The following is a 115,343-nucleotide window of genomic DNA, read 5'->3' as shown; positions in this document are numbered from 1 at the left end:
TGTATTTGTTGGCTTAAAGGAGGTTGAGAAATATTCAATCTTTCTGCTGCTTTACCAAAGTGAAGCTCTTCTGCAACAGCAATAAAGTAACGTAAATGTCTAAGTTCAATATTCATATTTCTCTCATGTCGCCATTGATACTTTAAAAGTCTTATTTCTAATGATTAATATATTAGACAAAAAAATCAAATATTTCTAACATTGACATAAATCAAATTTAAGTAATGGAAGTTTAATCAATATGGATACTCACGAAATAGACAGTAAAAGTATGAGCTTAGGCACTGATATTTCAGACAATACACCAAGTATAGAAAAGCCTGCTCAACACCAATCTAACCCTAAACACTATATTCAACGTGATGATGCACTGTATATAAAAGTGACAGTGTCATTTTTTATGGTCGGTTTAGCGACATTCGCCTTACTCTATTTTGTGCAACCCATATTACCGGTGTTATCTAACGAATTTTCCGTCAGCCCAGCCACCAGTAGTTTAGCTCTCTCACTTTCAACCGCTTTAATGGCATGTGGATTATTAATCACTGGCCCACTTTCAGACGCCTTTGGTCGTAAAAATGTCATGGTTATCGCACTGTTTTGCGCCGCATTTTTTACATTATTAAGTGCGACAATGAATAGCTGGACAGGTATTTTAATTACGCGAGCTTTAGTTGGACTTTCATTAAGTGGCGTTGCAGCAGTAGCAATGACGTATTTAAGTGAAGAAATTCACCCTGCTTATCTCGCATTATCAATGGGTTTATATATTAGCGGAAACTCTATTGGAGGAATGAGCGGGCGCGTTATTACAGGGGTACTAAGTGATTATTATTCTTGGCGTTTATCCGTTGTTATTCTCGGTATTTTTGCCCTTTTTGCTGCAATTACTTTCTGGAAGATATTACCAGCTTCACAGCACTTTAGGCCGACAGCATTAAAACCTCGCAATCTTCTTATAACGACTAAATTGCATTTTAGAGATAAAGGGCTGCCTTTGTTATTTATTGAAGGTGGTTTATTAATGGGTGGTTTTGTTACTTTATTTAACTATATCGGCTATCGTTTATTAGACGCACCCTATTCATTAAGTCAAACTACTGTGGGTCTGATTTCTATCGTCTATTTAAGTGGTACTTATAGCGCATCCAAAGCTGGCTTATTAACCACTAAATACGGTTTAGGCAAAGTCTTTATTGCTGGAATTTCAATGATGTTAATTGGCATATTGATTACTTTGATTGAATCACTGCCCGTTATCTTTATTGGGATGCTTATCTTAACGACAGGTTTCTTTGCTGCACATGCAGTCGCAAGTAGTTGGGTTGGTCGTCGCGCTAAACGAGGAAGAGCCCAAGCCTCTTCACTTTATCTTTTTACTTACTATGCGGGATCTAGCCTTGCAGGCACAGTGGGCGGATTATTCTGGGTGAGTTTTGGCTGGCTTGGTGTAGGGTTATTTATTGCCCTTTTAATGTTAACAGCCTTATTAATAGCATTACACTTAAACAAAGTTGCCCAGTAATTTATTGATAATTAACAAAGTGCAAAAGCAGGTTAACGCGGTTTAATGTTGTCGATTTTGCACTCCCTTCTTAAGGTATAAACTTATTCTTTAAGAAGGAATTACGATTATGGCTATTATAAAACTATCTATTACCCTGCTATTTCTCTTTTTTACATCTCTTACAAATGCATTTACAGAACAGTGCCCACCAACAAAACCAGATTGTAGTGTTATTGATGGAACGTTAATACAGTCGAATGAAAAACAAACTAGCTTTGATTTAAAAACCATCAAATAATCCCTTTTTAGGAAAAATATCATCCCAATATGCCCTTTTCACGATACACTGTATAAATAAACAGTTCATCGTGTTTTTGGAATTTATCGCTGTTAGGCGATGTACTTTTCACTGAAGCTAATGTATTGTTTTAAACAAAGGCCTGTTGTATGTTGTAACTAAATAAGGATGTTAAGATGAATCGATATGATTTAATTGAGCAATTCAATCTCTGTTTTCAGCAATTAGAAATTGAAATTAAAAAACTAACTGATGTGTTGAAAAATTTAACTTTATTACCATCAGCAGTATTTGAATTACCTGAAGTGAGTAAAGAAGAGGAACATGATGAGGTTGTTCGCGTTACGGTGTCACCTTGCTATAATGAGGAAGCTAGAGATCTCACTTTAAAGCTAATGGTGAATCTTTTTATTTATGACAATGCACCGCACATCAGTAGTAAGCGCGCTATTCGTTTACCCGGAGTGCTTTGCTTTAGTACAGATAATCAAACATTTAAGTCTGTAAAAAAACAAGTTGAGCAAATTAATTTATTAAAAAAACAGCTTTCCGATATTGTTACTAAAGAGTCTAGTATATCGAAGGAAGAGCGTTTTGATTTCGTCCATAATCAACTAAAAGGCTTAATTACGCTCAATGCTTATCGTACCCTCACCCTATTGTCTGATCCAGATACAGTGCGTTTTGGTTGGGCGAATAAGAATATTATTAAGAATTTAACGCGTAACGATGTTTTGACTCAATTAGAGAAAAGTCGCGAAGCCAATCGTGCAGTCCCCCCTTATACCAGTGAACAATGGGCTGAACGTCTGGATAAAGAGATCATCACTCTTTCTCAATTACCTGAAAATACAAAATTAAAAATAAAGCGACCTGTCAAAGTGCAACCTATTGCGCGGGTTTGGTATTCAGAACTTCAAAAACAAGTGCAATATGCGTGTCCTTTGCCTTTATTAGCTTTCTATATTGATAAAGAAAGCGACTTTAAACCCGTTATTGGCGAACTTCCTGATTATGATGCCGATAACATTCAAATTCGCCATCGCCCTAAAGCTAAAAAGCTACAATTAATTATTCCAAGAATGCATTTGTATATTGAAAAATAGAGAATATCTTATTTTTCAATAAGTTTAATTGAGCTTCCTTGAAGGATTTGCTGAAGATAATCATTAAGCTGAACAAAATGATTGTCTTCAATATCTAAATGGATTGTTATCATCACATTGTTTTTTAATGCAAGGATAATATTTTTTCGATCAAGGGTAATTTTTTCGAGCGTATTAATGGCTTCAATATCAGATAAATGGGTCATTAAACCAATTGAGTTATCTATATCTTCATCTTCTTCATCAAATCTTGAAAGAATAATGAAATGATCAGGAGAAACAGCATCATCCCCTATTCCGATAATGGTGACATCATCTTCGACATAGCAATTAACTTCTGTCGCAGTAAACGTAATTTCTTCAGTCATTATTTTTCCTATAAGATGTAAAAATCCCGCCATTATAGCGGGATTTAATATCGGTTAAATAAGTGTATCTAACACTTATTTTTTCATGCTACCAACCATATCTTCTGGACGTACCCAGCTATCGAATTCTTCCGATGTCAGATAGTTCAGTTTCAATGCAGATTCTTTTAGCGTTAAGCCTTCTTTATGCGCTTTCTTAGCAATTTCAGCGGCTTTATCGTAACCGATATGAGTATTTAACGCAGTAACTAGCATCAATGATTCATGCAGTAGTTTATTAATACGTTCACGGTTTGGCTCAATACCAATTGCACAGTGCTCATTGAAACTACGCATACCATCAGCCAATAAACGGACTGATTGTAAGAAGTTATCAATGATCATTGGGCGATAAACGTTCAGTTCAAAGTTACCTGATGCGCCACCAATATTAATAGCAACGTCATTACCCATAACTTGAGCACATAACATTGTTAATGCTTCACATTGTGTTGGGTTAACTTTACCTGGCATGATTGAACTACCTGGTTCGTTTTCAGGGATAGCGATTTCGCCAATACCACAACGAGGGCCAGAAGCTAACCAACGCACGTCGTTAGCAATCTTCATTAATGATGCAGCTAAACCTTTCAATGCACCGTGTGAATGAACTAATGCATCACAAGTTGCTAATGCTTCAAATTTATTAGGAGCCGTTACAAAAGGCTGGCCAGATAATTCAGCGATACGCTTAGCAACGCGAACAGCATATTCTGGATGGGTATTTAACCCCGTACCCACAGCTGTACCACCGAGCGCTAATTCACAAACATGAGGAACGGAATCATTGATATGTTTGATGCTGTGCTCAAGCATAGCAGCCCAACCAGAGATCTCTTGACCTAATGTCAGTGGTGTCGCATCTTGCAGGTGAGTACGACCAATTTTAACGATATCATGGAAAGCTTCTGCTTTCTCTTTGAATACTTTCAGCAGTGATTTTAATTCTGGCAGTAAATCCTGACGTAATGCAATAACAGCAGCGACATGCATGGCAGTTGGGAACACATCATTTGAACTTTGACTTTTGTTAACATCATCATTCGGATGGATTTTGCGTTCCATGCCACGGATACCACCAAGTATCTCACTACCACGGTTAGCTAACACTTCATTCATATTCATGTTTGATTGAGTGCCAGAACCGGTCTGCCAGATTGCTAATGGGAATTCAGTTGGGTGTTTACCTGCAAGCACTTCATCTGCTGCGGCGATAATTGCATCAGCGCGCTCTTTTGGTAATAAACCTAAATCCATGTTAACACCAGCGGCTGCTTTCTTCGTGATAGCAAGCGCATGGATAAGTGCAACAGGCATTTTTTCAACTGAAATACGGAAGTGTTCAAGAGAACGCTGCGTTTGAGCTCCCCATAACTGGTCAGCAGGTACTTCGATTTGCCCCATTGAGTCTTTTTCAATGCGAGTGGCTGCCATTTCAATCTCCTTAAGTACACAGAATAATTGATTAATTCCGAATCACTTTCTAGTAAATAACTCGGATACCAGTATCATGCCATAAACAGAATAATAAATATGAGAGCTAAAGCGAGCTTATGAAATTTATAACAGAATGAAATCTGTTGATTTTTTTAGAAAAATACGGTTGGCGACCTTATTTCATTGCCAACATTATTATTTAAGCTTTCATATTTATATCCATACTTATTATGAGCCTTTATTATTCATCATAAATAGAATTACATCACAATTAAATATTGTCTAAATTGAAAAAAGAGTAAAAAAAGATGTTTTTAATGCTTATTTTATTTACCTTATAAATCATATTCATTTTGCTTTAAACTCATTATGTTAGCGAGTAACTAAGTAAGTTCTGATTGCGATTTTATTCCACTAAATCTATATTTACGGTTAATATAGATGGCGATGTACATATGTGGATTATCTATATTTAAATTTAGTAAAATTTATCACCAATTTATCGGGTTGTTTAAGGGTTACAAAACAGCCTTTATAACGTACATCGCCGGATGTACACAGAGGATGGACTAGAATTATGAAGAAATCGCTTGTCGCTGTTGGTGTTATCGTCGCACTGGGTGTTGTTTGGACTGGTGCGTCGTGGTACATGGGCAGCAAAATTGAAAGTCGCTTACAGGAAGAAACGAAACTAGCTAATGTCCAATTAGCGCAACTTGCTAAAAATGCACAATTTGGCGCTGATGTTAAACTTGAAATTCGTGACTATAAGAAAGGGGTTTTTACCTCTAATGCAGACTTTGCTGTCGTGATTTCAAAAGATGCTAGTGATGCAGACCAAGAGAAAAAAGTAGAAGAAGTTATCTTTACTACCGATATTGATCATGGTCCATTCCCTCTTTCTGATCTGGCTAAGTTTAATTTAGCACCCAAATTAGCAGCAATGAATAATACGTTAGTCAACAATGATACAACGAAAGAATTATTCAAACTGACTAAAGAGAAATCTATTTTTGATATCCATACTTCTTTAGCATTCGATGGTGGAGTTTCAGGTGAAGCGAAACTAAATCCTATCGATTTTACTGAAAATGGTGACACCGTTAAAACGACGCCTCTAACGGTTGAATTCTCATCAGATAAAGATGCAACAAACTTCACAACCAAAGTTAAAGGTGACCAAGTTGTTGTGACTAAAGAAGGTGAAGAAACTTTCACAATTAAAAATATCGCGGGTTCTGTTGCAGGAACAAAAGTTAATAACGATCAATACTTATTTAATGAGCAGTTATTAAGTTTTGCTGAAATTGCACATACCAGTAAAGACAAAGCGTCTGATTTCTCGCTGAAAGATTTTTCTCTGACAACCAAAAGTGATATCAAAGATAAGCTCTTTAACATCTCTCAAACTTATTACTTTAAGTCACTAAATGTTGCAGGATTCGAATTTGGTGCAGGTAAATTTGGCTATTCAATTGATAAAGCTGATCCAGATGCTATGTTGTTATTAACCAAAGTTTATAACAACTCATTGTTACCGTGGAATAAAAATCATTTCGATAGTTCAGAAATGGTTGAACAAGCCGTTCGTGATGTTCTGGAAAAAGGCTTAGTTTTCCGTATCGATGAAGCCTCTTTAACAAATAAAAGCGGTGCAAGTAAGTTAGCCTTTAACTTAGACTTAAATGCTTTTAACGTTAAAGTATTAGAAAGCCAAGAGAAATCACCAGCAGAGTTATTTAACTATCTGTTTAAAAACATTGATTTCAATGTTGATTTATCTCTTCCAATGTTAGCTGAATTCCGTAACACCACTCAATATCTTGATGCGGCTCGTTACCAAGAAACCGCATTAACAGATGAAGATAAAAAAGAGATCGAAGCAACAACAGCGGCTGATATTGAACAGTTAAAAACTGAGCTACAGCAAAATATCAACCAAATTTCTCAAGACGAGAAAGATGCATTACCACTGATGTTACTGGCTCAAGATGGTAACGCATTAAACATGAAACTGAACTATGCTGCTGATAAATTTACCATGAATGGTAAAACTTATACTTTTGATGAATTTATGGAAGTGACCCAAGCTCCTCAAATGTTAGGTTTAGCAGCAATGTTATTCGGTATGGGCGCATCATCTTATGATTACGATGATTCTGATTATTCAGAAGAAGGTTATCAAGAAGAAATCACTGAAGATCCAGCTATTATCGAAGAACAAGAAATCTTAATTCCTGAGCAACCAGCACAAGCTCAATAATTAACTTTTTGTTAGAACGGTACGTTGTTAAAATAATCATCGGTTAAAACAATAATCTGGTAAAAAATAAATAAACACCCCATTTGTGAATAACATAATGGGGTGTTTTTTTAGCATCTTATTTTAATTAACAATCGCGATCTTTAACCAGAATATGGTGATTGTTCCATTCCTCTTTGCAACAAGAATCAATGGCTTTATTAACTATTCCAGCAAGCGTATTTACTGTTGACATAATAGACGTGAATTGTGCGCAGACCTGACTACAGCTAGATGTTTTTTCATTCGGCTTAGGAATGTTCGGTAGTGTCAAACTATCACAGAGAATTTCTTGTAATACTAAAGAGAAATTCGCAATGCCTGTGGTGTAAATATACGAGCGCCCCCCTGTTTGCTCCGCTAAACGTATATACTCTTTTGTTACGCGATCTCTATCAGCCACACTTGGGAAACGATCGAGGTTCGTTGCACTATCGTCTGGCGTTCCTTGGTAGGTATATACTTTGACTTTTTCTTGTTGGGCAACAGCAATCGCTTCGTCATTTTTTATCTTTGCCGCGTTGGTCAATATACCTCCGCCACCTTCCATACCTTCATCACCCAAAACAAAAACAGCACGACGAGCACCATCACGCCAATCAAAATGCTTACTTAAATCAATCACTGCACGACATAAATCTTCTTTATTACCCGCATGATCACGCCCATCAGCCTCTTTAAAAGGCTTTCTTGCCTGTAAGCGACTTTCAGGTACGCCTAGCGCTTTTAAATAGTCACTAGCTGATTGATCAAATTTAGTATCATCCCATGTACCTTCAATACCTAAAAAAGTCACCCGAAGTTTTGATGGGCAATTTTCCAGTGCTTTTTGTATTGCAATATCAATATCTTTACTTAAATCTGACGACTCATCAGACATAGAACCACTGGTATCAATCACGACAACTAAATCTAACGCAATCGTGCCATCACCCGTAACGACTTGTGAGCCATAACTAAGATTATTTGCGGATGAAGGCGGAAGTATTTTGGACATTAATTGGTGTTGTATATTATCATTTTTCTTTTCAAAACTAAAATCAGAATTCTCATTCATATTATATGCCTTAATTTAAAATAATTAGGTTTCTATTAAAAAATCATTGTGGAAATAATTACATTCAGTTGAATATATTTATTTAACAGCAATCTATTATGGCGTTAATTCCCTATTCTTTACCCCTTATTTAATAAAAGAGATATTTTATTTTTTAGTTCTATTTTATTTATATAAATTCAAGAAAAAACAAACTTTGTTATTTTTATAAAAATAATCTTTTTATTCTTTATTCAATTGCTTTAACCCGTGACAAACAAGCCACCTATTAAAGCAAACCATAACAAAATGATATTTCAGTTATTTTTTTACTCATTCCCCCTTTCAAACCTATCAAAATAACTGATAAGACATTTCAATTATAATGATAAATATTTTTAAACTTAATTTTTAATGTATCAATTAACCTGATAATACACGTCAATTACATTGAATATTGTAGCTAATAAATAAACACGTCTTTTTCCCATTTTTTATTTTTTAACTTAAAATTGAGAAAAAACTGCATTTTCAGTTTTAAAAATAGCCAATTTAAGTTTATTTATTAGTGAATAAAACAAAAATCAGTCATAATTATCTGCAACTCATTTATATTTACCCGATTATAAGAAAATCACTATAAACGATAGATTTTCATTATTTCTATTAAAAGGAAAATAACGCGTGATTGACACACAGTTGCCTTTAACCGATTTACATCGCCATTTAGATGGTAATATCCGCCCTCAAACTATTTTAGAGTTAGCAAAACAACATAATATTGCGCTACCAGCTTATGAATTAGAAGCATTGCGCCCTCATGTACAAATTACAAAAAATGAGCCAAGCCTTGTTAGCTTTTTACAAAAATTAGATTGGGGTGTGGCGGTTTTAGCTGATTTAGACGCATGTCATCGTGTTGCTTATGAAAACGTAGTAGATGTGGTTAATGCTGGTATCGATTACGCTGAGCTGCGATTCTCACCTTATTATATGGCAATGAAACATCAATTACCGGTTGAAGGTGTCGTGGAAGCCATTGTTGATGGTGTACAAAGCGCACGACAATCACACGATGTAGATATTCGTTTAATCGGTATTTTAAGCCGTACCTTTGGTGAAAACGCCTGCCAACAAGAATTAAATGGCTTACTAAAACATCAAGATAAAATTACAGCGCTTGATTTAGCCGGTGATGAATTAGGTTTTCCTGGTCATTTATTCCAACCTCATTTTAATCGTGCTCGTGATACTGGCTGGAATATTACGGTTCATGCTGGTGAAGCGGCGGGTGCAGAAAGTATCTGGCATGCCATTAAAGAATTGGGTGCAAGTCGTATTGGTCATGGTGTTAAAGCGATTGAAGATCCACGCTTAATGGATTACCTTGCCGAGCATCAAATTGGTATTGAGTCTTGCTTAACGTCAAATATTCAAACTAGTACTATCAATTCGTTAGTAGAGCATCCTTTAAAAACATTTTTAGAGCATGGCATTATTGCCTCTCTTAATACCGATGATCCTGCGGTTGAGGGTATTGAGCTAAAACACGAATATACCGTTGCGGCGCCTGCTGCTGGATTAACGCCAGAGCAAATCCGCCAAACACAGATTAATGGCTTAAGAATGGCATTTATTAGCCAAGCAGAACGTGACGCATTAATTAAGAAAGTAAGCTCACGTTAATATTTGATCGCTTTTTGATTAAAACCACCTGTTTATCAGGTGGTTTTTTATATTTATTGAAAATGGATGGAATGATTAATGGCTCTTAGGCTAGAATTAATTTTCAAGGGGCTATTAATCATTAAGGAAAAGCTATGTGGAATATTCATCCGACAAGAGGTCAATATAAATTATTAGCACAATATCTATCACCAATTGATGCTTCTATTGAAGCTGGTTTTCTTCAATCAGAAGGCATTGATGCGATCCTTTTAGATGAAAATATTGTTTGGAATAACCAAGTGTATGCTCAAGCGACTGGGGGGGTAAAATTACTCGTCAACTATAAAGAATTTGAGCAAGCACAGACAATGCTTAATGAACTTTACCAAGGCAAATATAATATCAACGATCAGTTAGAACCCATCGATTGTGAATTAAAGGTTGATGTGAAAAATAATAAATCTGACTATTTAAATATGGGGCTTGTATTTTTAGTCTTTTTTACACTGGGTTTAGCCCTTCCGTTTAAATCAAAATATCAATCGCTATCAGACAAAAAAGAGAATAAAGAAAAAGCTCAATAAATAAAAAAGCACCGATTAATTGTTAAATCGATGCCGTTTTTCCTAATGAACCCAATAATCAATATTCACTTAACGTTATTGTATCCACCAGCTTAAATTCATTATTTTTTCTCTGCTCTTTTACCCTGATTGGCATAGCGCTGCGCTAACACAGCACAAACCATTAATTGGATCTGATGGAATATCATTAATGGCAATAACATTACCCCAACAGTTGCTGCTGGAAATAACACATTCGCCATAGGCACACCATTTGCTAAGCTCTTTTTAGATCCACAAAAAACAATAGTGATTTCATCTTCTTTATTAAAACCAAGCAATCTTGCACTGTACACGTTCACAAAAATAACAATCGCTAACAGAATACAACTCACTCCTGCAATCGTTAATAGTGACCAACCGTCAATTTTATGCCAGATCCCTTCAACAACCGCCTCACTAAACGCCACATAAACCACCAGCAAAATAGAAGAACGATCCGTTCTATTAACTAATTTCTTATGCTTATCAACCCAACGACCAATTAAAGGGCGTGATAAGTGACCAATAATAAAAGGCACCATCAATTGCAGTAAGATCGATTGAATCGCCCCAGCAGTATCAAAATCATTCGCAGAGCCTTGCGTTTGCATTAAAAAACCGACTAATACAGGTGAAAGAAAAACACCCAGAATACTAGATGCAGATGCACTACAAATAGCAGCTGCGACATTTCCCCCTGCCACAGAAGTAAAGGCAATGGCAGATTGAACCGTCGCTGGTAACGCACAAAGATATAAAAAACCCATATAGACAGTGGGTGACATCCATTCGGGCACAATAACTTGTAATCCGAGCCCCAAAATAGGGAAAAGAATAAAGGTACTGGTAAATACAGTAAGATGTAAACGCCAATGTCCAAGTCCTGCTAATATCGCCTCTCTAGAAAGCTTCGCACCATGCAAGAAGAACAGCAGTGCTATCGCACCGGTCGTAAGATATTGGAACAAGACTTTAATATCACCTTGTGCGGGTAGTAGCGTTGCTAGCGTCACCACACAAATCATTATCATGAGAAAAGGATCGAGTTTTAATTTTTGCCACCAAGACATTAGATTTAGCGCTCCCTTTGGCTTACAGCGTAATAGTTTGTTTTAAACGATTAGAAATTTCGCCAGCTTCAATCAAACGCATAATGGCTGTTGCTTGTATTGGCGTAACAGGGTTTTCTTCACCCAATGTAATTGCACGATAAATTTGTTGGTAATAAGCGGGGTAATCACCAGAGAGTGTTGCCAGTGTTGTTGTCTCTAACTCTCCAGAATCTGACAATGTTGTTAATTCACCATCACTATTATCCATTCCCCAATTATATGTTTGGTTAGGAAGATAACCTGCTTTTAAGGCATCTTCTTGGGTATCTAAACCATACTTAACATAACTTCCTTTTGTCCCATGAATAGCAAAAATAGGTGTTGGAGACGCAACTAACATAGAAGCATGAAGAACAACTCTAAGATTTTCATATTCTAGTAATGCATGAAAGTAATCAGCATTTTTTGCATTAGGGCGTAACTGAGCAATATCAGCAGTAATCGCTTTAGGTTCACCAAATAGACAAATCGCTTGGTCAAGAACATGAGGAGCGAGATCGTACCAAAGCCCGCCTCCAATTCCGGCATCTTCTCGCCAACGTTGACGTACAGTTGGACGAAAACGATCAAAATGTGCTTCGTATGCACTAACTTCACCGAGTGTTTTATCAGCTAAAAGCTTTTTAACGGTTAAAAAGCCTGAATCCCAACGACGATTATGAAAGACGGAAATAAGTTTACCAGCATCTGTTGCTTGCTGAGTTAATTTTTCAGCTTCTTCCAGTGTCAGTGTAAACGGTTTATCAACAATAACATGTTTACCTTTTGCCAGAGCCTGTGAAGCCAGTGAATAGTGAGTATTATTTGGCGTTGGAATAATGATTAAGTCTATTGAGGGATCATTAATAAGTGCTTGAGGATCTGCATAAACCGTAATGTGAGGAAAATCTTGTTTAACTTTATTTTCATCAGAGCTTGAAATTGCACTAAGATTTAAGCCTTCGGTTGTTGTTATTAGCGGAGCATGAAAGGTTTTACTTGCATAGCCATATCCGATAATTCCAACATTGAGTTTAATTGTCATCACCCTATCCTATTTTTATATGTTTTTTTATTAACAAAAATCACTTTCACTTTTGTAGCTAAATAAATAATAACAAAGTTTGTGATAATATCTCGTTTAGTTCTGTACACAGGTAGGAATAATTAATTAATGAAATTTGATCTCAAAGCAAACACCTCGAATAACCATTCAGGCAAAGCGCCGATTACAGGATGGTTGCTTGCGCCATTGGCGTATATGATTTTGTCGATTATTGGCTCTGGATTGATGTCAGTTCTCTATGTTATTAAATATTTTTCAGATTTTTCGATCCTCCACCAGCTTCCTTTTCATTTGCTCTCTAGTTGGTATCTTTCTGCATTAACAACATGGGTGATGTTTGCCTTTACGTTATATCTGTTAAGACAATTTTTTTATCGCGCTCAAAATTTTCCACGACTATTTATTTTGTGGTTATTGATTAACTTACTCTTAGCCATTAAAAGCTTTGGTTTTGCTCCTGTTGACGATCAAACAGCGTTAAAATCCCTTCTATGGTCGGTCTTCTCGACAGTCTGTTTTGTGCCTTATATCAAGTATGCTAAGCGTGTTCGTGAAACTTTCACACAACTTCGATAACTTCACACCTTTACCCTTGATATTATATACGCTTGTTTAGCCTCTTTATTTCTGGAGGCTTTTTGTTTCTCTGTTTAACAATTTTGGCATAACAATGACTGATTACTTGCTTCTATTCGTCGGCACCGTATTGGTGAATAACTTTGTACTCGTCAAATTCCTAGGTTTATGCCCATTTATGGGTGTATCAAAAAAATTAGAAACCGCGATTGGTATGGGATTTGCGACGACCTTTGTTATGACGCTCGCCTCGATTAGTTCTTGGCTGATGGATAATTTTATTTTAGTCCCTTTGGACTTACTTTATTTACGCACACTGAGCTTTATCTTAGTTATTGCAGTAGTTGTACAATTCACTGAAATGGTCGTAAGAAAAACAAGCCCGACACTCTATCGTTTGTTAGGGATCTTCTTACCTTTAATTACCACAAACTGTGCCGTCTTAGGTGTTGCGTTATTAAATATCAATCAAGCCCACACCTTTATGCAATCTGCCGTTTATGGTTTTGGTGCAGCCGTCGGTTTCTCTCTTGTAATGGTATTATTTGCCGCCATTAGAGAACGATTAGCGGTCGCCAATGTACCCGCGCCATTTAAAGGTGCTTCAATCGGTTTAATTACCGCAGGTTTAATGTCTCTTGCCTTTATGGGTTTTAGTGGTTTGGTGAAACTGTAATGAATTCTTTATGGATAGCAATTGGCGTACTGGGTGCGCTAGGTCTTATCTTTGGGCTAATTTTGGGCTATTCCGCACGTCGTTTTAAAGTGGAAGAAGATCCTATTGTCGAAAAAATTGACGCGATATTACCACAAAGCCAATGCGGACAATGTGGTCATCCTGGTTGTCGTCCTTATGCCGATGCAGTCGCAAACAATGGTGAAATGATTAACCGTTGTGCGCCGGGTGGCGAACAAGTGATGTTAAAAATCGCGGAGTTGATGGGTGTTGATCCTCAACCGCTTGATGGTGACGAAGAAGCATTAAATCCAATTAGAAAAGTCGCCTTAATCGATGAAGATAACTGCATAGGATGTACTAAGTGTATTCAAGCATGCCCTGTTGATGCCATTGTGGGCGCAACACGAGCTATGCACACCGTTATTGAAGACTTATGTACGGGCTGTGACTTATGTGTTCCTCCTTGCCCTACTGATTGTATAACCTTGATTCCTGTCAAAGTCACAACCTCGAACTGGAAATGGGATTTAAACACAATCCCTGTTAAAAACATTCCAGCAGAGCCTGAAGAAACACCTGAAGATGAACCGTCATTAAAGGCGGAGGATAGCGCTCATGTTTAATCTCTTTTCGTTATTTAAAAAAGATAAAATCTGGGATTTTAAAGGCGGTATTCATCCTCCTGAAATGAAATTACAGTCAAGTCGTACACCCATGCGTATAGCGCAATTACCTGATGAAGTCATTATTCCTATCCATCAGCACTTAGGTGTACCGGGTCAACTTTGTGTCAGCGTAGGTGAGCATGTATTAAAAGGCCAACCCTTAACAAAAGGAGTTGGCAGAACATTACCTGTACATGCATCTATCTCTGGTACCGTTACGGCAATAGAACCTTTTCCAAGTGCTCACCCTTCTGGCTTACCTGAAATTGCAGTAAGGATCCAATCTGATGGTAAAGATGAATGGAGAGAGAAATCACCTATCATTAATTACCAGTTAGAAAGCAGAGAAACATTACTTAGCCGTATTCATGAAGCTGGTATTGCAGGATTAGGCGGTGCGGGATTCCCAACGGCATCAAAATTAAAAGGTGGTGGCGATCTCGTTAAAACACTGATCATCAATGCAGCAGAATGTGAACCTTATATCACCGCTGACGATCGCTTAATGCAAGAACACGCTGATGAAGTAATTGCTGGATGTCAGGTATTAATTCACCTTCTCTCCCCTGATGAAGTATTAATTGGTATTGAAGATAACAAGCCTGAAGCCATTGAGGCATTAAAACAGGCATTAAACGCGATGCCCGATGAAAAACGTATTTTCATTCGTGTTATCCCAACAAAATACCCATCAGGTGGCGCTAAACAACTTACCAAGATCTTAACGGGTAAAGAAGTTCCATCGGGAGGTCGTTCATCTGACATTGGCGTTTTGATGCAAAACGTAGGTACTGTTGTCGCGATCAAACGCGCAATTATCGATGATGAACCTTTAATTGAGCGTGTCGTCACCGTTACAGGTAATGGCGCCAAAACACCGGGTAACTTCTGGGCACGTTTAGGTACACCGATTTACTCGTTATTAAAACAAGCGGGCTTTGTAGCAGGCTCTGAACAAATGGTGATTATGGGTGGGCCATTAATGGGCTTTACCTTACCAGACTTAAATGCCCCTGTTGTTAAGATAACGAACTGCCTACTTATCCCTTCAGCTGAAGAGATGGATACAGATAACCTTGAAGAAGCCTGTATCCGTTGTGGCCATTGTGTTGATGCTTGCCCTAGTGGTTTATTACCTCAACAACTTTACTGGTTTAGTAAAGGTAAAGAGCATGAGAAAGCGCAACAACATAATTTATTTGATTGTATTGAGTGTGGTGCATGTGCGTTTGTTTGCCCAAGTAATATTCCACTAGTTCAATACTACCGCCAAGAAAAAGCAGAAATACGTGAAATTGATGCGGAAGTAAAACGCGCGACTGAAGCCAAAGCACGTTTTGAAGCGAAAAAAATACGTATGGAGCGAGAAAAACTTGAACGTGAAGCAAGACATCAACGTGCCGCAGTTAAACTTGACGATGAAGAGCACAGTGAAGTTCAATCCGCACTTTCTCGCGTAAAAGCGAAACAAAGTATCGGCAAAATTATTTCTGTTAAAGCAGGTGAAGAGCCAGATAATGCAGCCGCTATTGCCGCACGTAAAAAACGTAAAGAAGAAGTCAGAGCAAAACAGGCTGCTAAATTAGCACAGCAAAAAGCACTAGAAGCGTCAAGTGAGAATACAGCGAGTGAGAGCGAAGATGCTGACCCACGTAAAGCCGCTGTCGCTGCCGCATTGGCTCGTGTTAAAGCTAAGAAAGCTCAACAAGCTTCTCAATCATCAACCGTAGAAGCCCCTGTTCAAAGTGCTGAAACGGAAGATGTCGATCCGCGCAAAGCCGCTGTCGCTGCCGCAATTGCCAGAGTAAAAGCCAAAAAAGAGGCTCAACAAGCTCAAACGGAAACAACAATTGATGAAGCCCCTGCTCAAAATGCTGAGACGGAAGAAGTCGATCCGCGCAAAGCCGCTGTCGCTGCCGCAATTGCCAGAGTAAAAGCCAAAAAAGAAGCCGAACAACGTCGAGCTAATAAAGAAGAAGTTACCTTGGATTAATCACAGATGAAATTCAGACCAATACAAAATAACAATAGTAAATTAAAAATTGCGAGTTCACCTTTTACGCATAATCAACAGTCCACCAGCCAAGTTATGCTATGGGTAACATTAGCGGCACTTCCGGGGATCTTAAGCCAGATCTATTTCTTTGGCTTAGGAACCATTTACCAAATTGTGTTAGCTATTATCGTGGCGCTTGTTACTGAAACACTTTGCGTAAAGCTCAAAAAAGAAGATCCCTTACTTTATCTGAAAGACAATTCAGCGCTGTTGACTGGTGTATTGCTCGCCATTAGTATTCCGCCTTTAGCGCCATGGTGGATCATTGTTTTAGGTACTTTTGTTGCTATTGTTATCGCAAAACATATTTATGGTGGCTTAGGACAAAATCCATTTAATCCCGCAATGGTGGGTTATGTAGTTTTGCTGATCTCATTCCCAGTACAAATGACATCTTGGATGCCTCCCGTTGAATTACAGGCTGTCTCTTACAATGTCATGGATAGTTTAAGCATCTTCTTTACAGGGCATACCTCTTCTGGCTTAACGCTTGAAGATTTAAGACGTTCTGTCGATGGCATTACACAAGCAACACCTCTTGATAGCTTTAAAACGGGTTTATTAACTCACCCTATTAATGAAGTCTTAGCGACACCTATTTTACAAGGTGAATTTGCAGGCATTGGCTGGCAATGGGTGAATGTCGCTTATTTAGTTGGCGGATTAATCCTGCTTTATAAACGCATTATTAGCTGGCATATCCCTGTTGCGATGATTTCTGTATTAGCACTATGTTCGGTTATTAGCTGGGGTATTGATCCTACGCGTTATTCACAACCGCTATTACAGCTCTTCTCTGGTGCAACAATGTTAGGAGCCTTCTTTATTGCGACTGATCCAGTTAGCGCCTCAACAACCCCTAAGGGGCGTTTAATTTATGCGGGCATGATTGGTTTATTAGTTTGGATTATCCGTGTCTATGGCGGATATCCAGATGCAGTCGCCTTCTCTGTATTGCTTGCCAATATTGCCGTACCGCTCATTGATAGCTATACACGCCCTCGTGTTTACGGACATTAATCCAAGGAGAAAATGATGATCGAAATCTTAAAACGTCATGGGTTAACATTAGCTATCTTTGCTGCCTGTACGACAGGCTTAACTGCGGTGGTTTATCACTTAACCGCAGACACCATTGCAGAACAAGTCGCTTTAGAGAAACAAAAATTATTAGATCAGGTGATCCCACAATCAATGTATAACAACGATCTCTCTAAAGATTGTTATCTACTCACGGCACCTGAATTAGGGAATACAAAACCACATAAGCTTTATGTTGCTCGTTTAGACGGTAAACCTGTTGCAGCCGCATTAGAATCTACCGCTCCTGATGGATATTCAGGCGCAATTGAGCTTCTTGTGGGCGCCGACTTTAAAGCAAATGTCCTTGGTGTACGTGTTACTGCTCATAATGAAACACCAGGGTTAGGGGATAAAATTGAAACACGTATTTCTGATTGGATCACGACATTGAGCAATAGATTCATTTCCAGTGAAAACGATCCGCACTGGGCAGTAAAAAAAGATGGTGGCGATTTTGATCAATTCACGGGCGCGACGATCACCCCTCGCGCTGTTGTTAACTCATCAAAGCGCACTGCTTGGCTAATACAATCTTTACCAGAGAAGTTGGATACACTTCCTGTCTGTGAGGCGAATTAAGATGAACTCTATCAAAACGCTATTTTCACAAGGGTTATGGACCAATAACTCAGCTTTAGTTCAACTACTGGGTTTATGTCCTTTACTTGCTGTTTCTTCTACTGCCACTAACGCATTAGGCTTAGGGCTTGCAACAACATTAGTGCTCTTTTGTACTAATGTGGCGGTTTCAAGTTTACGTCGTTGGGTTCCTTCTGAAATTCGAATCCCAATTTATGTTATGATAATTGCGTCTGTCGTCAGTGCTGTGCAATTACTAATCAATGCGTATGCTTACGGCTTATATCAATCTTTGGGGATCTTTATTCCATTGATCGTCACTAACTGTATTGTTATTGGTCGTGCTGAAGCGTTTGCCGCTAAAAATGAAGTCTTTCCTTCCGCTATTGATGGTTTAGCAATGGGATTAGGCGCAACCGCGGCACTCTTTGTTTTAGGTGCAATACGTGAAATTTTAGGTAACGGCACATTATTTGATGGTGCAGATTTACTATTAGGTGAATGGGCGCAAGTATTAAGAATTGAGATAGTACATTTAGACTCACCCTTCTTACTTGCCATTTTGCCACCGGGTGCTTTTATCGGCTTAGGCTTTATGTTAGCAGCAAAATACCTGATCGATGAAAGACAGAAAAAGCGCAGCACTTTGACAACGAAAACTTACGAAAAAGAACAAGGCTGTGGTAGTCATATCGTCAAAAATTAATTTGTGAGCATAATGAATCAAGCAAAACGTATTGAAATTCTAACTCGGTTGCGTGATGACAATCCGCAACCTACGACAGAGCTAAAATTTGACTCTCCGTTTGAACTATTGATCTCCGTGTTACTCTCTGCACAAGCAACCGATGTGAGTGTAAATAAAGCAACAGCCAAGCTTTACCCCGTTGCCAATACACCACAGGCAATACTGAATTTAGGCGTTGATGGTCTTAAGAAATACATTAAAACCATCGGCCTCTATAATACTAAAGCTGAAAATGTGATTAAGACGTGTCAAATCTTAGTTGATAAACATAACAGTGAAGTACCTGAAAACAGAGAAGCCCTAGAAGCCTTACCCGGTGTCGGTCGTAAAACTGCCAATGTCGTTTTAAACACGGCATTTGGCTGGCCAACAATCGCTGTCGATACACATATCTTTAGAGTGAGTAATCGGACAGGTTTTGCCCCAGGTAAAAATGTCAATGAAGTCGAACAAAAACTGTTAAAGGTTGTTCCGGCAGAATTTAAGGTTGATTGTCACCATTGGCTTATTCTTCATGGTCGTTATACCTGCATTGCACGAAAACCACGGTGTGGCTCTTGTATTATCGAAGATCTTTGTGAATTTAAAGAAAAAACAGATCCCGAGTGAAAATTTGTCGATTTGTCTGTTTTTATGATGCGATATTACTTGCGTCACTACACACAATCGAATAAAACTATTGCCCACTTTTATTATTAAAACTGCCGACTTTCCGGAAAAATATGTTTCAAGACAATCCGCTGCTTGCACAGCTAAAACAGCAACTCCATGCCCAAACACCGCGCGTGGAAGGCCTTGTAAAGGGAACAGATAAAGGCTTTGGCTTCCTTGAAGTTGATGGTCAGAAAAGCTATTTTATTCCCCCTCCGCAAATGAAAAAAGTGATGCACGGCGACAGAGTTATTGCTGCCGTTCATACAAACGGCGATAAAGAGTCGGTTGAACCCGAAGAATTGGTCGAACCTTTCTTAACGCGTTTTGTTGGTCGTATTCAGAAAAAAGAAGGTGATAACCGTCTGTGGATAGTACCTGATCACCCTCTCTTAAAAGATGCTATTCCTTGCCGTCCTGCTCAAGGCTTAACACATAGCTTTGTTGATCAAGATTGGGCTGTTGCCGTAATGCGTCGTCACCCACTTAATAAAGGTGATAAAGGTTTTCAGGCTGAAATTACAGACTATATTACCGATAAAGACGATCACTTTGCGCCTTGGTGGGTAACCTTAATGCGTCATCAGCTTGAACGTGATGCGCCTGAAATGGGTGACGAAGCGCTCACATTACATGACACTTTACCTCGTGAAGATCTGACTTCTCTCTCCTTTGTCACTATTGATAGTGCATCAACAGAAGATATGGATGACGCCCTCTTTATTCGTAAAGAAGAGAACGGTCAACTCACACTCTTTATCGCTATTGCAGATCCAACCGCTTATATTCTGCCTAATAGTGAATTAGATAAAATTGCCGCACAACGTGCGCTAACTAACTATCTGCCAGGCTTTAATATCCCAATGTTGCCTCGCGAACTGTCAGACAATATTTGCTCATTACGTCCTAATGAGAAACGTCCTGCATTAGTTTGCCAAGTGAGTATTACCGAAGATGGCTCATTGCTTGAAGATATTCACTTCTATTCTGCGTGGGTAGAATCAAAAGCCAAGCTAGTTTATGACCATATTTCAGATTGGTTAGAAGGTGAAAATACCCAATGGCAACCTGAAAATGAGATTGTTCATGAGCAAGTGATGTTATTAAAAGAGATGTGTGAAAAACGTCATGAATGGCGTGAAAAACATGCTCTGGTCTTTAAAGAACGCCCTGATTACCGTTTTATTCTTGATGAAGGTGGCAATGTTTTAGATATCGTTGCAGAAAAACGCCGTATCGCAAACCGTATTGTTGAAGAAGCGATGATCACCGCCAATATCTGTGCGGCAAAAGTACTGGCGAAAAACTTAGGTTTTGGCGTTTACAACGTTCATACAGGCTTTGATCCACTTTATATCGATCAAGTTGTGCAGACATTAAAAGATAACGGTATTGAAACTACATCTGAAAGTTTATTAACGCTTGAAGGTTTCTGCCAATTGCGTCGTGAGCTTGATAATCAGCCAAATCAATTCCTTGATAGCCGTATTCGCCGCTTCCAAAACTTTGCTGAAATCAAAGCTGAGCCAGGTCCTCACTTTGGTTTAGGATTAGAAGCTTACGCAACATGGACTTCACCAATTCGTAAGTACAGTGATATTTTAAATCACCGTTTGCTTAAAGCGATTATCAGCAAAGAAAGTGCTGAAAAACCACAAGAAGAAGATGGTATTCGTATTGCAGAGCGTCGCCGCGCTAATCGTATGGCCGAACGCGATGTGGGTGATTGGTTATATGCGCGTTTCTTAAAACCTTTTGCTGGCACTGAAACACCATTTAATGCAGAAATTATCGATATTACTCGTGGTGGTGTTCGTGTTCGTCTAGTTGAAAATGGTGCTGTTGCCTTTATTCCTGCGCCATTCTTACATGCTGTACGTGATGAAATTCAATGTAGCCAAGAAACAGGCACCGTCATTGTGAAAGGTGAAACTGCTTATAAACTCAATGATATCATTCCTGTACGCATTGAAGATGTGAAGCTGGAAACACGCAATATCGTTGCTCGCCCTATCTAATAGGACTTAAATCGGTATACAATGAGGCTGATAGTTCACTTAGAGCTATCGGCTTTTTTTATATCTCTTATTTTTGTTAGTGATAATGAAATGCAAAAAAATAGGTGACATTGTCACCTATAATCGTACTTATGGATTTCGCTGTTTTCTTAATAATTAATCAGGGTGACCAGTGATCGTGATTTTAGTGCCTTTCTTATCTTCTTCTAACACAAACTCCGTAAAACCACCTGAAAACTGTTGCTCTATCATTAATTTCTTCGGATTTTCCCATTTATAATCAACAGAAACACCGTCTTTTGTATATTCTTTTTGGATGTTATTGTTCACTTTAATGGTTTTTACAAGATAATCTTCATCGTGTTCATTGACATATTTTTTATATGCATCTGCAATTGAAAGCCCAGCATAAACACAATGTGTTATTGCGCCATTCTCATAAACTTCATCCATGGTCTGTTCTGGTGAAGAACAATATTTGTTATGAACAATTATTTTATCCGCAGTCGTTTCTGCAAAAAGCGCAGAAGAATATAATAGTGCAACAATCATCAAGTACGCTTTCATAAAATACCTTTTAAAAGACATCTATTAGTGACAATAAAAAAATGCGCTAATCTCAATAGAAAATCAGCGCATTATCATTCATTTCATTGCTATCTAGCTAGTTAAATCAGCCACCAGCAAGTTTAACCTTCATTCCTTTAGCTTCTAATAGCGATTTAATTAAATCACGTTTATCACCTTGGATCTCAATTAAACCGTCTTTGACACTCCCTCCGCAGCCACATTTTTTCTTCAGTTCAGCCGCAAGTTTAGCTAACTCTGCATCATCCAGATCAATACCTGAAACAACGCATACACCTTTGCCTTTACGTCCACTAGTTTGGCGCTGAATACGCACAATACCATCACCAGCAGGACGTACTGGCTTTTGTTCTTCTTCTTTTATGCGACCCGTATCTGTGGAATAAACCAAACGAGAGTTATTATCCATTTACATACCTTGTATAGAACGATTAATTTGTTGCAATGTTTCATGAGGGTTATCGCTACGAGTAATAGGACGACCAATCACCATATAATCAACGCCTGCCGCAATGGCTTGCTCTGGTGTCATTACACGACGCTGATCGCCAACATCACTTCCTGCTGGACGAATACCCGGAGTGACTAATAAGAAATCATCACCACAAACTTGTTTAAAACGTGTTGCTTCATGTGCAGAGCAGACGACACCATCAAGACCACAAGATTTTGTCAGTAACGCTAAACGTTCTGCTTGTTCTGCGGGCGTCAATGTTATTCCCAATTCAATTAAATCAGATTGATCCATACTGGTAAGTACAGTCACTGCCGTTAAAAGTGGCGCGTCTTTACCAAAAGCAGCAAGACTCTCTTTAGCCGCACGCATCATACGACCGCCACCACTCGCGTGTACATTAACCATCCATACACCTAAATCAGCAGCGGCTGCAACGGCTCTTGCAACAGTATTGGGAATATCATGGAATTTTAAATCGAGGAAAATATCAAACCCTTCTTTTTGTAATTGAGTCACAAACTGAGGTCCAAAACGGGTAAACATCTCCTTACCAATTTTTAAACGACAAGATAAGGGATCGATACGCTGTGCAAAGTCTAATGCACTTTTTTGGTCTTCATAGTCTAGTGCCACAATAACGGGCGCGCAGGTAAGCTCGGGCGATTTCTTATCACAATGAAATGACATTTTAGGGCCTTTATTTATAGAGAGACTATTAAAAAAGTGACATCGTCACTGACCATCTAAACCGCGAATAGGTTTAACGGTATCCCATGAACGACAGGATGGACAATGCCAATATAATGCATGAGAGGTAAAACCACATTTATGGCAACGATAATCTGGTTTCGTGCGAATTTGTTCACCAACCATATAGCGCAATAAGATAAGGCTCTCTTTAGCGCGTCCTTCTTCTGCTTCTGCTAAATGGTAACGCATTAAACGATAGAACAAGCGCATGGTTGGATGACGCTCTAATTGACGATTAATGTATAACTGAGCTGCTTCAATACCTTCTTTAGCTTCAATAATGTCAGCAAGGTAAAGCTCCGCAATCGCACCACAATTACTATCCACACATTGACGTAAATAAGTTTCCCAACGAGCATTATCGTCGCCTTGAGCTTGGAAACATTCAAAAAGCATAGGTAAGGTTTCACTGACCATCTCTTTATCTTGCTCAATAACTTTCATTAAAACATCGATAGCTTTTTGTTTATCATCACGAGCAATATAGATACGACCATACATAATTGAAACACGAGCGCAAAGCGGGTCTGTTTGCCCTGCTTTTTGTAAGAAATTGAGCGCGCTCTCAAGATTATCGCTACTCATTTCTTGTAACGCCAATTCACAATAGAAATGGGCGATTTGCTCTTTGAGCTCGCGTTGTCCCAATTTTACTAATTTTTCAGCCGTTTCTATGGCTTTTCCCCAATCACTGGTTAATTGGTAAATAGCTAACAGCGATTGCAACGCACTTTGGCGAAATTCATGCTCATCAATAAGTTGCTGAAACATATTTTCAGCGCGATCGTAAACACCCGCCGCCACATAGTCACGACCTAACTGTTGAACAGCAAGTAGGCGTTGCTCAAAGGAAAGCGCAGCACTTTCCATTAGCGATTGGTGGATACGAATAGCGCGTTCGACTTCGCCACGAGAGCGGAAAAGATTACCTAAAGTAAGATGAGCTTCAAAAGCAGAGCTATCTTCTTTAAGCATTTCGAGGAAAAGATCAACTGCTTTATCTTGTTGATCAGAAAGTAAAAAGTTAACACCCGCCACATACTCACGTGACAGGCGATCGGCGTTCTGCTGTTTGTCCTGTTGGGCGCCACGACGCCCCATATACCAGCCGTAAGCCGCAGCGACAGGTAATAACAGAAACAGCAATTCTAGCATCAGCTATCGTCCTTATTTCGTAGCAGAAGCAACCGTTGGGCGACTTTCTTGGTTTTCTTGTTTTGTTTGGGCGCTTTCAAGACGTTTAATTTTACGTTTTGCTCGACCTAGTGATAAGCGTACACGTAGATAAAAAACACCACTTACAATCCAGCCAAGTACAAAACCCATACCAAACAGGGTAGCTAACAAGGTAGAAATACGATATTCACCTTGAGCGATAAGATAATTGAATGTGACTACCTGATCGTTATTTGTGCCTAAAGTCATGGCAATCACCACGATGGCAAGAACAAGAATAACCAAAATAAAAAGTAGGACTTTTTTCACATTATTTCCTTTTTTATTCTCTTTTCTTTAGTAGACAGATAAAGGTAGCATTTTCACTGCGCATAAAGAAAGTCATTTCTTAGAATCATCTGATTTTCGTATATTTTTTCATATAAATACTGAAAAAGACATTCTCTCAAAAATAAGGGCTATTGTCAGGGTTTGAGTAATAAACGCCACTCAATCACCTTAAATGCACACCAAACCAGCACGGTGCTGATAAGAATACCGACAATCACATCAGATGCCCAGTGCATTCCTAATACAATACGCCCTACCGTGACATCAATTCCCCATAATAACCCGAGTGACGCTAAAAAATAATGACGGCGCAACATAAAAAGGACAAAAACAAATAATGCGAGTGTCGCTGAAAATAAACTATGACCAGACGGAAAAGCATAACCTGTTTCAGTTTTCCAATATTTAAGTTGCCATTCAGGGACCACAGGTGAGTTGGCTAATCCATTTTGGAGTAATTGTTCTCGCTCAGGTCTTGATACTTGATAAAAAGCTTCAGAGCTAATGTGCAAATTTTCACTAACCCAAACAACATAAGGGCGAGGCTCTTTTACTGTATTTTTAACCGCAACCTTAATTAATTGCCCAATAAATAATGTTGCAATAATTATCACGGCTAATTGAATAAAATGATTACGTTTTAATTTCAACACCATAAAAAGCAATGCTAACAAAACAATAATAGTCACAGCGCCCCAAGGTTTTGCTGCACTATCAGCTATCCATAATGTGCTTATCCCGCCTAAAGGGTGATCAGTAGGTTGCCACTTCCAACCCAATATCAACACAGCACTTGGTATGATTAAGAGCAACATACTACCTAACAGAATCAACTTTGTTACTTGCTTATTCAATATATTGCCTCTTCTTAAATACAAATGTTCTCATCCATTTACAGCTAAAGATTATCAGTATAAACGATGCAAGTTTAGCAATAAATCATTATGCACTCGGCATCAAAATCTGATAATTTGTTGAAGTGTGATTTAATAAGTGTGTGTTATTCATTTCCTTACCTATGAGGCCTGGAAATATTTCAGTGTATTATTTCTCTTTGTTCTCGTTATAAAGTGTATAATCTTGGACGAGAGTATCACCTGAAATTATGAGTCAAAAATAATGAAATTAAGACGTATCGCAGAAGCAAAACTACCGACTCCTTTTGGCGAGTTTTTAATGGTCGGTTTTGAAGAAATCGCAACAGGAAAAGATCATGTCGCTCTAGTTTATGGCGATATTTCAGGCTCAGAGCCCGTATTATCTCGTATTCATTCAGAGTGCCTAACGGGCGATGCCCTATTTAGTTTACGTTGTGATTGTGGTTTCCAACTTGAAGCAGCACTTTCACAAATAAGTAAAGTAGGTCGTGGCGTATTACTTTATCATCGCCAAGAAGGCAGAAATATCGGATTGCTAAATAAAATACGAGCCTATGCGTTACAAGATAAAGGTTTAGATACCGTTGAAGCGAACCTTGAGTTAGGTTTTAAAGCTGACGAACGCGATTTTACCCTTTGTGCTGACATGTATAACCTCTTAGGTGTTCATGAAGTTCGGTTATTAACCAATAATCCGAAGAAAATTGAAATCATGAAAGCCGCAGGAATTAATGTTATCGAGCGAGTTCCTTTGATTGTCGGGCGTAATCCAAGTAATGCACATTATCTTGATACTAAAGCCGATAAAATGGGACATCTTTTATTTAAGAAAGCGCAATAATAAAGTAACAACACAACATTAATTATTTTCAAATCCGAGCCTGAGTTGCTCGGATTTTTTATTTATTCCTTTTATTTTATTACCTTGTAAATTTATTCTTTATCTATTTTTCTTCTCTTACATCTTATTTTTATGTCTTTATTATCATTAAATTATATCATGTGAAAATTTGTCATATGCGATTTCATTGACTATCTATCTGATTCTAAGTTATTTATTAATAAATAAATTTTGATAGGAATGCATTATGCCATTACATTTTTCTGGTAGGGTTTTCGGCGCGCTTTTATTAGCAGGAGCATTATTGACTGGTTGTGATAATAGCGATAAAAACAGCTATTCAATCAAGGTTGGTGTGATTAATGGTGCTGAACAAGATGTGGCTGAAATTGCCAAAAAAGTCGCAAAAGAAAAATATGGCTTAGAGGTTGAATTGGTAAGTTTCAGCGGTTCTTTATTGCCTAATGATCCCACTGCAAATAAAGAACTTGATGCCAATGTTTTTCAACATCTCCCTTTTCTTGCCCAAGATAATCAATCTCGTGGTTACAATTTAGTGGCTGTCGGTAATACCTTTGTTTTTCCTATGGCGGGCTATTCAACTAAAATCAAACACCCTTCGGAGTTAAAATCAGGCGATACCATTGCAGTTCCTAACGATCCCACCAATTTAGGTCGAGCATTACTGTTACTAGATAAAGAAAAGCTTATTACGCTAAAACCAAACAGTGGTTTATTGCCTACGGCTATCGACATTATTGATAATCCACTTAGGCTTAAAATTATGGAGCTAGAAGGTGCGCAATTACCACGGGTTTTAAACGATCCCAAAGTAACTGTCGCTATTATCAGTACAACTTATATCCAGCAAATTAATTTATCACCGACCAAAGACAGTATTTTTATTGAAGATAAAAACTCTCCTTACACCAATATTATTGTGACAAGAGAAGAGAACAAAGACGCTGATAATGTACGTGATTTTATCAAAGCATATCAATCTCCCGAAGTTGCCACCGCTGCCGAAACCATTTTTAACGGTGGTGCAATTCAAGGCTGGTGATTGTTATTACAAAAAGAAAAGATAAAAAAATGCCCCATTATTTTTATAATGGGGCATTGTTATTAACTACGTTACAAAACTAATTAAAGCATATTACGAATAACATAATGCAATATACCACCATGTTGGAAATAGGCTAATTCAGTTTGAGTATCAATACGGCAACGCGCCATAATAGTTTCAGTACGATTATCTGCAAAAGTAATATTAACCGCGACATCTTGGCTCGGTATTAATGCATTAAGCCCTGTGATCTCAATTTTCTCATCACCTTTTAAGCCCAATGTTTGACGAGATACCCCTTTAGGAAACTCTAAAGGTAAAACTCCCATACCGATTAAGTTAGAACGGTGAATACGCTCAAAAGAGCCTGCAATCACCACACGTACACCTAATAGACGTGTTCCTTTTGCCGCCCAGTCACGGCTAGAGCCTGAACCATATTCACTACCAGCAATAATTGCCAACGGCGTATTTTCTTGCTGATAACGCATTGAAGCATCATAAATAGCCAATATTTCACCAGTTGGAATATGCTTGGTAAAACCACCTTCGATTCCCGGCACCATTTCGTTACGAATACGAATATTGGCAAATGTGCCTCGCATCATGACTTCATGATTGCCACGTCTTGAACCATAAGAGTTAAAATCTTTCGGCTCGACACCATGTTCTCGCAGATAACGCCCTGCGGGACTATCCGCCTTAATATTACCTGCGGGTGAAATATGATCCGTTGTCACCGAATCACCTAAAATAGCCAAAATACTGGCTTGATGAATATCTTTAATCGGAGCCGGCGTTTTTGACATACCTTCAAAGAAAGGAGGATGTCGAATATAGGTAGAGTCTGGTTGCCAATCATAGACGGGTGTATCTTGTGTTTGCAGTGATTTCCATGTTTCATCGCCTTCAAACACGGCAGAGTACTCTTTATGGAACATCTCTGTTTTAACTTTCTCAACAGCATCTGCAATAGCTTTACTGTCAGGCCAAATATCTTTTAAATAAACGGGAGCACCCTGTTTATCTTTACCTAATGGCTCTTTAGTAAGATCGATATTCATATTTCCTGATAAAGCATAAGCAACCACTAAAGGCGGTGATGCTAACCAGTTGGTTTTCACTAAGGGATGAATTCGACCTTCAAAGTTACGGTTACCAGATAATACAGCCGCAATAGTTAAGTCATTATCTTTAATCGCACTTTCAATCGGTGCTAATAAAGGCCCAGAGTTGCCAATACATGTTGTGCAACCATATCCCACAAGATTAAACCCTAACTTATCCAGATAAGGCGTTAATCCTGCTAGATTAAGATAATCCGTGACGACTTTAGAGCCAGGAGCCAAAGAAGACTTAACCCAAGGTTTACGCTGCAATCCTTTTTCTACCGCATTTTTAGCGAGTAATCCTGCTGCCATTAAGACATTAGGGTTTGATGTGTTGGTACATGATGTGATCGCCGCAATAACGACGGCACCATCGGTTAACTCAAATGCAGGATAATCATCAATTTTTACTTGAGGAAATTGTGCCAGTGGTTTCTTATTGGTTTCAAGATCTACAGCTGCTTTAAATGCCTTAGGTACACTCGGCAGATTAACTCTATCTTGAGGGCGTTTAGGCCCTGCAAGACTCGCTTCAACGGTTCCCATATCTAACGATAATGTTGACGTAAAGATAGGTTCATCACCTGTATGTCGCCATAAACCTTGCTCTTTGCTATAAGCTTCAACAAGTGCAATTTCTTGTTCTTCACGCCCTGTTAAACGCAAATAATCAAGGGTGATCTCATCTATTGGGAAGAATCCACAGGTCGCGCCATACTCTGGCGACATATTCGCTATTGTTGCACGATCAGCTAAAGGTAATGACGCTAAACCATCACCATAGAACTCCACAAATTTACCCACAACACCATGAGCACGTAACATCTGTGTGACGGTTAATACCAGATCAGTTGCCGTGATCCCTTCACGTAATTTTCCTGTCAATTTAAAGCCAACAACATCTGGAATTAGCATGGAGATAGGTTGTCCTAACATTGCAGCTTCTGCTTCAATGCCTCCTACACCCCAACCTAAAACACCAAGACCATTTATCATTGTGGTGTGAGAATCTGTGCCGACTAAGGTATCAGGATAAGCCACATGACGCCCATTTTGCACCTCAGACCAAATAGCTTTACCTAAGTACTCCAAGTTTACCTGATGGCAAATTCCTGTCCCTGGCGGCACGACACGAAAGCGTTCAAAGGATTGCTGCCCCCAACGTAAAAAAAGGTAGCGTTCATAGTTACGCTCCATTTCAATTTCCACGTTTTCAGCAAAGGCATTTTTATTGGCATATTCATCAACCATAACAGAGTGGTCAATAACCAAATCTACGGGTGATAATGGATTAACTTTATCCACTTGCCCGCCCAAAGATTTCACAGCTTCACGCATAGCCGCTAAATCAACAACCGCAGGCACACCTGTAAAATCTTGCATAAGTACCCTTGTAGGTCGATATGCAATTTCTCGCGATGCATGTGCTGTTTTTTGCCACTCAACGAGTGCCTTAATATCCTCGTCAACAACAGTATCATTGTCGAGATAACGCACTAAGTTTTCTAGTAACACCTTCAGAGACTTAGGAAGACGGGTAATATCGCCTAATTGGCGGGCAACTTCTGAAAGACGGTAGTACTCATATTCTTGAGATCCGACTAAGAGCGTGGAATGGCTCTCTTTTTTCAAACGTAACGACATAGCTCCTCCTTCTTATTTTTATACTGACAGCATGTTTAAACCATCAAAATAGGTAAGGTTATTTATTAAACATATCATATAACGCCGAATTTCGCTTAAAGACCACACAATTTGTTAACGTAATGTTATGGATGTCATAGTGTTAATAAATTTTAATCTCAGGATTTTCGCTTAATTAGGATTTAATGGTGGAGGTATGACTACGTAAGGATAACTTTTATGAGTAATAAACAATCTGATTTACTTAAAAATATTATGAATGCGGATCGCTATTTTGCAGAACCTATTACACCTCCTTTTCCGCAAACCTTATCGATGAATGCATTACATTCTCAAAATATAAAAGATACCGAAGGCTTAGTGCAATTTATCATCGCGTCACCAAAACCTTTTGAGCCTTCCGAAATAGAAAAAATGTCACAACTTAAAAATATCCAAATTGGACTCATTTCTATTATGGCAAACCATCTTGCTGCATTAAAAAAAGAGGATAATGAAGCCTATTATCGCCCCGAACATTGGTTAGATACGCTCAACCATTTACCCCTTCTAGGACACAATAAAATAGAAACAAAAAAACTTCATAAGCAAACCTTTGATTTTTCTGTTGCTCAAGCGTTTATTCAATTATTACTAGGAGCTGCAATCAATGCCACCTCTCCTGCACTTGGAGAATTTATTGATTTTTTACGTACCCAAGGACAAAAAATAGAAATCGGCTTACGAAACTCATTAGACAGCTATCAAACGATAACTATTGCGGGGATTACGGAGATACTCAATCATAATAATCATCTTATTTTTGTTCCAAAGCTGAAAATTTTGAGCCTACGTTTTTCTTATCAATCAGCAAAAATGCTACTCGCCAGTTGTATCGGTCGTAAATTTACCCTCTCTTTAGAGTACACCACCATTACCTCTGTATTTGATGCTAGTGCACTTGATGATCCACTGATTAATCAGCAGTTTTATGATTTTTTAAACAAGTATCGTCAGCTAAGCATTGCAAAATCAGATGCTTTTTTTAGTGGGGATTTTTATTTGAAATGAGTAATAACAGAAATTAGATTTATGAACACGCTTGAAGGCGGGAATGACCCGCCTTTCAGTATTACACTAATGGTAATTCGATATCTTTAAATAACTCTTCAATCTCTTCGTTAGTTCGCAACGCAACAGCTTGCTCAATCAAATTACGCGTAAGATGGGGAGCAAAACGCCACATAAAATCATACATATAGCCACGTAAGAAACCACTACGGCGAAATGCAATTTTAGTGGTGCTATAACTAAACTTATCACGCATATCAATGGCAACTAAATCGCTATCGAGTACAGGATCAAATGCCATGCTGGCAATCACACCAATGCCTAAATGCAGTCTCACATAAGTTTTAATAACATCCGCATCGGTTGCAGTGAAAACAATTTTAGGTTTCAACCCTACTTTACCGAAGGCATCATCAAGATCTGAACGCCCAGTGAACCCCTGGGTATAAGTGACAATATCGTAGTTTGCGAGCTCTTTAAGCGTCACTTCTCGTTTTTGTGCCAGTGGATGATCTTTAGAAACCACCACAATGCGGTTCCAACGATAACAAGGTAGCATCACTAAATCGTTATAAAGATGCAGTGATTCTGTCGCTATTGCAAAATCACTTTTACCTCTGCATACATCTTCAGCAATTTGCGTTGGTGAACCTTGGTTCATATGTAATGAAACATCTGGATAACGCTCAATAAAACCTTTTATTACTGGAGGTAATACATAACGAGCTTGCGTATGCGTTGTTGCAATCGATAGTGAGCCTCTATCTGGATAAGTGTGTTCACCCGCAGCTGATCGAATAGCTTCTGTTTTTGACAAAATCTCTCTAGACAGCCTTACAATTTCTTCACCTGCTGGTGTCACATGCGTTAGATGCTTGCCACTGCGAGAAAATATTTGTATACCTAGCTCATCTTCTAACATGCGAATTTGTTTACTTATTCCCGGCTGAGATGTATACAAACGCTCTGCTGTGGTCGAAACATTTAAATCGTTATTCACCACTTCAACGATATAACGCAACTGTTGTAATTTCATGGAGAGGCTATCCCTTCAACAAAAGACTTATTATTCCGTTATTCTATTTATATTCATATAACTAAAAAGAATAATAAAGATGTAATATATAACCACTATATCACTTATTTCATTTCGGTCTAACGTAATTAATAGTGTTATTTAGGTTTTGTTATATCGAATAGTTATAAGCTATAAATAAGCATAAAAAAAGCCAACCTTATCTGTCAGCTTCTATTTCATAATATTAGTGCCACTAAATTATTTAATCACACTACATACCATTCTTGCACCGTCGTCACTAAGAGCTTGGATCATCAGTCTTAATACAAAAAAGCGACTAACTCTCATTAGTCGCTTTTTTATTTATCACGTAATGCCAATGTTATTTGGTTTTTTCAACCCATTTGCCATCGACATAAAACGCAGACCAACCTGTTGCTTTGCCATCTTTCTCTGAAGAAACATATTGCTGTTTTGTTTTACGACTAAAACGCACAATAGTTGGGTTTCCTTCAGGATCAGCTACTGGAGCTTCTGCTAAATAGCGCATTTTCTCTGCTAAACGGTCTTTAAAGCGAACCAGTTCTTCTACTTTTGGTGCACGTGTTTCTCTTGATTTAGGGAACGTGTTTGCGGCCAAGAAGACACCAGCAGCACCGTCTCGTAAGACAAAGTAAGCATCTGATTTTTCGCATAGCAATTCAGGAAGTGGAACAGGATCTTCCTTCGGTGGTGCAATTTCACCGCTTTTTAAGATTTTACGGGTATTTTTACAATCATCATTAGTACAACCCATGTATTTACCAAAACGCCCCATTTTTAGGTGCATTTCAGAACCACATTTATCGCACTCAATAACTGGGCCTTCATAACCTTTTAAGCGGAATTCACCTTCTTCAACTTCATAACCATCACATGCAGGGTTATTACCACAAACATGTAATTTACGATGAGTATCAATCAAGTAACTGTCCATTGCAGTACCACATTTCGGGCAACGGCGACGTGCACGTAATGCGTTAGTTTCTGCATCTTCCCCTTCAAGAATATTTAATAATTCATCTTCAGGGATAAGGTTGATGGTTTGCTTACAACGCTCTTTAGGCGGTAAAGCATAGCCCGAACATCCTAAAAATACGCCTGTTGTCGCCGTTCTAATTCCCATATGACGAGAACAAGTTGGACATTCAATCGACGTGATCACCATTGGATTTGGTCGCATTCCACCTTCTTCAGGATCTTTTTCAGCAACTTCTAATTGCTGACTAAAATCGGTGAAGAATGCATCTAATACCGCTTTCCAGTTTTCTTCATTATTAGCAACATGGTCGAGGTGATCTTCCATTTGCGCAGTAAAATCGTAATTCATTAAATCGCTAAAATTCTCTTCTAAACGATCCGTTACAATCTCACCCATTTTTTCTGCATAAAAACGACGGTTTTCAACTTTCACATAACCACGATCTTGAATAGTGGAAATGATAGAAGCATACGTTGAAGGGCGACCAATACCGCGCTTTTCTAACTCTTTAACTAAAGTCGCTTCGCTAAAACGTGCTGGTGGCTTAGTAAAGTGCTGAGTAGGTTCTAATTCAGCTAAAGCCAGTTTAGCCCCTACATCAACTGCAGGTAAGGTTTTGTCTTCATCTTTGTTACGCATCGCTGGCATGACTTTCGTCCAACCGGCAAAACGTAAAGTACGGCCTTTAGCTCGTAGTTTATAATCACCTGATTCAACTGTTAATGTGGTTGAATCGTATTTTGCTGGTGTCATTTGACAAGCAACAAATTGATTCCAAATCAGTTGATATAAACGTTTGGCATCGTTATCCATATCTTTTAAAGATTCTGCGATAACGTTGATATCTGAAGGACGAATAGCTTCGTGCGCTTCTTGAGAATTTTCTTTGCTCGAATAAACATTTGGCTCTTTCGGCAAATATTTAGCACCAAAATTCTCATTGATATAATCACGCGCCATTTGAATTGCATCCTGACTTAAGTTAGTTGAGTCAGTACGCATATAGGTTATATAACCAGCTTCATAAAGGCGCTGAGCTAGCATCATCGTCTTTTTCACACCAAAGCTTAAACGCGTACTTGCCGCTTGCTGTAAGGTTGATGTGATAAGTGGTGCACTTGGTTTGCTTGATGTTGGTCTATCTTCACGATCTTTTACCGTGAAGGTTGCATTTTGTAATGCTTTAACCGCCACCTGTGTTTCATCGGATGAAACAGGGTTGAAGGCTTTATCATTATAATGCGTGACTTCCATACGCAACGGTTGCTCGTCAGGCGTTAATAATGACGCGTGCAATTGCCAATATTCTTCAGGAACAAAGGCTTTAATTTCACGCTCACGTTCAACTAAAAGACGCACAGCAACAGATTGCACTCGACCCGCAGATAATCCACGAGCAACTTTTTTCCAAAGTAAAGGTGAAACCATATAACCCACAACACGATCCATAAAGCGACGAGCTTGTTGTGCGTTAACGCGATCTATATTTAACTCACCCGGAGTTTGGAAAGCTTGTGTAATGGCATTTTTAGTGATTTCGTTAAAAACCACTCGACTAAATCGTTCATCATCACCGCCGATAACTTCGCGTAAATGCCACGCGATAGCTTCTCCTTCGCGGTCAAGGTCCGTTGCGAGATAGACATGATCAGCTTTCTCAGCCAATGCTTTTAGTTCAGCCACGACTTTCTCTTTGCCGGGTAGAATTTGATAGTTCGCATTCCATCCATTATAGGGATCAATTCCCATACGGCTGACTAAGGCTGATTTCTCATCCTTTTTAACTTTTTTCACGCCTTTCGTGGCGGATGAGTTTTCGCTCTTCTGGCTGCCAGAACCACTCTTTGGCAAATCACGAATGTGACCCACGCTAGATTTAACTACGTAGTCATTGCCAAGATATTTATTGATCGTTTTGGCTTTAGCCGGGGACTCCACGATAACAAGAGCTTTACCCATAATTACCTTTACCTAATTAAACTTTGTTATGACGGTATCGTTTAATACCCTCAACTAAAAAAATGTTTAAAATCTCTTTTTTATATTGCGTTAGTTTTGCAATATATCAACCTGTTTTTATTCAAAGCTTTTGTTTAAGCTCAAAACTCATCACTTTTTTTGAGGTATTTTAATCACCTCACTACTTTGACCGAGTACAGGCAAATCATTGTTTGCTACATATAGAGTAGCTAAGCTTTTAAAAATGCCACACTCTACCTGATAAAAAGTGAGGCGCAACAAATTATTTTTCTAAGGAGCACATATTATGTCAACACAAACTACACCGATTACAACAGAGATGCTACTTGAAAAAGCGAATAAAATCATATGTGAACATGAAGATTATTTACAAGGTATGCGTGCAGATTCGGTTGAACAGAAAGGTAATGTCCTCGTATTTAAAGGCGAATTTTTTTTAGATGAACAAGGTTTACCTACTGCAAAAAGCACAGCAGCATTCAATATGTTTAAGCATTTAGCTCATGTGTTATCTGATAAATACCATTTAGAATAAGTCATCTTCGTGATTATTTTTATTTAATCACTGAAGTAAATTAATTTACTCTTTATCGATAACAAAAAAGAGACTTTGCTTGCCAGTTATTGCATTCATTCAGATGCCAATAACTGGCATAATCAAACAAAAATAAAGAATAATAATTCAGTTTGATTATAATGCAGATTTTCTGTCACATCTCAACTCAAGATTACACTTACCTATCAATACAATCAGTAATATCAATTATTTTTATTTTCTATTTACAGCTATATTGAAACCTCCTAGAAAGAGGAAATATTTACCCTGTTGTTATAAGCAATATCAATTATTTCTTTGATTGCCAGTGAAATTTTCACTGGCTTTTTTTATTTTATGGAAATAAAAGCTTTTAAAATAGAGAGTTAGAATATTTTTTGAGAAGATTTAGGAAAAGTGACTGAGTAAGGAAGGATGATATCAGCGATAATCCATATCACTGATATCATTTATTGCGTACTTATTGGCTTATAGCAGCGGTTTTTTACTTCTTTGTACCCAACGCATCATCAGTTTATCAATACTTTCCATTGCGCCACCTGTAACTCGCTCAACCATTTTCTTTTTGGTAACATATTGGACAGAAAGAACTTCAAAGTCATTAATATGATTGATTAGCCAATCATCACTGACACCAACTTCATCAATTAAGCCTCTGTTTAGTGCTTCTGAACCGTACCAATACTCACCCGTTGCAACGCTATCGATATCAAGTTGAGGGCGATATTTATGCACAAATGATTTAAACAATAGATGCGTTTCATTTAAATCTTGTTTAAATTTCTCACGACCTTCTTCAGTATTTTCGCCTAACAAGGTCAATGTACGTTTATATTCGCCAGCGGTATGCAACTCAACATCAATATCGTTTTTCTTGAGCAAACGATGAATGTTAGGGATCTGAGCCACAACACCAATCGAGCCAATAATCGCAAATGGTGCAGCAACAATTTTATCTGCCACACATGCCATCATATATCCCCCGCTAGCAGCCACTTTATCGACAACCGCCGTCAGTTTAATACCCTTTTCTTTTAAGCGTGTTAATTGAGCTGCGGCTAATCCATATCCGTGAACCATACCGCCTGGGCTTTCTAAGCGCAGTAATACTTCATCACCTGCTTGTGCAACAGAAAGAATGGCGCTGATTTCTTCACGTAATGCACCCACTTCATGTGCATCCATACTACCGTTAAAATCAAGCACATATAAACAAGGTTTTACAACGCCTTTTTTACCTTCTTTTGCATTGTTTTTACTCTGTTTATTCTCTTTTTTTTGCTGCTTTTTAAACGCTTTATACCAGACTTTTAATTCAGCATCGTCCATTTTTGCTTGTTGCATAACGCGCTGTTTTTCTTCGTAAGCTTCAGCAAGATCTGTGACTCTTAACGTCCCTTTACGATTTTGCTTTTTATTTCCAATTACAACGAAAAACAACACGATAGCGATAATCGCCACAACAACAGTGACAATTTCTGCTAAAAACAGCCCATATTGCAAAATATACTCCACAAAGACCTCTTTTTAAGGTTAATAACACTGACTAAAACCAATATGCCTAGTTTAACGAAATTCTGCTTTAGCGCCAGCAACAAAGGCATGATTATGTTTAATACCATAAAGAAAATAGCCATAAATTGTAAACAAAAAGTCAGACTAAACTGGTCGCTAGACAAATAAGACGTTACACTTTATTTACTTTTTACTAGACAGGATATCAATATGTTGCAATATCAACCCGATCATAGCGTGCTAAAAGATAAAATTATTCTAGTAACGGGTGCTGGTGATGGCATAGGAAAAGAAGCCGCACTAACTTATGCGCAATATGGCGCAACACTTATCTTATTAGGCCGTACTTTATCAAAACTTGAAGATGTTCAAGAAAAAATAATCACATCAGGTGGCCAACAGCCCATGTTATATCCACTTGATCTACTTACAGCGACAGAGAACGATTTTCAGCAATTTGCTGATACTCTCGTTAAACGCTTCCCTCATCTTGATGGTGTATTACAAAATGCTGGTTTATTAGGTGTTGTTGAACCTATCATTAATCAACCGAGTAATCTTTGGCATGACGTTATGCAAGTCAACGTTAATGCGACATTTATGCTCACAAAAGTACTACTACCATTGATGCTCAAAGCGCCTCATGCAAGCCTTATCCTCACCACATCTAGTGTAGGTCGCCAAGGTCGTTATGGTTGGGGAGCTTATTCTGTCTCTAAATTCGCAACAGAAGGCTTTATGCAAGTACTTAATGAAGAATATAACGAAAGTACTTTGCGTATTAACTGCATTAATCCTGGTGGCACTCGTACCGCAATGCGAGCAAGTGCATTTCCAGATGAAGATGCACAGAAATTAAAAACACCTAAAGATTTGATGCCGTTATATCTCTACCTTATGAGTGATGACAGTATTGATGTGAAAGGACAATCTTTAGATGCACAACCTGGCCGTAAAGCAGGTCCCGCTGAATAACATAATTTAAGGTAACAAAATGAATGATGCACAACACCAAAAACGCCAACAACGTTTAAAAGAGAAAGTAGATACTCGAATTGAGCAAGCTCAACACGAGCAAGGTATTTTGATAATTTTTACTGGCAATGGTAAAGGCAAAACAACAGCGGCGATGGGAACCGCAACGCGTGCTGTTGGTCATCAAAAAAAAGTCGGTGTTGTGCAGTTTATAAAAGGTACATGGGAAAACGGTGAACGAAACCTATTAGAACAATTCGGTGTACCATTTTATGTAATGGAAACGGGCTTTACTTGGGAAACACAAGATAAAACGGCAGATACCGCTGCCTGTTTGAATACTTGGCAATATGCACTGAAACTACTTAACGATCCAGAGTACGATCTGGTCATTCTTGATGAAATTACCTATATGATTAGCTTTAACTATTTACCATTAGATGAAGTTATTTCAGCTATTAGCTCTCGCCCACCTCACCAAAATGTCATTATTACAGGAAGAGGCTGCCATCGAAAATTAATTGAGTTAGCCGATACGGTGACAGAAATGCGTCCTATAAAACATGCTTTTGACAGCGGAATAAAAGCGCAAAAAGGTATAGATTGGTGACCTATAATGATTATTATAAAATGAATATTTTTCTTAAATAAGAATTGGCTCGCCTAAAATGCCAGCACCAAATATTCTCCCATTTTTTTTCATAAATTCAAAATAGGCATCTCTATCTACAAAAATATTATTTTGTATTTGTTGATTGTAAATCATTGCCATTCTTACTAAATATTTATGATATTCATCATAAAATATTTGTTTTTCTTTAGGATCTCTTGACGCTAAATATTTCTTCATTATTTCATAAATACTATTTGCTTCTTTGGTTAATTTTTCATTACTAAATTTAACATTATATTCTAGTGGAGTTAAATTATCTGTTCGTGTGTTCCCTCCATCTATCCAATTAAACTTATCTGTTGCTAAATATTCAGTTAACAAATCACGTTCAGAATAAAAGTGAATACCATAAGGATATTTAGCGATATATTGATAAAAATCCTCTCTTGAAAAACATTTTGTCAATACATTCACTTTTTCATTATCGTCCCAATCAGATAAGTAAGTAGGTAATGATTCATCTAATGGAATATCGCAATTAAAAATATTATTATCAATAAAAAGAGAGTCAGAGCTATTAATGGCGCCGCGTACAAGTATGCCGTTAATCCATACAATGCGCTCATCTATATGAAGATCATCAAGTGTATCATCTGGTTTAAATACCGAAGTGAAACTATAATATATTTCTCTATTTGGATTAATTATTCCGCCTCGATTGCCTGGATAAATCATAAATTCACTCTGTTCACCATGACTATCAACTAACAGATGTTTTCCGTTATTAAGTTTTATTTTTTTAACTTCACCTTTACCCATTACGAAATAAGAATTATCAACTTTAAACTCTAAAGGTTCTAATCGGTTATTGCTGATATAAAAAATACCGTTCTGCTTTTCTCGTTTTGCGGGGTTGTCGCACCCTACTATCAGAAAAGTCATATATAACACTGTTGTTAAATAAAAATAACGATACATATTATTTTGAATACCTTATCGTTAAATAAAAAATTATTAATATTTCTACCGTAATAATGTAATTATCATAGATATATTTATTATAAAAATAAAGCCATCAAAAAAAGAAGCACTCATAAAAACATGAGTGCTTCTTTTTAAAAATGAAAATTTAATTTGAAATAATAAATAATTATTCGCTAATTACTTTTTATTTCCTGCTGATTGGCGACGACTTGACGCTCTTTTAGCTGGTGATGTTGAAGTGCGAGCAGATACTTTCGTATGACGCTTAACTGCACGACGGATCTGATTCGCTTTGATACGACGTTGATCTTTTTCTACTGCAACTTTTGTTACTGTTTCGTCGTTTAATTCAACTAATTGACGTAAATAGTTGATTTGATCTAATCCAAGTTCAACCCAACCACCACGCGGTAAACCTTTTGGTAAATCGATGTCACCGTAACGAACACGAATAAGGCGGCTGACTTGGACACCAACAGCTTCCCACATACGGCGAACTTCACGATTACGCCCTTCAGTAAGTGAAACGTTGTACCATTGGTTAATCCCTTCACCACCACGATAAGAAACAGAGCGGAATGAAGCAGGACCATCTTCTAATTGTACACCACGCGTTAATTGACGAATTTTCGCATCATCAATTTCACCAAAAACACGGACAGCGTATTCACGCTCAACTTCACGGCTAGGATGCATTAAACGGTTGGCTAATTCACCATCAGTTGTAAATAACAGTAATCCACTGGTATTCACATCAAGACGACCTACGGCAATCCAGCGAGCACTGTTAAGGCGAGGAAGACGTTGGAAAACGGTTGGACGACCTTGCGGATCACTGCGAGTACACAGTTCACCTTCAGGTTTGTAATAAGCAAGCACACGGCAAACATCTTTTTGTGCTTCACGAATATTTAGAATACGGCCATCTAAGCGGATTTTTGCTGTAGTGGTGACATCAATACGATCACCTAATTTCGCTTTTGTACCATCAATGCTGATACGCCCTTCTTGAAGATAGCCTTCAATTTCACGGCGAGAACCGTGACCAGAACGAGCAAGGATTTTTTGTAATTTTTCAGTGCGTTGCGATTTATCGCTCATGAAACAACCTCATGTGTCGCCTTCACAGGCGTCATAAAAATAGAATTAATTTTTAAAAATCAATTAAATAAAAATAACCCATGTTTATTAAAATAAGAAATAAACACAGGTTTATTGATTCAATAGTGAACAATGTTGATGATTTTTCACATCAACATTGTGATAAATAGTGGCGATAAAATGACGTTGGCAAAACCTTAACGATAGCTTAGCCATTTGTTCGCAGATCAAGTTATAGTGTTTAACGTTTAAAATACGCGTTGATATAACCGATTTCAAAAACAGACACCGTGATTTTTATCGCAATGTATAAATTTAACACAAGCGATAAATCCCTTCACCTTTTATCTCTTTATCTCGTGATAAATTTCTTCACTATCGAGTCATTACTATCGAGTCATTGACTCCCAATTCAGTTTAATCAGCTAAATGACTTACTGAAATGGCGTAATATCACCCGTACCTTCACGCACGATAACTGGGGTATCTTCTGTTAAATCAATTACCGTTGTCGGTTTTTGTCCTAAATAACCACCGTGGATCACCAAATCAACTTGTTTGCTTAATAAATCTTCGATTTCTTCCGGATCAGATTCAGCAAAATCGTTGCCTGGTAAAATCAGGCTTGTTGACATTAATGGCTCACCAATATTTTCTAACAATGCCAATGCAATAGGGTTAGAAGGAACACGCAAACCTATGGTTTTACGTTTATCATTCATCAAACGTTTTGGTACATCTTTAGTTGCTTTTAAGATAAAGGTGTAATTACCTGGAGTGTTATTTTTTATTAAACGAAACACCACATTATCAACATAAGCGTAATTGGCGATTTCTGATAAATCACGGCACATCAGTGTAAAATTGTGGTTTTTATCTAATTGGCGAATACGACAAATTCGCGTCATTGCATCTTTGTTTTCTAAACAACAGCCAATAGCATAGCCAGAGTCTGTTGGATAAATCACCACACCGCCTTTGCGTAAAATATCAGCACTTTGTTCAATTAAACGAGCCTGCGGATTATCAGGGTGAATATAAAAAAGTTGGCTCATACATCCCTCAATGAATTTCTAATGTTACTCTTGCCATAGCGACCAAACTGGTTCTACACCACTGGGTAACCATAAATTACGCCCCAATTCTATCCACGAGCAAGGGCGATGAAAATCAGAACCTAACGAAGCTTTTAGCCCATAAAGTTGCGCTAATGCTGCGTGTTGTTCTCGTTCTTGTGGTGGTTGTTGGCATTGTGCCACTTCGATTGCATCACCACCAAGTTGTTTAAAATAAAGCGTTAAGCGTTTTAACCACTTAGAGGATAGACCATATCGTCCCGGATGCGCTAATACTGCAACGCCACCAGCCTCATGAATCGCTGTGACAGCGTCACCTATTGAGCACCATTGTGGGGGGACATAACCCGTTTTACCTTTCGCTAAATAACGCTTAAACACTTTATTAACCGAGGCAACATGCCCTTCATTCACGAGAAAACGGGCAAAGTGTCCTCTTGTAACTTGTCCACCATGTGCTAAGGCTTTTGCCCCTTCAAATGCATTTGCAATACCCGCTTTTTCTAATCGCTCACCTATCATTATCGCGCGTGTTTCACGACATTGGCTTTGTGACGAAAGGAGTGCTTTCATTGCATTATGGTTGATATCAATATTCAATCCAACAATATGGATTTCTATATTCTCCCATAAAGTCGATATTTCGACACCTGATATCAGGGTAAGAGGCAGATTTTTTTCTGCAATATAATCATTAGCAGGAGTAATCGCCGCTGTTGTATCGTGATCTGTAATCGCTAAGACATTAATTTGACGCTCTATCGCTCTCTCAACCAATTCTTTTGGTGAAAGCTCGCCATCTGACGCGGTAGTGTGGCTGTGCAAATCATAAATCACTCTTAAATCAGATAGCACTTCTGTCATCGCTTCTCCCTTTTCATCTTAGCAAGGTAATAATTTTTAAAGAGTATGCCATAAAGTACTTGACGAACCCAATGCAATCCAGTTTACTAGTACACAACACGAGCTAGTCTATTAACTTATTATCTGTCGTTAGCTGTAAGGAGATCTTATGAATATTAATCAACGTCTTATCGCTCTTTGGTGGCGCAATACTCTTTTATGGGCGGTTTGATCTCCTGCTTCACGTCAGTGATATCTAAAACCCGCCTACGCGGGTTTTTTTATGCATTAAAAACAGTTAGTAAAAAATAATATAGAGCGATAATAATGAATACATCACTTGCATTCTCATTTAATACCAAGGCAACGCCACTGCCTTACCACAGCGAACCTGCTTTACTTTTCAATACATTATGTGAAAACAAACATCACACATTATTATTAGAATCTGCACAAGTTGACACTAAAGCAAACTTAAAAAGTTTGTTAATTGTTGATAGCGCATTACGTATCAGCGCAGTAAAAAATCAAGTCACTATTGATGCATTAAGCGTTAATGGACAAGGTTTATTACCTGCATTAAAAATCGCACTAAAAGAAAAAGCGGTCTTAATGCAAGAGAGCGATAAACAGTGTGTTTTTACTTTTTCTTCACCTGCACAAGATATTGATGAAGAGAGCAAATTAAAATCAGCCAGCGTATTTGATGCTTTACGTTTCTTTCTTGCTAATAAAGACACTAAAGATGCTAATGCTATTTTTGTCGGCGGTTTATTTGCTTATGATTTAGTCAGTGGATTTGAACCCATTCCTGAATTAGACACCGTTTTTTCATGCCCTGACTACTGCTTTTATTTAGCAGAACAGTTAATCGTGATCGACCATCAGAATAAAGATAGTCAGTTAATTTCCATTGCTTTTACTGATGATAAAACAGAGTGTCAGCGCCTCACTTTACGCCAATCTGAGTTAATTTCACTGGCTAAACAACCTTTAAAACATCCTATCCGCCGCGCTTTAACAGCAGCAGAATCAACAATACAAGGCAATATGGATGATAAAGGTTATGGCGATATTGTTGAGGCAATGAAAACCTATATTCGTCGAGGTGACATTTTCCAAGTTGTTCCATCACGTCGCTTTCAAGTTGCTTGCCCTTCACCACTTGCCGCTTATCAAGTGTTGAAAGAGAAAAATCCAAGCCCTTATTTATTCTATATGCAAGATGCTTTGTTCACGGTATTTGGAGCATCACCAGAAAGTGCATTGAAATATCAAACAAGTGATCGCCAAATTGAAATCTATCCAATTGCAGGAACTCGCCCAAGAGGACGCAACACAGATGGTTCAATCAATGCAGATTTAGACAGTCGAATTGAACTTGAAATGCGCACTGATACGAAAGAGCTTTCTGAACATTTAATGTTAGTTGATTTGGCACGTAATGATTTAGCGCGTATTTGCCAAGCAGGTAGCCGTTATGTCGCTGAATTAACAAAAGTTGATCGTTATGCTTTCGTCATGCACTTAGTCTCAAGAGTTGTGGGTAAATTACGTGATGATTTAGATATCTTCCATGCGTATCAAGCTTGTATGAATATGGGAACACTATCTGGAGCGCCGAAAGTCAGTGCAATGCAATTGATTGCTCGTTATGAAAAAACGAAACGTGGCAGTTATGGTGGTGCTATCGGCTATTTTACTGGCGCAGGAGATTTTGATACTTGCATAGTTATTCGTTCCGCTTATGTTGAAAATAATATTGCAACTATTCAAGTTGGTGCTGGAATTGTGCTCGATTCAGATCCAAAAATGGAAGCAGAAGAGACACGCAATAAATCACAAGCTGTTATCAATGCCATTTTACAAGCTCACACCAATACTCAAATGCAGGAGGCTTGCTAATGGCGACTATCTTACTGCTCGATAATATCGACTCATTTACTTATAACCTTGTCGATCAATTACGTAGCCTTGGCAATAATGTTGTGATTTATCGCAATAGCGTCGCAGCCGATGTTATTGAACAAAAATTACATGAGCTCGATAACCCGATTTTACTGTTATCGCCGGGGCCAGGAGCACCTTCACAAGCTGGTTGCATGCCTGAACTGTTAAAACGTGTATTAGGCACATTGCCTGTAATTGGTATTTGCTTAGGTCATCAAGCCATTATTGAGGCTTACGGTGGCAAAGTTTCTTCATGTGGAGAGATCTTACATGGCAAAGCGACATTAGCTGAACACGATAACAGCGAAATGTTTGTGAATTTACCTAACCCTTTACCCGTAGCTCGTTATCATTCGCTTTCAGGAGAACAAGTTCCAGAACAACTCATTATTAATGCTTGGTGCGATAACACTGTTATGGCGGTGCGTCACCGTCAACATAAAACCTGTGGTTTTCAGTTTCACCCAGAATCAATTTTAACCACAAAAGGCGCACAACTTTTAGAGCAAACAATCGCATGGGCATTAACTCCTAAAGGAGACGCATAAAATGGAAACTATCTTCAACAAATTATTTAGCGCACAACAATTGACGTTAGAAGAAAGCCAAACACTGTTTAGCGCCATTATTCGCGGTGAGTTAACAGAATCACAATTAGCGGCAGTATTAATCAGCATGAAAATGCGCGGTGAACATCCTCAAGAAATCGCAGGAGCAGCACGCGCATTACTCGAAAATGCACTGCCATTTCCTCGTCCTGATTATACCTTTTGCGATATCGTAGGCACTGGCGGTGATGGTGCAAATAGTATCAATATTTCAACAGCAAGCGCCTTTGTTGCGGCTGAAGTAGGCATCAAAGTTGCGAAACACGGTAATCGTAGCGTATCCAGCCGCTCTGGATCTTCCGACTTATTAGCAGCATTTGGTATCCCTTTAGACAGAAGTGCTGATGATGCGCGCCAATTACTGGATGAAGTGGGTTTATGCTTTTTATTTGCACCTCAATATCACAGTGGTTTTCGTTTTGCAGCACCCGTTCGCCAACAATTGAAAACACGCACGTTATTTAATGTATTAGGTCCATTGATCAACCCAGCGCGTCCGCCATTAGCATTAATTGGAGTGTATAGCCCAGAGTTATTGATGCCTATCGCAGATACATTAAAAGTTTTAGGTTATGAGCGTGCTGCCGTTGTTCATAGTGGTGGAATGGATGAAGTTTCACTACATGCACCTACTCAAGTCGCTGAATTACGCAATGGTAAAATTACACGTTATCAACTGACACCAAGTGATTTTGGTCTTCGCCCTTGTGCCATTACTGATTTAGAAGGTGGTACACCTGAAGTAAACCGTCAATTATTGGCAGATTTATTACAAGGTGAAGGAAAAAGAGCACATACCGAATCTGTTGCAGCTAATGTCGCTTTATTAATGCGTTTACATGGGCAAGAAGATTTAAAAATGAATACTGAAGTTGCTATGCACGCTATTTATAGCGGTAAAGCAATAAATCGTGTAACTGCATTAGCAGCGAGAGGATAAGAGCATGACTGTATTAAACGCCATTGTAAAAGATAAAGCTGAATATCTAATTGCACGTAAAGCAAGCCAACCATTATCAGAATTTGTGCACCAAATAGAGCCATCAACACGCTCGTTTTATCAGGCATTAACTCAGCCCAATACTGTTTTTATTTTAGAGTGTAAAAAAGCATCACCCTCAAAAGGTCTAATTCGTGCTGATTTTGATCCCGCTACGATTGCAAAAATTTATCAGCCTTATGCTGCTGCAATTTCGGTATTAACGGATGAGAAATATTTTCAAGGGAGCTTTGATTATTTACGTCAAGTTAGCCAAGCCGTGCATCAACCCGTTTTGTGCAAAGATTTTATTATTGATGAATACCAAATCTATTTAGCTCGTTTTTATCAAGCAGATGCCATTTTATTAATGCTCTCTGTCTTAGATGATGAGCAATATCGTGCACTATCAGCCGTTGCTCATCAATTAAACATGGGTGTATTAACGGAAGTAAGCACTGAAGAAGAGCGTCAACGTGCCATTAATCTCAATGCCAAAGTTATCGGTATTAACAATCGTGATTTGCGTGATCTCTCTATCGATTTAGCGCGTACCCAGCAGTTAAGCCAAGGATTGCCTAAAGATGCAATCGTGATCAGTGAGTCAGGTATTCACACCCACCAGCAAGTTCAAGCGTTAAGCCAATATGCTAATGGGTTTCTAGTTGGTAGCGCCTTAATGTCACAAGAAAATATTGACCAAGCAGTGAGAGCGCTCGTTTTGGGAAAGCATAAAGTGTGCGGGTTAACTCGCACACAAGATGTAAAAGCGGTTTATCAAGCTGGTGCTTATTATGCAGGGTTGATTTTCGCAGAAAAATCCCCTCGAAAAGTGACATTGTCACAAGCACAAGAGTTGATAGCGCAAGCTCCCTTAGCCTTTGTGGGAGTTTTTCAAAACCAACCCATTACGCTTATTTGTGACTATGCTGAAAAACTTAATTTATCTGCCATTCAATTACACGGACAAGAAGATGCTCAGTTTATTGAGCAACTTAGACAAAGAATTCAACCTAGCTGTGAGATTTGGCAAGCAATAAATATGGCAATTCACGCAGATATTTCTCCTGTTTCACACGTTAATAAATATGTACTTGATAACGGCACTGGTGGCACAGGAACAACGTTTAATTGGCAAAAAATTCCTAATACATTACGTGAAAAAGCGTTACTTGCAGGTGGTCTTAACAGTGAAAACTGTTTGGATGCAGTTAAAACAGGCTGTATCGGGCTTGATTTTAACTCTGGAGTAGAGTCGGCTCCCGGCATAAAAGATGCGCAACGTCTGAACCAAGTATTTGCACAATTACAGCTAAACTAAATTTCACAAAAATAAAATTTCAAACAGGATGACATCACAATGAGAAAACTTAACCCCTACTTTGGCGAATTTGGTGGCCAATATGTACCTGAAATCTTAATTCCTGCATTGGATCAACTCGAACAAGCTTTTATTGATGCGCAAAACGATCCCTCTTTTCAGCAAGAATTCCAAGATTTATTAAAAAATTATGCAGGCAGACCAACGGCACTAACCCTTTGTCGTAATTTAACAGAAGGCACGCGAACTCGTTTATATCTAAAACGTGAAGATTTACTGCATGGTGGCGCCCATAAAACTAACCAAGTATTGGGTCAAGCCTTGTTAGCAAAACGTATGGGTAAAACCGAAATTATTGCAGAAACAGGTGCGGGTCAACATGGTGTTGCAACTGCTTTAGCCTGCGCACTGCTTAATATGAAATGTCGTATCTATATGGGTGCTAAAGACGTCGAACGCCAATCGCCTAACGTATTTCGTATGCGCTTAATGGGTGCCGAAGTGATCCCCGTTCACAGTGGTTCATCTACCTTAAAAGATGCGTGTAATGAGGCATTACGTGACTGGTCTGGTTGTTACGACCGCGCACATTACTTATTAGGAACGGCGGCAGGCCCTCATCCTTATCCAACCATTGTCCGTGAATTTCAACGCATGATTGGTGATGAAGCCAAAGCACAAATTCTAGAGCGTGAAGGTCGTCTACCTGATGCTGCTATCGCTTGTATTGGCGGTGGTTCTAATGCTATCGGTTTATTTGCATCCTTTATCCCAGAAACTTCGGTGCAACTAATTGGTGTTGAACCTGCGGGTAAAGGTATTGAAACGGGTGAACACGGTGCACCACTGAAGCATGGAAAATTAGGGATCTATTTTGGTATGAAGTCCCCAATTATGCAGACTGATGAAGGACAAATTGAAGAGTCATATTCAATTTCAGCAGGTCTTGATTTCCCATCTGTCGGGCCTCAACACGCACACTTAAATAGCATTGGTCGTGCTGATTATGTTTCTGTTACCGATGATGAAGCCATAGAAGCATTTAAAGCACTTTCTCGCCGTGAAGGGATTATTCCAGCCTTAGAATCTTCTCATGCATTGGCTTATGCATTGAAATTAATTGCACAAAATCCTGACAAAGAGCAGCTATTAATTGTGAACTTATCAGGCCGTGGTGATAAAGATATTTTTACTGTAAACGATATTTTAGCAGCAAGAGGAGAAATCTAATGAGCCGTTATCAAGTATGCTTTGAAGCATTGGCACAAAAACAGCAAGGCGCATTCGTTCCTTTTGTCACATTGGGTGATCCTTCTCCTGAGCTGTCATTACAAATTATTGATGCGTTAATTGAAGGTGGCGCAGATGCATTAGAGATTGGTATTCCCTTCTCCGATCCTCTTGCAGATGGTCCTACAATCCAAGGGGCTAATTTACGTGCGCTTAATGTCGGTGTAACGCCAACAGATTGCTTTGCGCTCTTAACTAAAATTCGTGCAAAACATCCTAATATTCCTATTGGCCTATTAGTTTATGCCAACCTTGTTTTTAGTAATGGCATTGATAATTTTTATAGTAAATGTGAGCAAGCAGGCGTGGATTCTGTCTTGATTGGTGATGTACCTTTACGTGAATCAAAAGAGTTCCGTGAAGCAGCACAACGCGCAAATATCAGTCCTATTTTTATTTGTCCACCTAATGCTGATGATGAACTTTTACAAGAGTTGGCAGCATCAGGTAAAGGCTATACCTATTTATTATCAAGAGCAGGTGTAACGGGTACAGATAAACGTGCAGAACAATCACTAACACATCTTACTGACAAACTAAAAACCTATAATGCCCCTCCCGCATTGCAAGGTTTTGGCATTTCTGAGCCTAAGCAAGTTAAAGAAGCGATTGCCAATGGTGCCACAGGCGCAATTTCAGGCTCGGCAGTGGTTCAAATTATTGAGAAAAATCTTCATCAACCCGATGTGATGTTAAAAGCACTGACGACATTTGTGAAAGAGATGAAGGCAGCTACCCTCTCCTAATTGCTTTAAATACGCTTAGTGAGATCCGCTTTAGAGAAATAATTTGCTATTTTTCTAAGCGGATTACTCTTAATTTATTGTCTATTCAATCCCACTCATTGACTGCTGAAACCGCGATAAACCGCGTTCTCATTCCCTCGTTCATATTCTGAATCAAATAATCTTTTTATCTAAAGTTGGGCGAAATTTTATTTTTTGGTCATACTTTATAAGGTACTTTATATTTTCTTTTCGGAAATACTCAACCAATAATGTAATTACAAGGAGTTTGATGATGAAACTATGGGCAAAAATCTCCGCTGTTATGGCAGCATTACTGATGGCATTAACTTTATCTGCATGTTCTCCAACTGCAACATCAGAGGGTACTGGGGGATATTTTGATGACTCCGTGATCACCACTAAAGTGAAAACAGCGCTAATTGGTGAAAAAAATCTTAATTCAACACAAATCAGCGTTGAAACATTTAAAGGTAAAGTTCAACTAAGTGGTTTCGTCTCTTCTCAAGCAGATGCCAATCGTGCCATTGAAACAACACGTAAAGTAACAGGTGTAAAAGGGGTTATAAACTCAATGGTTATTCGCTGATCCGCTTTTATTCTCGTCTTCCTTTAGTCCTAATTTTCTAGACCACTTCGGTGGTCTTTTTTTGTCCAAGACTTTTGTCTTAATCATTTAATCTTTCATAAAGTAGATCAATTTTTGCAAAAAAAACAAATAAGCTAAAAAGTGTCTATTTTTATTCCACGCCAGAATTAGCTCACAAAAAGAACAAATCAGAAATATTACTAATCATTTTGAGATTATAAATTACCCACCTTATTACTCTGAATATCTCCTATGTTGATATCATTTTATTCTTTTTCTATTTTCTTCTATCTATTGATAGATAAAGCCGTTTTACTCAATTTAAATATAAAGATGCATTTTAAATACACCTATAGAATGCACCCTTTTACTTATTAAAATGTCAGCAATTTTTAATAAATAAAATCACACTTTTTTTATTTTGATAATATCAATAAACAAAAGATGCATATTGAATACATTTTAGTGGATATCAAAATGCTAAATGTCTTATTTCAGATGTCTATTTACCTATTTAACTCTGCTTTTAATAACTCATAATTTAGGTATTAAGAATAAAAAAGAAGCTGTATATAATCTAGAAATGAAAGATTTTTAGCAAATTAAAAAGATAAAAAAAGCGAAGAGAAACTTCGCTTTTTCATTATGAGATATTCTTTTAAAGAAAGAATAATTAGAAACGGTAACCCACACCAAACATAAATACGAATGGGTCTAAACGTGTTTTAACGTCAAAATCTTTATCAGCAACAGTGCTATTAAATCTTGCTTTTGTTTCGATGTTCATCCACCAAACAGAAGCATTCAGCATCCAGTTTTTATCAAGGTTATAATCTAAACCTGCTTGTGCCGCAAAGCCCCATGAATCCTTAAGATCAAGACCATTTAAGCCTAAACCATCTACAGCAGGGTTATTATTAAATTTCTCATCAAAGAAAGTGGTAAAGTTAAGACCTGCACCTAAATAAGGACGTAATTTATCTTCGCCATTACCGAAGTAATATTGTGCCATTAATGTTGGTGGCAAATGTTTAACTTTTGCAATCTCACCTACACCTGTCAATGAAATTTTATGTTCAAAAGGCGTAGCTGCTAATAACTCAACACCGATATTATCAGTGATCATATACCCGAAAGTTAAACCTAATTGGGTATTATTATTTACTTCAAAATGGTCGCCACCTAATATTGCATCAGAACCCGCATTAGGACGAACTGTTGCAGTACCTGCACGGAATAAAAAATCACCTGCTTGGTGAGCAAAAGAAATAGAAGGCGCAAGAGTTGCAGCCGCTAAAATAAGCGCAGAAAGTTTTTTCATTATTTAACCCATTCCTGTAATAAGTAAAATCTCCGCTAAAAATATAACCATTTATTGGTAATTATGATCTAATGCCGATCACAACTTTGGAATTATTTTTGCAGAAAGTGTTATTTCTCTTTTTATTATTTATCAATACTATTATTTATAATTGATCCACATCAAATTTCCCATTAATACCATTTTTTCTTATAATTAAATTTATTATTACTATTATTTTTTGAATAAAAAATACCCTAACAAGCCTTATTTGAAAATAAAGTTATCTTTGTGTTAAAAATATGTTTTATTTAATTTAAATGATAAGTGTAATTCGATTATTCGCATCTAGAAAAACGTGAAATAAGAGGATCGAGATAAAATATCCCTTTTTGCTGTTGTAAAAGGTACAATAGCGCGCATTGACACAGTCTATTTTTATAGGAGCAGTTTCATGCCTACCACGGCACGCACAATCTACCGAGACAGTCTTAATTTTTATAAGAATGAACGACGTAGCATTGTTACTCTTTCCGCTATTCTTGCCATTATTTTAGCGATCATTCATGTCTTCATTGGCCCTAATCCTCAAGAGTACCAATTGATGATTGAATTTGTGGCTAATTTTAAAAATACACAGCTTTCTTCAGCCTCTCCTGCTGAGTTAGAAGCAATGTCAAACAGTGTCGTGGGTATTGCCAAAAAAGTGTTATCACTGTATGCATTTGAAACATTACAGCAAAGCATCTTGGTTCTAACCTTATTGATGTTCGCTACGGCGATTTCCACAGGTCATAACGTCACCTTAGGTCAAACATTTAATGCGGCTCTACCTCGCTTACCTAAAATGTTCCTATTGATTGTGCTGTGCTCTATTTTGATTAGCGCTGGTTTTATGGTGATGATTATTCCTGGCATCATTTTATTAATTGGTTTTGCATTAGCGCCCGTTGTTTTAGTACGTCAACAAAATATGGGAAGTGCAATACGTTTGGGTTGGAAAGTTGGATTTAGTGAATCGGCTGCGCTTATTCCTGCTTTAGGTATTTGGATCTTATTGCAGTTCGGCATTGGTTTTGTGAGTAATCTTACAATTCAACTACCTGATGTTATCCATAACTTCTTATTCTACTTCCTAAAAAATATGGCTTCGGCTTGGATGATTATTTATCTGTTCCGTTTGTTTATGTTGGTTGAAAACAAATACACAACGCAACAGCGTTAATCTATTCAAAGATTCAAAGCATTATCATTACCTATAAAAAATCCCGTGTATAAGCTAATCACTTATCACGGGATTTTGTTATTTATTATGCACCAATGAAGTTTAGCCAATACACTTAGAGAGTAGATGTATGACTCGTTGTTGGCGCATCTACTGTATTCTCATCATTATTTTCAGAGTCTTGTTTTAGCGCCTCTTTTCTTGCTTCTTTCTGTTTTTCTTTGATCTGCTGTCGGCTTTGATACAGGCGGATCACAAAATAGAGATCTGGGGCAATAATCAAATCATCTTCATTGAGCGAAATTTTATTTCGTTCTATCCAACGATTTAATTCCGTTCTGCGCCCCGCTAGAACCAATTTAACGCCTTTTATTCGTAATTCTCTTATTAACTCATCAATGGCAGCAAATACGCTAACATCATCATAAGTAAAGCTTACAGCAGCATCTACCGCTAACCATGCTGGTCTTTGAGGTGCGTTATCAACCAGTTGTAGTACTCGTTTTTTAAAATAACCCACATTAAAATAAGTCAGGGGTGAATTAAAACGGTACATCATTAAACCATCAATAGGCTCAATACCATTATCCTTATTCATTGAATGGACCATTCCTTGTTCATCAACACCCAATAACTGATCGCTAGGTCGAAAAACAATACGTAAGAATTGTAATAGGCCTAATAAAACCGCAAAACCAATACCATTAATAAGACCTGCCAATAACACAGCTAATAATGTAAATGATGCCAATGTAAATGCTTGTTTATTACGCTTACGATAAGACCAAATATGACGAATACTAAGCAGTGACCAAGAAGAAACTATCAACACTATCCCTAACGAAGACAGTGGAATATAAGCAAGAAAATCGGTCATAAATAGCAACACGAGCAAAATCATCAATGCGGCAATAATAGAAACTAACTGCGTTTTCCCCCCAACGGAGTCATTGACCGCTGTACGACTACTTGCCGCACTTACAGCGAACCCTTGAGACAATGCGGCGGCAATATTGGCAATACCTAATGCTTTTAATTCTTGGTCTGCATCGACATCATAACCATTTTTGCTGGCAAAACTGCGGGCTGTCATCATAAAACTCACAAAGCTAATGACAGCCAAGTTTATGGATGGAACTAATAATTCTCGTAATACACCAGGATGAAATCCACTCATCGAGACTACTGGCAGAAATAGATCAGCATTCCCAGCCTCTTTATTCACGATAGCAATACCAAAGCTTGCCAAATCAAATTGCCAACTCAAATATGTCATCATAACCATGGCAATTAACGGTGCAGGCCATCGGCTACGAAAATAACGAATCCCTAATAATAAGGCTAATGTTACAGCTGACATTAATACTGTGGGCAAATGAGCATCCATTAATCGAAAAGGAACTTCAATGAGTTTTTCGATTAAGTGATCTGGGGAAGTATCAAAGCCAAAGACTTTGCTAATTTGCCCGACCATAATGGTGATCGCAACACCATTTAAAAGCCCTTGAAGAATGGGACGAGAAAGAAAATCAGTAAAAGCCCCTAATCTAAAATGGCTGGCTAAAATACACCAAAACCCCGTCATCGCTGTCATGATAATCGCAAGTTGCCATCGAGTATTTTCATCACCAGCAGATAGTGGAATGACGACCGCAGCAATAACGGCACAAGTTGCAGCATCTGGCCCCGTAATTAACTGGCGGGAAGTACCAAATAACGCATAAATAATCATGGGGAAAATACAGGCATATAACCCAACAATAGCGTTAATACCCAATAATTCGGTATAAGCAATGGCGACAGGTAATGCCACGGCAGCAACAGAAAGGCCCGCTTTTAAATCATAGCCAAAATATTCACGCTTATAGTTAAACAATAAGCCTAATCCTGGCATCCATTTTATTAGTCTTTTTCCGATCATTGATTTCCTCTTATCAGAAATACTTTTTTATTTATGCATTCATCAAAAAGTAGCGGATGAAAATGATGAGTATATGAATCATATACTAGTGTAATATTTAAATCCTCCTTCATAATTCAAGCTTGAGTTTTAATTTTACATAAATGCAATTGCGTTGATTTTTCATTGAGTTATTTCAGATAAAACTAGTTTTTTTTGTACAAATTAACACTCTGTCGTTAAAGATATGCAATTGTTTACCCATTTTCTGTCGCTTTGCATTAGAATAGCCAAGTTTATGAATTTAATTACCATAGGTTCCTATCTGTTATGAAAAATGGCTGGCTTAAGCAATTACTTGATTTTGCTCCACTATTAGTTTTTTTTATCTTCTATAAATGGCAAGATATTTTCTATGCTTCAGGTGCATTAATTATCGCGACGTGGATCTCAGTCGGTTTAACATGGCTTATTTTCCATAAAGTAGAGAAAGCGCCGCTCATTACCGCTGTGGTTGTCACTATTTTTGGTTCATTAACCCTATTTTTCCATTCTGCTGATTTTATTAAATGGAAAGTGACGGCTATTTATGCCATTTTTGCTATCGTTTTAATTGGTATGCAGTTATTTACGCCAAAAACGTTAATGGAAAGAATGTTAGGCAAAGAACTCGCTATGCCGCCTGCAAATTGGAAGAAACTCAATATTGCATGGGTGGTTTTCTTTTTTGCTTGTGCACTTGGTAATATTTATGTGGCATTTTCTTTGGCGGAAGAGACTTGGGTTAATTTTAAAGTCTTTGGCTTAACTATTTTAACCTTTATCTTTACTATCGCCAGTGTGGTTTATATCTGGAATAACCGTTTACCAGAAGAACAAACTGAAAATGAAGCTACAGAAAATAGTGAACACAAATTATCAGATAATATGACAAAGCAAGCATCTAAACCGACATCACACGATGCCCATTCAAAATCTGAATAATTATTTTTATTTTATTGGGAGATATGTGCTCTAAATAATTTAAGTTGTAGCTATTAGAGTATAGCCTGTAGATACTCTAAATAATTTAAGTTGTAGCTATTAGAGTATAGCCTGCTGATACTCTAAATAATTTAAGATGTAGCTAGGCGACAAGTGAATGAGACGCTAGGAGCATACATTAGTATGTGACTAGTGCGAATGAACGAAGTCAACAACGCTACAACTTGAAGTATGACGAGACTCTTACTCTAGATAATTCGAGGTGTAGCTAGGCGGCAAGTGAATGAGACGCTAGGAGCATACATTAGTATGTGACTAGTGCGAATGAACGAAGTCAACAACGCTACAACTTGAAGTATGACGAGTAAACTTGATGTATACGAGTAAATATCTCCTTGGTTTCAACATTATTTTACAGATACTTTATTTCCATGACTGAACAACAATCTTTGCCTAATGGTGAGCTCGTTTTACGCACCCTTGCCATGCCTGCTGATACTAACGCTAATGGTGATATTTTCGGTGGCTGGTTAATGTCTCAAATGGACATCGGTGGTGCAATTTTAGCAAAAGAAATTGCGTTAGGTCGTGTCGTTACTGTAAGTGTAACAGGCATTACCTTTCTTAAACCTGTTGCTGTTGGTGATGTCGTTTGTTGCTATGCGCGTTGCTTAAAAACGGGTAACTCTTCAATTACTGTTAATATTGAAGTATGGGTTAAAAAAGTCGCCACAGAACCTGTCGGCCAACGCTATCGTGCAACAGAGGCTGTGTTTACCTACGTTGCCGTTGACGAGAACAATTCTGCTCGTCGCTTACCTGAGGGTAAAGCTCACTTCACGCTAACAAGTACTATGGAATAAAACGCCATTACGACAATTCGATTACGACGCTAATAGCGTGAAAGCATTAAAAATTGAATACTAAAAAAGGCACTTATTAAAGTGCCTTTTATTTATCTGGTATCAAATAGGGATATCGCTTTGTTTAACGGCTAACTTTATAAAAATTAGCTTGCTGACACCCCTGTCATTTTGAACTCAATGAGAACCACTTTTCCTTTATAAGGAATTTTTTCATAACGCCATTGACGCATCGCTCTTTTAACATCTCTTTCAAATACATTCTTAGGATCAGCAGAAAGTATTTCTACATTATCTACTCGCCCATCAGCATCAACATCAAAACGTACTTTTATAGATCCTTCAATACCCACGGCTTTTGCTCTCTGAGGATATTCAGGTAAACCTTGGCGTACTGCATTGGGTACTTTGCCTTCACCACTGCTTGCCACGGCAACCGGTTTTTCATCGCCTTTATCACTTGGCTTTGCCGTCGGGTTAAGATTTTTGAGATCATTACCTTTATTAACAACTAAAGGTTGTGGTCGCTCAACAGGCGGTTTCGGTTTATCCACAGGTTTTGGTTTAGGTTTTGGTTCTGGTTTTTTCTCTATTGGTTTTTCGATAATAGGTTTTACATCAGGAATAGGTTCTGGCTCGGGTTCTGGCTCAACAACTGGCTCAGGTTCTGGAGGAGTGACTTCTTCAACCACAGGCTCTGGTTCGCCTGCAGGCTCATCTGCCGCAAATGCCAACATCTGTATAGAGATAGGCTCAGGTGTAACTGGCTTATCTTCTACAACATATAACATCGCAGCCGCAACAAGTGAGGCATGTAGACAAAGTGATATGAGTACCCAAAGCTTCCAACGCATAACTGATCTTATTTCACCTAAAGAAAAAATATGCCCTAGTTTAAATGCAAATAGCAATCATATTCAATAACGTTTAACAAAATGATTGATATTAACTGTTAAAAAGTGAAATTATGAGTTCCATTCTATGTGTTGTACAAATAAAAGTGCTCTATGTTTTCTAGAAGTATCAAGTTTACGCAGTTTATAAATTCGGAAATTACGACGAGATTGCCCTTCTAACCATCGACGACGTTTACGTATAGCTTGTCTCATCATCCGCCAACGAGCTACTTCAGTCCTACTGTGTCTCATGCTATCAGCACCTATTTTTTCGAATAAGTGGACTATTATAAGACGTTCATTTTGTGATCCAAGGGGTGATTTATGATTTGCTTGAATTTCATCCATTATTTAAGCATTTCTCACAAAGAAAAAATGAATAAAGAGTTGTATCTTATTGCTTATTTGATGCTTATCTCTTAAGAAAGAGATTTGACAGAGATAATAATCCTGATTTAATAGCAACATTCGGCAAATAACAAAAATAATGAACTATTTTTAGTAAATTGCCTTCAGCTTATCCATGCAATTCATTTTCAACGGAAAATAGCTCTACTATGACAACATTTTATACTGTATTAAGTTGGCTAACCTTTTTCTTCTATTGGCTATTAATTGCGGGGGTCACATTTCGTGTCCTAATGCATCGACGACCAGTTACATCAACAATGACATGGTTATTGATCATCTATATTCTGCCATTAGTCGGGGTTATTGCGTATTTTGCTTTTGGTGAATTACACCTAGGAAAACGACGCGTTGAACATGCTAAACAGATGTGGCCTTCTGTTGTTGCGTGGCTTGAAGACTTGAGGAAATGTAAGCATATTTTTGCTACAAGTACGAGCGATATTGCGACTCCTCTTTTCCAATTAACCGCTAAACGCCAAGGTATTAAAGGTGTTAAAGGTAACAAAATTGAACTTTTAACCACCTGTGAAGATTCACTAAATTCAATTACACGCGATATTAATAACGCTCGTGATAACATTGAAATGGTCTTCTATATTTGGCAATCAGGTGGTTTAGTCGATGAAGTAACCGACGCCTTAATCAGAGCCGCTAAACGCGGTGTAAAATGTCGAGTTATGGTTGACTCAGCTGGAAGCTGGAACTTCTTTCGTACCAAAGGCCCAGACGCAATGAGAGCCGCGGGTATTGAATTTGTTGAATCACTGCATGTTAATTTATTCCGTTTCTTCTTGCGCCGCATGGATTTGCGTCAACATCGAAAAATCGTATTGATTGATAATTATATTTCCTACACAGGGAGTATGAATATGGTCGATCCTCGTTATTTCAAACAAGATTCCGGTGTCGGTCAATGGATTGATATTATGGTAAGAATGGAAGGTCCAGTTTCTACCACATTAGGGATGATTTATGCCTTTGACTGGGAAATGGAAACAGGTGAACGCCATTTACCACCTCCTCCTGATGACAATATTATGCCTTGTGAGCAAGAAAGTGGTCATACAACACAAGTTATCGCATCAGGCCCTGGCTTTCCTGACGAGCTTATTCAGCAATCCTTAATTACAGCCATTTATTCCGCAAGAAAAGAATTAGTGCTCACAACACCTTATTTTGTACCTAGCGATGATCTTGCCCATGCAATCTCAACCGCGGCGATGCGAGGTGTTAATGTGAGTATTATTGTTCCTCGCAGTAATGACTCTTTCCTAGTGCGTTGGGCAAGCCGTTCATTCTTTACAGAAATGCTGGAATCTGGTGTAAAAATATTCCAATTTGAAGATGGTTTATTACATACAAAAAGCGTGATGGTTGATGGACAACTTAGTATGGTAGGTTCAGTTAACCTTGATATGCGTAGCTTATGGTTAAACTTTGAAATCACTGTTGTCATTGATGATGAAGGCTTCGGAAGTGATTTAAGCATTGTGCAATATGATTATATTGCTCGCTCTACAGAATTGACACTAGACGAATGGGAAAAGCGCCCTTTCTTAAATCGTGTATTAGAGCGCATCTGCTATTTCTTTAGCCCTCTGTTATAATCAAGAAGGTAATAAAAATAGGCAATAGAATATTTTGCTAAATGAGCAAAAATGCTATACAAACAACGCGATAATTATTGGAATAATAGACAGGCATTACCATGAATGAACCAACCTTAATCAGTGAAGACGATGCTTTAGAACAAGCTTATGATCTATTTTTAGCTCAAGCAGCTGATAATTTAGATGTTGCAGACCAATTACTCTTTAACCTGCAATTTGAAGAAAGAGGCGCAGCTGAAGTGGTTCCATTAGGTAATGATTGGCAATTTATTGTTGGCCAGCCTGTCACATCAGCCCGTTTTAGCGAAGTGATTATTGGCCTTGCTCCAGACGATGATTCCGATATTGATGATATTTTTGGTCGAGTCCTGATTAGTCGCGATCCATTACAGCCTATGTTCCATATTATTTGGAAATCATAATCACTTTATCTTCACCTGCTTATATTTTAGCAGGTGATTTTTTATTTCAGAGAGAAATAAAATGAGTGAAAGTCACTTTATTATTGATACTATTTTTACCTTAGCTTTCTTTGGTGCCTTTTACTGGTATATCTGCGTAGCTATTATTATCGTCATGCTCTATACCACAATAAAAACAAAAAAAACGTTATTTCGTATCTTATTTATACTCATTGCTTTATTTTTTGCTTATTTACCTTTCATGCAATACCTCTGGTAAAAATTAAGCAAATAAAATCAAAAGCGCCCTATCAGCGCTTTTCTCTTGATCATTATTTGAGACATATGATTTGCGTAGGTAATACTAATTACTGACGCAAACTCACAGCAATACGATTAAAGGCATTCATTAATCCAATTGCCAATGTCAGATCACTCATTTCTGTATCTGTAAAATACGCTTTAACCTGCTGATAAATATTATCCTCCGTACCTTTTGCTGAAATATTACTGACCACCTCTGCCCATAGCAATGCAGCTCGCTCTTTATCAGTAAAACGTTCACTCACTTGCCAACCATTTAGTGCATCTAACTTATTTTGAGCAACACCATGATTACGCAACGAATTATTGTGCATCTCTAAACAAAAAGCACAGCCATTGATTTGAGACACTCTTAAATAAACAAGCTCGATTAACGTTATATCCAGTGAACTTCCTTCTAGTGCAGTTTTACATTGAATTAAACCAGCATAAGCTTTAGGACTGAGTTTTGGGTAAGATAAGCGAAGCTTTGACATAATTTCCTCTCGATTCACAATAAAGATAAACCCACAACTAACTGTATATAAAAACAGTGATAATATATTCAATTTATAGCGATGGTTTTATCAATTTTGTGGTATTTGCGTTTAGAGGCGATGATCTTCAGTATAAGTAACTTAATTTACGACCTATTCTTTATTAGTTATTACGCGTAATATCTGTTACTCAAAGCATTTAGATGAATGAGCAATAGTTAAAAACATTGTGCCCTCTCTTGTAAGTGTACTGTCTTGTTTTATTGGTGGTGATTTGACCATTCTATCTATTTCAGTTGAAGAAAATTTATTACTTGCTTCATTATAAAAACACAAACATTGATCTTTACTCACATTACTATAGACACTTAATGTATCCATACAATATTCAATAAATTTATTTTCTCTTGATTCAGAGCAAGCGGGTAGTAAAAATAAAGATAAAATAACAATTAAGGCTTTTTTCATAACTATTCCAATGTTGTGTTAGATCTATTTAATTATGAAAAAATTATTTCATTAAAGCAGAAGGTTTATCACGATATAAATCAAACTTGGGTGGATAATTATTATTTGAACAAGATAAAAAGAGAGAACTTTCACTTTTCTCCTTATTTTTTATCTTTAATATTCCTTTATTTAGTATTTATACTTATTTTTATTTAATCTTAAATGTAACAATGGAAAAGGATTGCCTTGTCCATCTAATTCTGAACGCCCTATTTGCTCAAATCCAATATAAAGATAAAAGCCAATTGCTTGAGGATTTTGCTCATTTACATCTAACTCATCAATATGCAGTGTATTTATCGCGAAAGTTGTAAGTAATTTACCACAACCATGCCCTCTAGAATTCGCATCGACAAAAAGCATTTCTAACTTATTTTCTGCTGTGCCTAAGATCCCATGAATAACATTATTATTGTCTATCGCGATATAGGTATTAAGCATAGGAAAATACTGTTTTACAATATCTTTTTTAAGCGAGAAGATAATATCTTCAGATAGAAATGCATGCGTAGCTCTAACTGAAGATTCCCAAACTGCTATCATTTCATCATAGTGTGAAGGTTCTGCTTTTATTACAGTTAACATAATTCTCTCTCCATAAAATATGGCATCTTAAAGATCCTTTATTGACAGTCAAGCACCCCGAATAAAAAACACACATTTAATGTATATTTAATGTGCTTTGATAAGTGAATATCCTACATATAGTGATGCATTTACATTTGTATTCACAAAAAGGCCACATAACGTGACCTTTTAAAAAAATTATTTATTAGCTTAAAATTAGAAACGGTAACCAACACCTAATACCCAAGTACCAAATTTTGCATTATCTAATTTAGAATATTCATAAGATGCATCAATTGCTACGTTTGGGATTGGATTAATTTGTAAGCCTACCCCATAAGCCATAGACGTTTTGCTGTATTCGTCATTAACATAATAATATTTATCTTCTTGGCTAACGTGACCAAGCCCAATTAAACCATATGCACTAAAGTAATCATTAAAACGATAGCTAGGCCCAGCCGTTAATGAAACATAATCAATTTCAGTTGAACCAATTTTTCCCCAGCGGCTATAATAATTATAAGTTAATTTTGTGTACGTCAGTGATCCAATAAAACCCCAATCATTATCAAACTCGTGATTGTATTTAAAGTTAATTCCTTTAGGTTTATCATCGATTTTATAATCACCCAATTTAATTGAGCTCTGAGCATAACCTACGGATAAAGTATTATCTAACGCTGCTTGTGCATTAAAAGAAAGTGTAGAAATAGCTAACAGTGAAGTAGAAAGAAATAAATTACGACTCATCTTTATTCTCTATATAAAAAAGGATAGACAAATGGAACTAAATTAGAATTTAGCTCTCTTATTAAATTGAGTGCAATACTCAATAAAAATTATTGATAAATAATACGTTATTTATAATATTTTATAAAGAAAATCTTATGATTAGAGCTACAATTAAAACACCATTCGCCTCAACAATAAACTTACCTTATTTTTTGCTATTATTAATAGAATATTAAGATCATAACGTTATGAAAAAAGACTAATTTTGATTTATCATTAACTTCAATCGCAGTTTAAATATGATTTAAACCACGATTGATAATCTATTTTTAGAGATAAAAAAATAAAAAACACTCGCTAAGTGAAATTAATTTACTTTAACCTCTGGAGCATTGATTAATATTTAATTAAAAGCTTAAAGTGGTATTTAAAATAAATTATTTTATTAATTTTAATAGGTATAAAAAAGCCACTTATAAAGTAGCTTTTTTATACGACTAATCATACATTATTAGCAAGTTGCATTTTTAACCAAAAACTTTGCTGGCATAAATTAAAAAATTCTTTTCTACAAGGAGAAATCGGTTTGTTATTCGACTCTACAATTTCCCAAGTTATCCAATGTTCAGGACATTGAGCATCATTATCATAGTGTTCTGTTTCTATCTCTTCTGTGCATTTCAAGATGACACCATCAGAAAATAACCAAGTATGAGTTGCCCTGGTTATTTCTGTTAAGTTATCCAAAAAATTCTGAGTACTTAAAATTTGATAGCTATCTTCTTGGTTTACAATTTGAGATATATACTTCGCTAACATCACCTTCTCTCTTGCCTTACTTCTTATTATTTAGTGTACCCATTATAAATGAGTCTAGTTTTATTACTTTATTTTTCATCAAAAGCATCCGCCATAAGTAAAAATTTAGGCTCAGCTTTTTTATATGCATTAATCATAGGGACTAATCGCTGAAAATGTTCACTAGCACAATGCACATCAAGCGCAACATGATCTGGCCATTGTTCAATAAAGACAAAGTGACCAGGATCTTTCTCATCAACATATAAATTGTAGCTAATACACAGAGGCTCTTTCTTAGTCGCCTCAACAAGTTCTCGATAAAGAGGTAAAACAATTTCTATCGCTTCTGTTTTAATAAAATCTTCAGCAATTACTTTTAACATCACATTTCCCTTAGCGTAATTGATCAATACAGAATACTGTATAAAAACACAGATAAATATAATCGAGTTAACTTAAGAGATCTACTCTCTTTACATAAGAAAATTGCATCTTTTTTAAATGCTAACAATAGAGTGTAATCCATTGAAGTGATAACAGGTGCTGTTTCAAACAGAAAGCAGTAAGCATCAAACATTTATCTTCTATATGAGTGAAAATATGCATTTAAATAAGGTGGATTCTCTTTATATAATAGCAATTCATTAAGTAATACAGAGAAAGTAGGATTGGGGGTTAACGTGTGGCTTGAACAATTTGGTGTACTCAATATCTGGACATACCTCGCAGGCATGTTTTTTATTATCCTCGTTCCTGGCCCTAATACACTCTATGTGCTAAAAACAAGCGCATCAGGTGGCGTCAGTGATGGTTATCGTGCTGCATTTGGTGTCTTTTTAGGTGATGCCATTTTGATTTTTCTCGCCTTTATTGGTGTCGCATCTGTTATAAAAGCCTCTCCAGTACTCTTTACTATTGTCCGTTTTTTAGGTGCTTTTTATCTCCTGTATTTAGGAATAAAGATTATCCATGCGACTTTTTTCTCCAAAAAAGTACATTCAGAACAAACAACAACGGTACAGAAACACATTTTCAGAAAAGCGCTTACATTAAGTATGACCAATCCTAAGGCGATCCTATTTTATATTTCATTTTTTGTTCAGTTTATCGATTTTAATTATGCACATACCGGATTATCTTATTTAATTCTCGCTTCCATGCTTGAAGCGTTTAGTTTTATCTATCTCTCTTTTCTAATATTTGGTGGTGTAGCCCTTGCTCGTTTCTTTGGCTCACGTAAAAATATCGCTAAACTGGGTAATGGTGTTATCGGGCTTTTCTTTATGGGATTCGCAACTAAATTAGCAACATTATCATCATAGTTTTTAATAACAGATATCCATTAAAGAAACGGCAATCGAAATAAGATTGCCGTTTTTTCATCTACGATTATTTACGTATATTATAAAGTCTTATTCCTATTATTTTATTAAATACTATTCATTCTCATTTGATTTTAAGTTTAAAAAACCCTTTTTTATTTAGTTGTTATTATTTGACCTTATTTATTAGAGATAATATTGATTAATATTACTAAAATAAATCATCAAACATTATATTATAAGTTATATAACCCTATAAATAGGTATTGAGATGAATAGCCAAATTGTTATTGACTCTAAAAAATGTATTGGCTGTAAAACATGTGAAGTTGTTTGTTCAGTCGGTCATACATCAGAAAAGGATGGAAATGATTTTCTCAATAAAAAGAATTTTCATCCAAGGATCCGCATTATTAAATTAATGCATCAATTTACAGCTTCTGTTTGCCATCAATGTGAAGATGCACCCTGTGCCCAAGCTTGTCAGACAAAAGCATTAGTGCGTGGTGAAAATTTTGTCGAAACACACCCTGAAAATTGCATTGGATGTAGAGCTTGTCTTTTAGCTTGCCCATTTGGCGCCATTGAACTTGAGAAAAAGGCGCATTCGGCACCTACTTATTGTTTAGATCTTGGTCAACAATTTCAAATTGATATCGTTAAATGTGATTTATGTAATCATAGAGAACAAGGCCCTGCTTGTGTTGAGTTTTGTCCTCAAGATGCCTTAATTTTTGTCTCTGATAATGAATTGTCACAATTGACTGCTGAACGTAGAAAAAACTCTATTTTACGTGAACTACCAACGATACCTTATTAAAGTCTATGCCTATTTAATAATCACCACGTGATACAAAAAGTTTATAGCCTTATTCAGTTTATATAAGGCTATTACTTCTTACTTTTTACCGCCTTGAAATCGCTTAACTGTAGTTATCTATATCGAAACCACCCTACCATCTGGTATCATTGGCGACTTATCAATTTTCTTGCCATAAATAACTTTGTTTTTCACACAACTTATTACTTGAGCCTATAAGATATTTTATATATTTATCATATTGTTAAGGCATCAAAACAGCGAAGAACAAAGCCTTGGTTAGCAAGTTACAGAATAATCAGCAACGATATAGAACCGTAAAAAATGAGCATCCCAAAAGAACAGTATAATTTCAACAAACTACAAAAACGCTTACGCCGTGATGTTGGGCAAGCTATCGCTGACTTTAATATGATTGAAGACGGCGACAAAATCATGGTCTGCCTCTCTGGTGGTAAAGATAGCTACACGCTACTTTCTATCTTAATGAATCTGCAAAAAAGTGCGCCAATTAATTTTTCACTTGTTGCAGTCAATTTAGACCAAAAACAACCCGGATTCCCTGAGCATATTTTACCTGAGTATTTAAATGAACTTGGTGTGGAATATAAAATTGTTGAAGAGAATACCTATGGGATCGTTAAAGATATTATTCCTGAAGGTAAAACAACCTGCTCTTTATGCTCACGTTTACGTCGTGGTATTTTATATCGCACAGCGACAGAACTTGGTGCAACTAAAATTGCTTTAGGCCACCATCGTGATGATATTTTAGAAACATTATTCTTAAATATGTTTTATGGTGGAAAACTTAAAGGTATGCCACCTAAATTAATGAGTGACGATGGCAAACAAATCGTTATTCGCCCTCTTGCTTACGCTCGTGAAAAAGATATTGAGCGTTTTGCACAAGCAAAACAGTTTCCAATTATCCCTTGCAATCTTTGTGGCTCACAACCGAATCTCCAACGTCAGGTTATTAAAGAGATGCTAAGAGATTGGGATAAGCGTTACCCTGGTCGTATTGAAACCATGTTTAGAGCAACACAAAATATTGTCCCATCACACTTATGTGATACTCAATTATTTGATTTTGTGAATATCAAGCATGGTGATGAAGTCATTAATGGTGGCGACTTAGCTTTTGATAAAGACGATATTCCAGCCGTTCCAGTCATGTTCCAAGAAGAAGATGATGAACGCCCTGACTTTAGCCAAAACAAACTCGATATTGTTGAAGTGAAATAATGCACTATCTCCTAAGCCTTGCATTCAGGGCTTAGGATTTTTATGGCTAAATAATCGCCAATAATAAATTTAAGCAAAAAAAACCGATGTTAATAAACATCGGTGTAATAATGGTCAATTATTCTGTATTAAGAACTCAATATGAGAAAAACTACAATTATGGAGCACAACGTTCATCGCTCAACGTTGTATTCACCTGCGAGAGTTATAATGCCAGATGTTCTATTTTAAAAAATTGATATATCTCAAACAGGGTTAGAGAATTCTTTTTTAAATCCATTTAGTTACGATTAATTTGCTGAAATTTTACAACCATCTACTACGCTTTAACCACCAAGTAACAATCACAATCAAAACAAAGAGAGATAAACAAAAAATGGTAAAACCATAAGGAAATTCATTTCCGGGTATGCCACCTAAATTGACACCAAATAGCCCTGTTAGAAACGTTGTTGGTAAAAATAACATCGCCATTAGAGACATAGTATAAGTACGTCTATTCATCGCATCAGCCATCATTGATGTTATTTCATCTGCAATTACCGCCGTACGAGAAATACTACTGTCCAAATCTTCTAAACGTCGAGAAAGTCTTTCTGAGATTTCTAACATCGTGACTCTATCGCTATCACTCATCCACGGTAATTTTTCAATAGAGAGTCTTGAAAATACATCTCGTTGAGGTGCCATATAACGACGTAAAACAATTAACTGCTTTCTTAATAATGCAAGTTCACCTCTTGCTGGTATTTGTTGATCGAGGATCATATCTTCCAATTCAATTAATTGGTCATGAAGCGTCTCAACAAATTCGCCTATTTCATCAGTCACTGCATCAGCCATTGTAATTAGCCAATCACCGCTATTTTCAGGGCCATTACCAAGTTCTAATGTATGAATAACAGAATCTACAGAATTGACTCGGCGATGGCGACTTGAAACAATTGTTTGGCTGTTAATATAAATTCTAAAAGCGACAAGCTCATCGGGCCGATCATTAGGATTATTATTAATTGTTTGCAAATTGATGACGATACCTTCACCAATGCGTTGTGCTTTTGGTCTGACGTTCTCTGCAAGTAATATATCTTTAGCAATAGGTGGAAGTAATTCTGTCTCTTGTATCCATTGAGCACTTTGTGGCTTGCGGTAATCTAAGTGCACCCAATATGGATTTTCATTTGTTGCAACAGTTTCGGCCGTGATTTCTGCTGCTCCTCCATGCCCATTAAGTTGTGCTGTATAAATAGCATCTGAATCTTGTATAACAGAGTCATTAATTGTTTTCACTTAACTTCCTCCATAACTTTTGCTTTAAAAGTAATATTTGAATTAAATACTCAACTGTCAAATATGATTAATCTACCTTCATTTTATAACGCTATGTTTTGAACCGTTATTCTATACTTTTTTTCTAGTTAACTGTATATCAGCACTATTTTTGTTTCATTCATCTAAAATATCTAATTATCTTTATTACTTTAGGATTATTACACTAAATCAAATACTGATAGTTGCGTTAGTATATTAATACTTAGAACAACCGCAGGTAACTTATTTTATTTTCAGGAGAAAAGTTACCTACTGTAATTTATAATAACTATCTAACTGGTGTATACTAAATATTCTTTAATGCATTTGTTGCACCCTAAAAATAAGGTCATCAATATGAAAAAATTTATCGCTATTCCTTTATTTTTGCTTTTGGCTGGATGCAATGACGCAACTTCAACTGAAAGTGCAAATACAACATCATCTACGGGAACAACAAAAACGCTTCTAGTGGACTCACAACTGTATGATTGTGTGGGTGTCGCGCCAATGAAGTGTATGAAGGTGAAAGAACTGCCTTCTGGAGAATGGTCCCTGTTCTATCAAAATATTGATGGTTTTGAATATAAAGCAGGCACTGAATATACATTAAAAGTTAATGTTACAGATATTCCTAACCCACCAGCAGATGCATCAAGTGTAAAATATACACTGATTGAAGTTGTAGATAAAAAATAGAACATCGCACTAAAATCTGGCTCACAATAGGTATTAAAGCTTATTGTGAGTATTTTACCTATTACGCTCAATTACTACTCCCTTCTATTTAAGTAATTTCTTATCATTTCATTGCACTATCATTAAGATAATTAATAAATCTTATGCTGTTTAATAATTAGCTATTTATAATAGTTTGATTTTTTATTGAGTTTAAAAATAAGCATTCAAACTTTTTTTAAGAGTAATTTCAATCAATTAATATTGAAATCGACATTTATTTTACTAAAAATGGTGTTCTACACATCAACATAGAAACTCCATAATGAATAAATTAGTCCTTATTTTAATTAGTTTAGCTTTATCTTATTCCTCTACATTACATGCCTATGATAAGACGCATACCCTCTCTGGTGGCTATATTTATGGCAAAATAAAAGGTGACACAGCAAAAGGTGAAATAATCAGTTATCGTTATGAAACAGAAAATGCTTGGGGAATATTAATTTCTCTACTACGTTTAAATGCCAACCATAAAGAACATTTTATTGATCCTCGTTTTACCATACCTTCAACAATAAAATACCGAACTAAAACCACAGGACTATTAATCGGCCCAACTTATAGAATAACACCTGAAATTTCTGTTTATGCTCAAATGGGGCCTAATAAATTAAAGCATCAGGAAGATAAATATCACCCTAAAATAAATACAACAGATTCCCATATAATTAATACAACAAGTGTAATTGGTCAAATTGGCATCGATTATAATCCTGTTAAGGATATCTCATTTAGCTTGGGCTATCTTTATTCTGATACCACAGCCAATAAACGTCATATTGAATTAAATGCCTTACAACTCTCTTTGGGATATCGTTTTTAAATCGTGTTGACAATCTGTAGTGTCATTTAACACTTACAAAAAGAAAAACAGATAGATTCATTTATAAAACCATCAAACACCATAACAAAATCATTAATTATTGTTATAATTAAGAGTTTAAAACTATAAATAAACAAAAATACAATATTTAACATCACGCACATTGCACGATTAGTCAAAACAATGTCGCAAAAATGTATTAACATCCTACTTGCAATGTTTATTCCTTTTGAGTCTCCTTCTGTTTTCATAACAGAGGGATTTTTTTTGTTATAAATATTTTATTAATCACTGTAACAGTTAGATACAATAAAAGGCGTGCAAAGAAAGTATTAACAATATAATTTATATCTAGATAATAAGTTACCCTGCTTTATTTTGCTACGCCCCTTTCTAAAAGGGGTTCTTTTTTATTTTTTCTATAAAAAACACTCAATTAAATTGAGTGTTTTCTGTTTATGTTAAAATAAAGAATTGAATCAATGTTTCAATATATAAAGTGTATGGCTATAAGCAACATCTTCTGGGTTCTCAATGGGATAACCTTTTAACCACGGCTTTATCAAGCGTCCATTTGTGTATTGATAAATAGGTGCGATTGGTGCATCTTCAGCAATTATTTGCTCAGCGCGGTTATACAGACTATTTCTTTCGTTTGTATCAATAGTCATACCAGACAATGTTAATATTTCATCATATTGCTTATTCTGATATTTAGGGATATTACCAGCGTGTTTAGAGCCTAATAAGCTTAAAAAAGTAGAAGGCTCGTTATAATCGCCAACCCATGATGCTCTTATAACATCAAAATCCCCAGAATTTCGGCTATCAATATATGTTTTCCATTCCTGATTACGTAATTCGACTTTCACGCCTAACTTTTTCTTCCACATAGAAGCAACTGCAATAGCAATTTTCTGATGATTCTCTGAATTATTGTATAGCAATGAGAGTGTTAATGGATTATGAGGGCCATATCCCGCAGCCGCTAATAAGATCTTAGCTTGACTATCTAATTCATCTTGATTGTATTCATCATAAATTGTAGGTTCTGGGGTAAAGCCTGCCGTTACATCAGGTGTAAAACGGTTTGCTGATTTCTCCCCTGTTCCTAATACTTTATCAGTGATAATTTTTCTATCTATTGCCATCGCTAACGCTTTACGTACACGAATATCTTTTGTTGGCCCTGATTGGGTATTAAAAGCATAATAATAAGTTCCTAACTGGTCAGGAATATAAACCTCATTAGGAATATCTTTCATTAATTTATGATATAAATTTTTCGGGAACGACTCTGTAATATCAATATCACCCGCTAAATAACGCTTAGTCGCATGTGATTCATGATTAATCGGCACAAAAGTGACTTTGGTTAATACTGTATTTTTATGATCCCAATAATAAGGATTTGGCGTTAATACGATCTTCTCATTAACGACTCTATCTTTTAAAACAAAAGCTCCATTTCCGACTAAATTGCCAACCTTAACCCATTCAGTGCCATATTTTTCAATGCTATGATGAGGTACAGGATATAACGAAAAATTAGTCGTTAAACTTGGAAAATACGAGACTGGTCGTTCTAAAGTCACTTTTAGCGTTTTTTCATCAAGTGCTTCCACGCCTAATGATGTTGGTTTTAATTTTCCATCAATAATCTTTTGTGCATTTTCAATAGATGCAAGTGATGCATACCATGCAAAAGGTGAAAGATTCTTAGGGTCAACTAACCTTTGCCAGCTATAGACAAAATCTGTTGCGGTTACTTTTTCACCATTAGACCATTTGGCATTATCGCGTAAAGTGAAGATCCACACACGATTATCTTCTGTACGCCAACTTTGAGCAACACCTGGAATGGGACGTCCATGCTCATCTTCTATCGTCAACCCTTCAAATAAATCACGTTGCACTTGAGCTTCTGTTAATCCTACTGCATTAATGGGATCAAGTGATGCTGGCTCATCTTTTAAATGTCGAACGACTTCTTGCTTTTTATCGAGTATCGTTCCTGCGGGGACTACTGCCGCATTTATCTGCGATGTGAGTAATCCTTGAACGACAAGTGCACATGAGATGACGAATATTTTGCGCATGTCTGTTTCGTCCTGTAATCTGTATGAGAATAAACTGCACAATTATAAGAGCCTGATAAAAAGGCACAATCACTGATTACAAATATTTTATAAATTTTTATGTTTTTAGTGATGACTACGCCAATAGTGGCAAATTTTAATAATGGTTAAGCATTAACGAAAATTATCGTTAATACTGAGTATTAATAACAGTTAGTCTGACAACTAATAAAGGAGAACAACAATGGCACATCAAGTTACTTTACAAGGAAATGCAGTGGCACTATCGGGTAATTTCCCAACAGTCGGTCAAAAAGCAGCTGATTTCTCTCTTGTTGGTAAAGATCTTAATGATGTTTCTTTAGCGAATTTTGCAGGTAAACGTAAAGTTCTAAACATTTTTCCAAGTGTAGATACTGGTGTTTGTGCTGCAAGTGTTCGCCAATTTAACAAAGTTGCAAATGAATTAAATAACACAGTTGTTTTATGTATTTCAGCTGATTTACCTTTTGCTCAAGCGCGTTTTTGTGGCGCGGAAGGCTTAGATAACGTTGTGACATTATCTACAATGCGTGGTGCTGAATTTAAAGAAAACTACGGTGTTGCAATTACATCAGGTCCATTAGCTGGCTTAACAAGCCGAGCAGTGATTGTTTTAGATGAAAATAACATGGTTATCTACACCCAGTTGGTTGACGAAATTACAACTGAACCCAATTATGATGATGCGTTAAAAGCACTGAAATAATACTGATAAAAAAATAGACGAGTATTATGCTCGTCTATTTTTATTATGCACAAAATCTTACTACTCAATTATTCTTCAGACTTATCACTCTTTTTATTCGTAAGATTATATTCTCTTAACTTATTCGCAATAGCGGTATGAGAAATACCTAAGCGTTTCGCTAATTTACGTGTACTTGGATAATCACGGTATAAACGCGTTAAAATCGAAGCCTCAAAGCGTTTTGTCATTTCATCTAACGAGCCGTCTAATAGATTCTCATCAAATAATGTTTCATCCGTGTGCTCAGGTAACGTAATATCTTGAACACGCAATGTATTTCCGACTAACTGTGCCATTGCTTGATAAACAGTATTCCGTAATTGGCGAATATTACCCGGCCAAGAATATTGCATTAAATAATTTGAGAAATCAGTAGAAATGGACGGTACACCCACTTTTTGTTCTTGACAGTACTGATTAATAAAATGAGTTGCCAACGGAATGATATCGTCCTTTCTTTCCCTTAATGGCGGTAATGTTAATGTTAATACGTTCAAGCGATAATAGAGATCTTCTCTAAACAATCCCTTTTGTACTAATTCCCACAAATTTTTCTGAGTAGCACAAATAATGCGCACATCTACATTCACTTCTTCTTCTTCACCCACTCGACGGAACGTTCCATCATTTAAAAAGCGTAGAAGTTTGATCTGCATTTGCGGGGACATTTCACCGATTTCATCAAGTAAAACAGTACCGCCATTGGCTTGCTCAAAAAAGCCCTTTTTTCCTTCAATGGCATTAGGATAAGCACCCGCTGCATAGCCAAATAACTCACTTTCAACAACATCATCAGGCATTGAAGCGCAATTTAAGCCAAGAAATGGATATCTTAAACGGCTACTTAGTAAATGGCAGGCTTTTGCTAATAAATCTTTTCCTGTACCTGTTTCACCCACTAATAACAATGGATCATTCATTATTGCCATTTTCTTTGCACGAGTAATAAGCTGCTTCATTTTAGGTGTTACGGCAATAATTTGGTCAAACCCACTTTGATCATTAGTCACTAATCTAGGGTAATTATAAATAATTTCATTATATTTCAGTAAAACAAAAGCCCCAACGCAATGATTATATTGGTTATCGTCTGTCAGTTTAATTGGGACTATTTCCATTTCAAAATTCTGTTTTTTCACAGTAATAGGCACCTTTTGAATAAAGTGCTCTTTTTGTTCTAAAAAACGATGAATATTAAAATTTGGGATAAATTGGTTAAATGTTTTCTCAGCATGATCATCTGGAGATAAACCAAAAAGCTGTCTTGTTGCAGGGTTAAGTAATTTTACCTTACCCTTGGTATCAATAGAAAAAACAGGAACAGGAACAGATTCTAATAATGTCCAAATTGCACGATGTTCTTGCTCTGACGGCATAAATGCAACAGTACGTACATCAATAACACCATTTATTCGACGTATCTCCGCCATAAGAGGTTGAAATATATTAAAATCTATCTGTGAGAAATTCAGGTAAATAAGACCAATTGGGAATATTTCAATTCCACGCAAATCGATATTTTTTAATACGAGCAGATCTAATAATTCACGGGTTAACCCGATGCGATCTTCACAAGTGACCTCTAAACGCATTATAAACCTTCTTAATACTGAGTGACCCTGAACTAATTCTAGATATTATACATAAATATCAACGAAATAAAGAGGATTGTCAGCAAAGGTTGACACCACTAGCATTTATTTTTACACAACTAAATCAATCTCCTAATTTTTAAGCAAGATTATTTATGCTTTAAAAAAACCGAATAACGAAAATGAAGAGGTTTTTATTATTTTTTTTAGTTCAAAATCGATAAGATATTCGACATCCTTTACCAAAGGGCTTAATTCTCGACGGATCACCTTTTTAATAGTTTTACATCCATTATCAAAACAAAAGAGGAGATACTCTAATGCGTTTATTGCCTTTTCTTTCTTATCCGACTCAGTCAGATATTCAAAAAATTGGGATATCTCTTTTATTTGAAATGACTTAGGTTGCTTTTGATATTGTCTTTTTTTAATCTCACTGATCGTCTCATCAAGAATAGGGATTAAAATACTTAATTGGTTGTCAATGTTTGAAACATTAAATTCTGAACTTAGGTAGAGTTGACGTCTTGCTTTAGAGAGTTTTTTTATTACTGAAATTTGTATTTCTTTCATTTTTTACCCTTCTTAGAATAATTATTTATTAACTATTTTCTATTTTTTACAAATAAAAAACCGCCTCTGTTTACTAAATAACGAATAACTTACAAATTAGATGTTTGAAAATATATTGATAGAATAGGTCTTGCGATACATTTTTGCGGTAACATTTAACGCTATTTATTAAACCAAACTCAAGACTATTTTTCTTTCAAAAAAGGAATATTTTGATTGAAATTACAAATATTTCACTAGAGGGAAGCATATTATTCTTTATATACAAATAGTTATAACTATCTCAAATTTTGTAAAAATTGACTCTTTTTAAAATTTCTTATCACGATAGTTTCCATTTAAAACAATAACATTATTGGTAGTAAAACTATAAAAACACTTTATAGCATTCAGTGACTTATTTTAAAATAATATTTTATCATCTTTATTATTATGGCTATTTTATATAAATAACACCTTACCAATCTTTATACAAAAAAACCGCAGAATGGCTTCTGCGGTTTTTATTTAAAATTATTAAAAGGTGAAAATAATAATTTATTCTTTTTTCTTACTACCAATGGTATTTTTTAATTTTCCAATTAGCTCTTTTCTAAAATCGCCTAGCTTAGGTTTATTATCATCAATCCAAGGTAAAGGACGGCATAATTCCATTGCTTTTATTCCTAAGCGTGCCGTTAATAAACCTGCTCCAATACCTTGAGCGGCTCTTGTTGATAATCGTGCTGCAAGATCTTGTGAAAGCCAGTCCATTCCAACTTCTCTAACCAGTTCTGTCGCACCCGCAAATGCGATATTGACTAGAACAAGGCGAAAGAGTTTTAGACGACTATAGTAGCCTAATTCGATACCGTAAATTTCTGCAATACGGTTAATTAAACGAATATTACGCCAACCAATAAAGGCCATATCAACCATTGCCAGCGGACTGACAGCGATCATTAAGGTTGACTCTGCTGCAGAACGACTAATTTCAGCTCTAGCTTGTTTATCCAAAATAGGTTGAACAAGTTGACTATAAAGTTCTAATACTTCTTTGTCGTTATGGGTGTCGTGTAATGCACTTTGCCAACGAATTAATGCAGGGTGTTGTGAGCTAATACCCGCTTGTTTAGCAAGTTTTTCACAAAATGGTCGACCATTCCCCATCGCATGGCTATAAAGTAACTCTTTTGCTTTATCTCTTTCATCTGCCCGTTGACGTAAACGATAAATACGGCGCCACTCTGTTATAACTGATCCAATCCCAGCGACAACAATTAATCCACCCGCACTGGCTGCACCCAACGCAATCCAGTCAGAATTTACCCATGAGTCATAAATCCATTGTCCCGTTTGGGCAATAACACTAATCCCTAAAATGGTACTCGCAATCGTTAATAAACGTTTCCAGATATTTTTTTTCGGTTTTAAAATTGATTGAACATCACCTTCTAATTGCCCTTCATTCTCTTCATCCAATTGTGGATCAATAGGCAAAAATTGCTCATTTTCATTAAAGCCAACACCTTTTTTCAAGATGACTTCTTCGTGAAGTATGGGCTCTTTAAAATCAATTCGCGATTTTAATGGCTCATTCATTTTAATTTATCCCCTAACAAAAACTCCATTGCACTATCCATACGAATATGAGGAACCGCACTATCTCTTGATATTTGTTGCGGCCTAAAAGATTCGAAACTAAACCCTTGTTTTTCCCAAAATGTTTTTTCAGGTAATCGCTTAGGAACCTCACCGGGAAAATATACTAATGGTGTGTTATCCCTTAAACGAAAACCTTTTAAAGCTGGTATTTTTTCGCCATGATGATCAACAATCCCACTTTCAGTTGCCGCAATAGAAGCTAGTCCCATGCAATCTATACTGATCCCCTCAAAAATAGCATTTTGTTTAGCATCTTGAATAAGCTGTTGAAGCAATGACACTAAGTTTTCGTGTTGATCAACCGTGATATGGTCGGCTTTTGTGGCTGCAAACAGAAGTTTATCGATACAAGGTGAAAATAAGCGTCTAAGTAAAGTTCTTTTTCCATAATGAAAACTGCGCATTAATTGTGTTAATGCTTGGCGCATATCATTAAAAACATCTGCACCTTGATTTAAAGGTTGCAGGCAATCAACCAAAACAATTTGTCTATCAAATCCTTGGAAATGATCACGATAAAAACCTTTTACAACATGCTGTCCATAATATTCATAACGCTGTTTTAGCATACCAATATTAGTGCGTTTATCTGCATTCTTTAATTTAGCAATATCATATTGTTGCAAATCAGCCCAAGGGAAAAACTGTAAAACAGGTGCTCCCGCTAATTCACCGGGTAATACAAAACGTCCAGGTTGAATAAAGTGAAGCCCTTCTTCCTTGCACGATAATAAATAGTCAGTGTAAGCGGAGGCAATATCAGCTAATAACGTTTCATCAGCTGGCGCAAAAGGATCACATTTTTTAAGGAGTAATTGCCAATGCTGTTCTGGTGATGTTCTTTGGCGATTGACCTTATTCATTTGCTCTGACCATTCAAAATAGTCTTGCTCAAGCATAGGTAAATCTAATAGCCATTCGCCGGGGTAATCAACAATTTCTAAATAAAGAGAAGATGTTTCTTTTATAAAACGTGTTAAAGATTCATTCGAGCGATAACGTAGTTGTAAACGAATTTCGCTGACCCCTTTTGTAGGAGCGGGCCAACTTGGCGGTGTATGATAAAGAGATTCCATTCCCTCATCATAAGTAAAACGAGGAATATTTAAATTATGTTGAGGAATGCGTTTTACACCTAGTAGTTGTTTATTTCGTGCAGCCGAAAATAGTGGTAAACGCGCGCCTGTATGCACATTAATAAGTTGATTAACTAAAGAGGTAATAAATGCTGTTTTACCACTTCGACTTAATCCAGTTACGGCCAAACGAAGATGTCTATCAACACCACGATTAATAAAAGCGGTAAGTTCATTTTGTAGGCGTTTCATGTTTCTCCCAAGACATTTGACGCGATAGCTTATTAAAACCTGCTTTGATAATAGGTTCAGCTATCAATAGAACCAGCCAACGTAACGGTTTGCTACTTACTCGTTTTAATATACCGCCTGTGATTGCAGCTGGCCCAAATAAAGTGAATAACATTAACCCAAATGTTAACCCTTTTTTGGCTAATTGGGCGAGTTTATTTGTTTTTAAAGAAACGAATACTTGATTGGAATTCACAATAGGCTCCTCAATCAGAAATTTTATTCTCTCACAATACAAGCGTTGAAAAAGATAAACGGACTGAAAGAAAGACGCTCCTAAAATGGAGCGTCTTATCAGATTAAATGGCAAAAATATTACAAATCTCGAAAACGTTTATTTAACTGATAAGTAGAAGAGGTAATATAACGTTCCATTTGTTGTAAACGTTTTTCACCTTGCATCAATTGATTATCTACCCCGCTTAAAATGTCTTTTAAGCTCTCTTGCTGATTTTCACCTTGCTGGTAATTAGCAGGAGCTGGCTCCATAAAGAAACTTAAAACAAAATAAGCAACAATAGTTAAACCGAAAAAACCAGCAAACAGCGCAATCACCGCAATAACCCTGATAAGTAAAACAGGAATATTAAAATAATGGGCAAGCCCAGCACATACACCACGGATCATGCCCTCTTGTGGCAAGCGATACAATTGCTTGCTTTGCATCGTCATTGTGATTGCCTCCAGTTAGGATGTTCTGCATCAAGTATTTGTTCTAACGTCTTAATGCGTTCCTGCATTTGCTGAGCTTTATCCACCAGCGCGCTCAGTCGCTGCATTTCTTGATGGGTTAACTGAACATTACCTCCACCTTTCTGACTGTTGTAGTGCAACCACAACCAAATAGGGAGAATAAATAAAACGAAAATTGTCAGTGGTATTCCCAGAAATATATAGCCCATTACATATCCTTTATAAGATGGTTATTACGCTTGCTGTTACTCTTTATTGATATTGATTTTAGCTTTTAATGCCGCTAATTGCGCGCTAATTTCATCATCAGCTTTTAATTCAGCAAACTGTTGGTCTAAAGATTTTTCCTTTCCTAAACCATAACTTTGAGCTTCACCTTCCATATGGTCAATACGGCGTTCAAATTGTTCAAAACGCGCCATTGCTGCATCCATTTTACCACTGTCTAATTGGCGACGAACTTGGCGAGATGAATTTGCTGCTTGATGACGCACAACTAAAGACTGCTGTTTTGCGCGTGTTTCAGTTAGTTTGTTTTCTAATTCACTAATTTCGCCTTTTAAACGAGTTAGCGTTTCATCAATAATAATCAGTTCGTGTTTCAATGTGTCATTAACTGATGCTACACGTTGTTTTTCGATTAATGCTGCACGAGCTAAATCTTCCTTTTCCTTGATAAGAGCTAACTCTGCTTTATCCTGCCAATCTTTCATCTGTTTTTCAGCTTGTTCGATACGGCGCTCTAATCCTTTCTTTTCAGCTAAAGTGCGTGCAGAAGTTGTACGGATCTCAACTAACATATCTTCCATTTCTTGGATCATTAGGCGGATCATTTTTTCAGGATCTTCCGCTTTATCTAATAAAGAAGCGATATTGGCATTAATAATGTCAGCAAAACGTGAAAATATACCCATGATGTTATCCTTAATAGCTATGCTAATTAGTGACGTTAAATTATTTCAGTAATGGCGCACTGTCGTAACGCCGGCATACTTTAGTTAATACAATTTGCGTGCCAACTTTTAAAATTCACTTAACCTATTAATAATAGGTAATTTATATTGTTCGCCTATTTTTCAAACACCTGATAGACTGGTAAAAAATACCTCAATATGGTGAATTTAACCAATGAATGAGAATTTAGAGACAATAATCGGCGTTGATAGTCAATTTATTGATGTATTAGAACAAACCTCAGCACTTGCTCAATTAAAAAAGCCTGTATTAATTATTGGTGAACGAGGTACAGGCAAAGAGTTGATCGCTCATCGCTTACACTATCTTGCTCCTTGGTGGCAAGGACCTTTTATTTCAATCAACTGTTCTGCGCTCAATGACAATTTACTTGATTCTGAGCTTTTTGGTCATGAAGCAGGCGCTTTTACTGGTGCTAGAAATCGTCATCAAGGGCGTTTTGAACGTGCGGATGGAGGTTCTCTTTTTCTTGATGAACTGGCGACTGCTCCCATGCTTGTGCAAGAAAAGCTTCTGCGCGTCATTGAGTATGGTCATTTAGAGCGCGTTGGGGGCAGTCAATCTCTGCATGTTGATGTTAGGCTTATTTGCGCGACAAATGCAGATTTACCCGCAATGGCAGAAGAAGGTAAATTTCGTGCCGATTTACTCGATAGATTGGCGTTTGATGTTATTAGACTCCCGCCATTAAGAGAGCGACGTGCAGATATTATGTTGCTTGCTGAAAATTTCGCTATCTCAATGTGCCAAGAGTTAGGTTTACCTTTTTTTCCTGGTTTTAGTGATAGTGCGCGCCAAGTACTTTTAGATTATTCATGGCCAGGTAATATTCGTGAGCTAAAAAATGTTGTTGAACGCTCGGTTTATCGTCATGGAACCTGCGATAACGTACTCACCAATATTATTATTGATCCCTTTGCCGGTCTTCAGACGTCAAAAACACCCACATTAAAAAAATCACCTAAAGAAAATTTTTCACTACCTATATTACCGTTGGATTTACGCCAATGGCAAAATGATGTAGAAAAAAAATTAGTAAATAGTGCATTAAAAGAGAGCTTATATAACCAGAAAGAGGCGGCTGAAAAATTATCACTAAGTTACGATCAATTTAGAGGGCTAATTAAAAAACATCAAATAATAACTTAATTTATTGATAAATATAGTTTTTTAATTGCCAAGGGGGAGGCGTAAACAATAGGCAAAAAAAAAGCCAGCACCCGAGCTGGCTAGTAAAAAATACTGGAAGCAATGTGAGCAATGTCGTGCCCTCTGCGGAAAACCTCTTACCGCTGAAGGACAATACGGATGATAATCTTTATCATTAGCATTTGTAAAGCATTTTATTGAGAATTTTTCTCACTTTGTTTTTTTGACTATTTGGGGATAGAAAGTTTTTTAAGTTACAATAGCAAAATCGTTTCTCTAAAAGACATTATTTATGCGCCCTATTTTATTTATTGGTACTTTGCTACTCACCTTTACAAGCGTAACTTGTATTGCGGATGTAGCACCAAAAACACAAGCACCATCTATAACGCTTGAGCCAACTCCAATTAATCAAAATGGCTTTGTTTACTGTGTTGATGGCAGTGTAAATACCTTTAATCCACAACTATCAAGTAGTGGATTAATTATTGATCCTCTAGCTGCACAGCTCTATGACCGTCTTTTAGATGTCGACCCATACACTTATCGCCTGATCCCTGAAATTGCAGCTCGATGGGAAACATTAGATAACGGCGCGACATACCGCTTTTATTTACGTAAAAATGTCTCCTTTCAACAAACATCTTGGTTCACACCAACACGTAAACTTACCGCTGATGATGTTATTTTTAGTTTTGAAAGGATGATCAATCCACAAAATCCTTTCAATCAAATTAATGGCGGAAAATACCCCTATTTTGACAGCTTAAGTTTTGCCAATAATATCCAATCGATAAAAAGACTAGGTCAATACACGGTAGAATTTAGCTTAAAAGAGCCTGACGCCTCCTTTCTATGGCATTTAGCAACACATTACGCCCCTATTCTTTCTGCCGAATACGCCCAAAATTTAGAAAAATCAGGCGATCAAACACAGCTTGATTGGAAACCAGTAGGAACAGGCCCTTTCTTTTTAGATGAATATCAACCAGGGCAATTTGTTCGTTTATTTAGAAATAAAGATTACTGGAAAGGCCAACCCAAAATGCAACAGATTGTTATTGATATGGGTGCAGGTGGTACAGGCCGTATATCTAAATTACTCACTGGTGAATGTGATGTTTTAGCCTATCCTGCCGCAAGCCAATTAAAAGTCTTACGTGACGATCCACGACTAAGATTAACGTTGCGTTCTGGTATGAATATCGCTTATTTAGCCTTTAACACCAGCAAACCACCCCTAAATGATCTTAAAGTTCGTCAAGCTATTGCTTATGCCATTAACAACGAACGTTTAATGGAATCTATTTATTATGGTACGGCAGAAACGGCAGCATCAGTGCTTCCTCGCGCATCTTGGGCTTATGATAACCGAGCAAAAATTACAGAATATAATCCTGAGAAATCGAAACAAATTCTTAAAGAGCTAGGCCTTGATGGGCTGAAATTAAATCTTTGGGTACCTAGCGCCTCACAATCTTATAATCCAAGCCCATTAAAAATGGCGGAACTTATTCAAGCAGACTTAGCGCAAGTGGGTATTCAAATGAGCATTCGTCCTATTGAAGGACGATATCAAGAAACGAGTATGATGGATCGCACCCATGATATGACCTTATCTGGTTGGTCAACTGACAGTAACGATCCTGATAGTTTTTTCCGTCCTCTCTTTAGCTGTGCAGCCATTGGCTCACAAACTAACTTAAGTCATTGGTGTTTACCTAACTTTGATGATATTTTGAAAAAAGCGCTTTATAGTCAGCAACTTGCTTCAAGAATGGATTATTATCATGAAGCTCAAGATATTCTTGCTCAAGAGTTACCAGTGTTGCCTTTAGCAAACTCTTTACGTATGCAAGCATATCGTTATGATATTAAAGGATTGGTATTGAGTACTTTTGGTAATGCGTCTTTTGCTGGTGTTTATCGAGAGGCAGAAGTAGACGAACAAAATCACAAGAAAGAGGCTGTAAAATAATCCATGATTATTTATTCAATACGTCGATTGCTTTTATTGCTTGTGACACTGTTCTTTTTGTCGCTAGTGAGCTTTAGCCTAAGTTATTACACACCAAATGCCCCGTTAAGTGGTGCATCACTCACCGATGCCTACTTTTTTTATGCCCATAATATGATCCATTTTGATTTTGGTATTTCCTCTATCAATGGTGAACCTATCAAAGCGCAATTGGTAGAGGCACTTCCAGCGACCATGGAGCTTTGTACATTAGCTTTTCTTTTTGCCCTTATTGTAGGTATTCCTGCTGGTATTATTGCGGGAGTTTGGCGTAATAAATCCGCCGATATTATTATCAGTAACTTCGCGCTTTTAGGTTTTTCTGTGCCAGTATTTGGACTTGCATTGCTGCTAACGCTTTTCTTCTCACTAAAATTGGGTTGGCTACCTGTTTCAGGCCGTATTGATTTGCTTTATAACTTACAACCTATTACAGGCATTGCATTAGTGGATGCGTGGTTATCTGATTCACCTTATCGTCAACAAATGATCATTAATGTATTACAGCATTTAATTTTACCTGTAATAACTCTGGCTATTGCACCAACAACCGAAGTTATTCGATTAATGCGAAACAGTACGGAAGAAATTATGTCAGAGAACTACGTGAAAGCAGCCGCAACTCGAGGTCTTTCACGTTTTACAATTATTCGTCGCCATATTCTTCATAATGCTTTACCCCCAATCATCCCTAAATTAGGCTTACAGTTCTCCACCATGCTTACGCTAACTATGGTAACAGAAATTGTATTTAACTGGCCGGGGCTTGGTCGTTGGTTGGTTACAGCAATCCGTCAACAAGATTACTCTGCTATTTCAGCTGGCGTAATGTTGGTGGGTTCAATGGTCATTATTGTCAACGTTTTATCGGATATTGTGGGCGCAATGAGCAACCCAATGAAACACAAGGTGGGATATGCCTTTAGATAGCCAATTTTATAAAGAGAAAAAAACACCCACACCCGCTGCGGTGATTTGGCAATGTTTTTCTAAAGACGTTATCTCAATGGTAGGGTTTTATGGCGTTCTTTTTCTCTTAGTGCTCAGTATTATAGGCCCTTATATTGCGCCTTATGCACTCGACCAACAATTTTTTGGCCATCAACTCACTCCGCCATCTTGGTATCAAAACGGCAATGTCTCTTATTTCTTTGGTACAGATGATTTAGGACGTGATGTATTCAGCCGAATTTTAATTGGTACAAGCATGACCTTTGGTGGTGCATTTATTGTTACTTTTGCAGCGACACTGATGGGATTAATTATCGGTTGTTTTGCAGGTATGACTCATGGCTTAAAATCCGCTATTCTCAATCATATATTAGATACCCTGTTATCAATTCCATCCCTACTGCTTGCTATTATTGTTGTAGCTTTTGTTGGAACAAGCCTTGGTCATGCGATGATAGCGATTTGGCTGGCGCTGTTACCTCGTTTAGTCAGAATGATTTATTCTGCGGTTAATGATGAATTAAACAAAGAGTATGTTATTGCTTCTCGACTTGATGGTGCATCGAACATTTCCATTTTATGGTATACCGTACTGCCTAATATTACGCCTGTATTAGTTTCTGAATTAACACGCGCTTTCTCAATTGCTATTCTTGATATTACAGCATTAGGTTTTCTCAATTTAGGTGCCCAACTTCCTTCACCAGAATGGGGAGCGATGTTAGGTGATTCGTTAGAGTTAATATATGTTGCTCCTTGGACAGTCTTAATTCCGGGCGCCACAATTATGATAAGCGTTTTACTGGTGAACCTTTTAGGTGATGGTTTACAGCGTGCAATAAATGAGGGAGTTGAATAATGCCTTTATTAGATATACGCAATTTAACCATTGAATTTATGACACCCGATGGCCCAGTAAAAGCGGTAGATCGTGTTTCTATAACCTTAAATGAAGGTGAAGTGAGAGGTCTTGTTGGTGAATCAGGGTCGGGTAAAAGCTTAATTGCAAAAGCGATTTGTGGCGTTACAAAAGATAATATCAGTGTGACAGCCGATCGCTTTCGTTTTGATGATATCGACTTACTTAAATTATCACCAAGAGCTAGACGCCGAGTCATTGGTCATAATGTTTCAATGATTTTCCAAGAGCCACAATCTTGTCTTGATCCTGCTACAAAAATTGAACAGCAACTTATACAGGCAATTCCTGGTTGGACTTTTAAAGGCCATTGGTGGCAACGCTTTCATTGGCGAAAACGTCGCGCAATTGAACTATTACACCGTGTAGGTATTAAAGATCACAAAGACATTATGCGCAGTTATCCTTATGAATTAACTGAGGGTGAATGCCAAAAGGTGATGATTGCCATTGCTATTGCAAATCAGCCTCGATTGCTGATTGCGGATGAACCGACTAACGCTATGGAGCCGGCAACACAAACCCAAATCTTTCGTTTACTGACTCGACTTAATCAAAATAACAATATGACCATTTTGTTGATTAGCCATGATTTGCAATGGATGAGCAAATTGGCGAATAAAATTACGGTTATGTATTGTGGTCAAACCGTTGAAACGGCATCCCCTGACGAGTTATTAGTGACACCTTATCATCCTTATACTCAGGCTTTGATCCGCTCTATTCCCGATTTTACCAACTCATTGGCACATAAGAGCCGTTTAAATACATTACCCGGCGCAATCCCCTCTCTTGAGCATTTACCTGTGGGATGTCGCTTAGGGCCTCGCTGCCCTTATGCGCAGCGACAATGTATTGAAGCACCTCGGTTACGTTTATTTAAAAACCATGCCGTGGCTTGTCATTTTCCGTTAAATGTGGAGCCAACTGATGTTCGATAAGCTGCTTGAGGTGAAAAATCTATCAAAAACATTTCGCTATCGTACCGGATTATTTCGGCGTCAGCAGTTAGAAGCCGTAAAACCTGTGAGTTTTACGCTAGAACCCAAGCAAACTTTAGCTATTATTGGTGCTAATGGTTCGGGAAAATCTACACTAGCGAGAATGTTATCAGGTGTGACAGAGCCTACGGGTGGCGATATTTTTATTAATGGGCATCAACTGACTTTTGGTGATTACCCTTATCGTAGTCAGCGAATTAGAATGATATTTCAAGATCCCACCAACTCATTAAACCCGCGCCAGCGTATTGGTCAAACATTAGAGATCCCTTTACGCCTGAATACAGACTTAAGTGCGATTGAGCGTGAAAAACGAATTTATCAAACATTACGCCAAGTGGGTCTTTTACCTGAACATGCAAACTATTATCCTCATATGTTTGCATCAGGTCAGCGTCAACGAATTGCGCTTGCACGAGCATTGATATTACAACCTCAAGTCATTATTGCCGATGAGGCAATAGCTTCGCTGGATATGTCTTTACGCTCACAAATAATAAACTTGATGTTAGAACTGCAAGAAACCCATGATATTGCCTATATTTATGTGACACAAAACTTAGGCATGACAAAACATATTAGCGATAAAATCATAGTGATGGATAATGGCGAAGTCGTTGAACGTGGTAATACAGCAGAAGTCCTTGCGTCACCATTACATGAAGTTACTCGAAGATTGGTAGCAAGTCACTTTGGTGAAGCCTTAACAGCAGAAGCTTGGCGTCAAGATTTGACTTAAGTGTAAACAATATAAGCATAATGTTGATTGTACATTATTTCACCCTTTTCCCTTAACTCCTCGGAGGTGCTAGGGAAATTAAACAAATTTACAAATGTCGTGGTAGAATCAGCCACGTTTATTAACAATAAGCGTGATAACCTAACAGATAAATAAAACTGTGAATGATGTTATTATCGCGATTTACGAAAAAACAAGGATACAGCTATGGGCTTTATGACCGGCAAACGCATTCTTATTACTGGTGTTGCTAGTAAATTATCAATTGCTTATGGTATTGCCAAAGCTATGCGTGACCAAGGTGCAGAACTTGCATTTACTTACCAAAATGAAAAACTGAAACCACGCGTTGAAGAATTTGCAGCATCATTAGACTCAAATATCGTATTAGAGTGTGATGTGTCAAAAGACGAAAGCATCGATACCATGTACGCAGAACTTGCAAAAGTTTGGCCAAAATACGATGGTTTTGTTCACTCTATCGGTTTTGCTCCTGCTGACCAATTAGATGGCGACTACGTTAATGCCGTAACTCGTGAAGGCTTTAAAATTGCTCACGACATCAGTGCATACAGCTTCGTTGCTATGGCGAAAGCAAGCCGTGAAATGCTAAATCCAAATTCAGCTCTATTAACTCTGACTTATTTAGGCGCTGAACGTGCAATCCCTAACTATAACGTTATGGGTCTGGCAAAAGCCTCTTTAGAAGCTAACGTTCGTTATATGGCAAATGCTATGGGTCCTGAAGGTATTCGTGTTAACGGTATCTCAGCAGGTCCGATCCGTACATTAGCGGCATCTGGTATCAAAGATTTCCGTAAAATGTTAAGCCATTGCGAGTCAGTAACTCCTCTGCGTCGTACTGTAACAACGGAAGATGTGGGTAATACAGCCGCATTCTTATGCTCTGACTTATCTGGTGGTATCACAGGTGAAATCATTCACGTAGATGGTGGTTTCAGCATCGCTGCAATGAATGAATTAGAATTAAAATAATTCTATTCTATAAATAAATAGAAGCCAGTCTTACTGTTAAGGCTGGCTTTTTTATTATAACAATGCTGCTATTTATCCTTACTTTTTAATTGATTTTTTTCTTCTATTTTTTAGCTTATTCCTATAATCTTTTTTATACTAGCGATAAAATAATCACCTATTAATAAAAGGACTTAATGTATGAAGAAATTTAGATTTCTGTTTTATATTTTTGCTCTTATTGGTGCAATTATTTTTGTTGTGGCGTTGTTTGTTATTAAATCTGAATTAAATGTAGTAAGAAATGGAATAGAGACAACAGGTGTTGTTATTGACCAAAGTGTGAGTAAATCTTCGGATGATAGAAGTATTTATCACCCTATTATTAGATTTAATACGGAAGATAATAGAGAAATAACGTTTCGCTCACCAGAAGGTGGCAATCAATCCCGCTTTTATCTTGGTGAAAAGATTAACGTTATTTATCTTCCAAGTGATCCACAAAGAGCAACAATAAACAATTTTTTAGGCTTATATGGCGCGGGTACTATATTAAGTATTTTTGGATTGGTATTTGCATCAACAGGGCTTATCCCTTTGTATTTTATCAGAAGAAGAGCAACAAGGGATCAACGACTAAAACGTGATGGGATGCCTATCAATGTAAAAATATCCGAAATTATTATTAATAGTCATATTCGTTTTAATCACCGTTCTCCCTATCAAATTATTGCTGATTATCATGATACATTAAACAATCGATTAATTCGTTATAAAAGTGGTTATATCTTTTTTGATCCCACACCTTATATTAATAAAGAGCTTGTTACAGTCTATGTTGATAAACGAAATCCAAAAATCTATTACCTTGATATTTCTTTTTTACCCTCCTTTGAAGAGTCATAATTGAAGACGTCTTATATCCTATTAATATAAGGGGCATTTGTTTTCGTGTATTTTCATCAATTAACTGCCTTGTTCACAGATTTACAAAAGCCTTTTTTATTCGCACCATTTGAGTTTGCTAATTTCTTAGAACCTCTTATCATCTTATATTAGTGAAGATATTCTGATATCTGTAAGTTAATTCACCACCTCATTGATAGGGAGCTATTCAATATGAAATTGTACTACACGCCAGGTAGTTGCTCGCTTTCCCCTCATATCGTTTTACGTGAAACCGGTTTAGACTTTTCAATAGAGCGCATCGACTTACGTGCTAAGAAAACAGAATCGGGGAAAGATTTTCTAACCATCAACCCAAAAGGCCAAGTCCCTGTTCTTCAATTAGATAATGGTGATATTTTGACTGAAGGTGTTGCAATTGTTCAATACCTTGCAGACTTAAAACCAGATAGAAATTTAATTGCACCGCCAAAATCGCTAGAACGTTACCATCAAATTGAGTGGTTAAACTTTCTTGCCAGTGAAGTACATAAAGGCTATAGCCCTCTATTTTCACCAGATACACCTGAAAGCTATGTACCTGTTATTAAAACTAAATTAAAAAGTAAATTTGCTTATATTAATGATGTATTAAGCAAGCAAAAATGTGCATGTGGTGAGCATTTTACGGTTATTGATGCCTATTTATTTACATTAAGCCAATGGGCACCGCATGTGGGTTTAGATTTAACTGACTTAACACATCTGCAAGATTACCTAAAACGCATTGCACAACGACCTAATGTGCATAGCGCACTGGTCACTGAAGGGTTAATTAAAGAGTGAGTTAAAACGTAATAAAAAATAAACTTAATACAATAAAAAAGCGGACGTAATATTCATATCCGCTTTTTCTTTTCTTAGGATTTTGTGTGGTTTAATCTATCTGTGTTGCGCAGAATCTGTGTGTTGGATGCACCATTTGATCTTGAGCAGCAACGAGTTGCAGTTCGTACTCATTCATCTCTTTCGTTTTTAGCATCACTTCATAAACTGCCGCGGCAACGTGTTCTAATGCAGTTTGTAATTCAACACCTTTAAGTAAATCCACTAGCATTAAACCACTGGTTAAATCACCGACACCCACAGGTTGACGCTCACCAAAATCAACTAATGGACGGCTCACATGCCAACTATGTTCTGCGGTAACTAGCAGCATTTCAAAACGATCATGACGATATCCAGCGCGTGATAAGTGTTTTACTAATACAACCTTTGGACCTTGTTTACACAATTCACGGGCAGCATTGACACACTCATCAACATTATGAAGGGCTTTGCCACCACTTAATGTTTCAAGTTCTAACAAATTAGGCGCAATGATATCGCTGATAGGTAACGCTTCTTCACACAGTACACCAGATACTTCTGGCGGCACGATACACCCTTTTTCAGGATGTCCCATTACAGGATCACAAAAATACCATGCGTTAGGATTCGCTTGTTTTACTTTTTTAACGATATCAACAATGCGCAAACCTTGTTCAGCCGATCCCAAATAACCACTTAGTACTGCATCACATTGTGAAAGTTTACCAATTGCGGCAATACCATCAACAATCTCAGTAATATGTTCTGCTGACATGACGCAGCCAGTCCATTTTTCTGGATATTGTGTGTGATTTGAAAATTGCACTGTATTTAGAGGCCAAACATTTACCCCCATACGACGCATTGGAAACTCAGAGGCGCTGTTACCTGCATGACCGAAAACAACATGTGACTGAATAGAGAGTATATTTTTCATGACATAAACCGATTATTGTGAATACACACAACACCCAAGCTTTATCATCATAGGCGAGGTATATACGTTTATTTATTGTTATTAAGAAAAAGGGCAACTCATCGGCTGCCCTTTACTGTCAATTATTTCCAGATAACGAGGCAGTAATGTTTTTTACCGCGACGCAAAATAGAATAATGACCAAATAAGAAATCTTTTTCTTCAAAGACGTATTCAGGATTGTCTTGTTTTTCGCCATTAATTGAAACTGCGTTAGAGCCAATCATTGTACGAGCCTGACCGCGAGAAGGAACTAATTCTGCGTTAACCAGTGCTTGTTGCAAATCACTGCCTTTTTCTAACTCAATTGTTGGCATACCATCTTGTGCTAATTGTTCAAGGTCAGCTTGTGTTAAGTCTGCAATTGCACCAGAGAATAAGCTTTCTGTAATACGTTTAGCAGCGATTAGACCTTCTTCACCATGAACTAAACCAGTGACTAGTTCTGCTAATACACGTTGAGCACGAGGCGCTTGACCGCTATTTTTATCTTCTTCTTCAAGTGCATTAATTTCTTCAATGCTCATAAATGTGAAGAATTTTAAGAAGCGATAAACGTCAGCATCTGCTGTATTGATCCAGAACTGGTAGAATTTGTATGGGCTTGTTTTCTTAGGATCTAACCAAACCGCACCGCCTTCTGTCTTACCGAATTTAGTTCCATCAGATTTAGTAATTAATGGTACAGTCATACCAAATACTTGTTTCTGATTGAAACGACGGGTTAAATCGATACCTGAAGTGATATTACCCCACTGATCAGAGCCACCGATTTGTAATTCAACACCTAAATGCGTATTTAATGACGCAAAGTCATAAGCTTGTAATAGGTTATAGGCGAATTCAGTAAAAGAGATACCCACGTCGTCACGGTTTAAACGTTGTTTAACCGCTTCTTTGTTGATCATTTGGTTCACAGAGAAGTGTTTACCGATATCACGCAGGAATGTCAGCACATCCATTTGACCAAACCAGTCATAGTTGTTTGCTAATTCCGCACTGTTTTCACCACTGTTGAAATCTAAGAAAGGTGACACTTGTTTACGAATTTTTTCTACCCATTCGTGAACAGTATCTTGGGTATTCAGTTTGCGCTCAGTGGCTTTAAAACTAGGATCACCAATTAGACCCGTTGCACCACCCACCAACGCCACAGGCTTATGCCCGGCTAGTTGGAATCGTTTTAAACACAGCAAAGGAACCAAATGCCCCAAGTGCAGGCTATCAGCGGTAGGATCGAAGCCACAATAGAGAGCGATAGGACCTTGCTCCAAACGCTCTACTAAAGCTGCCTCATCCGTGACCTGAGCGATTAGCCCACGCTCCTGCAATTGTGTGATTAGGTTCTTGCTAGACATCAATGACTCCATCGGTTTATTGTTTTTTGTCTATTAAAATATAAGTGAAACACAAGTGGTATAGCATAAAGCGCCACTACATTAAGTACCAGTAGAAAAAGACTTTTTGAGGCAAATTTATTAACACAGCATTAAGGTGCTAATCGCTCAATGTCCCATCCTTGTGGTGATTTTTGGTAGATAAAGCGATCGTGTAGACGATTTTCTCGTCCTTGCCAAAATTCAACAGAATCAAATGTCACACGATATCCACCCCAGAAACTCGGTAATGGCACTTCTCCATTTTGGAATTTCTGTTTTAATTCCAGAAATTTACTTTCTAATACGCCTCTTGCGGAAATGCGAGAAGACTGTTGAGAAGCCCACGCTGCAATTTGACTATCTTTAGGACGACTATGAAAATATTTAATCACTTCGAGTGAAGAGAGCCTCTCTGCTTTACCTAAAAAGCAAACTTGTCTTTCCAAGGGATACCAAGGAAACAACAGACTGATTTTTTGATTATGCTCTAAATGACTGGCTTTGCGGCTACCCAAATTGGTATAGAACACGAGCCCTTTTTCATCAAAGTGTTTTAATAACACGATACGTTGATAGGGTTGTCCATTTTCATCAACTGTGGCGACACACATGGCAGTAGGATCGCTTAAACGTGCTTCACAAGCCTGTTTTAGCCACTTTTCGAACAAGACTAATGGCTCTTCTGTTAATTCATGACGTCGTAATCCGCCTTTCATATATTCACGGCGTAAATCTGCAACATCAATAAAATCAAGTTCTGTCATTTTTCACTCTCTCTTTTGAGAAACTGCGTTCAGCATATCACGCTTAACGAGGATTTGTAGGGTAAATCGCCCCTAAAACGGTTTCTCTTGATGCCCCTGTTACAGAAGGCAAATTCCCTGATTCATTTGCGATAGTTCGAGCGGCTAACCAAGCAAATGCCAACGCTTCCATATCATCGCCACTTAAACCATATTTATCCGTTGTTGCGACTTCTGTACCTGGTAATAATGAAGCTAAACGATGCATAATTTGCCCATTTCTCGCCCCACCACCACAAACGAGTAAACGTTCACATCCACCGTTTAATTGGATCTGTTGCACAATACTTATCGCGGTTAATTCAACTAAAGTGGCTTGTACATCTTCAGGAAAAACATTCGGTACTCTTGCTAAATGGTAATTTAGCCATTGTGTATTAAAATATTCTCGCCCTGTACTTTTAGGTGCTGAACGCGAAAAATAAGGATCTGAAAGCATATCTTTCAATAAAGTTGCGTTTACAGTGCCAGTAGCAGCCCATTTACCATTATCATCATAGGGTGTTTGGTTATGGATCCAATTCCAGCTATCTAATAGCATATTTCCGGGTCCTGTATCGTAGCCTTTGACTGCAATACCAGGTAATAACAATGAGATATTGGCAATACCACCAATATTTAAAATAACACGTTTTTCAACAGAGTGTCCTAACACGGCAAGATGAAAAGCGGGTACTAAAGGTGCACCTTGTCCGCCATAAGCAATATCTCTGCGACGAAAATCACCAACTGTCGTAATTCCTGTTAGTGCAGCAACACGGTTGTTGTCACCAATTTGCATAGTAAATGGCATATCACTTTCTGGCTCATGCCAAACGGTTTGTCCATGACATCCTATCGCCGTAATATCACTCGCGCTAAGTTTTACTTTTGCGAGTAACTCTATAATTGCTTGCGCATAAAGTTCGCCCAGTTGGGCATCTAATAGGCCGATTTCATGCAAGGTAGTAGGTTGTCCTTGGCAAACAGCTAAAATTCGTTGGCGTAGTTTTTGTGGATAAGGCAGAAAGTGATTTTCTTGTTGTGCTACGAACTTATTATTGATTGCAGCTAATACAACATCAACACCATCTAAGCTTGTGCCAGACATCACGCCAATGTACCGCCCTGCTATCATGTTCTTTTCCTTATAATCAAGATGATGCAAATTTTTAACATATAATGTTATATTCTCTCTTTTCAGAAATCTCTTCTGTTTTTACGATCGGCCTTTACTATATAGTAAGCTATATATTATTAAAATCAGTGTCGACATACGCAAAAAACGAGCTATAACTGATACTAGATAACATTGGTATAATCTGAATAATTTACCTCAGATTTTCTTTAGGAGTGACTATGTTTAAGCATTTACTTATTGGTCTTTTTACAATGACTGTACTTACTGGTTGTGTGAATACAAATTCACTATCTGGTGACACTTATACCGCAAGCCAAGCAAAACAAGCTCAAAATATTACTTATGGTACAGTGGTTTCTGTGCGTGCAGTAAATATTCAAGCGGGTAGCGATGAGAATATTTTAGGCGCTATCGGTGGTGCCGTTCTTGGTGGTATGCTAGGTAACACTGTGGGGGGTGGTACAGGTCGTAATCTTGCAACAGCCGCGGGTGCAATAGCAGGTGGTATGGCAGGACAACAAGCACAAGGCGCTTTAAATACCACTAAGGGTGTTCAAATTGAAGTTCGTTTAGATAGTGGTAGAACTGTCGCTATCGTTCAAAAAGCAGATAATACTGTTTATAGCCAAGGTCAACGTGTTGCAGTTATTGGCAACGGAAATAACTTAACTGTTTCTCCTCGCTAATGAACAACAAAAAACAGGCAACATTAAAGTTGCCTGTTTTATTTTATGACTCAATAATAAGTAACCTAAAGAGAGAACGAATATATAATCTAGTTATGACAATTAGGATTATATAATGATTTTTGTTATATACTCGTCATATTTCAAATTTCAGTATTGTTGACATCGTTTACTCGCACCAGTGACATATTTTATATATCCCTAGTGACTCATTCACTTGTTATCTAGCTGAACATCAAATTATTTAGAGTATAGTTATCATCATGTCATTAATCTTATTTAAATAGAATATATATTAAATTTGAAATTATTAGTCATTTAACCTATTTATATTTTTTTCTAATTTTTGGATTGTACCTATTAGCCTTTCGATTTCGTCTAGTTGGATACCACCTAATATTTCTCGTCTCGTTTTTTCTATAACAGTATAAACCTCATTAATAAAAGGCTCAGATTCTTTTGTTAATTTTATACGTTTTGCTCTACGATCATTTGCACATGTATGCCGACATATCAGCTTTTTTTCTTCCAGTTGATCTAAGGTTCTCACTAAAGACGGTTGCTCGATCCCTATTGCTTTTGCCAATTGGATTTGTGACTGCTCTGGAGGTAATTGGCTGATATTGTACAAAGTAACCCAGTGGGTTTGGGTTAATTTTAATGGTTTGAGACGATGATCAATTAAAGCACGCCACAATCGAACTAAACGCGCTAAATCAGCTCCTAATGTTGATTCCACTTATCTCTCCTTAATTAGCATTTTCAGTCAACTTATTACAAAGTTTAGATATTCATTTTTAATACAATATTTACCTATTCTTTTTAATTAAAACATTACCTTTAATAACTAATATAGTTATAACCCTATTTATTAGATAAGTAATTATTTTCCAGATATAATTAAAGCTTTTCTTTCTAGCAAAGAAAGTTCATAAAGAATAACCTTGTTATAAAAACTAATCTATATTTTTTTACATAATAATTATTATTATTTTAAATCCAACACTAAAACCAAGAAAAAAACCATTCTTATCAATTGATTGCAAATAAAAATAGAGCAACAACACTTTAAAGTTATAACTTTATATTAATAAAGAAAAAATAATAAACCACATAACTACAATAAATAACAATAATGAATTAAAAAGATAGTTAATTATTATTTTAATATTAAAAAATAAGTAGCACATTTAAAATAAATTGAGTTGATCATTTTCTCTTTCAATTGAAGAACCCAGTTTTTTTAATGTTCTTAAATAACGTTGCTGACAAAGTCGTAATATATTTCTTTTCTCTTGTTGACTCATTATTGACCAATTAAACCGCTCTTGGCGACTGCGATAGCACCCAACGCAATATCCTTGCGCATTCATTTCACAACGCCCAATACAAGGACTAGGAATATCAAAAAATTCTAATTGTTCTTGCATTTGATTTTCCCTCCCTATTGTTTGTTACAATAGAGTATAGTTAATAGAGATATTATCTGCACAACATGATTTATTGAACTGTTAAAGGCGTAGTAAAATTGAACTTTAGGGCTTTAACGCGTTATAGTACTCCGCCATCAGTTTAACTGTAGGGTTTAATCATTAGAAAAACACAAGAGGTTTATATGCGAGTACTTCATACCATGATCCGTGTGGGCGATTTACAACGTTCTATCGACTTTTATACCAAGGTTTTAGGTATGCAACTTCTACGCACTAGCGAGAATGAGGAATATAAATACTCGTTAGCTTTTGTTGGTTATGGTGATGAAAGCACTGGTGCGGTTATCGAATTAACCTATAACTGGGGTGTAAACAGCTACGAAATGGGAACCGCTTTTGGGCATGTGGCATTAGGTGTTGATGATGTTGCCGCAACCTGTGAAGCCATTCGCCAAGCTGGCGGTAATGTTACCCGTGATGCGGGTCCAGTAAAAGGTGGCTCAACAATTATTGCTTTTGTTGAAGATCCTGATGGATATAAAATCGAGCTCATCGAAAACAAAAGTGCAAGTCACGCTCTAGGTAACTAATATTTATTAAAACCAGAAAGATAACATGTGTATCTTTCTGGCCTTACTGATTATCAATTTCCGATATTCTATTTTTATCGGATAAGTACAACTTAATGCCTGATATAAATAATCCCAATAAGCTTTGTAACCGTTTTCGGGGTTACTACCCTGTTGTCATTGATGTTGAAACAGGTGGATTTAATGCGAAAACAGACGGTTTACTTGAAATCGCCGCCATTACACTAAAAATGGATGAGCAAGGTTGGCTAAAACCTGATAACACATTACATTTTCATGTTGAACCCTTTGAAGGGGCTAATTTAGAGCCAGCAGCCTTAGAGTTTACAGGTATTGATCCAACTAATCCTTTACGTGGCGCAGTCAGTGAATATGAAGCCTTTCATGCCATTTTTAAAATGGTACGTAAAGGAATGAAGGATGCAGATTGTAATCGCGCTATTATTGTCGCTCATAATGCAAATTTTGATCACAGCTTTGTGATGGCTGCTGCTGAGCGTGCTGGATTAAAACGTAATCCTTTTCACCCTTTTGCCACCTTTGATACAGCGGCTTTAAGTGGATTGGTATTAGGGCAGACAATTTTGGCTAAAGCCTGCATCACTGCTGGCATTCCCTTTGATAGCAAATTAGCGCACGGTGCATTATACGATACTAATCGCACATCATTACTTTTTTGTGAATTAGTTAACCGTTGGAAAAAGCTTGGTGGATGGCCATTGCCTACACCTTGAAACTATGATTTCGCTGATACATTTATGAATAACAGAAAAAAGCCCGTTCATCATTGAACGGGCTTTTTTATCGAAGATCTCATTATTTTATGCGTTTCAATACCGACACAATAAAAATTAATTACTGTGCTTCTTCTTCACCACGGTATTTATCAGCAGTCTCTTTTAATAACTTCTGTAATTCACCGCGCTGATACATTTCTAAAATAATGTCACATCCACCGACTAATTCACCATCTACCCATAATTGTGGGAAGGTTGGCCAGTGTGCATATTTTGGTAGCTCTGCACGAATATCTGGGTTTTGCAAGATATCAACATACGCAAAACGCTCACCACAAGCAGAAATAGCTTGAACTGCCTGAGCAGAAAAACCACAACTTGGTAATTTTGGTGAACCTTTCATGTATAAAATAATTGGGTTTTCATTGATCTGGCGTTCAATTTTTTCAATAGTCGTCATTTGTAAGTCCTTACAGCCTTTTATATTCGATATGCTTTATAGGGGAAAACATGAAAGAAGAATACCACTTTATATTAGAAACCTCTATATAAGTTTAGTTCTCGATATAAAACAATAAGTTGGTATTAATCTATGAGATTATTGATGAGAAAAAACACAATAAAGCATAAAAAATAAATCAATACGTTACCGATGGTTATGAGTGTGTTTTATCCTATTAGCTCCCCTTTTATTTTTGCAGTTTTTCCTTTCTTAATTTTAAGAGCATTTTTTCTTCACTTGATTTTAAAGTATATGAAGCACTGCTTTATTATTAAATGAAATAACAACGGCTTTAGTTTTACATCAAAATCAATATATTAAATTTCATAATCTATACATTAAGATAAAACGCTACTTTATTAAAAGGATATAATGTATATAAATAAATTTGTTATAAACCTTGATGAGTATTAACTATGGATATGATTTTGCTGTTTCTTTTAGTGGGATGTATCACTGGCTTTTTTGCTGGACTACTTGGCATAGGAGGCGGTGCAATCATTGTTCCGGTAGTTATGTATGTAGTGAGTCAACAAGCTATCCCAACAGATATGGTGATGAAAATTGCCTTATCTACCTCGTTCTCTGTCATTATATTTTCCACAGCATCTTCAGCGTATTCCCATAACAAACATAAAGCCATTTTATGGCAGCAATTTCCTCTATTATCCATCGGCACTATCATTGGTATGCTTGTTGGGACATTTTTGGTACAAAAAATGTCAAACACGATATTGCAAATCGTGTTCTGTATTTTCATGGTATATACCATCTATGGATTATTAACTAAAAAGAAAGAAGCAGAACGCATAGAAAACGTGAAAGATCCTGTTGTTTCAAAACCAGCGTTAACCAATGGTGGCTCTTTAATTGGCTTTATATCCAGCTTTATCGGTATTGCTGGTGGGACTATTACCATTCCTCTTTTAAGTCATTGGGGATTTAATACACGCAAATGTATTGCAACCTCTTCAATGATTGGTGTCATCATCGCTTCCATAGGCACAATCATGGGTATTATCTATGGTTGGAATCAAACAAATATTGATGACTATTATTTAGGCTTTGTTTATTTACCTGCCTTTATTGGAATAAGCATTACCAGCATTCTCTTCGCCCCTGTCGGTGTAAAAGTTGCTTATCGCCTACCTATTCCAAGAGTTCGCCAAATATTTGCATTATTCCTATTCTTAGTCGTAGTGAAAATGATGTATACACTGATGATAGAGTAAGCAAAAAATGCAACAATCAGAGGATATAGGCTCTGAACACAGTCAATATTTTACTGCTTTACGAGTTGCTCTGTGGGATATACTCTTATGAGTATAATTAATCTATATGGCTTATAACTATAGATAAAAGATATTTAGCTGTTATTTCAGCAGATTTTTGTTAAAATAATTAGCAAAATAGTAACAACTTAGTGATTCATTTGCCTCATTCTATCAATTCAAATGATTTTGATGGAATGATTTCAGGCACAAAACCCGAAATAGATAGTTTAAAGGAGTACGCAATGTCTTTCGAATTACCAAAATTACCTTATGCGTTAGATGCTCTTGAGCCACACATCTCTAAAGAAACTTTAGAATATCACTACGGCAAACACCACCAAACCTACGTAACCAATTTAAATAACCTGGTTAAAGGTACTGATTTAGAAAGCAAATCCTTAGAAGAAATCATCAAATCTACTGATGGTGGTATCTTTAACAATGCAGCTCAAGTATGGAACCACACTTTCTACTGGAACTGCTTAGCACCAAACGCAGGCGGCGCACCAACAGGTAAAGTTGCTGATGCTATCAACAAAGCATTCGGCTCTTTTGAAGAGTTCAAAAAGCAATTTAATGATGCGGCAGCTAAAAACTTCGGTTCAGGTTGGACTTGGTTAGTTAAAAAAGCAGACGGTTCAGTTGCAATTGTTAACACGTCTAATGCTGCTACTCCAGTTTCAGGCGCAGACAAACCTCTGTTAACAGTAGACGTATGGGAACATGCTTACTACATCGACTACCGTAATGCGCGCGTTAAATATTTAGAAGAGTTCTGGGCACTGGTTAACTGGTCATTTGTTGAAGCTAACCTTGCTTAATTGAGCTTGATAATCAAAGGTGAGTGATTGAGATTCATTTTTGGTGACAAAATAACAAAGGGCCTTGAGCCCTTTGTTATATTCAGATATTCGATAATTTATTATTTAAATTGATCGGATATTCTATAAAGCAGTGATTAGAACAACATAGTCGAAAATAAAACAATCATAACAAGCGCTGCTACTGCTGTACTCAAACCAAATTTCAGATCCGTATCCATCTATTTCTCCCTCAAAATGATTATAATACACTTTTTTAACCATAACCTTGTCATGGTTAATTATTATCACATATCAAAATTTGCTAAAATAGCGACTAGTGCACAATTTATAACATTGATTAATACTTTCACTTTTGAGCTAGATCATACAAAATTCACAGCTAATCGCTAAATTATTGCCAGTGTTTGCCCTATGTATGACTATACTGGCAGTTAAACCATAAAATTAGATAAAAGAGACCAATGAAGGTCAGGAGTTTTCCACACCATGGCAACAATAAAAGACGTGGCAAAACGCGCAGGCGTATCAACCACGACTGTTTCTCATGTGATCAACAAAACACGTTTTGTTGCTGAGAACACACGGGCAGCAGTTTGGGCCGCTATAAAAGAATTAAATTATTCGCCTAGTGCCGTTGCGCGTAGTTTAAAAGTCAATCACACCAAATCTATTGGCCTGTTAGCCACGTCCAGTGAAGCTCCTTACTTTGCTGAAGTGATTGAAGCTGTTGAAAATAGTTGTTATAGCAAAGGCTACACACTGATTTTATGTAATTCACATAATAACCTCGATAAACAAAAAGCCTATTTAGCGATGCTGGCACAAAAACGTGTTGATGGGTTATTAGTCATGTGTTCTGAATACCCCGATCACCTTCTGTCACTGTTAGAAGGCTATCGTAATATTCCAATGGTTGTCATGGATTGGGGTAAGGCGCGTGGTGACTTTACCGATACGATTATCGATAATGCTTTTCATGGTGGTTATATTGCGGGTCGTTACCTTATTGAACGAGGTCATCGTGATATTGGTATTATCCCTGGTCCATTAGAACGTAATACCGGTGGTGGTCGCTTACAAGGTTTCTTAAAAGCCATGGAAGAAGCAAAAATCACAGTAAAAGATGAGTGGATTGTACAAGGCGACTTTGAGCCAGAATCTGGTTATAAAGCCATGTATCAGATGTTAAATCAAAAACATCGCCCTACTGCTGTTTTTTGTGGTGGTGATGTGATGGCAATGGGCGCAATTTGTGCCGCTGATGAGCTAGGTTTACGTGTTCCTTTCGATATTTCCATTGTGGGTTACGACAATATTCGTAATGCGCGTTATTTTACGCCAGCATTAACCACAGTCCACCAGCCAAAAGAGCGTTTAGGTCAAATGGCTTTGTCAATGTTGCTTGATCGCATCGTCAATAAACGCGAAGACGCCCAAACAATCGAAGTTCATCCACGATTAGTTGAGCGCCGTTCAGTTGCTGACGGTCCTTTTATTGACTACCGTCGTTAATTCAGATTTATTCGGCTATCTGATTTCTAGCGAAGCCATTCCTCATTTAAGGTTTGGCTATCTCCAAGATAATCTAACAACCATGTCAAAGCGGGTGATTCACTTTTATCGACCCACGTCAGGCAGCATGGGCTGTCTGGCAATGGTTGTGCCAGTTGTAAAGTAACCAGCTTACCTTGTTCAATTAAAGGTTCAGCACGATGCCAAGGCACCATTCCTACGCATAATCCCGCTAACAAACATTCAAGCCCCATATCCCATGTCGGAACAACCATTCTACGCTGATTATTTAGCGCCCAAGTGTCACGCTTTGGTAAACTGCGTGAAGTATCTTCTAAGCATAAACTTGGATAAGGTCGCATCTCATCATCCGTTAATGGATGTTGTGCTTTCGCTAAAGGGTGATCAACATGACAAACACAGCGCCAAGGCATAAATCCCATATCTCTAAAACTATAACGTTCACCAATTGGTGAGGCTCTTGTTGCACCAATCGCTAAATCAACACGACCATTAACTAAGGAGTCCCATACGCCATTAAACACTTCAGGGTAGACATACAGCTCAATATCAGGAAAATGGCGGTAGAAATCGAGAATAAGTTGTTGTGTTCTTTCAGGTTTAACAATGCCATCAACTGCTATACTAAATTGACCACGCCACCCATTAGAAACTTGTTGACAAAGATGTCTAGTGTCATTCATTTTTTTGATAACAGATCGTGCTTCTTTGATGAAAATTTTACCTGCATAGGTTAATTCTACATCACGGTGACGGCGCTCAAACAAAGGAACGGCAAGCCATTCCTCTAATTGCCGAACAGTGTAACTAACGGCGGATGGCACTCTGTGCAATTCTTGAGCAGCGGAGCTAAAACTTCCTGTTCTTGCAACTGCATCAACAACTTCTAAAGAGTATTCTGACCACATAGAGTTTATTCCTTTGAAAATTTTTCACAGCATTAACCAAATATTCCCGTTTCACAAGTAAAATAAGTCTTAGTTACAATACATAAAATGTTCTACATCACATAGCATAGAAAATAAAATGAATTCTAAAACTTCCACACAATCAAAAACACCTATGAGCTTTATGGTGTACCTAGCGGGTTTGAGTATGCTAGGTTACTTAGCTATTGATATGTACTTACCTGCATTTGGTATGATGCAGCGTGAGCTCTCTATCAGCGAAGGTGCTATTAGTAATAGCTTAAGTATCTTTTTATTTGGCTTTGCTGTTGCTCAATTACTTTGGGGACCACTTTCTGACAAAGTCGGTCGTAAACCTATTCTACTTATTGGTTTAAGCCTTTTCTCTTTAGGCTGTCTTGGTATGCTGTGGGTTGAGAGTGCAACTGGCTTACTTGCTATGCGCTTCCTACAAGCTTTCGGCGTCTGCTCTGCGGCTGTTATTTGGCAAGCTCTTGTCATCGACCGTTTTGATGAATCTCGCGCTCAGCACGTTTTTGCTTTAATTATGCCACTGGTTGCATTATCACCAGCACTTGCGCCTTTAATCGGTGCATCATTATTAGATCACGGTGGCTGGCGTATGATTTTCATGGTGTTAATGGCTGTAACATTAGTTCTAATGTTACCGACATTAATGCTAAAAAACATTAAACAAAAATCAGTCACTGATGAAAACCAATCTACCGCTTCATTTACGACTTTACTAAAATCCCCTCTCTACACAGGTAACGTATTGGTTTACGCTTCTTGTAGTGCAGGTTTCTTTGCTTGGTTAGCTGGCTCACCAATCATTCTTGAAAAGATGGGCTACTCTCCACAGGATATCGGTTTAAGTTATATTCCACAAACTGTTGCATTTATGGTGGGTGGTTATGGCTGTCGTATTTTACTGTCAAAAATGGCAGGTAAAACGCTACTGCCACTGTTGTTAATTGGTTATGCTGTCAGTATGACTGCGTTATACCTTGTTGCTAAATTTACTGAGCCAACATTAACGACTATTTTAATTCCATTCTGTATTATGGCTGCAATGAATGGTGCATCTTATCCAATCGCAGTATCTAATGCTTTATCCGCTTACCCTGAAATTAGTGGTAAAGCAGCTGCGTTACAAAATGCACTTCAACTGGGTCTTTGTAGCTTAGCGAGTTTTATTGTGTCCGCATTTATCAGCCAACAACCGCTGATTAACACCACGGCAATTATGGCGTTAACAGCAATTCCAATGGCGGTTGGCTACTTTATTCAGCACAATAAATCTGTTACCAAGCACACGGTTCAAACCGCAGAATAATCGCCCCCTTATTTTAAGAATCATCTTAAAAAGGCCATTTTATAAAAATGGCCTTTTTCTTTTCTAGAGAAAAACATTCTACGTCTCTATACTTACTCATACGCTGTAATAGCGTTTTATTTATTTTTCTTTCGGATTTTGAGACATTAAACAGATTATTTGCTGATTATGTCAGATTAGTTGTTTTATTAATTCTATTCGTTCAATTCATACTGAACACAATACCATTTTAATACTATCAATCTGTACACATCCTTTCTTAGCTTTATGTTTCAAAACCCGCTTAGTTTACGCGGAGAGTATATGAGTACATCTTGTGTAGAAGAAGGCCGAAAGACCTCCAACGATCCTTATAAAAAGATCGCAACAGAACTGTTAGCTCACGCTGATATTCGAGTTAATGGCTCAGAACCTTATGATATTCAGGTTCATAATCAAAATTTTTATAAAAGAGTATTACAGCAAGGCTCATTAGGTCTCGGCGAAAGTTATATGGATGGTTGGTGGGATTGTGAGCGACTAGATATATTCTTTCATAAAGTTTTACGTGCTGGTCTTGAAAATAAGCTTCCACAAAATCTACGTGATCTTTTCAAGATTGCAACAGCCCGCCTTTTTAATCTGCAAACACAAAAACGCGCATGGATGGTAGGTAAAGAGCATTACGATCTTGGTAATGATCTATTTGCCGCCATGCTTGATCCTAATATGCAATATTCCTGTGGTTACTGGAAAAATGCAGATAATTTAGCCCAAGCCCAAGAGCATAAATTAGATTTAATTTGCCGAAAATTAGATTTAAAGCCAGGTATGACCTTATTAGATATTGGTTGTGGCTGGGGTGGACTAGCAGGCTACGCAGCCAAATACTTTGGCGTATCTGTTACGGGTGTCACCATTTCTGTTGAGCAACAAAAACTGGCACAAGCTCGATGCCAAGGACTTGATGTTAATATTATTCTAGAAGACTATCGTGATTTACATGAAAAATTTGATCGCATAGTTTCAGTGGGGATGTTCGAACACGTTGGGCCTAAAAATTATGCAACTTATTTTGATGTAGTTCGTCATAATTTAAAAGAAGATGGTCTGTTTTTATTGCACACCATTGGTTCTAACCGCGATAAAGTGAATGTAGATAGCTGGATAAGCAAATATATCTTTCCTAATGGGTGTTTACCGTCTATTCAAAAAATTGCTCATGCAATGGACAATAAATTTGTGATGGAAGATTGGCATAACTTTGGCGCTGATTACGATAAAACATTAATGGCATGGTATCAGCGTTTTTTAGCGTGTTGGCCAAGTATTGAATCTAACTACACACCGCGTTTTAAACGTATGTTTAGCTATTATCTTAATGCCTGTGCTGGCGCATTTCGTGCCAGAGATATTCAGTTATGGCAAATAGTGCTAAGCCCTAAAGGCCATATTGGCGGTTTACAGATCCCTCGTTAATTATTTTTTTCTAACAAGAGAAAAGCCAGTTTGATTGATAAACTGGCTTTTTCTTTGGTTCTCTTTAAGAATAACAACATTAATCATTAATTGTGTGAAGCTTGTTCTTCATTTTCAATTTGTTGTGTTGCGAATAAAGCTTGTTGCTGTGCTTGTTGTGCCATAACGCGCTCTACTGTATCGACAATCGCTTGAGTTTGAGGATCAAGCTCAATATTGACTTTATCACCAAGGCGCTTACGACCTAATGTCGTTCTATCTCGAGTTTCTGGAATTAAATGGACACAAAAACGGTTATTAACCACATCGCCCACAGTTAAGCTTATTCCATCAATACCAATAAAACCTTTGTGTAAAATATACTTCATTAATGCTTTATCAAAAATACGAAACCATATTTGTAGATTATTTTCTGAGGTAATAATTTTGGCAACTTCAGCCGTTGTTACAATATGACCAGACATCACATGCCCGCCAATTTCATCACCATACTTAGCCGCACGTTCAATATTTACTTCGGAGCCGACTTTTAATTCACCAAGGTTAGTTAAACGTAATGTCTCTTTCACCAAATCAAAGCTAATATGTGTACCTTCAATTTTAGTGACCGTTAAACAGCAACCATTATTTGCAACAGAAGCACCTGTTTCTAAATTGCCGACTAACTCGCTGGGTAATTCAATGATATGGGTACGAAAATCGCCTTTATCTTCGATAGCAATAACCCGCCCTTTTCCCTGAACAATACCTGTAAACATCTTACATCTCCTTGGATCGATAAACTGGTAAACTCAATTTAGGTTTATGCTATTAAGGATAACATAGCTCGTATTAATACAAAGGAACAATTATCGCATTTATTCCTTATCGATTATTGTCGTTAAATATAACGTAAAAACACCTAATAAATTATCAAAATTCTGTGCTTGAAAAGCTAAACTTCTTTCGTTGCTAATTAAACTTTTATCATTAGAATAGGCGGTCTTGAGGATCTCTTTACGTCATTTTAACAATACGACGTTTGTTCTCTTCCTTTCCTTTCGTTTTCTTATAATAAATAAAGGTGTATGCGTGCAGAAGTACATAAGAGAAGCGCGTAGCTTACTTGCTCTCGGTATCCCCGTTATCATCGCGCAATTTTCCCAGACAGCAATGGGTGTGGTTGATACTGTCATGGCGGGTGCTGTAAATGCCACAGAAATGTCGGCAGTAGCAGTAGGTACGTCTATTTGGTTACCAACGATTTTATTAGGCCAAGGCATATTAATGGCATTAACCCCAATCGTTGCACAATTAAATGGTTCAGGACAACGAAAACACATTGCTAATCGTACACAGCAAGGTTTTTGGCTCGCCACTTTCTTATCAATCATGGTAATTGCTATTCTTTATAACAGCCGTTTTATTATTGAAGCGCAACATGATATCGAACCGGAATTAGCCGAAAAGGCCATTGGATTTATTCACGCCATTATGTGGGGTGCGCCAGGTTGCCTTTACTATCAGGTACTAAGAAGCCAATGTGAGGGATTATCTAAAACAAAACCCGGCATGATAATTGGTTTTATTGGCTTATTAATTAATATCCCTGTTAACTATGCGTTTATTTACGGTAAATTTGGCGCACCACAATTAGGGGGTATTGGTTGCGGTGTTGCAACGGCCTCTGTTTTCTGGGCAATGTTCTTAATGATGCGTTATTACGTGCGTCGAGCACCGACACAACGTGATGTTATGCCAAAGAAACGTTTAGTAAGTCCTGATTTCCACACGATAAAACGTATTACATTTTTAGGATTACCCGTTGGTTTAGCCTTATTCTTTGAAGTAACACTCTTTGCTGTTGTTGCATTATTAGTTTCACCTTTAGGCGTTACTGCGGTTGCTAGTCATCAAATAGCACTTAACTTTAGTTCCCTGATGTTTATGTTCCCTCTGTCATTGGGAATAGCGGCAACAATCCGTGTTGGTCATAACTTAGGACAACGCTCCACAGAACAAGCCCGCACTTCAGCCATTACAGCACTTGCTGTTGGGCTAATGTTGGCAAGTTGTACTGCGATTTTCTCTATCATCTTTAGAGAAAAAATCGCATTAATGTATAACGATGATATTGAAGTGGTGACATTAGCATCTCATCTTATGTTATTCGCTGCGCTTTATCAGTTATCAGATTCTGTGCAAGTTATTGGCTCAGGTGTATTAAGAGGTTATAAAGATACCCGCTCTATCTTCTTTATTACCTTTATTGCCTACTGGGTAATTGGATTGCCTTCTGGTTATATCTTAGGGCGTACTAATTACGTTGTTGAAGCGATGGGACCTGCTGGTTTCTGGATTGGCTTTATTCTAGGTTTAACTGCCTCAGCAATTATGATGGGTTCCCGTATTTGGTGGATCCAACGCCAATCTGATGAAGTGGTGTTATTACGCTCAGAGCGTTAAAGATAAACAGTTATTTAGGCAAGGGAATGACACAAATATCAACAAATAGCTTTAAATACGAGCAGTTGAATATAAATTTGTGTTTTTCCTCTTGCCAGAATCGAATCATCTCGTTAATATTCGTCCCCGTTGTCACCCAATAGATAATGCGTCCATAGCTCAGTTGGTTAGAGCACCACCTTGACATGGTGGGGGTCGGTGGTTCGAGTCCACTTGGACGCACCATTTATTTTTCGGCAACATCTCAATACAGTGCGTCCATAGCTCAGTTGGTTAGAGCACCACCTTGACATGGTGGGGGTCGGTGGTTCGAGTCCACTTGGACGCACCATTTCTCTTTCTCTATATTTTCTTATTGTTGTTCATCTTACCTACCCTACAAAATAATTAATCTAGCTTGCAATATTTTATTGCGCAACAAATTGTTTAAAAAACAAGCAGTCAGCGCTGTATTTTGATCACATCACTTAAATTTACCTTTTTTCGATTTTCTTCATAGAAATTAACCTCTATAATACGAAACATAATTTTGTTGAAAGGTTTCAGCGTATTGATTTACGGGCATCTTTAGAAAACAGAACAAATGAATCGTGATAGACTATAATGTAAGATGTCTACCAACCCTTGAAACAAAATAGTGACAAGATTTTTATGATGTTGCTGAACCATTAACATGTTGCGCAACTTATCCATTAGAGGTGAGTTTGTACATCCTGTTTTGCACCGTTGATACAGTTAATAGAAAACGGCGACATTAATCCTTATTCATCCATTACAATACAACCATTAAATAGACTGCCATGAAAAAGACAAAAATTGTTTGCACCATCGGGCCAAAAACCGAATCTGAAGAAAAACTGAATCAATTACTAGACGCAGGCATGAACGTTATGCGTCTAAACTTCTCTCACGGTGACTATGAAGAGCATGGCAACCGTATCAAAAACCTGCGTAACGTTTGCGCTAAAACAGGCAAAAAGGCCGCTATCTTATTAGATACTAAAGGCCCAGAAATCCGTACCATCAAATTAGAAGGTGGTAATGATGTTACTTTAGTTGCAGGTCAAACTTTCACTTTCACCACAGACAAAACTGTTGTGGGTAACAAAGACCGCGTTGCTGTGACTTACGAAGGTTTCGCTAAAGACTTAACTGTTGGTAACACCGTTTTAGTTGATGATGGTCTTATCGGCATGAAAGTAACGGCTGTAACTGATACAGAAGTTGTTTGTGAAGTTTTAAACAACGGTGACTTAGGTGAAAACAAAGGTGTTAACTTACCTGGCGTTTCTATCGGTTTACCTGCATTAGCTGAAAAAGATAAACAAGATCTTATCTTTGGTTGCGAGCAAGGCGTTGATTTCGTTGCTGCATCATTTATTCGTAAACGTTCTGACGTTGAAGAAATGCGTGCTCACTTAAATGCACACGGTGGCGAAAACATTATGATCATCTCAAAAATTGAAAACCAAGAAGGTTTAAACAATTTTGATGAGATCTTAGAAGCCTCTGACGGCATCATGGTTGCTCGTGGTGACTTAGGTGTTGAAATCCCAGTTGAAGAAGTTATCTTTGCACAAAAAATGATGATCGAAAAATGTAACGCTGCGCGTAAAGTGGTTATCACTGCAACGCAAATGTTAGATTCAATGATCAAAAACCCACGCCCTACTCGTGCTGAAGCGGGTGACGTTGCGAATGCTATCTTAGATGGTACTGATGCGGTTATGTTGTCAGGTGAAAGTGCTAAAGGTAAATACCCAGTAGAAGCTGTGACTATCATGGCAACTATCTGTGAGCGTACAGACCGTATCATGCAATCTCGCCTTGATTACAAACAAACAGCTGCGAAATTACGCGTAACTGAAGCAGTTTGTCGTGGTGCGGTAGAAATGGCTGAAAACTTAGATGCACCTCTGATTGTTGTTGCAACTTTTGGTGGTAAATCAGCTCGTTCTATCCGTAAATACTTCCCAACTGCACCAATCTTAGCATTAACAAACAACGAAGAAACAGCTCGTCAGTTACTGTTAGTTAAAGGTGTAACAACACAATTAGTTAACGAAATCTCTTCTACTGATGACTTCTACCGTATAGGTAAAGAAGCAGCATTAGCAAGTGGTTTAGCTCACTCAGGTGACCGTGTTGTTATGGTAACTGGCGCATTAGTTGATAGCGGTACAACAAATACTTCATCTGTTCACGTTCTGTAATTCTTTATTCATTTAGTCGCTTTACAATTTAAAACACCACTTCAATATTTGAAGTGGTGTTTTTTTAATGCTTTATTTATTAGTGACAATTTCCTTTACCTGTTCGTCTTTTTATTACACGTTATTCTTATTTGTCTCTTCTTTATTTTCTAATAACAGATAATGTGTTGCACGAGCACGAGGATGAATAAAAAAGTGCCCTGCTGGCGCATTATGGCTTTTAATGTGAATTAAGGAGACGTTGCTGAGTGTTTTACCTTGTTTAGAACGACACACGTAAACAATAAAGGGTAAAGCAAAGATAACAAAGAAGCCGACTATCAGTAAGGTCACATACGTTTTATCACTACTTGCGTTTGGCAAAGAGCTTGGTGGGAAAAAAGAAACCACAAACGCAATAATAGAGAGTAATAAACCAGCCATTGCAACAATAAGTTTAACATTTTTACCACCAGGAATACTAAATGCACGTTTTTTATCTACTTGCTTACAAGTAAGTTGCATATACCCTAAGAAAAGCATGAAATAACTACAAAGATAAATAACGACCGTTAAGGCTAAAGCAATCAAGAATGACATATTACCGCCGCCACCAGTGTTAGTCAGAATAATGATCGCAATACTTGTTATCAATAATTGAGAAATCACTAAAGCAACAGGTACTCCGTTTTTATTCACCTTCGCCAACGCTTTCGGTAAAATTCCTTTTTCAGCGGCAACATACATGCCACGAGAAGGTCCTACAATCCAAGAAGCTATCTCGGCTAAAACTCCTAGCAATAATAACGTAGCAATAATCCTAACCGTCCAATCAAGTGTACTACTGAAATGGGAGACTAAAACACTGAACGTTTGTACCACGCCTGCTGATAAATTAATTTCATTATTAGGTATCACTGCTGCAACAGATAATCCCCCAATAGAGCTTAAACAAATTGCCACTATCATGAGTAAAAACATGGCGATGGGGTAATCTCGTCCAGGGTTTTTCATCTCATTAACATGAGTTGCTGAAGCTTCTACGCCCATATAACTTAAAATGAATGCAACAAAAACCACTAATGTCCCAATTTGGGTAAAGTCAGGGAAAAAGGTTTTTGCGCTTATTTCAATCGCTAATGGTGCACCACTCATTAAATAGCTAACAGCTAAAATAATTAAAATTAAAGCTGGTAATAAAATACCTGCAAAAAAACCAAGTTTGGCAATAGATGCCGTATATTTTGTACCGCCAAATTGCGTAAATGCTAATACCCAAAGAATAATTAAAGCTGCGACTGTTTTAATTACTGGATCGGTATTTAATTCAGGCCAATTGAGAATATAAGAAAGCGCGCCTAAGACGAAGTAAAGCATAGGAATAAAACCAATAGCAATTTGTAGATAACCAAAAGAGATGGCGGCAAACCCCCAGCGTTCTCCTAATGTATTCGATACCCAAGCAAATATTCCCCCTTCTTGCCAGCCTTCTACGGTAGCCATTTCAGCTGCACATAATGCAACAGGAATAAACCACAATAATCCACCTAAAAGTAAGAAGAAAACAAGGCTAAAACCAGATGTGGCAAACGTCGGATATTCATATACCGCCATCACCATCGAAGCGGTAATAGCAAAAAAACCGACTAATGTAAGTTGTTTTGGTGCTGAATTTGTTGATGATGTAGTCATACAATCCTCCTGAACTTTATTCAGAAAAATAATTACGGTCGAGTTATTATCTAGAAAGAGGTTGAGAATAGATAAAGATCCTCAACCTCAAAACGAACAGAATTTAGCTATGGTTAAAACCTCTACCATCTTCTGCTGATAGAGGATTGCAGACAGGGTGCTTATCAAAATATTCTAGCGTACGTTTGAAATCATCAACTAATAATGAAGCAAGATCTAGACTTACACCATGACGAACTAAAATACGCTGGATCACTAAATCCTCCCGATTAGCTGGCATAGAGTAAGCGGGAACCTGCCAACCACGACTACGTAATTTATCTGCAACATCGTATAAAGAGTAAGTGACTTTAGCCCCTTTTTTTAGTTTCCATGCTAATGCGGGGATACCTTCTTTACAGTCACCACTAAATATCATTTCAAAAGGGCCTAACTTTTCAATTTCCCTTGCTAAATATTGTGCTGTTGAGTAGCAAGCATTATGAATTTTTGCATATCCTTCTCGGCCTAAGCGTAAGAAGTTATAATATTGAGCGATAATTTGACCACCAGGGCGTGAGAAATTCAGCGCAAAAGTAGGCATATTGCCGCCTAAATAGTTCACATTAAAAATAAGCTCTTCAGGAAGATCTTTTGCTTCACGCCAAATAACCCAACCCGCACCTAATGGTGCTAAACCAAATTTATGCCCCGAGGCATTAATAGATTTTACTCGTGGTAAGCGGAAATCCCATTCAATATCAGGTGCGCAAAATGGTGCTAAAAAGCCCCCACTTGCACCATCAACGTGTATTGGAATATCTAATCCCGTTTCTTTTTGAAGTTTATCTAATGCGTCATGAACCGCTTTAACAGGCTCATAGGTACAGGTAAAAGTAACGCCTAATGTTGGAACAACTCCAATGGTATTTTCATCCACACGTTTAATGACTTCTTCTGGGCTCATCATTAAACGATCACCTTCTAAAGGGATCTCTCTTAATTCCACATCAAAATAACGAGCGAATTTATGCCAACAGATTTGAACAGGACCACAAATCAAGTTTGGTTTATCAGTCGGTTTTCCCTGTGCAATACGTTTTTTACGCCATTGCCATTTTAATGCTAACCCGCCTAACATTGCGGCTTCTGATGAACCGATAGTAGAACAACCTAATGTATTTAATGCATCAGGCGAACACCACAAATCAGCCAACATATGAACACAACGATTTTCAATTTCAGCTGTTTGCGGATATTCATCTTTATCTATCATGTTCTTATCGATAGAAAGATCCATTAAATCGCGTATTTCATCATCAACCCAAGTTTGACAAAATGTCGCTAAATTTTGTCTTGAATTTCCATCTAACATTAATTCATCACGAACAGCATCAAAAACATTACGTGGATTATTTTCTTTCTGTGGAATTTTTGTTTTAGGTAAGGATTGAGAGAGATCGAGAGATGCATATACATCATCTAGGTCATTATAATTTGATGATTTGTTTTTCATATTATTACCCTACAATAATAAATATTATAAGACATGGAATAAGCTTAATGCTTATTTATTAAAGATAGTCAACAATATAAAAAGTGAGAAATTAAATTCAAATTTAATTTTTGAACTTTACAATTAACGCGATATTTTGTTTTGAAAAAAAATCAAACTTCAATGTAAAACATTGAAATAATAAAAATTATAAGTGTAAATACCCATCATAAAAACATTTCATTATCATAAAAACAACATTAACATTATAAAAAAACAAGCGCCATTTTACTGAGTAAAATGGCCTCATCTAGTACTTATTAATATTTTTTTACCCTATGAGATTTATGTTTGGTCTAATACAAAAGTAACGCTATATTAAACAAATATAAAAAATATCTTATGTAAATGGTTGTATCCAATACTATGTATTACAAATACTGAATTAATTCTATTAGGAATAAACTATGCCAGAAAATAACATTGATAGTAGAGTATTCGCTTGTACTACCCTCGCAATTAAAGATAAGAAAAATCGTATTTATCATGGTAGAACAATGGAATTTTCAGTAGACAAGCCTGCTTCAATATTTGCATATTATCCTAAAGAACATACTTTCCAGCAAAAAGCCCCTGATGGCACCCTAGGATTAAAATATACTGTCAAATATCCTTTTATGGCGATCGTTGCGCCAATCAATTTAGAAGGCACAAAAGACGTACTTGAAGGTGTTAATTCTCAGGGACTCTCTTTTAGCTTAAATATGTTACCCGATTCAAATCTCGATGATATTAGCCCACAAGATTACGCAACGTCAGTGCCTATCGCGGCAATTGGTGAATGGGCGTTAGCACAATATAAAACCGTTGAAGAATTAAAACTCGCTATCCCTAAAACGGTATTTTGGTCACAAAAACTACTCCTTTTACGTAACTTACCCAGCCCTTTCCATTATGCATTTTATGACAAAACAGGAGCTTGTATTGTTATTGAAGTTTCTGATGGAAAATTACATATTTATGATAATCCTACTTATTGCATGACCAATGGTCCGTTATTTCCATGGCATTTAACCAATTTAAATAATTACACCCATCTTTCGAATGTTAATATTTCCACCAGCACATTAGGAAATATAAAAATAAAACAACCTGACAGTGGAATTGCTTTAGCCTCGTTGCCCAATTCTGATACTTCTGTAGATAGATTTATTCGTGCTGTTTACTACACAACCTACTATCACAAAGTGTCTGATCCAGATACACAGTTAGTTGAATTAGCACATATTATGAATAGGTTCGATCGACCTAAAAACGCCACTATTGATCCCCTATTAGGTCACGATACGTTAAAAGCACTTCATACTAGTGAATTTTCAGTATGGACAACACTAACGGATTTAGAACGCGGAATACTTTTCTTTAGGGGATACAACGATCTCAACTTCCAAAAATTTACACTTGAATCGTTTAGAAATGAAGTAGAACCCATTTTCATAAAAGTAAATTTAGGTGGTGCTTTATAGCTATAAATATAAGTAACAATAGAACAATGTAGATAAAAATGTTTTTCTATCAGACTTTTATGAATAAAAATCTTTTGTGAAATAACACGCATTTTTTGTACTGAATATTTGCGTTTTAGGTGTTATTTTTTCTATTGTTCAACTAATGGTTCAGTAGAATGTGATAAATAAATCCAGCATTTTCCTATATATGTGCCATACTTATTAATGGTTTCATATAAATGCTACTTGTTCCTTTACACAAACTAATAATAGAGGTTGTAACTATGAAAGCGAAACTTGTACTAGGTGCAGTGATTCTGGCTTCAGGCTTATTAGCGGGTTGTTCTTCTAGTAATAATGCACAATTAGATCAAATCTCTTCTGATGTAAGCCGCCTGAATACTCAAGTTCAGCAACTAAGTGGTGATGTACAATCTGCTCGCGCTGAAGCTAAATCAGCTTACGACGAAGCAGCTCGCGCAAATCAGCGTTTAGATAACCAAGTCACTACTTATAAAAAGTAATTTGACTCACTGATAGGCTGAAAACAGCTTTAGAACAGTACTAATAGCAAATAGCAAAGCCCCAATCTACAATGATTGGGGCTTTATTTTTTCAAAAAATAAACTATAAATTAAGCTCCTCTAAATTCTGCTGTATTATCCTATTTTTCTCTAATTTATGATTAATTTTATCGGCCACATTTCTTTTTAATAGTTCAATCTCTCCTTGATATTTTTCATTTATATTTTTAAGTAATGCAATAATGTTATCGTTTTGAGTAGTTTCGCAATCACTTTTAATAGTAAAATTATTATTAATTAATTCAAATATCTGTGATTTTAATAAATCGTTATGACCAGGATTAATATTCTTCTGAAAATGTTCATTCGCCTGTTGATAAACCTGATACAGTGTCGCCAGCATTATATTGACTGATTTATCGGAGTGACCTTCATTGGCTGATAAAGATTTTTTTGTTTGATTTAATAGTTCATTTTTGATGGAAGAGAATAATTTAGTCACATCATTAGTCAATGTTTTATGGGTTAGCTTAGTACTAATACATCCACTATCATTCAATTTTTTTTCGTCTAATCTTTCATATTCATCCTTTTTTGTTTTTGTTGAGATCCGCTGAATAAACTCACCGCATGTTTTATTAATATTCTGTTGTCTTTTCGCTTCACTTCCAACAAAAAGAGTTTCTGCACTATTTTTTATTGAAACGACTATATTTGCCAATTGACTAAATTTATTTTCAATACTGGAAGTAATACGTTCATAAATACCACGAGTAACATTTATTGAATTAATTTCCATATCTATAACTCACTTATTTTACAAAAAGAAGT

At 37.2% G+C, this 115,343-nt stretch carries 110 protein-coding genes, 2 tRNA genes and 3 pseudogenes (1 of these 115 cut by a window edge); 62 read left to right on the top strand and 53 right to left on the bottom strand.

What is annotated here, in order from left to right; genetic code table 11:
• Positions 1-116 carry the beginning of a LysR family transcriptional regulator gene (locus tag JEP71_RS01145; RefSeq protein WP_198619541.1) on the bottom strand. Its footprint begins 799 nt before the window's first position, so the window shows 116 of its 915 coding nt (coding positions 1-116); it begins with the start codon at positions 114-116; the stop codon falls past the left edge of the window.
• A gap of 125 nt (positions 117-241) precedes the next feature.
• Between JEP71_RS01145 and JEP71_RS01140 the strand changes: the two genes are divergently transcribed.
• The 3 genes from JEP71_RS01140 to tus all read left to right on the top strand — a co-directional run bounded on the left by JEP71_RS01140 (position 242) and on the right by tus (position 2,911).
• Complete coding sequence (locus JEP71_RS01140) at positions 242-1,525, top strand: MFS transporter (protein ID WP_198625601.1); 1,284 nt, start codon at positions 242-244, stop codon at positions 1,523-1,525.
• A 109-nt stretch (positions 1,526-1,634) separates the two neighbouring features.
• On the top strand, positions 1,635-1,805 hold the full coding sequence (locus tag JEP71_RS01135) for a hypothetical protein (protein WP_198625600.1): 171 nt from the start codon (positions 1,635-1,637) through the stop codon (positions 1,803-1,805).
• Positions 1,806-1,981: 176 nt separating this feature from the next.
• Entirely contained in the window at positions 1,982-2,911 is a 930-nt protein-coding gene (tus, locus tag JEP71_RS01130; protein ID WP_198625599.1) for a DNA replication terminus site-binding protein, read from the top strand.
• 8 nt (positions 2,912-2,919) lie between these two features.
• Here the strand turns inward: tus and JEP71_RS01125 are convergent, their stop codons facing one another.
• Positions 2,920-3,279 carry a hypothetical protein gene (locus JEP71_RS01125; protein WP_198625598.1) on the bottom strand — a complete coding sequence of 120 codons (360 nt, stop codon included), beginning with the start codon at positions 3,277-3,279 and terminating at the stop codon, positions 2,920-2,922.
• A 75-nt stretch (positions 3,280-3,354) separates the two neighbouring features.
• Positions 3,355-4,752, bottom strand: coding sequence for a class II fumarate hydratase (gene fumC, locus JEP71_RS01120; RefSeq protein ID WP_198619545.1), 1,398 nt, complete (start codon positions 4,750-4,752; stop codon positions 3,355-3,357).
• 580 nt (positions 4,753-5,332) lie between these two features.
• Between fumC and JEP71_RS01115 the strand changes: the two genes are divergently transcribed.
• Positions 5,333-7,018, top strand: coding sequence for a YdgA family protein (locus tag JEP71_RS01115; protein ID WP_198619546.1), 1,686 nt, complete (start codon positions 5,333-5,335; stop codon positions 7,016-7,018).
• 127 nt (positions 7,019-7,145) lie between these two features.
• Here the strand turns inward: JEP71_RS01115 and JEP71_RS01110 are convergent, their stop codons facing one another.
• Positions 7,146-8,114 carry a VWA domain-containing protein gene (locus tag JEP71_RS01110; RefSeq protein ID WP_198625597.1) on the bottom strand — a complete coding sequence of 323 codons (969 nt, stop codon included), beginning with the start codon at positions 8,112-8,114 and terminating at the stop codon, positions 7,146-7,148.
• Between the two features lie 663 nt (positions 8,115-8,777).
• Here JEP71_RS01110 and add point away from each other — a divergent pair.
• On the top strand, positions 8,778-9,779 hold the full coding sequence (gene add, locus JEP71_RS01105) for an adenosine deaminase (protein WP_198625596.1): 1,002 nt from the start codon (positions 8,778-8,780) through the stop codon (positions 9,777-9,779).
• A gap of 134 nt (positions 9,780-9,913) precedes the next feature.
• Entirely contained in the window at positions 9,914-10,345 is a 432-nt protein-coding gene (locus JEP71_RS01100; RefSeq protein WP_198619549.1) for a hypothetical protein, read from the top strand.
• 101 nt (positions 10,346-10,446) lie between these two features.
• Here JEP71_RS01100 and JEP71_RS01095 read toward each other — a convergent pair whose 3' ends face one another.
• Together JEP71_RS01095 and JEP71_RS01090 are read right to left on the bottom strand one after the other, a co-directional pair.
• Entirely contained in the window at positions 10,447-11,436 is a 990-nt protein-coding gene (locus JEP71_RS01095; RefSeq protein ID WP_198619550.1) for a bile acid:sodium symporter family protein, read from the bottom strand.
• A 22-nt stretch (positions 11,437-11,458) separates the two neighbouring features.
• On the bottom strand, positions 11,459-12,502 hold the full coding sequence (locus JEP71_RS01090; protein ID WP_198625595.1) for an oxidoreductase: 1,044 nt from the start codon (positions 12,500-12,502) through the stop codon (positions 11,459-11,461).
• Between the two features lie 129 nt (positions 12,503-12,631).
• Here JEP71_RS01090 and JEP71_RS01085 point away from each other — a divergent pair, with 129 nt between their 5' ends.
• The 9 genes and pseudogenes from JEP71_RS01085 to JEP71_RS01045 all read left to right on the top strand — a co-directional run bounded on the left by JEP71_RS01085 (position 12,632) and on the right by JEP71_RS01045 (position 21,578).
• Positions 12,632-13,099 (top strand): DUF2569 domain-containing protein, encoded by a 468-nt coding sequence (locus JEP71_RS01085; protein ID WP_198619552.1) that lies wholly within the window; start codon positions 12,632-12,634, stop codon positions 13,097-13,099.
• 94 nt (positions 13,100-13,193) lie between these two features.
• Positions 13,194-13,775 carry an electron transport complex subunit RsxA gene (gene rsxA / locus JEP71_RS01080; RefSeq protein WP_006536930.1) on the top strand — a complete coding sequence of 194 codons (582 nt, stop codon included), beginning with the start codon at positions 13,194-13,196 and terminating at the stop codon, positions 13,773-13,775.
• Positions 13,775-14,401, top strand: coding sequence for an electron transport complex subunit RsxB (rsxB, locus tag JEP71_RS01075; protein WP_198619553.1), 627 nt, complete (start codon positions 13,775-13,777; stop codon positions 14,399-14,401). The genes rsxA and rsxB overlap by 1 nt, the downstream gene beginning before the upstream one ends.
• A pseudogene (gene rsxC, locus JEP71_RS01070) lies at positions 14,394-16,415 on the top strand (electron transport complex subunit RsxC); the annotation flags it as partial. The gene rsxB and the pseudogene rsxC, both read left to right, overlap by 8 nt.
• Before the next feature lie 27 nt (positions 16,416-16,442).
• Positions 16,443-17,519: an electron transport complex subunit RsxD gene (gene rsxD, locus JEP71_RS01065; RefSeq protein WP_196533221.1), complete on the top strand. Its 1,077-nt coding sequence runs from the start codon at positions 16,443-16,445 to the stop codon at positions 17,517-17,519.
• 15 nt (positions 17,520-17,534) lie between these two features.
• On the top strand, positions 17,535-18,161 hold the full coding sequence (gene rsxG / locus JEP71_RS01060) for an electron transport complex subunit RsxG (RefSeq protein ID WP_109372350.1): 627 nt from the start codon (positions 17,535-17,537) through the stop codon (positions 18,159-18,161).
• A gap of 1 nt (position 18,162) precedes the next feature.
• Positions 18,163-18,867: an electron transport complex subunit E gene (locus JEP71_RS01055; protein ID WP_198619555.1), complete on the top strand. Its 705-nt coding sequence runs from the start codon at positions 18,163-18,165 to the stop codon at positions 18,865-18,867.
• A gap of 12 nt (positions 18,868-18,879) precedes the next feature.
• Positions 18,880-19,518, top strand: coding sequence for an endonuclease III (gene nth, locus JEP71_RS01050; protein WP_109372352.1), 639 nt, complete (start codon positions 18,880-18,882; stop codon positions 19,516-19,518).
• A 113-nt stretch (positions 19,519-19,631) separates the two neighbouring features.
• Positions 19,632-21,578 (top strand): exoribonuclease II, encoded by a 1,947-nt coding sequence (locus JEP71_RS01045; RefSeq protein ID WP_198619556.1) that lies wholly within the window; start codon positions 19,632-19,634, stop codon positions 21,576-21,578.
• Positions 21,579-21,734: 156 nt separating this feature from the next.
• Here JEP71_RS01045 and JEP71_RS01040 read toward each other — a convergent pair whose 3' ends face one another.
• The 6 genes from JEP71_RS01040 to pgpB form a co-directional block, all read right to left on the bottom strand.
• Positions 21,735-22,145: a hypothetical protein gene (locus JEP71_RS01040; RefSeq protein ID WP_198619557.1), complete on the bottom strand. Its 411-nt coding sequence runs from the start codon at positions 22,143-22,145 to the stop codon at positions 21,735-21,737.
• A gap of 106 nt (positions 22,146-22,251) precedes the next feature.
• Positions 22,252-22,575 carry a stress response translation initiation inhibitor YciH gene (yciH, locus tag JEP71_RS01035; protein WP_006536941.1) on the bottom strand — a complete coding sequence of 108 codons (324 nt, stop codon included), beginning with the start codon at positions 22,573-22,575 and terminating at the stop codon, positions 22,252-22,254.
• Positions 22,576-23,310, bottom strand: a complete 735-nt coding sequence (gene pyrF, locus JEP71_RS01030; RefSeq protein WP_198619558.1) for an orotidine-5'-phosphate decarboxylase — start codon at positions 23,308-23,310, stop codon at positions 22,576-22,578.
• A gap of 45 nt (positions 23,311-23,355) precedes the next feature.
• Positions 23,356-24,528 (bottom strand): lipopolysaccharide assembly protein LapB, encoded by a 1,173-nt coding sequence (lapB, locus tag JEP71_RS01025; RefSeq protein WP_109372357.1) that lies wholly within the window; start codon positions 24,526-24,528, stop codon positions 23,356-23,358.
• A gap of 12 nt (positions 24,529-24,540) precedes the next feature.
• Positions 24,541-24,798 (bottom strand): LapA family protein, encoded by a 258-nt coding sequence (locus tag JEP71_RS01020; RefSeq protein WP_232797478.1) that lies wholly within the window; start codon positions 24,796-24,798, stop codon positions 24,541-24,543.
• A 215-nt stretch (positions 24,799-25,013) separates the two neighbouring features.
• Positions 25,014-25,733, bottom strand: a complete 720-nt coding sequence (pgpB, locus tag JEP71_RS01015; RefSeq protein WP_198625593.1) for a phosphatidylglycerophosphatase B — start codon at positions 25,731-25,733, stop codon at positions 25,014-25,016.
• A gap of 265 nt (positions 25,734-25,998) precedes the next feature.
• Here pgpB and ribA point away from each other — a divergent pair, with 265 nt between their 5' ends.
• Together ribA and JEP71_RS01005 are read left to right on the top strand one after the other, a co-directional pair.
• Positions 25,999-26,598, top strand: coding sequence for a GTP cyclohydrolase II (gene ribA / locus JEP71_RS01010; RefSeq protein ID WP_109372360.1), 600 nt, complete (start codon positions 25,999-26,001; stop codon positions 26,596-26,598).
• A gap of 247 nt (positions 26,599-26,845) precedes the next feature.
• A complete protein-coding gene (locus JEP71_RS01005; RefSeq protein WP_198625592.1) occupies positions 26,846-27,661 on the top strand; it encodes a MetQ/NlpA family lipoprotein in 816 nt (271 codons plus the stop codon).
• Between the two features lie 83 nt (positions 27,662-27,744).
• Here the strand turns inward: JEP71_RS01005 and acnA are convergent, their stop codons facing one another.
• Positions 27,745-30,417: an aconitate hydratase AcnA gene (acnA, locus tag JEP71_RS01000; RefSeq protein ID WP_198625591.1), complete on the bottom strand. Its 2,673-nt coding sequence runs from the start codon at positions 30,415-30,417 to the stop codon at positions 27,745-27,747.
• 219 nt (positions 30,418-30,636) lie between these two features.
• On the opposite strand from acnA, the gene JEP71_RS00995 reads away from it, so the two are divergent.
• The gene (locus JEP71_RS00995) at positions 30,637-31,467 is read left to right on the top strand and encodes a hypothetical protein (protein ID WP_198619563.1); all 831 of its coding nucleotides are present in this window, start codon (positions 30,637-30,639) and stop codon (positions 31,465-31,467) included.
• Positions 31,468-31,528: 61 nt separating this feature from the next.
• Here the strand turns inward: JEP71_RS00995 and cysB are convergent, their stop codons facing one another.
• Complete coding sequence (cysB, locus tag JEP71_RS00990; RefSeq protein WP_109372364.1) at positions 31,529-32,503, bottom strand: HTH-type transcriptional regulator CysB; 975 nt, start codon at positions 32,501-32,503, stop codon at positions 31,529-31,531.
• Positions 32,504-32,867: 364 nt separating this feature from the next.
• Entirely contained in the window at positions 32,868-35,465 is a 2,598-nt protein-coding gene (gene topA, locus JEP71_RS00985) for a type I DNA topoisomerase (RefSeq protein ID WP_198619564.1), read from the bottom strand.
• 307 nt (positions 35,466-35,772) lie between these two features.
• On the opposite strand from topA, the gene JEP71_RS00980 reads away from it, so the two are divergent.
• A complete protein-coding gene (locus tag JEP71_RS00980) occupies positions 35,773-36,021 on the top strand; it encodes a YciN family protein (RefSeq protein ID WP_069369238.1) in 249 nt (82 codons plus the stop codon).
• Between the two features lie 489 nt (positions 36,022-36,510).
• On the opposite strand, the gene sohB is transcribed toward JEP71_RS00980, so the two are convergent.
• Positions 36,511-37,557: a protease SohB gene (gene sohB, locus JEP71_RS00975; protein WP_100158176.1), complete on the bottom strand. Its 1,047-nt coding sequence runs from the start codon at positions 37,555-37,557 to the stop codon at positions 36,511-36,513.
• Between the two features lie 213 nt (positions 37,558-37,770).
• Between sohB and JEP71_RS00970 the strand changes: the two genes are divergently transcribed.
• Together JEP71_RS00970 and cobO are read left to right on the top strand one after the other, a co-directional pair.
• Complete coding sequence (locus tag JEP71_RS00970; protein WP_198625756.1) at positions 37,771-38,532, top strand: YciK family oxidoreductase; 762 nt, start codon at positions 37,771-37,773, stop codon at positions 38,530-38,532.
• Between the two features lie 19 nt (positions 38,533-38,551).
• Entirely contained in the window at positions 38,552-39,142 is a 591-nt protein-coding gene (gene cobO, locus JEP71_RS00965; RefSeq protein WP_109372368.1) for a cob(I)yrinic acid a,c-diamide adenosyltransferase, read from the top strand.
• 33 nt (positions 39,143-39,175) lie between these two features.
• Here the strand turns inward: cobO and JEP71_RS00960 are convergent, their stop codons facing one another.
• The 4 genes from JEP71_RS00960 to rnm all read right to left on the bottom strand — a co-directional run bounded on the left by JEP71_RS00960 (position 39,176) and on the right by rnm (position 43,170).
• Positions 39,176-40,087, bottom strand: a complete 912-nt coding sequence (locus JEP71_RS00960) for a hypothetical protein (protein WP_232797444.1) — start codon at positions 40,085-40,087, stop codon at positions 39,176-39,178.
• 219 nt (positions 40,088-40,306) lie between these two features.
• A complete protein-coding gene (gene rluB, locus JEP71_RS00955) occupies positions 40,307-41,230 on the bottom strand; it encodes a 23S rRNA pseudouridine(2605) synthase RluB (protein WP_088495702.1) in 924 nt (307 codons plus the stop codon).
• Positions 41,231-41,664: 434 nt separating this feature from the next.
• The gene (locus tag JEP71_RS00950; RefSeq protein ID WP_023582284.1) at positions 41,665-42,285 is read right to left on the bottom strand and encodes an L-threonylcarbamoyladenylate synthase; all 621 of its coding nucleotides are present in this window, start codon (positions 42,283-42,285) and stop codon (positions 41,665-41,667) included.
• Positions 42,286-42,309: 24 nt separating this feature from the next.
• Positions 42,310-43,170, bottom strand: a complete 861-nt coding sequence (gene rnm / locus JEP71_RS00945; protein WP_198619566.1) for an RNase RNM — start codon at positions 43,168-43,170, stop codon at positions 42,310-42,312.
• A 306-nt stretch (positions 43,171-43,476) separates the two neighbouring features.
• Here rnm and JEP71_RS00940 point away from each other — a divergent pair, with 306 nt between their 5' ends.
• The 6 genes and pseudogenes from JEP71_RS00940 to JEP71_RS00910 all read left to right on the top strand — a co-directional run bounded on the left by JEP71_RS00940 (position 43,477) and on the right by JEP71_RS00910 (position 50,632).
• Positions 43,477-45,054, top strand: coding sequence for an anthranilate synthase component 1 (locus JEP71_RS00940; RefSeq protein ID WP_198625589.1), 1,578 nt, complete (start codon positions 43,477-43,479; stop codon positions 45,052-45,054).
• Positions 45,054-46,647 (top strand): annotated as a pseudogene (trpD, locus tag JEP71_RS17460) (bifunctional anthranilate synthase glutamate amidotransferase component TrpG/anthranilate phosphoribosyltransferase TrpD). Before JEP71_RS00940 ends, trpD begins: the two are co-directional and overlap by 1 nt.
• A 4-nt stretch (positions 46,648-46,651) precedes the next feature.
• The gene (gene trpCF, locus JEP71_RS00925; protein WP_198619570.1) at positions 46,652-48,007 is read left to right on the top strand and encodes a bifunctional indole-3-glycerol-phosphate synthase TrpC/phosphoribosylanthranilate isomerase TrpF; all 1,356 of its coding nucleotides are present in this window, start codon (positions 46,652-46,654) and stop codon (positions 48,005-48,007) included.
• Between the two features lie 39 nt (positions 48,008-48,046).
• Positions 48,047-49,237, top strand: coding sequence for a tryptophan synthase subunit beta (trpB, locus tag JEP71_RS00920; protein WP_036937130.1), 1,191 nt, complete (start codon positions 48,047-48,049; stop codon positions 49,235-49,237).
• A complete protein-coding gene (gene trpA, locus JEP71_RS00915) occupies positions 49,237-50,043 on the top strand; it encodes a tryptophan synthase subunit alpha (RefSeq protein WP_198625587.1) in 807 nt (268 codons plus the stop codon). The genes trpB and trpA overlap by 1 nt, the downstream gene beginning before the upstream one ends.
• 274 nt (positions 50,044-50,317) lie before the next feature.
• Positions 50,318-50,632, top strand: a complete 315-nt coding sequence (locus JEP71_RS00910) for a BON domain-containing protein (RefSeq protein WP_109372376.1) — start codon at positions 50,318-50,320, stop codon at positions 50,630-50,632.
• Positions 50,633-51,305: 673 nt separating this feature from the next.
• On the opposite strand, the gene ompW is transcribed toward JEP71_RS00910, so the two are convergent.
• The gene (ompW, locus tag JEP71_RS00905) at positions 51,306-51,953 is read right to left on the bottom strand and encodes an outer membrane protein OmpW (RefSeq protein ID WP_196571173.1); all 648 of its coding nucleotides are present in this window, start codon (positions 51,951-51,953) and stop codon (positions 51,306-51,308) included.
• A 433-nt stretch (positions 51,954-52,386) separates the two neighbouring features.
• On the opposite strand from ompW, the gene JEP71_RS00900 reads away from it, so the two are divergent.
• Complete coding sequence (locus tag JEP71_RS00900; protein ID WP_196533244.1) at positions 52,387-53,157, top strand: YciC family protein; 771 nt, start codon at positions 52,387-52,389, stop codon at positions 53,155-53,157.
• A 115-nt stretch (positions 53,158-53,272) separates the two neighbouring features.
• Here JEP71_RS00900 and JEP71_RS00895 read toward each other — a convergent pair whose 3' ends face one another.
• Positions 53,273-55,078, bottom strand: coding sequence for a SulP family inorganic anion transporter (locus JEP71_RS00895; RefSeq protein ID WP_198619573.1), 1,806 nt, complete (start codon positions 55,076-55,078; stop codon positions 53,273-53,275).
• Between the two features lie 309 nt (positions 55,079-55,387).
• On the opposite strand from JEP71_RS00895, the pseudogene JEP71_RS00890 reads away from it, so the two are divergent.
• A pseudogene (locus JEP71_RS00890) lies at positions 55,388-55,936 on the top strand (septation protein A); the annotation flags it as partial.
• Positions 55,937-56,472: 536 nt separating this feature from the next.
• Positions 56,473-56,904: an acyl-CoA thioester hydrolase YciA gene (yciA, locus tag JEP71_RS00885; protein ID WP_006536988.1), complete on the top strand. Its 432-nt coding sequence runs from the start codon at positions 56,473-56,475 to the stop codon at positions 56,902-56,904.
• 146 nt (positions 56,905-57,050) lie between these two features.
• Here yciA and tonB read toward each other — a convergent pair whose 3' ends face one another.
• Entirely contained in the window at positions 57,051-57,758 is a 708-nt protein-coding gene (tonB, locus tag JEP71_RS00880) for a TonB system transport protein TonB (protein WP_109372381.1), read from the bottom strand.
• Between the two features lie 111 nt (positions 57,759-57,869).
• Positions 57,870-58,052, bottom strand: a complete 183-nt coding sequence (locus tag JEP71_RS00875) for a YciY family protein (RefSeq protein WP_036913581.1) — start codon at positions 58,050-58,052, stop codon at positions 57,870-57,872.
• 305 nt (positions 58,053-58,357) lie between these two features.
• Here JEP71_RS00875 and cls point away from each other — a divergent pair, with 305 nt between their 5' ends.
• The 3 genes from cls to JEP71_RS00860 all read left to right on the top strand — a co-directional run bounded on the left by cls (position 58,358) and on the right by JEP71_RS00860 (position 60,502).
• The gene (cls, locus tag JEP71_RS00870; protein ID WP_109372382.1) at positions 58,358-59,818 is read left to right on the top strand and encodes a cardiolipin synthase; all 1,461 of its coding nucleotides are present in this window, start codon (positions 58,358-58,360) and stop codon (positions 59,816-59,818) included.
• A gap of 95 nt (positions 59,819-59,913) precedes the next feature.
• The gene (locus JEP71_RS00865; RefSeq protein ID WP_375165166.1) at positions 59,914-60,243 is read left to right on the top strand and encodes an HI1450 family dsDNA-mimic protein; all 330 of its coding nucleotides are present in this window, start codon (positions 59,914-59,916) and stop codon (positions 60,241-60,243) included.
• A gap of 61 nt (positions 60,244-60,304) precedes the next feature.
• Positions 60,305-60,502: a hypothetical protein gene (locus JEP71_RS00860; RefSeq protein ID WP_198625586.1), complete on the top strand. Its 198-nt coding sequence runs from the start codon at positions 60,305-60,307 to the stop codon at positions 60,500-60,502.
• Between the two features lie 88 nt (positions 60,503-60,590).
• Here the strand turns inward: JEP71_RS00860 and JEP71_RS00855 are convergent, their stop codons facing one another.
• The 6 genes from JEP71_RS00855 to JEP71_RS00830 form a co-directional block, all read right to left on the bottom strand.
• Positions 60,591-61,022, bottom strand: coding sequence for a carboxymuconolactone decarboxylase family protein (locus tag JEP71_RS00855; protein WP_198625585.1), 432 nt, complete (start codon positions 61,020-61,022; stop codon positions 60,591-60,593).
• 186 nt (positions 61,023-61,208) lie between these two features.
• Positions 61,209-61,490 carry a hypothetical protein gene (locus tag JEP71_RS00850; RefSeq protein ID WP_198619577.1) on the bottom strand — a complete coding sequence of 94 codons (282 nt, stop codon included), beginning with the start codon at positions 61,488-61,490 and terminating at the stop codon, positions 61,209-61,211.
• Positions 61,491-61,661: 171 nt separating this feature from the next.
• Entirely contained in the window at positions 61,662-62,117 is a 456-nt protein-coding gene (locus JEP71_RS00845; RefSeq protein ID WP_198619578.1) for a GNAT family N-acetyltransferase, read from the bottom strand.
• 198 nt (positions 62,118-62,315) lie between these two features.
• A complete protein-coding gene (locus JEP71_RS00840; protein WP_198625584.1) occupies positions 62,316-62,852 on the bottom strand; it encodes an Ail/Lom family outer membrane beta-barrel protein in 537 nt (178 codons plus the stop codon).
• A gap of 483 nt (positions 62,853-63,335) precedes the next feature.
• Entirely contained in the window at positions 63,336-63,653 is a 318-nt protein-coding gene (locus JEP71_RS00835; RefSeq protein WP_109372388.1) for a hypothetical protein, read from the bottom strand.
• A gap of 68 nt (positions 63,654-63,721) precedes the next feature.
• Positions 63,722-64,018 carry a putative quinol monooxygenase gene (locus JEP71_RS00830; protein ID WP_198619580.1) on the bottom strand — a complete coding sequence of 99 codons (297 nt, stop codon included), beginning with the start codon at positions 64,016-64,018 and terminating at the stop codon, positions 63,722-63,724.
• 297 nt (positions 64,019-64,315) lie between these two features.
• On the opposite strand from JEP71_RS00830, the gene leuE reads away from it, so the two are divergent.
• From leuE to ttcA, 3 genes are all read left to right on the top strand, one after another.
• Positions 64,316-64,957, top strand: a complete 642-nt coding sequence (gene leuE, locus JEP71_RS00825) for a leucine efflux protein LeuE (RefSeq protein ID WP_198625583.1) — start codon at positions 64,316-64,318, stop codon at positions 64,955-64,957.
• 271 nt (positions 64,958-65,228) lie between these two features.
• Complete coding sequence (locus tag JEP71_RS00820) at positions 65,229-65,777, top strand: 4Fe-4S dicluster domain-containing protein (RefSeq protein WP_198619581.1); 549 nt, start codon at positions 65,229-65,231, stop codon at positions 65,775-65,777.
• 324 nt (positions 65,778-66,101) lie between these two features.
• Positions 66,102-67,025 (top strand): tRNA 2-thiocytidine(32) synthetase TtcA, encoded by a 924-nt coding sequence (ttcA, locus tag JEP71_RS00815; RefSeq protein ID WP_196533251.1) that lies wholly within the window; start codon positions 66,102-66,104, stop codon positions 67,023-67,025.
• Positions 67,026-67,331: 306 nt separating this feature from the next.
• On the opposite strand, the gene zntB is transcribed toward ttcA, so the two are convergent.
• Positions 67,332-68,315 (bottom strand): zinc transporter ZntB, encoded by a 984-nt coding sequence (zntB, locus tag JEP71_RS00810; protein ID WP_109372393.1) that lies wholly within the window; start codon positions 68,313-68,315, stop codon positions 67,332-67,334.
• 378 nt (positions 68,316-68,693) lie between these two features.
• Here zntB and JEP71_RS00805 point away from each other — a divergent pair, with 378 nt between their 5' ends.
• Together JEP71_RS00805 and JEP71_RS00800 are read left to right on the top strand one after the other, a co-directional pair.
• On the top strand, positions 68,694-69,035 hold the full coding sequence (locus tag JEP71_RS00805) for a DUF4377 domain-containing protein (protein WP_109372394.1): 342 nt from the start codon (positions 68,694-68,696) through the stop codon (positions 69,033-69,035).
• A 304-nt stretch (positions 69,036-69,339) separates the two neighbouring features.
• Entirely contained in the window at positions 69,340-69,900 is a 561-nt protein-coding gene (locus tag JEP71_RS00800; RefSeq protein WP_198619584.1) for an Ail/Lom family outer membrane beta-barrel protein, read from the top strand.
• 479 nt (positions 69,901-70,379) lie between these two features.
• Here the strand turns inward: JEP71_RS00800 and JEP71_RS00795 are convergent, their stop codons facing one another.
• Positions 70,380-71,999, bottom strand: a complete 1,620-nt coding sequence (locus JEP71_RS00795; RefSeq protein WP_196533253.1) for a peptide ABC transporter substrate-binding protein — start codon at positions 71,997-71,999, stop codon at positions 70,380-70,382.
• Between the two features lie 223 nt (positions 72,000-72,222).
• On the opposite strand from JEP71_RS00795, the gene tpx reads away from it, so the two are divergent.
• The gene (gene tpx, locus JEP71_RS00790; protein ID WP_198619585.1) at positions 72,223-72,726 is read left to right on the top strand and encodes a thiol peroxidase; all 504 of its coding nucleotides are present in this window, start codon (positions 72,223-72,225) and stop codon (positions 72,724-72,726) included.
• A 68-nt stretch (positions 72,727-72,794) separates the two neighbouring features.
• Here the strand turns inward: tpx and tyrR are convergent, their stop codons facing one another.
• From tyrR to pspA, 8 genes are all read right to left on the bottom strand, one after another.
• Positions 72,795-74,360 carry a transcriptional regulator TyrR gene (gene tyrR / locus JEP71_RS00785; RefSeq protein WP_198619586.1) on the bottom strand — a complete coding sequence of 522 codons (1,566 nt, stop codon included), beginning with the start codon at positions 74,358-74,360 and terminating at the stop codon, positions 72,795-72,797.
• 153 nt (positions 74,361-74,513) lie between these two features.
• Entirely contained in the window at positions 74,514-74,933 is a 420-nt protein-coding gene (locus tag JEP71_RS00780; protein ID WP_232797443.1) for a hypothetical protein, read from the bottom strand.
• A 537-nt stretch (positions 74,934-75,470) separates the two neighbouring features.
• On the bottom strand, positions 75,471-76,514 hold the full coding sequence (locus JEP71_RS00775; protein WP_198625582.1) for a YcjF family protein: 1,044 nt from the start codon (positions 76,512-76,514) through the stop codon (positions 75,471-75,473).
• Positions 76,511-77,905 carry a YcjX family protein gene (locus JEP71_RS00770; protein WP_198625581.1) on the bottom strand — a complete coding sequence of 465 codons (1,395 nt, stop codon included), beginning with the start codon at positions 77,903-77,905 and terminating at the stop codon, positions 76,511-76,513. Before JEP71_RS00770 ends, JEP71_RS00775 begins: the two co-directional genes overlap by 4 nt.
• Complete coding sequence (locus JEP71_RS00765; protein WP_265576286.1) at positions 77,886-78,140, bottom strand: phage shock protein PspD; 255 nt, start codon at positions 78,138-78,140, stop codon at positions 77,886-77,888. The genes JEP71_RS00770 and JEP71_RS00765 overlap by 20 nt, the downstream gene beginning before the upstream one ends.
• Before the next feature lie 119 nt (positions 78,141-78,259).
• Complete coding sequence (gene pspC / locus JEP71_RS00760) at positions 78,260-78,616, bottom strand: envelope stress response membrane protein PspC (RefSeq protein ID WP_109372402.1); 357 nt, start codon at positions 78,614-78,616, stop codon at positions 78,260-78,262.
• Positions 78,613-78,846: an envelope stress response membrane protein PspB gene (gene pspB / locus JEP71_RS00755; protein ID WP_023582319.1), complete on the bottom strand. Its 234-nt coding sequence runs from the start codon at positions 78,844-78,846 to the stop codon at positions 78,613-78,615. Before pspB ends, pspC begins: the two co-directional genes overlap by 4 nt.
• Before the next feature lie 36 nt (positions 78,847-78,882).
• Positions 78,883-79,551, bottom strand: coding sequence for a phage shock protein PspA (gene pspA, locus JEP71_RS00750; protein WP_072062534.1), 669 nt, complete (start codon positions 79,549-79,551; stop codon positions 78,883-78,885).
• A 214-nt stretch (positions 79,552-79,765) separates the two neighbouring features.
• Between pspA and pspF the strand changes: the two genes are divergently transcribed.
• The 9 genes from pspF to gstA all read left to right on the top strand — a co-directional run bounded on the left by pspF (position 79,766) and on the right by gstA (position 89,094).
• Complete coding sequence (pspF, locus tag JEP71_RS00745; protein ID WP_198625580.1) at positions 79,766-80,761, top strand: phage shock protein operon transcriptional activator; 996 nt, start codon at positions 79,766-79,768, stop codon at positions 80,759-80,761.
• Positions 80,762-81,053: 292 nt separating this feature from the next.
• Entirely contained in the window at positions 81,054-82,739 is a 1,686-nt protein-coding gene (gene sapA, locus JEP71_RS00740; RefSeq protein WP_196533258.1) for an ABC transporter substrate-binding protein SapA, read from the top strand.
• Between the two features lie 3 nt (positions 82,740-82,742).
• Positions 82,743-83,708 carry a putrescine export ABC transporter permease SapB gene (gene sapB / locus JEP71_RS00735; protein ID WP_088496042.1) on the top strand — a complete coding sequence of 322 codons (966 nt, stop codon included), beginning with the start codon at positions 82,743-82,745 and terminating at the stop codon, positions 83,706-83,708.
• Positions 83,695-84,588 (top strand): putrescine export ABC transporter permease SapC, encoded by an 894-nt coding sequence (gene sapC / locus JEP71_RS00730; RefSeq protein ID WP_023582324.1) that lies wholly within the window; start codon positions 83,695-83,697, stop codon positions 84,586-84,588. Before sapB ends, sapC begins: the two co-directional genes overlap by 14 nt.
• On the top strand, positions 84,588-85,589 hold the full coding sequence (sapD, locus tag JEP71_RS00725) for a putrescine export ABC transporter ATP-binding protein SapD (RefSeq protein ID WP_088495738.1): 1,002 nt from the start codon (positions 84,588-84,590) through the stop codon (positions 85,587-85,589). Before sapC ends, sapD begins: the two co-directional genes overlap by 1 nt.
• On the top strand, positions 85,579-86,388 hold the full coding sequence (gene sapF, locus JEP71_RS00720; protein ID WP_023582326.1) for a putrescine export ABC transporter ATP-binding protein SapF: 810 nt from the start codon (positions 85,579-85,581) through the stop codon (positions 86,386-86,388). Before sapD ends, sapF begins: the two co-directional genes overlap by 11 nt.
• A gap of 207 nt (positions 86,389-86,595) precedes the next feature.
• On the top strand, positions 86,596-87,384 hold the full coding sequence (gene fabI, locus JEP71_RS00715) for an enoyl-ACP reductase FabI (RefSeq protein WP_072067955.1): 789 nt from the start codon (positions 86,596-86,598) through the stop codon (positions 87,382-87,384).
• A 180-nt stretch (positions 87,385-87,564) separates the two neighbouring features.
• On the top strand, positions 87,565-88,269 hold the full coding sequence (locus JEP71_RS00710; RefSeq protein WP_109372406.1) for a DUF3592 domain-containing protein: 705 nt from the start codon (positions 87,565-87,567) through the stop codon (positions 88,267-88,269).
• 213 nt (positions 88,270-88,482) lie between these two features.
• Positions 88,483-89,094, top strand: coding sequence for a glutathione transferase GstA (gene gstA / locus JEP71_RS00705; protein ID WP_198619591.1), 612 nt, complete (start codon positions 88,483-88,485; stop codon positions 89,092-89,094).
• A 91-nt stretch (positions 89,095-89,185) separates the two neighbouring features.
• Here gstA and pdxY read toward each other — a convergent pair whose 3' ends face one another.
• The 4 genes from pdxY to anmK form a co-directional block, all read right to left on the bottom strand.
• A complete protein-coding gene (pdxY, locus tag JEP71_RS00700) occupies positions 89,186-90,055 on the bottom strand; it encodes a pyridoxal kinase PdxY (protein WP_198619592.1) in 870 nt (289 codons plus the stop codon).
• A gap of 122 nt (positions 90,056-90,177) precedes the next feature.
• Positions 90,178-91,452: a tyrosine--tRNA ligase gene (gene tyrS, locus JEP71_RS00695; protein ID WP_036913193.1), complete on the bottom strand. Its 1,275-nt coding sequence runs from the start codon at positions 91,450-91,452 to the stop codon at positions 90,178-90,180.
• A gap of 131 nt (positions 91,453-91,583) precedes the next feature.
• On the bottom strand, positions 91,584-92,237 hold the full coding sequence (gene pdxH, locus JEP71_RS00690; protein WP_109372409.1) for a pyridoxamine 5'-phosphate oxidase: 654 nt from the start codon (positions 92,235-92,237) through the stop codon (positions 91,584-91,586).
• A 43-nt stretch (positions 92,238-92,280) separates the two neighbouring features.
• Positions 92,281-93,393, bottom strand: a complete 1,113-nt coding sequence (anmK, locus tag JEP71_RS00685; RefSeq protein ID WP_198619593.1) for an anhydro-N-acetylmuramic acid kinase — start codon at positions 93,391-93,393, stop codon at positions 92,281-92,283.
• 221 nt (positions 93,394-93,614) lie between these two features.
• On the opposite strand from anmK, the gene JEP71_RS00680 reads away from it, so the two are divergent.
• On the top strand, positions 93,615-94,082 hold the full coding sequence (locus JEP71_RS00680) for a glycine zipper 2TM domain-containing protein (protein ID WP_075672187.1): 468 nt from the start codon (positions 93,615-93,617) through the stop codon (positions 94,080-94,082).
• 310 nt (positions 94,083-94,392) lie between these two features.
• On the opposite strand, the gene slyA is transcribed toward JEP71_RS00680, so the two are convergent.
• Both slyA and JEP71_RS00670 read right to left on the bottom strand, forming a co-directional pair.
• A complete protein-coding gene (slyA, locus tag JEP71_RS00675; RefSeq protein WP_196533262.1) occupies positions 94,393-94,821 on the bottom strand; it encodes a transcriptional regulator SlyA in 429 nt (142 codons plus the stop codon).
• A gap of 451 nt (positions 94,822-95,272) precedes the next feature.
• Positions 95,273-95,512, bottom strand: a complete 240-nt coding sequence (locus tag JEP71_RS00670) for a DUF1289 domain-containing protein (protein ID WP_198619594.1) — start codon at positions 95,510-95,512, stop codon at positions 95,273-95,275.
• Positions 95,513-95,697: 185 nt separating this feature from the next.
• On the opposite strand from JEP71_RS00670, the gene gloA reads away from it, so the two are divergent.
• Together gloA and rnt are read left to right on the top strand one after the other, a co-directional pair.
• Complete coding sequence (gloA, locus tag JEP71_RS00665; RefSeq protein ID WP_036937247.1) at positions 95,698-96,105, top strand: lactoylglutathione lyase; 408 nt, start codon at positions 95,698-95,700, stop codon at positions 96,103-96,105.
• A gap of 95 nt (positions 96,106-96,200) precedes the next feature.
• Positions 96,201-96,839, top strand: coding sequence for a ribonuclease T (rnt, locus tag JEP71_RS00660; protein ID WP_075673239.1), 639 nt, complete (start codon positions 96,201-96,203; stop codon positions 96,837-96,839).
• Between the two features lie 121 nt (positions 96,840-96,960).
• On the opposite strand, the gene JEP71_RS00655 is transcribed toward rnt, so the two are convergent.
• Complete coding sequence (locus tag JEP71_RS00655) at positions 96,961-97,302, bottom strand: Grx4 family monothiol glutaredoxin (protein ID WP_006537039.1); 342 nt, start codon at positions 97,300-97,302, stop codon at positions 96,961-96,963.
• Between the two features lie 458 nt (positions 97,303-97,760).
• Here JEP71_RS00655 and JEP71_RS00650 point away from each other — a divergent pair, with 458 nt between their 5' ends.
• Both JEP71_RS00650 and sodB read left to right on the top strand, forming a co-directional pair.
• Positions 97,761-98,576 carry a sulfite exporter TauE/SafE family protein gene (locus JEP71_RS00650; RefSeq protein ID WP_198625579.1) on the top strand — a complete coding sequence of 272 codons (816 nt, stop codon included), beginning with the start codon at positions 97,761-97,763 and terminating at the stop codon, positions 98,574-98,576.
• Positions 98,577-98,860: 284 nt separating this feature from the next.
• On the top strand, positions 98,861-99,439 hold the full coding sequence (gene sodB / locus JEP71_RS00645) for a superoxide dismutase [Fe] (RefSeq protein WP_109372414.1): 579 nt from the start codon (positions 98,861-98,863) through the stop codon (positions 99,437-99,439).
• A gap of 137 nt (positions 99,440-99,576) precedes the next feature.
• Here sodB and cydH read toward each other — a convergent pair whose 3' ends face one another.
• The gene (gene cydH, locus JEP71_RS17720; RefSeq protein WP_103004765.1) at positions 99,577-99,660 is read right to left on the bottom strand and encodes a cytochrome bd-I oxidase subunit CydH; all 84 of its coding nucleotides are present in this window, start codon (positions 99,658-99,660) and stop codon (positions 99,577-99,579) included.
• 268 nt (positions 99,661-99,928) lie between these two features.
• On the opposite strand from cydH, the gene purR reads away from it, so the two are divergent.
• Complete coding sequence (gene purR / locus JEP71_RS00635) at positions 99,929-100,954, top strand: HTH-type transcriptional repressor PurR (protein ID WP_198619596.1); 1,026 nt, start codon at positions 99,929-99,931, stop codon at positions 100,952-100,954.
• 26 nt (positions 100,955-100,980) lie between these two features.
• On the opposite strand, the gene punR is transcribed toward purR, so the two are convergent.
• Positions 100,981-101,883: a DNA-binding transcriptional activator PunR gene (punR, locus tag JEP71_RS00630; RefSeq protein WP_198625578.1), complete on the bottom strand. Its 903-nt coding sequence runs from the start codon at positions 101,881-101,883 to the stop codon at positions 100,981-100,983.
• Positions 101,884-102,001: 118 nt separating this feature from the next.
• Between punR and punC the strand changes: the two genes are divergently transcribed.
• Both punC and cfa read left to right on the top strand, forming a co-directional pair.
• Positions 102,002-103,219, top strand: a complete 1,218-nt coding sequence (gene punC, locus JEP71_RS00625) for a purine nucleoside transporter PunC (protein ID WP_198625577.1) — start codon at positions 102,002-102,004, stop codon at positions 103,217-103,219.
• Positions 103,220-103,522: 303 nt separating this feature from the next.
• A complete protein-coding gene (gene cfa / locus JEP71_RS00620) occupies positions 103,523-104,677 on the top strand; it encodes a cyclopropane fatty acyl phospholipid synthase (RefSeq protein ID WP_198625576.1) in 1,155 nt (384 codons plus the stop codon).
• A gap of 86 nt (positions 104,678-104,763) precedes the next feature.
• Here cfa and JEP71_RS00615 read toward each other — a convergent pair whose 3' ends face one another.
• Positions 104,764-105,435 carry a riboflavin synthase subunit alpha gene (locus tag JEP71_RS00615; RefSeq protein WP_196533266.1) on the bottom strand — a complete coding sequence of 224 codons (672 nt, stop codon included), beginning with the start codon at positions 105,433-105,435 and terminating at the stop codon, positions 104,764-104,766.
• Between the two features lie 313 nt (positions 105,436-105,748).
• On the opposite strand from JEP71_RS00615, the gene JEP71_RS00610 reads away from it, so the two are divergent.
• From JEP71_RS00610 to pykF, 4 genes are all read left to right on the top strand, one after another.
• Entirely contained in the window at positions 105,749-107,122 is a 1,374-nt protein-coding gene (locus JEP71_RS00610) for an MATE family efflux transporter (RefSeq protein ID WP_160230322.1), read from the top strand.
• A gap of 148 nt (positions 107,123-107,270) precedes the next feature.
• A tRNA-Val gene (locus tag JEP71_RS00605) sits at positions 107,271-107,347 on the top strand.
• 29 nt (positions 107,348-107,376) lie between these two features.
• A tRNA-Val gene (locus tag JEP71_RS00600) sits at positions 107,377-107,453 on the top strand.
• Between the two features lie 469 nt (positions 107,454-107,922).
• Positions 107,923-109,335: a pyruvate kinase PykF gene (pykF, locus tag JEP71_RS00595; RefSeq protein ID WP_109372420.1), complete on the top strand. Its 1,413-nt coding sequence runs from the start codon at positions 107,923-107,925 to the stop codon at positions 109,333-109,335.
• 114 nt (positions 109,336-109,449) lie between these two features.
• Here the strand turns inward: pykF and gadC are convergent, their stop codons facing one another.
• The gene (gene gadC / locus JEP71_RS00590) at positions 109,450-111,006 is read right to left on the bottom strand and encodes a glutamate:gamma-aminobutyrate antiporter (protein WP_198625575.1); all 1,557 of its coding nucleotides are present in this window, start codon (positions 111,004-111,006) and stop codon (positions 109,450-109,452) included.
• Positions 111,007-111,109: 103 nt separating this feature from the next.
• Entirely contained in the window at positions 111,110-112,501 is a 1,392-nt protein-coding gene (locus JEP71_RS00585; protein WP_109372422.1) for a glutamate decarboxylase, read from the bottom strand.
• A gap of 446 nt (positions 112,502-112,947) precedes the next feature.
• On the opposite strand from JEP71_RS00585, the gene JEP71_RS00580 reads away from it, so the two are divergent.
• The gene (locus tag JEP71_RS00580; RefSeq protein ID WP_198619603.1) at positions 112,948-114,006 is read left to right on the top strand and encodes a linear amide C-N hydrolase; all 1,059 of its coding nucleotides are present in this window, start codon (positions 112,948-112,950) and stop codon (positions 114,004-114,006) included.
• Between the two features lie 266 nt (positions 114,007-114,272).
• Positions 114,273-114,512, top strand: a complete 240-nt coding sequence (locus JEP71_RS00575; RefSeq protein ID WP_036913221.1) for an Lpp/OprI family alanine-zipper lipoprotein — start codon at positions 114,273-114,275, stop codon at positions 114,510-114,512.
• A gap of 103 nt (positions 114,513-114,615) precedes the next feature.
• Here the strand turns inward: JEP71_RS00575 and JEP71_RS00570 are convergent, their stop codons facing one another.
• Positions 114,616-115,311: a hypothetical protein gene (locus JEP71_RS00570; protein WP_198625574.1), complete on the bottom strand. Its 696-nt coding sequence runs from the start codon at positions 115,309-115,311 to the stop codon at positions 114,616-114,618.
• Positions 115,312-115,343 lie beyond the last annotated feature (32 nt).

Source organism: Proteus sp. PR00224, assembly GCF_016238105.1.
Taxonomy (GTDB): domain Bacteria; phylum Pseudomonadota; class Gammaproteobacteria; order Enterobacterales; family Enterobacteriaceae; genus Proteus.
The sequence above is the reverse complement of the archived record's forward strand: the minus strand, read 5'-3'. Positions and strand labels throughout refer to the sequence as shown.

Coding starts and splice junctions, on each gene's coding strand:
- JEP71_RS01140 (WP_198625601.1), top strand. CDS start 242: ATGGATACTCACGAAATAGACAGTAAAAGTATGAGCTTAGGCACTGAT.
- JEP71_RS01135 (WP_198625600.1), top strand. CDS start 1,635: ATGGCTATTATAAAACTATCTATTACCCTGCTATTTCTCTTTTTTACA.
- tus (WP_198625599.1), top strand. CDS start 1,982: ATGAATCGATATGATTTAATTGAGCAATTCAATCTCTGTTTTCAGCAA.
- JEP71_RS01125 (WP_198625598.1), bottom strand. CDS start 3,279: ATGACTGAAGAAATTACGTTTACTGCGACAGAAGTTAATTGCTATGTC.
- fumC (WP_198619545.1), bottom strand. CDS start 4,752: ATGGCAGCCACTCGCATTGAAAAAGACTCAATGGGGCAAATCGAAGTA.
- JEP71_RS01115 (WP_198619546.1), top strand. CDS start 5,333: ATGAAGAAATCGCTTGTCGCTGTTGGTGTTATCGTCGCACTGGGTGTT.
- JEP71_RS01110 (WP_198625597.1), bottom strand. CDS start 8,114: ATGAATGAGAATTCTGATTTTAGTTTTGAAAAGAAAAATGATAATATA.
- JEP71_RS01100 (WP_198619549.1), top strand. CDS start 9,914: ATGTGGAATATTCATCCGACAAGAGGTCAATATAAATTATTAGCACAA.
- JEP71_RS01095 (WP_198619550.1), bottom strand. CDS start 11,436: ATGTCTTGGTGGCAAAAATTAAAACTCGATCCTTTTCTCATGATAATG.
- JEP71_RS01090 (WP_198625595.1), bottom strand. CDS start 12,502: ATGACAATTAAACTCAATGTTGGAATTATCGGATATGGCTATGCAAGT.
- JEP71_RS01085 (WP_198619552.1), top strand. CDS start 12,632: ATGAAATTTGATCTCAAAGCAAACACCTCGAATAACCATTCAGGCAAA.
- rsxA (WP_006536930.1), top strand. CDS start 13,194: ATGACTGATTACTTGCTTCTATTCGTCGGCACCGTATTGGTGAATAAC.
- rsxB (WP_198619553.1), top strand. CDS start 13,775: ATGAATTCTTTATGGATAGCAATTGGCGTACTGGGTGCGCTAGGTCTT.
- rsxD (WP_196533221.1), top strand. CDS start 16,443: ATGAAATTCAGACCAATACAAAATAACAATAGTAAATTAAAAATTGCG.
- rsxG (WP_109372350.1), top strand. CDS start 17,535: ATGATCGAAATCTTAAAACGTCATGGGTTAACATTAGCTATCTTTGCT.
- JEP71_RS01055 (WP_198619555.1), top strand. CDS start 18,163: ATGAACTCTATCAAAACGCTATTTTCACAAGGGTTATGGACCAATAAC.
- nth (WP_109372352.1), top strand. CDS start 18,880: ATGAATCAAGCAAAACGTATTGAAATTCTAACTCGGTTGCGTGATGAC.
- JEP71_RS01045 (WP_198619556.1), top strand. CDS start 19,632: ATGTTTCAAGACAATCCGCTGCTTGCACAGCTAAAACAGCAACTCCAT.
- JEP71_RS01040 (WP_198619557.1), bottom strand. CDS start 22,145: ATGAAAGCGTACTTGATGATTGTTGCACTATTATATTCTTCTGCGCTT.
- yciH (WP_006536941.1), bottom strand. CDS start 22,575: ATGGATAATAACTCTCGTTTGGTTTATTCCACAGATACGGGTCGCATA.
- pyrF (WP_198619558.1), bottom strand. CDS start 23,310: ATGTCATTTCATTGTGATAAGAAATCGCCCGAGCTTACCTGCGCGCCC.
- lapB (WP_109372357.1), bottom strand. CDS start 24,528: ATGCTAGAATTGCTGTTTCTGTTATTACCTGTCGCTGCGGCTTACGGC.
- JEP71_RS01020 (WP_232797478.1), bottom strand. CDS start 24,798: ATGACTTTAGGCACAAATAACGATCAGGTAGTCACATTCAATTATCTT.
- ribA (WP_109372360.1), top strand. CDS start 25,999: ATGAAATTAAGACGTATCGCAGAAGCAAAACTACCGACTCCTTTTGGC.
- JEP71_RS01005 (WP_198625592.1), top strand. CDS start 26,846: ATGCCATTACATTTTTCTGGTAGGGTTTTCGGCGCGCTTTTATTAGCA.
- acnA (WP_198625591.1), bottom strand. CDS start 30,417: ATGTCGTTACGTTTGAAAAAAGAGAGCCATTCCACGCTCTTAGTCGGA.
- JEP71_RS00995 (WP_198619563.1), top strand. CDS start 30,637: ATGAGTAATAAACAATCTGATTTACTTAAAAATATTATGAATGCGGAT.
- cysB (WP_109372364.1), bottom strand. CDS start 32,503: ATGAAATTACAACAGTTGCGTTATATCGTTGAAGTGGTGAATAACGAT.
- topA (WP_198619564.1), bottom strand. CDS start 35,465: ATGGGTAAAGCTCTTGTTATCGTGGAGTCCCCGGCTAAAGCCAAAACG.
- JEP71_RS00980 (WP_069369238.1), top strand. CDS start 35,773: ATGTCAACACAAACTACACCGATTACAACAGAGATGCTACTTGAAAAA.
- cobO (WP_109372368.1), top strand. CDS start 38,552: ATGAATGATGCACAACACCAAAAACGCCAACAACGTTTAAAAGAGAAA.
- JEP71_RS00960 (WP_232797444.1), bottom strand. CDS start 40,087: ATGACTTTTCTGATAGTAGGGTGCGACAACCCCGCAAAACGAGAAAAG.
- rluB (WP_088495702.1), bottom strand. CDS start 41,230: ATGAGCGATAAATCGCAACGCACTGAAAAATTACAAAAAATCCTTGCT.
- JEP71_RS00950 (WP_023582284.1), bottom strand. CDS start 42,285: ATGAGCCAACTTTTTTATATTCACCCTGATAATCCGCAGGCTCGTTTA.
- rnm (WP_198619566.1), bottom strand. CDS start 43,170: ATGACAGAAGTGCTATCTGATTTAAGAGTGATTTATGATTTGCACAGC.
- JEP71_RS00940 (WP_198625589.1), top strand. CDS start 43,477: ATGAATACATCACTTGCATTCTCATTTAATACCAAGGCAACGCCACTG.
- trpCF (WP_198619570.1), top strand. CDS start 46,652: ATGACTGTATTAAACGCCATTGTAAAAGATAAAGCTGAATATCTAATT.
- trpB (WP_036937130.1), top strand. CDS start 48,047: ATGAGAAAACTTAACCCCTACTTTGGCGAATTTGGTGGCCAATATGTA.
- trpA (WP_198625587.1), top strand. CDS start 49,237: ATGAGCCGTTATCAAGTATGCTTTGAAGCATTGGCACAAAAACAGCAA.
- JEP71_RS00910 (WP_109372376.1), top strand. CDS start 50,318: ATGAAACTATGGGCAAAAATCTCCGCTGTTATGGCAGCATTACTGATG.
- ompW (WP_196571173.1), bottom strand. CDS start 51,953: ATGAAAAAACTTTCTGCGCTTATTTTAGCGGCTGCAACTCTTGCGCCT.
- JEP71_RS00900 (WP_196533244.1), top strand. CDS start 52,387: ATGCCTACCACGGCACGCACAATCTACCGAGACAGTCTTAATTTTTAT.
- JEP71_RS00895 (WP_198619573.1), bottom strand. CDS start 55,078: ATGATCGGAAAAAGACTAATAAAATGGATGCCAGGATTAGGCTTATTG.
- yciA (WP_006536988.1), top strand. CDS start 56,473: ATGACTGAACAACAATCTTTGCCTAATGGTGAGCTCGTTTTACGCACC.
- tonB (WP_109372381.1), bottom strand. CDS start 57,758: ATGCGTTGGAAGCTTTGGGTACTCATATCACTTTGTCTACATGCCTCA.
- JEP71_RS00875 (WP_036913581.1), bottom strand. CDS start 58,052: ATGAGACACAGTAGGACTGAAGTAGCTCGTTGGCGGATGATGAGACAA.
- cls (WP_109372382.1), top strand. CDS start 58,358: ATGACAACATTTTATACTGTATTAAGTTGGCTAACCTTTTTCTTCTAT.
- JEP71_RS00860 (WP_198625586.1), top strand. CDS start 60,305: ATGAGTGAAAGTCACTTTATTATTGATACTATTTTTACCTTAGCTTTC.
- JEP71_RS00855 (WP_198625585.1), bottom strand. CDS start 61,022: ATGTCAAAGCTTCGCTTATCTTACCCAAAACTCAGTCCTAAAGCTTAT.
- JEP71_RS00850 (WP_198619577.1), bottom strand. CDS start 61,490: ATGAAAAAAGCCTTAATTGTTATTTTATCTTTATTTTTACTACCCGCT.
- JEP71_RS00845 (WP_198619578.1), bottom strand. CDS start 62,117: ATGTTAACTGTAATAAAAGCAGAACCTTCACACTATGATGAAATGATA.
- JEP71_RS00840 (WP_198625584.1), bottom strand. CDS start 62,852: ATGAGTCGTAATTTATTTCTTTCTACTTCACTGTTAGCTATTTCTACA.
- JEP71_RS00835 (WP_109372388.1), bottom strand. CDS start 63,653: ATGTTAGCGAAGTATATATCTCAAATTGTAAACCAAGAAGATAGCTAT.
- JEP71_RS00830 (WP_198619580.1), bottom strand. CDS start 64,018: ATGTTAAAAGTAATTGCTGAAGATTTTATTAAAACAGAAGCGATAGAA.
- JEP71_RS00820 (WP_198619581.1), top strand. CDS start 65,229: ATGAATAGCCAAATTGTTATTGACTCTAAAAAATGTATTGGCTGTAAA.
- ttcA (WP_196533251.1), top strand. CDS start 66,102: ATGAGCATCCCAAAAGAACAGTATAATTTCAACAAACTACAAAAACGC.
- JEP71_RS00805 (WP_109372394.1), top strand. CDS start 68,694: ATGAAAAAATTTATCGCTATTCCTTTATTTTTGCTTTTGGCTGGATGC.
- JEP71_RS00800 (WP_198619584.1), top strand. CDS start 69,340: ATGAATAAATTAGTCCTTATTTTAATTAGTTTAGCTTTATCTTATTCC.
- JEP71_RS00795 (WP_196533253.1), bottom strand. CDS start 71,999: ATGCGCAAAATATTCGTCATCTCATGTGCACTTGTCGTTCAAGGATTA.
- tpx (WP_198619585.1), top strand. CDS start 72,223: ATGGCACATCAAGTTACTTTACAAGGAAATGCAGTGGCACTATCGGGT.
- tyrR (WP_198619586.1), bottom strand. CDS start 74,360: ATGCGTTTAGAGGTCACTTGTGAAGATCGCATCGGGTTAACCCGTGAA.
- JEP71_RS00780 (WP_232797443.1), bottom strand. CDS start 74,933: ATGAAAGAAATACAAATTTCAGTAATAAAAAAACTCTCTAAAGCAAGA.
- JEP71_RS00775 (WP_198625582.1), bottom strand. CDS start 76,514: ATGAATGAGCCATTAAAATCGCGAATTGATTTTAAAGAGCCCATACTT.
- JEP71_RS00770 (WP_198625581.1), bottom strand. CDS start 77,905: ATGAAACGCCTACAAAATGAACTTACCGCTTTTATTAATCGTGGTGTT.
- pspC (WP_109372402.1), bottom strand. CDS start 78,616: ATGACGATGCAAAGCAAGCAATTGTATCGCTTGCCACAAGAGGGCATG.
- pspB (WP_023582319.1), bottom strand. CDS start 78,846: ATGGGCTATATATTTCTGGGAATACCACTGACAATTTTCGTTTTATTT.
- pspA (WP_072062534.1), bottom strand. CDS start 79,551: ATGGGTATATTTTCACGTTTTGCTGACATTATTAATGCCAATATCGCT.
- pspF (WP_198625580.1), top strand. CDS start 79,766: ATGAATGAGAATTTAGAGACAATAATCGGCGTTGATAGTCAATTTATT.
- sapA (WP_196533258.1), top strand. CDS start 81,054: ATGCGCCCTATTTTATTTATTGGTACTTTGCTACTCACCTTTACAAGC.
- sapB (WP_088496042.1), top strand. CDS start 82,743: ATGATTATTTATTCAATACGTCGATTGCTTTTATTGCTTGTGACACTG.
- sapC (WP_023582324.1), top strand. CDS start 83,695: ATGCCTTTAGATAGCCAATTTTATAAAGAGAAAAAAACACCCACACCC.
- sapD (WP_088495738.1), top strand. CDS start 84,588: ATGCCTTTATTAGATATACGCAATTTAACCATTGAATTTATGACACCC.
- sapF (WP_023582326.1), top strand. CDS start 85,579: ATGTTCGATAAGCTGCTTGAGGTGAAAAATCTATCAAAAACATTTCGC.
- fabI (WP_072067955.1), top strand. CDS start 86,596: ATGGGCTTTATGACCGGCAAACGCATTCTTATTACTGGTGTTGCTAGT.
- JEP71_RS00710 (WP_109372406.1), top strand. CDS start 87,565: ATGAAGAAATTTAGATTTCTGTTTTATATTTTTGCTCTTATTGGTGCA.
- gstA (WP_198619591.1), top strand. CDS start 88,483: ATGAAATTGTACTACACGCCAGGTAGTTGCTCGCTTTCCCCTCATATC.
- pdxY (WP_198619592.1), bottom strand. CDS start 90,055: ATGAAAAATATACTCTCTATTCAGTCACATGTTGTTTTCGGTCATGCA.
- tyrS (WP_036913193.1), bottom strand. CDS start 91,452: ATGTCTAGCAAGAACCTAATCACACAATTGCAGGAGCGTGGGCTAATC.
- pdxH (WP_109372409.1), bottom strand. CDS start 92,237: ATGACAGAACTTGATTTTATTGATGTTGCAGATTTACGCCGTGAATAT.
- anmK (WP_198619593.1), bottom strand. CDS start 93,393: ATGATAGCAGGGCGGTACATTGGCGTGATGTCTGGCACAAGCTTAGAT.
- JEP71_RS00680 (WP_075672187.1), top strand. CDS start 93,615: ATGTTTAAGCATTTACTTATTGGTCTTTTTACAATGACTGTACTTACT.
- JEP71_RS00670 (WP_198619594.1), bottom strand. CDS start 95,512: ATGCAAGAACAATTAGAATTTTTTGATATTCCTAGTCCTTGTATTGGG.
- gloA (WP_036937247.1), top strand. CDS start 95,698: ATGCGAGTACTTCATACCATGATCCGTGTGGGCGATTTACAACGTTCT.
- rnt (WP_075673239.1), top strand. CDS start 96,201: ATGCCTGATATAAATAATCCCAATAAGCTTTGTAACCGTTTTCGGGGT.
- JEP71_RS00655 (WP_006537039.1), bottom strand. CDS start 97,302: ATGACGACTATTGAAAAAATTGAACGCCAGATCAATGAAAACCCAATT.
- JEP71_RS00650 (WP_198625579.1), top strand. CDS start 97,761: ATGGATATGATTTTGCTGTTTCTTTTAGTGGGATGTATCACTGGCTTT.
- sodB (WP_109372414.1), top strand. CDS start 98,861: ATGTCTTTCGAATTACCAAAATTACCTTATGCGTTAGATGCTCTTGAG.
- cydH (WP_103004765.1), bottom strand. CDS start 99,660: ATGGATACGGATCTGAAATTTGGTTTGAGTACAGCAGTAGCAGCGCTT.
- purR (WP_198619596.1), top strand. CDS start 99,929: ATGGCAACAATAAAAGACGTGGCAAAACGCGCAGGCGTATCAACCACG.
- punR (WP_198625578.1), bottom strand. CDS start 101,883: ATGTGGTCAGAATACTCTTTAGAAGTTGTTGATGCAGTTGCAAGAACA.
- punC (WP_198625577.1), top strand. CDS start 102,002: ATGAATTCTAAAACTTCCACACAATCAAAAACACCTATGAGCTTTATG.
- cfa (WP_198625576.1), top strand. CDS start 103,523: ATGAGTACATCTTGTGTAGAAGAAGGCCGAAAGACCTCCAACGATCCT.
- JEP71_RS00615 (WP_196533266.1), bottom strand. CDS start 105,435: ATGTTTACAGGTATTGTTCAGGGAAAAGGGCGGGTTATTGCTATCGAA.
- pykF (WP_109372420.1), top strand. CDS start 107,923: ATGAAAAAGACAAAAATTGTTTGCACCATCGGGCCAAAAACCGAATCT.
- gadC (WP_198625575.1), bottom strand. CDS start 111,006: ATGACTACATCATCAACAAATTCAGCACCAAAACAACTTACATTAGTC.
- JEP71_RS00585 (WP_109372422.1), bottom strand. CDS start 112,501: ATGAAAAACAAATCATCAAATTATAATGACCTAGATGATGTATATGCA.
- JEP71_RS00580 (WP_198619603.1), top strand. CDS start 112,948: ATGCCAGAAAATAACATTGATAGTAGAGTATTCGCTTGTACTACCCTC.
- JEP71_RS00575 (WP_036913221.1), top strand. CDS start 114,273: ATGAAAGCGAAACTTGTACTAGGTGCAGTGATTCTGGCTTCAGGCTTA.
- JEP71_RS00570 (WP_198625574.1), bottom strand. CDS start 115,311: ATGGAAATTAATTCAATAAATGTTACTCGTGGTATTTATGAACGTATT.